Annotated in this window: 103 protein-coding genes and 1 pseudogene (2 of these 104 cut by a window edge); 64 read left to right on the top strand and 40 right to left on the bottom strand. The window is 72.2% G+C overall.

Annotated elements, in window-relative coordinates; genetic code table 11:
• The 9 genes from GA0070612_RS07530 to GA0070612_RS07570 form a co-directional block, all read right to left on the bottom strand.
• Positions 1 to 123 carry the 5' portion of an acyl-CoA dehydrogenase family protein gene (locus GA0070612_RS07530; protein ID WP_088987257.1) on the bottom strand. Its footprint begins 1,068 nt before the window's first position, so 123 of the gene's 1,191 nt are visible here — the first part of the coding sequence; the start codon lies at positions 121 to 123; its stop codon lies beyond the left edge, outside the window.
• Positions 120 to 2,108, bottom strand: a complete 1,989-nt coding sequence (locus tag GA0070612_RS07535) for an acetyl/propionyl/methylcrotonyl-CoA carboxylase subunit alpha (protein ID WP_088987258.1) — start codon at positions 2,106 to 2,108, stop codon at positions 120 to 122. The genes GA0070612_RS07530 and GA0070612_RS07535 overlap by 4 nt, the downstream gene beginning before the upstream one ends.
• Before the next feature lie 11 nt (positions 2,109 to 2,119).
• Entirely contained in the window at positions 2,120 to 3,721 is a 1,602-nt protein-coding gene (locus GA0070612_RS07540; protein WP_088987259.1) for an acyl-CoA carboxylase subunit beta, read from the bottom strand.
• Between the two features lie 55 nt (positions 3,722 to 3,776).
• Positions 3,777 to 4,973: an acyl-CoA dehydrogenase family protein gene (locus GA0070612_RS07545; protein WP_088987260.1), complete on the bottom strand. Its 1,197-nt coding sequence runs from the start codon at positions 4,971 to 4,973 to the stop codon at positions 3,777 to 3,779.
• The gene (locus tag GA0070612_RS07550; protein WP_088987261.1) at positions 4,970 to 6,706 is read right to left on the bottom strand and encodes an acyclic terpene utilization AtuA family protein; all 1,737 of its coding nucleotides are present in this window, start codon (positions 6,704 to 6,706) and stop codon (positions 4,970 to 4,972) included. Before GA0070612_RS07550 ends, GA0070612_RS07545 begins: the two co-directional genes overlap by 4 nt.
• Positions 6,703 to 7,500, bottom strand: a complete 798-nt coding sequence (locus GA0070612_RS07555) for a TIGR03084 family metal-binding protein (RefSeq protein ID WP_088987262.1) — start codon at positions 7,498 to 7,500, stop codon at positions 6,703 to 6,705. Before GA0070612_RS07555 ends, GA0070612_RS07550 begins: the two co-directional genes overlap by 4 nt.
• 37 nt (positions 7,501 to 7,537) lie before the next feature.
• Positions 7,538 to 8,143 carry a TetR/AcrR family transcriptional regulator gene (locus GA0070612_RS07560; protein WP_088987263.1) on the bottom strand — a complete coding sequence of 202 codons (606 nt, stop codon included), beginning with the start codon at positions 8,141 to 8,143 and terminating at the stop codon, positions 7,538 to 7,540.
• A 680-nt stretch (positions 8,144 to 8,823) separates the two neighbouring features.
• The gene (locus GA0070612_RS07565; protein WP_088987264.1) at positions 8,824 to 9,567 is read right to left on the bottom strand and encodes a metallophosphoesterase family protein; all 744 of its coding nucleotides are present in this window, start codon (positions 9,565 to 9,567) and stop codon (positions 8,824 to 8,826) included.
• 108 nt (positions 9,568 to 9,675) lie between these two features.
• Positions 9,676 to 10,353: a Crp/Fnr family transcriptional regulator gene (locus tag GA0070612_RS07570; RefSeq protein ID WP_007466162.1), complete on the bottom strand. Its 678-nt coding sequence runs from the start codon at positions 10,351 to 10,353 to the stop codon at positions 9,676 to 9,678.
• Between the two features lie 143 nt (positions 10,354 to 10,496).
• Here GA0070612_RS07570 and GA0070612_RS07575 point away from each other — a divergent pair, with 143 nt between their 5' ends.
• The 6 genes from GA0070612_RS07575 to GA0070612_RS07600 all read left to right on the top strand — a co-directional run bounded on the left by GA0070612_RS07575 (position 10,497) and on the right by GA0070612_RS07600 (position 15,804).
• Complete coding sequence (locus GA0070612_RS07575; protein WP_088987265.1) at positions 10,497 to 11,159, top strand: adenosylcobinamide amidohydrolase; 663 nt, start codon at positions 10,497 to 10,499, stop codon at positions 11,157 to 11,159.
• Positions 11,160 to 11,215: 56 nt separating this feature from the next.
• The gene (locus GA0070612_RS07580; protein ID WP_088987266.1) at positions 11,216 to 12,394 is read left to right on the top strand and encodes a CapA family protein; all 1,179 of its coding nucleotides are present in this window, start codon (positions 11,216 to 11,218) and stop codon (positions 12,392 to 12,394) included.
• 19 nt (positions 12,395 to 12,413) lie between these two features.
• Positions 12,414 to 13,223, top strand: a complete 810-nt coding sequence (nth, locus tag GA0070612_RS07585) for an endonuclease III (protein WP_408630537.1) — start codon at positions 12,414 to 12,416, stop codon at positions 13,221 to 13,223.
• A complete protein-coding gene (locus GA0070612_RS07590; RefSeq protein ID WP_088987268.1) occupies positions 13,220 to 13,873 on the top strand; it encodes a TlpA family protein disulfide reductase in 654 nt (217 codons plus the stop codon). Before nth ends, GA0070612_RS07590 begins: the two co-directional genes overlap by 4 nt.
• Positions 13,870 to 14,562 carry an NUDIX hydrolase gene (locus GA0070612_RS07595; RefSeq protein WP_088987269.1) on the top strand — a complete coding sequence of 231 codons (693 nt, stop codon included), beginning with the start codon at positions 13,870 to 13,872 and terminating at the stop codon, positions 14,560 to 14,562. The genes GA0070612_RS07590 and GA0070612_RS07595 overlap by 4 nt, the downstream gene beginning before the upstream one ends.
• Positions 14,563 to 14,625: 63 nt before the next feature.
• Entirely contained in the window at positions 14,626 to 15,804 is a 1,179-nt protein-coding gene (locus GA0070612_RS07600; protein ID WP_088987270.1) for a MarP family serine protease, read from the top strand.
• A 12-nt stretch (positions 15,805 to 15,816) separates the two neighbouring features.
• On the opposite strand, the gene GA0070612_RS07605 is transcribed toward GA0070612_RS07600, so the two are convergent.
• From GA0070612_RS07605 to eccCa, 4 genes are all read right to left on the bottom strand, one after another.
• A complete protein-coding gene (locus GA0070612_RS07605) occupies positions 15,817 to 16,113 on the bottom strand; it encodes a hypothetical protein (protein WP_231924497.1) in 297 nt (98 codons plus the stop codon).
• Positions 16,114 to 16,150: 37 nt separating this feature from the next.
• The gene (locus tag GA0070612_RS07610; protein ID WP_088987271.1) at positions 16,151 to 16,942 is read right to left on the bottom strand and encodes a phosphatase PAP2 family protein; all 792 of its coding nucleotides are present in this window, start codon (positions 16,940 to 16,942) and stop codon (positions 16,151 to 16,153) included.
• A gap of 52 nt (positions 16,943 to 16,994) precedes the next feature.
• Positions 16,995 to 18,335, bottom strand: coding sequence for a type VII secretion-associated serine protease mycosin (mycP, locus tag GA0070612_RS07615; RefSeq protein ID WP_088987272.1), 1,341 nt, complete (start codon positions 18,333 to 18,335; stop codon positions 16,995 to 16,997).
• Positions 18,336 to 18,409: 74 nt separating this feature from the next.
• Entirely contained in the window at positions 18,410 to 22,393 is a 3,984-nt protein-coding gene (eccCa, locus tag GA0070612_RS07620) for a type VII secretion protein EccCa (RefSeq protein WP_088987273.1), read from the bottom strand.
• Positions 22,394 to 22,494: 101 nt separating this feature from the next.
• On the opposite strand from eccCa, the gene eccD reads away from it, so the two are divergent.
• On the top strand, positions 22,495 to 23,898 hold the full coding sequence (gene eccD / locus GA0070612_RS07625; RefSeq protein WP_088987274.1) for a type VII secretion integral membrane protein EccD: 1,404 nt from the start codon (positions 22,495 to 22,497) through the stop codon (positions 23,896 to 23,898).
• A 31-nt stretch (positions 23,899 to 23,929) separates the two neighbouring features.
• On the opposite strand, the gene GA0070612_RS07630 is transcribed toward eccD, so the two are convergent.
• Complete coding sequence (locus GA0070612_RS07630) at positions 23,930 to 24,436, bottom strand: inorganic diphosphatase (RefSeq protein WP_088991338.1); 507 nt, start codon at positions 24,434 to 24,436, stop codon at positions 23,930 to 23,932.
• A gap of 571 nt (positions 24,437 to 25,007) precedes the next feature.
• Here GA0070612_RS07630 and dacB point away from each other — a divergent pair.
• The 3 genes from dacB to tilS all read left to right on the top strand — a co-directional run bounded on the left by dacB (position 25,008) and on the right by tilS (position 28,655).
• Entirely contained in the window at positions 25,008 to 26,477 is a 1,470-nt protein-coding gene (gene dacB / locus GA0070612_RS07635; RefSeq protein WP_197699414.1) for a D-alanyl-D-alanine carboxypeptidase/D-alanyl-D-alanine endopeptidase, read from the top strand.
• Positions 26,478 to 26,582: 105 nt separating this feature from the next.
• The gene (locus GA0070612_RS07640; RefSeq protein ID WP_088991339.1) at positions 26,583 to 27,653 is read left to right on the top strand and encodes a zinc-dependent metalloprotease; all 1,071 of its coding nucleotides are present in this window, start codon (positions 26,583 to 26,585) and stop codon (positions 27,651 to 27,653) included.
• 9 nt (positions 27,654 to 27,662) lie between these two features.
• The gene (gene tilS, locus GA0070612_RS07645; protein ID WP_088987276.1) at positions 27,663 to 28,655 is read left to right on the top strand and encodes a tRNA lysidine(34) synthetase TilS; all 993 of its coding nucleotides are present in this window, start codon (positions 27,663 to 27,665) and stop codon (positions 28,653 to 28,655) included.
• 59 nt (positions 28,656 to 28,714) lie between these two features.
• Here the strand turns inward: tilS and GA0070612_RS07650 are convergent, their stop codons facing one another.
• On the bottom strand, positions 28,715 to 29,677 hold the full coding sequence (locus GA0070612_RS07650; protein ID WP_088987277.1) for a GlxA family transcriptional regulator: 963 nt from the start codon (positions 29,675 to 29,677) through the stop codon (positions 28,715 to 28,717).
• Positions 29,678 to 29,815: 138 nt separating this feature from the next.
• On the opposite strand from GA0070612_RS07650, the gene GA0070612_RS31350 reads away from it, so the two are divergent.
• The 4 genes from GA0070612_RS31350 (at position 29,816) to folE (ending at position 33,781) form a co-directional block, all read left to right on the top strand.
• A complete protein-coding gene (locus GA0070612_RS31350; RefSeq protein ID WP_157742442.1) occupies positions 29,816 to 29,965 on the top strand; it encodes a hypothetical protein in 150 nt (49 codons plus the stop codon).
• 99 nt (positions 29,966 to 30,064) lie between these two features.
• Entirely contained in the window at positions 30,065 to 30,640 is a 576-nt protein-coding gene (gene hpt, locus GA0070612_RS07655) for a hypoxanthine phosphoribosyltransferase (RefSeq protein WP_030328005.1), read from the top strand.
• A 421-nt stretch (positions 30,641 to 31,061) separates the two neighbouring features.
• The gene (gene ftsH, locus GA0070612_RS07660) at positions 31,062 to 33,080 is read left to right on the top strand and encodes an ATP-dependent zinc metalloprotease FtsH (RefSeq protein ID WP_088987278.1); all 2,019 of its coding nucleotides are present in this window, start codon (positions 31,062 to 31,064) and stop codon (positions 33,078 to 33,080) included.
• Positions 33,081 to 33,115: 35 nt separating this feature from the next.
• Positions 33,116 to 33,781: a GTP cyclohydrolase I FolE gene (gene folE / locus GA0070612_RS07665; protein WP_088987279.1), complete on the top strand. Its 666-nt coding sequence runs from the start codon at positions 33,116 to 33,118 to the stop codon at positions 33,779 to 33,781.
• A gap of 90 nt (positions 33,782 to 33,871) precedes the next feature.
• Here the strand turns inward: folE and GA0070612_RS07670 are convergent, their stop codons facing one another.
• Together GA0070612_RS07670 and GA0070612_RS07675 are read right to left on the bottom strand one after the other, a co-directional pair.
• Positions 33,872 to 34,573 (bottom strand): hypothetical protein, encoded by a 702-nt coding sequence (locus GA0070612_RS07670; RefSeq protein ID WP_408630559.1) that lies wholly within the window; start codon positions 34,571 to 34,573, stop codon positions 33,872 to 33,874.
• A gap of 46 nt (positions 34,574 to 34,619) precedes the next feature.
• Entirely contained in the window at positions 34,620 to 37,181 is a 2,562-nt protein-coding gene (locus GA0070612_RS07675; RefSeq protein ID WP_088987281.1) for an FtsK/SpoIIIE domain-containing protein, read from the bottom strand.
• A gap of 193 nt (positions 37,182 to 37,374) precedes the next feature.
• Here GA0070612_RS07675 and GA0070612_RS07680 point away from each other — a divergent pair, with 193 nt between their 5' ends.
• The gene (locus tag GA0070612_RS07680; protein ID WP_088987282.1) at positions 37,375 to 37,932 is read left to right on the top strand and encodes a hypothetical protein; all 558 of its coding nucleotides are present in this window, start codon (positions 37,375 to 37,377) and stop codon (positions 37,930 to 37,932) included.
• A 2-nt stretch (positions 37,933 to 37,934) separates the two neighbouring features.
• Here GA0070612_RS07680 and GA0070612_RS07685 read toward each other — a convergent pair whose 3' ends face one another.
• The 7 genes from GA0070612_RS07685 to GA0070612_RS07715 all read right to left on the bottom strand — a co-directional run bounded on the left by GA0070612_RS07685 (position 37,935) and on the right by GA0070612_RS07715 (position 46,465).
• Positions 37,935 to 38,534 (bottom strand): hypothetical protein, encoded by a 600-nt coding sequence (locus GA0070612_RS07685; RefSeq protein WP_088987283.1) that lies wholly within the window; start codon positions 38,532 to 38,534, stop codon positions 37,935 to 37,937.
• A gap of 13 nt (positions 38,535 to 38,547) precedes the next feature.
• Complete coding sequence (locus GA0070612_RS07690) at positions 38,548 to 39,660, bottom strand: M23 family metallopeptidase (RefSeq protein WP_167393698.1); 1,113 nt, start codon at positions 39,658 to 39,660, stop codon at positions 38,548 to 38,550.
• A gap of 56 nt (positions 39,661 to 39,716) precedes the next feature.
• Positions 39,717 to 40,274: a hypothetical protein gene (locus GA0070612_RS07695; protein WP_088987285.1), complete on the bottom strand. Its 558-nt coding sequence runs from the start codon at positions 40,272 to 40,274 to the stop codon at positions 39,717 to 39,719.
• Entirely contained in the window at positions 40,271 to 42,280 is a 2,010-nt protein-coding gene (locus GA0070612_RS07700) for an MFS transporter (RefSeq protein ID WP_231924498.1), read from the bottom strand. The genes GA0070612_RS07695 and GA0070612_RS07700 overlap by 4 nt, the downstream gene beginning before the upstream one ends.
• Position 42,281: 1 nt before the next feature.
• Positions 42,282 to 45,704, bottom strand: a complete 3,423-nt coding sequence (locus GA0070612_RS07705) for an ATP-binding protein (protein WP_088987286.1) — start codon at positions 45,702 to 45,704, stop codon at positions 42,282 to 42,284.
• 70 nt (positions 45,705 to 45,774) lie between these two features.
• Positions 45,775 to 46,137: a hypothetical protein gene (locus tag GA0070612_RS07710; RefSeq protein ID WP_053654782.1), complete on the bottom strand. Its 363-nt coding sequence runs from the start codon at positions 46,135 to 46,137 to the stop codon at positions 45,775 to 45,777.
• Positions 46,138 to 46,150: 13 nt separating this feature from the next.
• The gene (locus GA0070612_RS07715) at positions 46,151 to 46,465 is read right to left on the bottom strand and encodes a hypothetical protein (protein WP_088987287.1); all 315 of its coding nucleotides are present in this window, start codon (positions 46,463 to 46,465) and stop codon (positions 46,151 to 46,153) included.
• 356 nt (positions 46,466 to 46,821) lie between these two features.
• Between GA0070612_RS07715 and folP the strand changes: the two genes are divergently transcribed.
• From folP to GA0070612_RS07750, 7 genes are all read left to right on the top strand, one after another.
• Entirely contained in the window at positions 46,822 to 47,757 is a 936-nt protein-coding gene (gene folP / locus GA0070612_RS07720; RefSeq protein WP_231924499.1) for a dihydropteroate synthase, read from the top strand.
• The gene (folB, locus tag GA0070612_RS07725) at positions 47,754 to 48,122 is read left to right on the top strand and encodes a dihydroneopterin aldolase (RefSeq protein WP_088987288.1); all 369 of its coding nucleotides are present in this window, start codon (positions 47,754 to 47,756) and stop codon (positions 48,120 to 48,122) included. Before folP ends, folB begins: the two co-directional genes overlap by 4 nt.
• Positions 48,119 to 48,646 carry a 2-amino-4-hydroxy-6-hydroxymethyldihydropteridine diphosphokinase gene (gene folK / locus GA0070612_RS07730; RefSeq protein WP_088987289.1) on the top strand — a complete coding sequence of 176 codons (528 nt, stop codon included), beginning with the start codon at positions 48,119 to 48,121 and terminating at the stop codon, positions 48,644 to 48,646. Before folB ends, folK begins: the two co-directional genes overlap by 4 nt.
• A 19-nt stretch (positions 48,647 to 48,665) precedes the next feature.
• Complete coding sequence (locus GA0070612_RS07735; RefSeq protein WP_088987290.1) at positions 48,666 to 49,205, top strand: DUF3180 domain-containing protein; 540 nt, start codon at positions 48,666 to 48,668, stop codon at positions 49,203 to 49,205.
• A gap of 120 nt (positions 49,206 to 49,325) precedes the next feature.
• A complete protein-coding gene (locus tag GA0070612_RS07740) occupies positions 49,326 to 50,540 on the top strand; it encodes an ABC transporter permease (RefSeq protein ID WP_088987291.1) in 1,215 nt (404 codons plus the stop codon).
• A 58-nt stretch (positions 50,541 to 50,598) separates the two neighbouring features.
• Positions 50,599 to 50,907: a hypothetical protein gene (locus tag GA0070612_RS07745; RefSeq protein WP_088987292.1), complete on the top strand. Its 309-nt coding sequence runs from the start codon at positions 50,599 to 50,601 to the stop codon at positions 50,905 to 50,907.
• A gap of 62 nt (positions 50,908 to 50,969) precedes the next feature.
• Entirely contained in the window at positions 50,970 to 51,464 is a 495-nt protein-coding gene (locus GA0070612_RS07750; protein WP_231924500.1) for a hypothetical protein, read from the top strand.
• A 131-nt stretch (positions 51,465 to 51,595) separates the two neighbouring features.
• Here GA0070612_RS07750 and GA0070612_RS07755 read toward each other — a convergent pair whose 3' ends face one another.
• Positions 51,596 to 52,600, bottom strand: a complete 1,005-nt coding sequence (locus GA0070612_RS07755) for an ABC transporter ATP-binding protein (RefSeq protein ID WP_088987294.1) — start codon at positions 52,598 to 52,600, stop codon at positions 51,596 to 51,598.
• Positions 52,601 to 52,602: 2 nt separating this feature from the next.
• Here GA0070612_RS07755 and GA0070612_RS07760 point away from each other — a divergent pair, with 2 nt between their 5' ends.
• The 4 genes from GA0070612_RS07760 (at position 52,603) to GA0070612_RS07775 (ending at position 56,963) form a co-directional block, all read left to right on the top strand.
• Positions 52,603 to 53,289: an ABC transporter permease gene (locus GA0070612_RS07760; protein ID WP_088987295.1), complete on the top strand. Its 687-nt coding sequence runs from the start codon at positions 52,603 to 52,605 to the stop codon at positions 53,287 to 53,289.
• A complete protein-coding gene (locus GA0070612_RS07765; RefSeq protein WP_088987296.1) occupies positions 53,286 to 54,026 on the top strand; it encodes an ABC transporter permease in 741 nt (246 codons plus the stop codon). The genes GA0070612_RS07760 and GA0070612_RS07765 overlap by 4 nt, the downstream gene beginning before the upstream one ends.
• 209 nt (positions 54,027 to 54,235) lie before the next feature.
• Entirely contained in the window at positions 54,236 to 55,240 is a 1,005-nt protein-coding gene (locus GA0070612_RS07770) for a glycine betaine ABC transporter substrate-binding protein (RefSeq protein ID WP_088987297.1), read from the top strand.
• A 106-nt stretch (positions 55,241 to 55,346) separates the two neighbouring features.
• Positions 55,347 to 56,963: a hypothetical protein gene (locus GA0070612_RS07775; protein WP_088987298.1), complete on the top strand. Its 1,617-nt coding sequence runs from the start codon at positions 55,347 to 55,349 to the stop codon at positions 56,961 to 56,963.
• Positions 56,964 to 56,981: 18 nt separating this feature from the next.
• On the opposite strand, the gene GA0070612_RS07780 is transcribed toward GA0070612_RS07775, so the two are convergent.
• Together GA0070612_RS07780 and GA0070612_RS07785 are read right to left on the bottom strand one after the other, a co-directional pair.
• On the bottom strand, positions 56,982 to 58,169 hold the full coding sequence (locus GA0070612_RS07780; protein WP_197699330.1) for an NADH-quinone oxidoreductase subunit D: 1,188 nt from the start codon (positions 58,167 to 58,169) through the stop codon (positions 56,982 to 56,984).
• A complete protein-coding gene (locus tag GA0070612_RS07785; RefSeq protein ID WP_088987300.1) occupies positions 58,166 to 59,314 on the bottom strand; it encodes an SAM-dependent methyltransferase in 1,149 nt (382 codons plus the stop codon). The genes GA0070612_RS07780 and GA0070612_RS07785 overlap by 4 nt, the downstream gene beginning before the upstream one ends.
• Before the next feature lie 222 nt (positions 59,315 to 59,536).
• Between GA0070612_RS07785 and GA0070612_RS07790 the strand changes: the two genes are divergently transcribed.
• From GA0070612_RS07790 to GA0070612_RS07820, 7 genes are all read left to right on the top strand, one after another.
• The gene (locus tag GA0070612_RS07790) at positions 59,537 to 60,502 is read left to right on the top strand and encodes a Rossmann-like and DUF2520 domain-containing protein (protein WP_088987301.1); all 966 of its coding nucleotides are present in this window, start codon (positions 59,537 to 59,539) and stop codon (positions 60,500 to 60,502) included.
• Positions 60,499 to 61,347, top strand: a complete 849-nt coding sequence (gene panC / locus GA0070612_RS07795) for a pantoate--beta-alanine ligase (protein WP_088987302.1) — start codon at positions 60,499 to 60,501, stop codon at positions 61,345 to 61,347. The genes GA0070612_RS07790 and panC overlap by 4 nt, the downstream gene beginning before the upstream one ends.
• A 44-nt stretch (positions 61,348 to 61,391) precedes the next feature.
• On the top strand, positions 61,392 to 61,820 hold the full coding sequence (gene panD / locus GA0070612_RS07800) for an aspartate 1-decarboxylase (RefSeq protein WP_088987303.1): 429 nt from the start codon (positions 61,392 to 61,394) through the stop codon (positions 61,818 to 61,820).
• A gap of 95 nt (positions 61,821 to 61,915) precedes the next feature.
• Positions 61,916 to 62,812, top strand: coding sequence for a septum formation family protein (locus GA0070612_RS07805; RefSeq protein WP_088987304.1), 897 nt, complete (start codon positions 61,916 to 61,918; stop codon positions 62,810 to 62,812).
• A 109-nt stretch (positions 62,813 to 62,921) separates the two neighbouring features.
• Entirely contained in the window at positions 62,922 to 64,616 is a 1,695-nt protein-coding gene (locus GA0070612_RS07810) for an L-aspartate oxidase (protein WP_088987305.1), read from the top strand.
• Positions 64,613 to 65,509, top strand: a complete 897-nt coding sequence (gene nadC, locus GA0070612_RS07815; protein ID WP_088987306.1) for a carboxylating nicotinate-nucleotide diphosphorylase — start codon at positions 64,613 to 64,615, stop codon at positions 65,507 to 65,509. The genes GA0070612_RS07810 and nadC overlap by 4 nt, the downstream gene beginning before the upstream one ends.
• Positions 65,510 to 65,526: 17 nt before the next feature.
• A complete protein-coding gene (locus GA0070612_RS07820) occupies positions 65,527 to 66,285 on the top strand; it encodes a type III pantothenate kinase (protein ID WP_088987307.1) in 759 nt (252 codons plus the stop codon).
• Between the two features lie 36 nt (positions 66,286 to 66,321).
• Here GA0070612_RS07820 and GA0070612_RS07825 read toward each other — a convergent pair whose 3' ends face one another.
• Positions 66,322 to 67,062 carry a class I SAM-dependent methyltransferase gene (locus GA0070612_RS07825; protein ID WP_088987308.1) on the bottom strand — a complete coding sequence of 247 codons (741 nt, stop codon included), beginning with the start codon at positions 67,060 to 67,062 and terminating at the stop codon, positions 66,322 to 66,324.
• Between the two features lie 90 nt (positions 67,063 to 67,152).
• Here GA0070612_RS07825 and lysS point away from each other — a divergent pair, with 90 nt between their 5' ends.
• From lysS to GA0070612_RS07840, 3 genes are all read left to right on the top strand, one after another.
• Entirely contained in the window at positions 67,153 to 68,661 is a 1,509-nt protein-coding gene (gene lysS, locus GA0070612_RS07830) for a lysine--tRNA ligase (protein ID WP_088987309.1), read from the top strand.
• A 112-nt stretch (positions 68,662 to 68,773) separates the two neighbouring features.
• Positions 68,774 to 69,118 (top strand): histone-like nucleoid-structuring protein Lsr2, encoded by a 345-nt coding sequence (locus GA0070612_RS07835; protein WP_088991341.1) that lies wholly within the window; start codon positions 68,774 to 68,776, stop codon positions 69,116 to 69,118.
• Positions 69,119 to 69,655: 537 nt separating this feature from the next.
• Entirely contained in the window at positions 69,656 to 72,199 is a 2,544-nt protein-coding gene (locus GA0070612_RS07840; protein WP_088987310.1) for an ATP-dependent Clp protease ATP-binding subunit, read from the top strand.
• Positions 72,200 to 72,615: 416 nt separating this feature from the next.
• Here the strand turns inward: GA0070612_RS07840 and GA0070612_RS07845 are convergent, their stop codons facing one another.
• Positions 72,616 to 73,527, bottom strand: a complete 912-nt coding sequence (locus tag GA0070612_RS07845) for an HhH-GPD family protein (protein WP_088991342.1) — start codon at positions 73,525 to 73,527, stop codon at positions 72,616 to 72,618.
• 96 nt (positions 73,528 to 73,623) lie between these two features.
• Between GA0070612_RS07845 and GA0070612_RS07850 the strand changes: the two genes are divergently transcribed.
• From GA0070612_RS07850 to GA0070612_RS07860, 3 genes are all read left to right on the top strand, one after another.
• On the top strand, positions 73,624 to 74,136 hold the full coding sequence (locus GA0070612_RS07850) for a glycine cleavage system protein R (RefSeq protein WP_088987311.1): 513 nt from the start codon (positions 73,624 to 73,626) through the stop codon (positions 74,134 to 74,136).
• Positions 74,137 to 74,150: 14 nt separating this feature from the next.
• Positions 74,151 to 74,705, top strand: coding sequence for a peptide deformylase (locus GA0070612_RS07855; RefSeq protein WP_088991343.1), 555 nt, complete (start codon positions 74,151 to 74,153; stop codon positions 74,703 to 74,705).
• Between the two features lie 118 nt (positions 74,706 to 74,823).
• Positions 74,824 to 75,543: a hypothetical protein gene (locus GA0070612_RS07860; protein ID WP_088987312.1), complete on the top strand. Its 720-nt coding sequence runs from the start codon at positions 74,824 to 74,826 to the stop codon at positions 75,541 to 75,543.
• Between the two features lie 46 nt (positions 75,544 to 75,589).
• Here GA0070612_RS07860 and disA read toward each other — a convergent pair whose 3' ends face one another.
• From disA to GA0070612_RS07880, 4 genes are all read right to left on the bottom strand, one after another.
• Positions 75,590 to 76,774 carry a DNA integrity scanning diadenylate cyclase DisA gene (gene disA, locus GA0070612_RS07865; RefSeq protein WP_088991344.1) on the bottom strand — a complete coding sequence of 395 codons (1,185 nt, stop codon included), beginning with the start codon at positions 76,772 to 76,774 and terminating at the stop codon, positions 75,590 to 75,592.
• 132 nt (positions 76,775 to 76,906) lie between these two features.
• Entirely contained in the window at positions 76,907 to 78,364 is a 1,458-nt protein-coding gene (radA, locus tag GA0070612_RS07870) for a DNA repair protein RadA (protein WP_088987313.1), read from the bottom strand.
• An 85-nt stretch (positions 78,365 to 78,449) separates the two neighbouring features.
• Positions 78,450 to 79,229 carry a hypothetical protein gene (locus GA0070612_RS07875; protein ID WP_088987314.1) on the bottom strand — a complete coding sequence of 260 codons (780 nt, stop codon included), beginning with the start codon at positions 79,227 to 79,229 and terminating at the stop codon, positions 78,450 to 78,452.
• A 139-nt stretch (positions 79,230 to 79,368) separates the two neighbouring features.
• Positions 79,369 to 80,208, bottom strand: a complete 840-nt coding sequence (locus GA0070612_RS07880; protein ID WP_088987315.1) for a UbiA family prenyltransferase — start codon at positions 80,206 to 80,208, stop codon at positions 79,369 to 79,371.
• Positions 80,209 to 80,254: 46 nt separating this feature from the next.
• Between GA0070612_RS07880 and GA0070612_RS07885 the strand changes: the two genes are divergently transcribed.
• The 4 genes from GA0070612_RS07885 to GA0070612_RS07900 all read left to right on the top strand — a co-directional run bounded on the left by GA0070612_RS07885 (position 80,255) and on the right by GA0070612_RS07900 (position 84,175).
• Complete coding sequence (locus GA0070612_RS07885) at positions 80,255 to 81,019, top strand: class I SAM-dependent methyltransferase (RefSeq protein WP_088987316.1); 765 nt, start codon at positions 80,255 to 80,257, stop codon at positions 81,017 to 81,019.
• Between the two features lie 41 nt (positions 81,020 to 81,060).
• Positions 81,061 to 82,227, top strand: coding sequence for an acyl-CoA dehydrogenase family protein (locus GA0070612_RS07890; protein ID WP_088987317.1), 1,167 nt, complete (start codon positions 81,061 to 81,063; stop codon positions 82,225 to 82,227).
• A gap of 97 nt (positions 82,228 to 82,324) precedes the next feature.
• Positions 82,325 to 83,371 (top strand): type III polyketide synthase, encoded by a 1,047-nt coding sequence (locus GA0070612_RS07895; RefSeq protein WP_088991345.1) that lies wholly within the window; start codon positions 82,325 to 82,327, stop codon positions 83,369 to 83,371.
• Between the two features lie 156 nt (positions 83,372 to 83,527).
• The gene (locus tag GA0070612_RS07900; RefSeq protein ID WP_088987318.1) at positions 83,528 to 84,175 is read left to right on the top strand and encodes a hypothetical protein; all 648 of its coding nucleotides are present in this window, start codon (positions 83,528 to 83,530) and stop codon (positions 84,173 to 84,175) included.
• Between the two features lie 16 nt (positions 84,176 to 84,191).
• Here GA0070612_RS07900 and GA0070612_RS07905 read toward each other — a convergent pair whose 3' ends face one another.
• Positions 84,192 to 84,881, bottom strand: coding sequence for a hypothetical protein (locus tag GA0070612_RS07905; protein WP_088987319.1), 690 nt, complete (start codon positions 84,879 to 84,881; stop codon positions 84,192 to 84,194).
• Positions 84,882 to 85,209: 328 nt separating this feature from the next.
• On the opposite strand from GA0070612_RS07905, the gene GA0070612_RS07910 reads away from it, so the two are divergent.
• From GA0070612_RS07910 to GA0070612_RS07925, 4 genes are read left to right on the top strand one after another with little or no spacing between them, the layout of a single operon-like run.
• On the top strand, positions 85,210 to 85,695 hold the full coding sequence (locus GA0070612_RS07910) for a CarD family transcriptional regulator (RefSeq protein WP_007073334.1): 486 nt from the start codon (positions 85,210 to 85,212) through the stop codon (positions 85,693 to 85,695).
• A gap of 55 nt (positions 85,696 to 85,750) precedes the next feature.
• Complete coding sequence (gene ispD / locus GA0070612_RS07915) at positions 85,751 to 86,446, top strand: 2-C-methyl-D-erythritol 4-phosphate cytidylyltransferase (RefSeq protein WP_088987320.1); 696 nt, start codon at positions 85,751 to 85,753, stop codon at positions 86,444 to 86,446.
• 13 nt (positions 86,447 to 86,459) lie between these two features.
• Entirely contained in the window at positions 86,460 to 86,945 is a 486-nt protein-coding gene (gene ispF / locus GA0070612_RS07920) for a 2-C-methyl-D-erythritol 2,4-cyclodiphosphate synthase (protein WP_088987321.1), read from the top strand.
• A 10-nt stretch (positions 86,946 to 86,955) separates the two neighbouring features.
• A complete protein-coding gene (locus tag GA0070612_RS07925; protein ID WP_088987322.1) occupies positions 86,956 to 87,984 on the top strand; it encodes a tetratricopeptide repeat protein in 1,029 nt (342 codons plus the stop codon).
• A 136-nt stretch (positions 87,985 to 88,120) separates the two neighbouring features.
• Here the strand turns inward: GA0070612_RS07925 and GA0070612_RS07930 are convergent, their stop codons facing one another.
• Positions 88,121 to 89,287 (bottom strand): homogentisate 1,2-dioxygenase, encoded by a 1,167-nt coding sequence (locus GA0070612_RS07930; protein ID WP_088987323.1) that lies wholly within the window; start codon positions 89,285 to 89,287, stop codon positions 88,121 to 88,123.
• 94 nt (positions 89,288 to 89,381) lie between these two features.
• Between GA0070612_RS07930 and GA0070612_RS07935 the strand changes: the two genes are divergently transcribed.
• The 9 genes from GA0070612_RS07935 (at position 89,382) to GA0070612_RS07975 (ending at position 98,595) form a co-directional block, all read left to right on the top strand.
• Entirely contained in the window at positions 89,382 to 90,251 is an 870-nt protein-coding gene (locus GA0070612_RS07935; protein WP_088987324.1) for a hypothetical protein, read from the top strand.
• Complete coding sequence (gene fahA, locus GA0070612_RS07940) at positions 90,248 to 91,444, top strand: fumarylacetoacetase (RefSeq protein WP_088987325.1); 1,197 nt, start codon at positions 90,248 to 90,250, stop codon at positions 91,442 to 91,444. Before GA0070612_RS07935 ends, fahA begins: the two co-directional genes overlap by 4 nt.
• A 174-nt stretch (positions 91,445 to 91,618) precedes the next feature.
• Positions 91,619 to 91,828 (top strand): DUF397 domain-containing protein, encoded by a 210-nt coding sequence (locus GA0070612_RS07945; protein ID WP_088987326.1) that lies wholly within the window; start codon positions 91,619 to 91,621, stop codon positions 91,826 to 91,828.
• Between the two features lie 144 nt (positions 91,829 to 91,972).
• Positions 91,973 to 92,455, top strand: a complete 483-nt coding sequence (locus tag GA0070612_RS07950; protein WP_088987327.1) for an SRPBCC family protein — start codon at positions 91,973 to 91,975, stop codon at positions 92,453 to 92,455.
• Between the two features lie 152 nt (positions 92,456 to 92,607).
• Positions 92,608 to 93,867 carry an outer membrane protein assembly factor BamB family protein gene (locus GA0070612_RS07955; protein ID WP_088987328.1) on the top strand — a complete coding sequence of 420 codons (1,260 nt, stop codon included), beginning with the start codon at positions 92,608 to 92,610 and terminating at the stop codon, positions 93,865 to 93,867.
• An 88-nt stretch (positions 93,868 to 93,955) separates the two neighbouring features.
• Positions 93,956 to 94,345 carry an LPXTG cell wall anchor domain-containing protein gene (locus GA0070612_RS07960; RefSeq protein WP_088987329.1) on the top strand — a complete coding sequence of 130 codons (390 nt, stop codon included), beginning with the start codon at positions 93,956 to 93,958 and terminating at the stop codon, positions 94,343 to 94,345.
• Positions 94,346 to 94,442: 97 nt separating this feature from the next.
• Positions 94,443 to 96,911, top strand: a complete 2,469-nt coding sequence (locus GA0070612_RS07965) for an Ig-like domain-containing protein (protein WP_167393607.1) — start codon at positions 94,443 to 94,445, stop codon at positions 96,909 to 96,911.
• A gap of 114 nt (positions 96,912 to 97,025) precedes the next feature.
• Positions 97,026 to 97,580, top strand: a complete 555-nt coding sequence (locus GA0070612_RS07970) for a hypothetical protein (RefSeq protein WP_231924502.1) — start codon at positions 97,026 to 97,028, stop codon at positions 97,578 to 97,580.
• A gap of 22 nt (positions 97,581 to 97,602) precedes the next feature.
• Positions 97,603 to 98,595, top strand: coding sequence for a COG1470 family protein (locus tag GA0070612_RS07975; RefSeq protein WP_088987331.1), 993 nt, complete (start codon positions 97,603 to 97,605; stop codon positions 98,593 to 98,595).
• Between the two features lie 73 nt (positions 98,596 to 98,668).
• Here GA0070612_RS07975 and hisC read toward each other — a convergent pair whose 3' ends face one another.
• The 4 genes from hisC to hppD all read right to left on the bottom strand — a co-directional run bounded on the left by hisC (position 98,669) and on the right by hppD (position 102,783).
• Positions 98,669 to 99,772: a histidinol-phosphate transaminase gene (gene hisC / locus GA0070612_RS07980; protein WP_088987332.1), complete on the bottom strand. Its 1,104-nt coding sequence runs from the start codon at positions 99,770 to 99,772 to the stop codon at positions 98,669 to 98,671.
• The gene (locus GA0070612_RS07985) at positions 99,769 to 100,779 is read right to left on the bottom strand and encodes an RDD family protein (protein ID WP_088987333.1); all 1,011 of its coding nucleotides are present in this window, start codon (positions 100,777 to 100,779) and stop codon (positions 99,769 to 99,771) included. The genes hisC and GA0070612_RS07985 overlap by 4 nt, the downstream gene beginning before the upstream one ends.
• A 76-nt stretch (positions 100,780 to 100,855) precedes the next feature.
• On the bottom strand, positions 100,856 to 101,566 hold the full coding sequence (locus GA0070612_RS07990) for an RDD family protein (RefSeq protein ID WP_088987334.1): 711 nt from the start codon (positions 101,564 to 101,566) through the stop codon (positions 100,856 to 100,858).
• Positions 101,567 to 101,577: 11 nt separating this feature from the next.
• Positions 101,578 to 102,783 carry a 4-hydroxyphenylpyruvate dioxygenase gene (gene hppD, locus GA0070612_RS07995; RefSeq protein WP_088987335.1) on the bottom strand — a complete coding sequence of 402 codons (1,206 nt, stop codon included), beginning with the start codon at positions 102,781 to 102,783 and terminating at the stop codon, positions 101,578 to 101,580.
• A gap of 139 nt (positions 102,784 to 102,922) precedes the next feature.
• Between hppD and GA0070612_RS08000 the strand changes: the two genes are divergently transcribed.
• The 8 genes and pseudogenes from GA0070612_RS08000 to GA0070612_RS08035 all read left to right on the top strand — a co-directional run bounded on the left by GA0070612_RS08000 (position 102,923) and on the right by GA0070612_RS08035 (position 113,659).
• Positions 102,923 to 103,426: an Lrp/AsnC family transcriptional regulator gene (locus GA0070612_RS08000; RefSeq protein ID WP_088987336.1), complete on the top strand. Its 504-nt coding sequence runs from the start codon at positions 102,923 to 102,925 to the stop codon at positions 103,424 to 103,426.
• 119 nt (positions 103,427 to 103,545) lie between these two features.
• Positions 103,546 to 104,949, top strand: coding sequence for an outer membrane protein assembly factor BamB family protein (locus GA0070612_RS08005; RefSeq protein ID WP_088991347.1), 1,404 nt, complete (start codon positions 103,546 to 103,548; stop codon positions 104,947 to 104,949).
• A gap of 124 nt (positions 104,950 to 105,073) precedes the next feature.
• Positions 105,074 to 106,741, top strand: coding sequence for a fumarate hydratase (locus tag GA0070612_RS08010; RefSeq protein ID WP_088987337.1), 1,668 nt, complete (start codon positions 105,074 to 105,076; stop codon positions 106,739 to 106,741).
• Between the two features lie 257 nt (positions 106,742 to 106,998).
• Positions 106,999 to 109,977: an AfsR/SARP family transcriptional regulator gene (locus GA0070612_RS08015; RefSeq protein WP_088987338.1), complete on the top strand. Its 2,979-nt coding sequence runs from the start codon at positions 106,999 to 107,001 to the stop codon at positions 109,975 to 109,977.
• Between the two features lie 35 nt (positions 109,978 to 110,012).
• Positions 110,013 to 111,422, top strand: a complete 1,410-nt coding sequence (locus tag GA0070612_RS08020; protein ID WP_197699333.1) for a class II fumarate hydratase — start codon at positions 110,013 to 110,015, stop codon at positions 111,420 to 111,422.
• A gap of 608 nt (positions 111,423 to 112,030) precedes the next feature.
• A pseudogene (locus tag GA0070612_RS08025) lies at positions 112,031 to 112,844 on the top strand (helix-turn-helix domain-containing protein).
• 44 nt (positions 112,845 to 112,888) lie between these two features.
• Positions 112,889 to 113,017, top strand: coding sequence for a DUF397 domain-containing protein (locus GA0070612_RS08030; RefSeq protein ID WP_231924604.1), 129 nt, complete (start codon positions 112,889 to 112,891; stop codon positions 113,015 to 113,017).
• Positions 113,018 to 113,146: 129 nt separating this feature from the next.
• Positions 113,147 to 113,659, top strand: coding sequence for a GNAT family N-acetyltransferase (locus tag GA0070612_RS08035; RefSeq protein ID WP_231924605.1), 513 nt, complete (start codon positions 113,147 to 113,149; stop codon positions 113,657 to 113,659).
• Here the strand turns inward: GA0070612_RS08035 and GA0070612_RS08040 are convergent.
• Positions 113,626 to 114,020 carry the 3' portion of a CGNR zinc finger domain-containing protein gene (locus tag GA0070612_RS08040; protein ID WP_088987342.1) on the bottom strand. It continues 151 nt past the right edge of the window, so 395 of the gene's 546 nt are visible here — the last part of the coding sequence; the start codon falls outside the window, past its right edge; it ends in the stop codon at positions 113,626 to 113,628. The genes GA0070612_RS08035 and GA0070612_RS08040 overlap by 34 nt on opposite strands.

Genomic DNA, 114,020 nt, shown 5'->3' on the forward strand with positions numbered 1-114,020 from the left:
GAGTTCGGTGGTGTGTTCGCCGGCCCTCGCCTTCTCGACGAAGTAACCGTGGCCGTAGCGACGGCCGAGCGCCCGCACGGCGTCGCGTAGCTGATCCTGCTCGGGGGTGAGGTCGAAGGTCATCGGGGATCCTCCTCGGTAGTGACCACAGCCAGCACGGCGCCCGTCCGGACCTGGCCGCCGGCCGGCACCGGCAGTTCGGCGACCACACCGTCGGTCGGGGCGAGCACGGGATGTTCCAGCTTCATCGCTTCGAGCGTGAGCAGCGGTTCGCCGGCCGCGACCCGCTGGCCGACCTGGACGTGCACCCGGGTCACCGCGCCCGGCAGCGGCGCGAGCAGCGACCCGGCGGCCACCTCCGCGGTGGGCAACGGGAGGCGCGGCAGCTCGGTCAGGCTCGCCGCCCCGCCCGGGCCGTCCACGAAGACCGTCGACAGCACCCGGTGTACGCGGAACGCGCGGCGGACCCCGTCGACGTCGAGCACCACCCGGTCCGGGGTCGCCTCGACCAGCGCCACCGTGGCGTCGTCGGCCGACGGGTCGGTGGACCATTCGGCGAGGCCGCCCGTGCGGTCCAGCCGGTAGCGGACCTCGATCTCGCCGTCGGGGCCGGTGAACCGGGTGACCTGCGGGACCGCCGGTACGTTGCGCCAGCCTGACGGCAGCCCGGCGAGCACCGGGGACGACACGCGACGGCCGGCAGCCGAGGCGAGCGCGGCGGCGAGGGCGGTGACCGGAACCTGTTCGGCGGGGAGCAGCGGGGCGAAGACCTCAGGGTGCCGGTCCAGGAAACCGGTGTCGATGTCGGCCGCCGCGAACTCCGGGCTGCGGAGCACCCGGACCAGCAGATCGCGGTTGGTTGCCACCCCGTGCAACTCGGCCCGCGCCAGCGCGCCCGCCAGCGCGCGGACTGCCTCGGACCGGGTCGGCGCCACGGCGATCACCTTGGCGAGCAGCGAGTCGTAGTGCACGCCCACCTCGGAGCCCGCCACCACGCCGGAGTCCAGCCGCAGGCCGGCCCGCTGGAGCCAGCCGAACTCGCGGTCCACTCCCGGCACGTCGAAGCGGTGCAGCGTGCCGGTGGCGGGCCGCCAGCCCTGCGCCGGATCTTCGGCGCACAGCCGCGCCTCGATCGCGTAGCCCCGCGCTGCGGGGTGCTGGCCGTGCTCCGGCAGCGGGTCGCCCTCGGCCACCAGCAGTTGCAGCCGGACGAGGTCCAGCCCGACCGGGGTGGTCAGCTCGGTGACCGGGTGCTCCACCTGGAGGCGGGTGTTCATCTCCAGGAAGAAGAACTCCCCGGTCGGTGCCAGCAGGAACTCCACAGTCCCGGCGCTCACGTAGTCCACTGCGCGCCCGGCCGCCACCGCTGCCTCGTGCAGGCGCTCCCGCAGCTCCGCCCCGACGACCCCGGGCGCCTCCTCGATGATCTTCTGGTGCCGGCGCTGGATCGAGCACTCCCGAACACCGAGAGCGGCGACCGTACCGTAGGTGTCGCCGAAGATCTGCACCTCGACGTGCCGGCCCCGTTCGACGTACCGCTCGATGAAGACGGTGCCGTCGCCGAACGCCGCAGCCGCCTCGCGGCGCGCGGAGGCGACGGCCTCGGCAAGCTCCGCGGCGTCCCGGACGATCCGCATCCCCCGGCCACCACCACCGGCGGACGCCTTCACCAGCACCGGGAAGTCGGTGACCTGGTCGGCGTCGGTCCAGCTCGGCAGCATCGGCACACCCGCCTCGGCGAGCAGCGTCTTCGCCGCCAGCTTGTCGCCCATCGCGGCGATCACCTTGGCCGGCGGCCCGACCCAGGTCAGCCCGGCGTCGGTCACCGCCGCCGCGAACTCGGCGTTCTCGGCCAGGAACCCGTAACCCGGGTGGACGGCGTCCGCGCCGGTGCGCCGGGCCGCGTCCAGGATCAGGTCGACCCGCAGGTACGTCTCGGCCGGAGTGTTCCCGGGCAGCCGGACCGCCTGGTCGGCGTCCCGGACGAACGGCGCGTCGGCGTCCGCGTCCGAGTGCACGGCCACCGTGTCCACGCCCAGCGCCCGGCAGGTCGCGAAGACCCGGCGCGCGATCTCCCCCCGGTTGGCAACGAGCAAGCGTTCGATCATCGATTGACCCCTCACATCCGGAAGATGCCGTAGCCGTCGGCACCCTTGACGGGTCCGCTGTGGATCGCCGAGAGGCAGAGCCCGAGGACGGTACGGGTGTCGCGCGGGTCGATCACCCCGTCGTCGTAGAGCCGGCCGGAGAGGAACAGCGCACCGGACTGCGACTCGATCTGCTGCTCGACCATCATCCGCATCGCCGCGTCGGACTCCTCGTCGTAGTCGCGCCCCCGTGCGGCGGCGGCCTGCCGGGCCACGATCGACAGCACACCGGCGAGCTGCGCCGGGCCCATCACCGCCGACTTCGCGTTCGGCCAGGTGAACAGGAACCTCGGCTCGTACGCGCGGCCACACATGCCGTAGTTGCCGGCCCCGTACGAGGCGCCCAGGTTCACCGTCAGGTGCGGCACCGTCGAGTTGGACACCGCATTGATCATGAGTGCGCCGTGCTTGATGATGCCGCGCTGCTCGTACTCGGTGCCGACCATGTAGCCGGTGGTGTTCTGCAGGAAGATCAACGGGGTGTCGGCGGCGTTAGCGAGCTGGATGAACTGGGCCGCCTTCTGCGCCTCCTCGCTGAACAGCACCCCGCGGGCATTCGCGAGTACGCCCACCGGGTAACCGTGCAGCTCACCCCAGCCGGTGACCAACGCGCCCCCGTACGCCGGCTTGAACTCGTCGAACTCGCTGCCGTCGAGGATCCGGGCCAGCACCTCACGCGGGTCGAACGGCACCTTCAGGTCGGCGCTGGTGATGCCGAGCAGCTCCTCCGGGTCGTACTTCGGTGGCTGCGGCACCGCCGAACGCGGCGGCGGGCCGTGCTTGCGCCAGTTCAACCGGCGTACGCACTGGCGGGCCAACCGGATCCCGTCCCGCTCGTCCTCGGCCAGATGGTCCGCCAGCCCGGACGTGCCGGCGTGCATCTCCGCGCCACCCAACGACTCGTCGTCGGTGACCTCGCCGGTCGCCATCTTCACCAGCGGCGGCCCGGCCAGGTAGACCTGCGACCGGTCCCGAATCATGATCACGTGGTCGGACATCCCCGGCACGTACGCGCCACCGGCCGTCGCGTTGCCGAAGACCACGCTGACCGTGGGGATGCCCGCCGCCGAGAGCCGGGTCAGGTCACGGAACACCCGACCACCCGGGATGAAGATCTCCGCCTGGGTGGGCAGGTCCGCCCCGGCCGACTCGACCAGGTTGACCATCGGCAGCCGGTTGGCCAACGCGATCTCACCCGCCCGCCGGGTCTTCGCGAGCGACCACGGGTTGACCGCGCCGCCGCGTACCGTCGGGTCGTTCGCGACGATCAGGCACTCCACGCCCTCGACCACCCCGATCCCGGTCACCACGCTGGCCCCGACCGGGAAGTCCGTGCCGAACGCGGCGACCGGCGACAACTCCAGGAACGGGCTGTCCGCGTCCACCAGCAACTCGATGCGTTCCCGGGGCAGCAACTTGCCGCGCCCGTGGTGCCGGGACACGTACTTCTCGCCGCCGCCCGCCCGCGCCTGGTCCAGAGCGGCATCCAACTCGGCCAGCCGCTCCAGCAGGGCTGCCCGGTTCGCCACGTACCCGGGTGCCGTCGGGTCGATCGCGCTGTCCAGAGTGCTCACGGTGCCTCCTTCGTTCGCGACTGCGGGGCTCGCAGAATCGGCTCACTCCTCGCGCTCACAGCCCTATGCCCTTCGCGATGATCTCGTTCATGATCTCGGTGGTGCCGCCGCCGATGCCGAGGATCCGCGCGTCGCGGTAGTGGCGCTCCACCTCCGCGTCGCGCAGGTAGCCGAAGCCGCCGTGCAGTTGCAGTGCCTGGTCGACGACGTGGTCGCAGGCGGCCACGGCCACGTTCTTCGCCATCGCCACCTCGGTCACCACCGGCTCGCCAGCGGCGACCCGGCCGGCCACCTCGTGCACGTACGACCGGGCCGCCTCGGCCCGCGTGTGCATCTCCGCCAGCCGGTGCCGGATCAACTGCCGGCTGGCCAGCGGACGCCCGAACGTCTCCCGGTCCCGGCACCAGCGCACGGCCAGCTCCACGCAACGCTGCGCCGTCGCGTACGCCTGGGTGGCCAGCGACAGCCGCTCCGCGGCGAAGTTCTGCATGATCGCCAGGAAGCCGGTGTCCTCCGCGCCGATCCGGTTCGTCACCGGCACCCGCACGTCGACGAAGGACAGCTCGGCGGTGTCCGAGCAGTGCCAGCCCAGCTTCTCCAACCGGCGTCCCACCGTGAACCCGGGGCTGTCCTTGTCGATCACCAGCAGGGTGAGCGCGCCGCTACCCGGGAAGTCGGTGCAGACGGCGGTGGTCACGAAGTCGGCCCGGTGCCCGCTGGTGATGTACGTCTTCGACCCGTTCACCACGTAGTGGTCGCCGTCCCGGCGGGCCGTGGTGCGGATGCCGGCCACGTCGGAACCGCCGTCCGGTTCGGTGATCGCCAACGCGCCGATCATCGTGCCGGCCAGGGTGGGTCGGACGTACCGCTCGATCAGGCCGTCCTCCCCCGGGGACGGGGTGCCGCCGAGCCGGCCGCCCAGCGAACCCCCGGTGTGGGCACCAGCCGCCGCGACCATGTGCGGCAGCGCGATGCCGTGCGTGAACAGGGCCGCCACCAGCCCGGACGAGCCACCCGCGCGGATCAGCTCCTCGGTCACGATGATCGAGTCGAGCAGGTCACCGCCGCTGCCGCCGACCGACTCGGGGAAGCCGATGCCGAGCAGACCGATCTTCGCGGCGGTGGCGTGCAGCGCCCGGGGCACCTCACCGGCCCGCTCCCAGTCGTCCAGGTGCGGCAACACCTCGCGCGTCACGAAGGCCCGGGTCAGCTCCCGAAGCTGCCGCCGCTCCGGCGTGTCCACGATGCTCATCGGGTCACCCCGGTCGCTGCGGGCCGGGTTGCTTCGGTCGGCCCGCCTGCTTCGGTCGGCCCGCCTGCTTCGGTCGGCACGTCGGCGGCTAGGTCGACGATCCGGGCCCGCAGCAGCTCACCGAGCGCCTTGGCCTGCGGATCGAACCGGGTGGACGCGGCCACCCCCTCCCCGAGCAGACCCTCGACGACGAAGTTGACCGCACGCAGGTTCGGCAGCTCGTAGCGCTTCACCGACAGTGGCGCGGTCTCCGGCAGCAGCTCCGCCAGGCGCGCCACTGTCAACCAGTCGCGCAGCCACCCGTACGCGGCGTCGTTGCGGGCCCAGACGCCCAGGTTGGCATCTCCACCCTTGTCCCCGGAGCGCGCGCCGACCAGCTCGCCGAGCGCGCCACGGCGGGTCGGGCCGTCAGCCGTCGCGTTCCCGCCCGGGGTCGTCTCGTCCTTCGACGTGGGTGCGGTACGGAGCGGCGGGGCGACCGACACCCGCTCACCGCCGGGCAGCACCGCGACGTGAGCCACCGCGTGCTGCGGCACCTCGTCGGCGGTGAAGACACCGTACGGTGTCGCGTCGCCGGGCAGCGTGGTCAGCGTGCAGCCCGGGTACGAAGCCAACGCCAGTTCCACCGCGGCGGCCGAGAACGCCCGCCCGGCCCGTGCCTTGTCGCCGTGCCGCAGGTGTACGTGCAGCAGCGCGCTGGCCGCCTCGGTGTCGGCGGCGTCCGGGTGGTCGGTGCGGGCCAGCGTGAACTCCAACCCGTCCGTGCCGACCGCCTCCTCGACCTGCCCGCGTACCAGCGCCGCCTTCGCCTCGACGTCCAGTCCGCAGAGGACGAACGTCATCGAGTTGCGGAAGCCACCGAGGTTGTTGACGCCCACTTTCAGCGTGGCCGGCGGCGGGGTGCCCCGGACGCCGGAGACTCGGACCCGGTCCGGTCCGTCCGGGCTCAGCGCCACCGTGTCCAGTCGGGTGACCACGTCCGGCCCCAGGTACGCCGGCCCGCCGATCTCGTAGAGCAGCTGTGCGGTGACCGTCTCCACGGTGACCGCGCCACCGGTGCCCTGATGCTTGGTGAGCACCGTCGAGCCGTCGGCGTACACCTCGGCGATCGGGAAACCGGGTCGGTGCCCTCCGTCGGGCAGCTCGGTGAAGAAGCTGAAGTTTCCCCCGGTGACCTGCGCGCCGCATTCGACGAGGTGGCCTGCGACCGTCGCCCCGGCCAGCTGGTCGAGGTCGTCGCGACCCCACCCGTACCGGGCGATGGCCGGGCCGACCACCAGCGACGCGTCGGTGACCCGGCCGGTGACCACCACGTCCGCGCCACCGTCGAGGCACGCGGCGATCCCGAACGCGCCCAGGTAGGCGTTGGCGCTCAACGCATCCGGTCGTTGGATCGTGTCGCCCTCGACGTACCCCACCTTCGCGGCCAGGCCCAGCCGGGTCGCGAGGGCGTCGACGGCGGCGGCCAGGCCGGCCGGGTTCAACCCGCCGGCGTTGGTCACGATCCGCACCCCACGGTCCAGGGCGGTGCCGAGGCAGGTCTCCAGTTGACGCAGGAACGTCTTCGCGTAGCCCAGGTCGGGGTCGCGCAGCCGGTCCCGGGCGAGGATCAGCATGGTCAACTCGGCCAGGTAGTCACCGGTCAACACGTCCAGCTCACCGCCGTCGAGCATCTCGCGCCAGGCGGTGAACCGGTCCCCGTAGAAGCCGGAGGCGTTACCGATGCGGATCACGCTCGTACCCCGTCTCCGCCCGCCGGCTCACGGCCGACGCCCGGCGGCCCGGCGAACGCCTGCGCCACGTCGAGCCATTCGTCGGCGACCGGGCCGGTGGCGACCAGCGCGAGGTCGGCGCGGTGCCGGCGCTGGGTGACCAGCAGGCAGAAGTCCCGAGCCGGGCCACTCACCCGGTCGGCGGCGTCCGCCGGCCCCCAACTCCACGTGTCGCCGCCGGGCCCGACCAGCTCGACCCGGACCGGCGTCGTCGGCGCCGCCCGGCCGTGGGCGGCGAAACCGTGCCCGAGGGTACGCACACCGAGGTGCGCGACGTGCCGTAGCCGCTCGCTGTCGGGGCGGACGACGCCGAGGGTCTCCGCCACGTCCTCTCCGTGTGCCCAGGTCTCCATGATCCGGGCGGTGGCCATCGAGGTGGCCGACATGCGGGTGCCGTACCAGGGCAACTTCTCGCCGGCCGGGACGGTGCTCAGCGCGTCGGCCAGCGCCGACCGCCCGGTCCGCCAGCGGTGAAGCAGTTCCTGCGGCGGGGCGAGGAATTCCTCGGCGCCCGCGTCGACCATCCGGGTCGGGTCCGGTGCGCTGACCACCGTCGCGTAGAACGCCTCGGCGTCGGTGGCGGCGAGCAGCGCCACGTGGTCGGTCCAGGCGAGGTGCGCGACCTGGTGTCCGATGCTCCAACCGGGCGCCGGGGTGGGACGGGCCCAGTCGGCTGCCGGCAGCGGGGCCACCAGGGCGTCCAGTCGGGCGGACTCGGCGGCCAGATCCGCGAGCAGGTCGGTGAGGTCGACCATGGTGCCTCCGGTCGGTGGTGGCCGGTGCGGCCGGTGGTCAGGGCGTGAGCAGGGTGGCGAGCTGGCGCTTCCAGGTGGCCAACAGGGCGGTACGGCGGGCGGAGTCGTCGCTGAGCAGGTTGGCCACTCCGAGCCCGCGGAGCAGGTCGAGGGTGGCCTGCACCGCTTCGCGGACGCCGGGTCGACGCTCGTCGACGCCGAGCAGGGCGACCGTGAGTCGGTGCATCTCCCGGCCGACTGTCGCCTCCAGCGGCACCAGGGCGTCCCGGAGTTCCCGGTCGGTGCGGGCGGCGACCCAGAGTTCGAGTGCGGCCACGAACAGCGGCCCGGTGAACGCGACGCCGAGCAGGTCGATCACCCGGTCGAGGCGCTGCGGCCCGGCCGGCAACGCCTCGGCCTCGGTGCGCAACTCGGCGGCCCGCCGCTCGGCGAGGTGGGCCACGGCGGCCGTCACCAGCGCGGCCTTCGTCGGGTAGTGGTGCAGCTGGGCCCCCCGCGAGACACCGGCCCGGGCGGCGACGACAGTGGTCGTGGTGCCGGACCAGCCGTGCTCGATCAGGCAGTCGACGGTCGCCTCCAGCAGCCGGGCCTGGGTGGCACGACTGCGTTCCTGCTGAGGGACTCGCGTCGGTGTGGAAGGCACGCGAACAGCCTGCTGCCAACGAAACAAACAGTCAAGACTGACTTTTTCTAGGTGTGCTGCCGGTCGGTCGAGCGAGCTGGCGGGAGCGGGCGCGGCTGTCGTGTGGCGTCTGCGGCTGTCGTGCGGCGTCCGCGTCCGGCGTCTGTCGGCTGGCATCCAGCGGCCGGGCTTCGGAAGGCCGAAGCCGGCGGGTCACGATGTGTTGGCTCGCTTTGGAGCTGATAACACAAACGAATCATCCGACGGTCGAACCGCTGGCGAGCCCGGGAGGCCGCCGCCCGTCCGGCCGGTGGGCGTGCGCGGTGGGTGTGCCCGTTGGGCGCATCTGGCGGTTGCGTCTGGGCGGCCACGTCCGGCGGTTGCTTGCGCCGATGTCGCATCCGCCGGTCGCTTTCGCGGGTTGCTCGCACCGATCACTCCTGCTGTTTGCCTCCTGTGCTCTTCTCCTCTGATCGCTCGCGCCGATGTCGCAAACGATTCAGCTCCAAAGGCACGCAACCCCGGGTTGCCGCCACCTGCTGGGTCGGCGTCGCGAAAACCGAGGACGGCCGGCGTGAGGACGGCCGGCGGGTCAGCGGCCCAGCCGAGGACGCCGGGGCGAGGGCAGCCCGGCGCACGGACAGCCCGGCGCAGGGGCAGCCCGGCGCGGGGACAGCCCGGCGCCGGGACGGCCCGGCGCGTCAGCGGCCGTCCCGGGGGCCGAAGACGGCCAGTGCGTCGGCGTCGCTGTGCTGGGAACGCAGGTACTCGTCGGCCCAGGCCGCAGCGTCGGGGAAGGTCGACTCCGCGGCCACGCGGGCGCACGCCGCGTCCACGTCGAAGGCGGTACGACGCAGCTGGACGCCCGGCCCGAGCAGTGCCCACCATGCGCCCGCGCCCCCGTACGGCATGCCGATGCTGCCCGGGTTGACCACCAGGCGTCGGTCCACCAGTCGGGTGAAGGGCATGTGGGTGTGGCCGCAGACCACGGTCGTGACCTCGGTCGGGAGGCCGGCGAACACCTCGGCCCAGCGCGGCATCCGGGAGTCGACGAGCACCACCTCCTCGTCGTCTCGAGGAGTGGCGTGACAGAACAGCGTCGGCCCGAGGCCGTCGATCGCGTACGTCGCCGTCGCCGGTAGGGCCGCGAGACGGGCCACCTGGTCGTCGCGGAGCTGCCCGGCGGCCCAGTTCGACACCTCGATCGACGCGGCCTTCCCGGCTCGCGCCTCGACCAGTTCGCGGTCGGCGTTGCCGCCCACCCAGCAGACACCGTCACCCAGGCCGGCGAGCACGTCCAGCACCTCGACCGGCTGCGGGCCGGTCGCGATGTCGCCGGTCAGCACGATCAGGTCGGCGGCGGCGACGTCCGGTTCGGCCAGCACGGCCTCCAACGCGGGAAGGACACCATGGATGTCGGAGAGCACGGCAACTCTGTTCACCATGGCCCCACCCTCACCGCTCCGTCCGCGCCGAACCAGTCTTTCTGCGACCAGCAGACGAAAGGTCCCCGCCCACCGTCGATGACGGGAGGCGGGGACCTGAGGTACGGCTCAGACGCGGGCGCGGCGGGCCAGGCGCTCCGGGTCCAGGATGATGATGCTCTTGCCGTCCAGCCGAAGCCATCCGCGCGAGGCGAAGTCGGCCAGCGCCTTGTTGACCGTCTCGCGCGAGGCGCCGACGAGCTGGGCGATCTCCTCCTGGGTGAGGTCGTGGGTCACCCGCAGGACGCCGCCGTCGCGGGTGCCGAACCGCCCGGCCATCTGGAGCAGGTTCTTGGCGACCCGACCCGGCACGTCCGTGAAGATCAGGTCGGCGAGCGAGTCGTTCGTCCGACGCAGCCTCCGGGCGAGCACCCGGAGCAACTGCTCGGCGATCTCCGGGCGGTTGTTCAACCACGGTCGCAGCGCCTGCTTGCGCAGTCGCACCAACCGGGTGTCGGTCACCGCGGTAGCGGTCGCCGTACGCGGACCAGGGTCGAAGAGCGACAGCTCACCCACCATGTCCGACGGCCCCATGACCGCGATCAGGTTCTGCCGGCCGTCCGCTGCGCGGCGACCAACCTTGATCTTCCCGGACAGCAGGATATAGAGACTGTCGCCGGGCTCGCCCTCATTGAAGACGATCTCGCCCTTGCGGACCTCGATCGTCTCCATCTCCTTGGCAAGCGCCTCGGCAGCTTCCGGGTCGACACCCTGGAAGATCCCGCTGCGGGCCAGTACCTCGTCCATCGCGCACCTCCGGTTACGCGGGCCGTCCGTCGGCCGGGGTCGCCGTCCGCTGATCCCCTCGCGCGCCGCCAAGTCTAGGCGCACATGAGCATGAATCAGAGGTCGCCCCTGGAATCTTGATCGGTGGGCGTAACCTGCCCGACGTGCTGAGCGAGCCGACTCTGACCAGCCGTGCCGAGGACGGGCGGGACATTCCACTGCTCTTCTGGCGCGCGACCGCGCCCCTGCGGACCGTCAGCAGCGGCCCGCTGGGCGGTGGCATCGGGATCCGGCGGTGGGTGCTGAACGCGACCGTACCCATGTCGTACGACAGTGGTGACCCCGCCGCGCACCTGGCGGCGCTCGCCGCCGACCTGGCCCTCGACGGGCCCGGGGTCGGCCTGCTGACCGGGGTGCACGTGGGCGAGGTGGTGGCCCGGACCGACACCGGGGTGCGGGTCTGGGCGACGGTCGGGCTCGGCACGCCGGTGCTCGCGGCCGCGCCGACGCCGGCCGCGCTCGTCCAGCGGGTCGGCACTGTCAACATCGTGGTGTACGTGCCGGCCCGGCTCGCCGACTCGGCACTCGTCAACGCGGTGGCCACGGCGACCGAGGCGAAGACCCAGGCGATCAGCGAGCTCGGGCTGCCCGGGACGGGCACCCCGACCGACGCGGTCACCGTGCTGTGCCCGGTCGACGGTCCGGAGGCCGCCTACGGGGGGCCGCGCTCCAGTTGGGGCGCCCCGCTGGCTCGTGCGGTGCACGCGGCGGTGCTCGCCGGAGGCTCCCAACCGGTCGTGCCCTGGTCAGAGCAGGTTGGCGCCTGAAGATTCGACCGATCGGCTGTCGTCGGCGCGTTTACGGCCCGGTAGGGTCGCGGGCGATGTATGCTCCCGCCCCCCTCGCGTCCCGACCGCGTCGCCGTGTCGCCCTGAGCCTCGCCGCACTGCTGGCCGCCCTGCTCGTCGCCGGCTGCTCCGATGCGGGTGGCGAGGCTCCCGTATGGCAACCCGGTGCCGGTGGCGGTGGCACCGGCGCGCCGGTTGGCACTGCCGAACCGGGCGCCACCGGGCCAGCGGCCTCCGGTGCCGGCGACGCGATCTCGCTCTCCGCCACCGGCGACATCATCATGGGCAACGCGCCGAGCCGGCTGCCCGCCGGCGGTGGGAAGGGCTTCTTCACCTCGGTCACCGAGGCGCTGAAGGCCGACGTGGTGATGGGCAACCTGGAAGAGCCGTTGACGGTGGACACCGGCACCGGCAAGTGCGGAGCCAACTCCACCCGGTGCTTCCAGTTCCGAGCCCCGCCGGAGTACGCGGCACACCTGCGCGACGCCGGATTCGACGTGCTCAACCAGGCCAACAACCACGGGTACGACTACGGGCCGAAGGGCTACGAGAACACCCAGAAGGCGCTGGAGAAGTACGACCTGAAGCACACCGGCGCTCCCGACCAGATCACAGTGGTCGACGTCAAGGGGGTCAAGGTCGCCGTCGCCGGCTTCTCGTCGTACGTCTGGTCGAACAGCCTCGTCGACATCGCCAAGGCGAAGACGGTGGTCGCCAAGGCCGCCACCATGGCCGACCTGGTCGTGGTGCAGGTGCACATGGGCGCTGAGGGAGCGGAGAAGACCCGGGTGAAGCCGGGCACCGAGATGTTCCTGGGCGAGAACCGGGGCGACCCGGTCAAGTTCTCCCACGCCATGATCGACGCCGGAGCCGACCTGATCGTCGGGCACGGGCCGCACGTGCTGCGCGGGATGGAGTTCTACAAGGGGCGCCTCATCGCGTACAGCCTGGGCAACTTCGCCGGCGGCGGCAACTCCCTGAACAACGACGGTCGCCTCGGCTGGGGCGGCGTGCTGAAGGTGTCGCTGAAGCCGGACGGCAGCTGGGCCGGCGGCTCGTTCACCTCGACGTACATGAACGACGCCGGCAAGCCGACGATGGACCCGAACAAGAGGGGCCTCGGTCTGATCACCGAGTTGAGCAGTGCCGACTTCCCGAAGGCCGGCGCCCGGCTCGACGGGCAGGGCAAGATCTCGCCGCCCACCGCCGGTTGACGGGTCGGGAACGTCCGGGGTGCGACGTAGGCTGACCGTCGTGACCAGTAGTCCTCCCGCCGTCAGCGAGACCGACCTCGGGCGCACACGCCGCGCCCGCAAGATCGGCCGGGTGTTGACCGAGACGCACCCCGACGCCCACTGTGAGCTGGACCACTCCAACGCCCTGGAGTTGGCCGTCGCCACCATCCTCTCCGCGCAGTGCACGGACAAGAAGGTCAACGAGGTCACCCCCAAGCTCTTCGCCCGCTACCCGAGCGCCGCCGCGTACGCCGGGGCCGACCGGGGCGAGATGGAGGAGCTGATTCGGCCCACCGGCTTCTACCGCAACAAGACCGACTCGCTGCTCAAGCTCGGGCAGGCCCTCGTCGAGCGGTACGACGGGCAGGTCCCCGGCCGTCTCGTCGACCTGGTGACGCTGCCCGGCATCGGCCGCAAGACCGCCAACGTGATCCTCGGCAACGCCTTCGACGTCCCGGGCATCACCGTCGACACGCACTTTCAGCGACTGGTCCATCGGTGGCGGCTGACCACCGAGACGGACCCGGTGAAGATCGAGCACGCGGTCGGCGCGCTCTACCCCAAGCGCGACTGGACCATGCTGTCGCACCGGATCATCTTCCACGGGCGGAGGGTCTGCCACGCCCGCAAGCCGGCCTGCGGGGCGTGCACGCTCGCGAAGCTCTGCCCCTCCTACGCCACCGGGCCGACCGAGCCGGCAGCCGCCGCGAAGCTGCTCAAGGGCCCTCGGGCCCGTGACCTCGCGGTGGCCGCCGGAGTCGACCCGGATCTGGTGCCCGCCCAGGCGGTCGCTGCGGAGGTGCCGTGAACCGCCGCCTCGCCCTGCTCGTCCTGCCGCTGCTCCTGGCCGTCGCCGGCTGCACCGCGGACAAGGCCGGCGACGAGCCCGCTCCCCGACCGGCCGCCGCCGAGCGACCGTCGCCGTTCCGGGACTGCGCCACGCTGACCACGTCGCCCACCGCCGCGGCATCCGGCTCCGGCACGGCGAGCCCGGGCACGCCCGGCTCCGGCACGGCGGCACCCGCCGCCGGGGTGCGGGCGCTGCCGGAGCTGACCCTGTCCTGCTTCACCGGTGGCGCCCCCGTCGCGCTACGGGACGTGGCCGGGCCAGCGGTGATCAACGTGTGGGCGTCCTGGTGCGGGCCGTGCCGCAAGGAGTTGCCCGCCTTCCAGCGCCTCAGTGAGCGTGCCAAAGGCCAGCTCCAGGTGGTCGGCGTCAACACTCGGGACAGCCGCAGCGGCGCGCAGTCCATCGGTGAGGACTTCGGCGTCCGGTTCCCGATCCTGGTCGACCAGGGTGACGCGCTGCAACGCAAGCTGGAGCGCAACGCCTTCCCCCTGACCCTCTTCGTCGACGCCGACGGTCGGATCCGGCACGTCGACGCCACCGGCGCGCTCGACGACGCCCAGCTCGCCAAGCTGGTCCGCCAGCACCTCGGCCTGACGGTGCCGGCGTGACCCGTCGACCACCCGCATGGTTCGACCCGCTGCTGACCCGGCTGGGCACCGCCCGCGCCGAGGACTTCACCAGGTTGACCACCCCGGCCGAAGGTGGCCGGGAGAGCGCGGTGCTGGTGCTGCTCGGCGAGCAGCCCGGCGCGGGCCCGGACGTGCTGGTCCTGCAACGCGCGGCCACCCTGCGCAACCACGCCGGCCAACCGGCCTTTCCGGGCGGCGCGGCCGACCCGGAGGACGCCGACGCCCGGGCCACCGCCCTGCGTGAGGCGAACGAGGAGGTCGGCCTCGACCCGACCAGCGTGACAGTGCTCGCCGAGCTGCCGAAACTGTGGATCCCGGTCAGCGACTTCGTGGTCACGCCGGTGCTGGCCTGGTGGCACGACCCGCACCGGGTTTACCCGTGCGAGCCGGCCGAGGTGGCCCACGTCGCCCGCCTGCCGGTCAGCGAGCTGGTCGACCCGGCCAACCGGCTGCGGGTCCGCCACCCCAGCGGTTGGATCGGGCCGGCGTTCTCGGCACGCGGGATGCTCGTCTGGGGCTTCACCGCCGGGGTGCTGGCCACCCTGTTGGAGATGGGCGGCTGGGCGCGTCCGTGGCCGCGGGACCGGGTTGTCGAGCTGCCGCCGAGCGGGGCCACCCCGGCGCCGTCGGCGGGCACCGACGAGGCTGACGAGACAGCCCTGCGCTGACCGCACGGTCACCTTCGGCAAGCGATGGTCATCTGGCGGGCGCACTGCCCGTACGCTTGACCCGTGTCCGTCGTGGATCTCGTCCTGTTGCTGCTCATGCTCGTGTTCGCGATCAGCGGATACCGCCAGGGTTTCGTCATCGGCATCACCTCGCTGTCCGGCTTCTTCCTCGGCCTGCTGCTGGGTCTCCAGCTCGGGCCGCTGTTCGCCCGACAGTTCGTGGACGCCGGCACCCGTGTGCTGATCTCGCTCGTGGCGATCTTCGGGCTGGCCGTGGTCGGGCAGGCGCTCGCCGGCTGGCTCGGCTCGCACCTGCGCAAGACGATCACCAGCGACGTGGGCAAACGGGTCGACGACGTGGGTGGCGCGCTGGTGTCGCTGCTCGCGGTGCTGCTGCTCGCCTGGCTGGTGGCGGTGCCGCTCGGCTCGTCCTCGGTGCCCTGGCTCGCCGCTTCGGTGCGCAACAGCGCGTTGATCAGCGTGGTCAACCAGATCGTGCCGGACCAGGCCCACCGGTTGTCCACCGCGCTGGAGGACACCGTCGACACCGACGGCTTCCCGGACGTCTTCGGTGATCTCGCGCCCACCCGGGCCCGGCAGGTCGACCCGCCCGACCCGGCGCTGGCCGGCTCGCAGGTGGTGGTCAACGGTCAGCGGTCGGTCGTCAAGGTGCTCGGTTCCGCGCCCGGCTGCTCGCGTCGCATCGAGGGCTCCGGCTTCGTGTACGCCGACGACCGGGTGATGACGAACGCGCACGTCGTGGCCGGCACCCGCTCGGTCGCGGTGGAGTTGGGCGGCGAGCGGTACGACGGCAAGGTGGTGGTCTACGACCCGGACCGGGACCTGGCGGTGCTGCTGGTGCCCGGGCTGCCCGGCCCGTCCCTGCGGTTCGCCGCCGGCAACGCGGGCAGCGGCTCGGACGCCATCGTGTTGGGCTTCCCCCTCGACGGCCCCTACAACGCGCAGTCGGCGCGGATCCGCGACGTCGACAAGATCAAAGGGCCGGACATCTACTCCTCCGGTGACGTCACGCGGGAGATCTACACGATCCGGGCGCTGGTGCGCAGTGGCAACTCCGGCGGTCCGCTGCTGTCCGCCAACGGCCTCGTGCTCGGCGTGATCTTCGCGGCTGCGGCCGACGACCCGAACACCGGATTCGCGGTGACCGCTGCCGAGGCTCGGCCGGTGGCGTTGGCCGGCGCGGAACGTAACCGGCAGGTGGCCACCGGCGAGTGCACCTGAGCGCCGCGTCGATCAACTCCCGGCCGACACCACCGGTCGGCCCCCGGTCGGCAGCGTCGCCCGGCCCCACCGCAGCCCTCGGTCCAGCACCGCACGAACCATGATCGCCATGCCGAACACCAGCGAGACGTCGTTCCAGCCGCCGGTACGGTCGGCGGCCAGCTCCCGGTTCACCGAGTCCTCGACGGTGAACGGCCAGGTCCGGGCGAACACCCGGGTGACCAGCACCCCGAGCAGCACCATCAGGCCGAACAGGAGGGACACCGGCAGCAGCACCCGCCGGACGATCAGGACCACGGTGTCGGACATGGGTCGGCCAGTACCCGCCCGCCGTCGTCGGCACGCCTCAGGCCACTTCGGGCTGCCGCTCGACCTCGGGGGCGACGCCGTCGCGGGTGGGCCGGACCGGCCGGAGACCGTTGTGCGCCCGCCAACTGGTGAACGCGGCGGCGGTCGCCGCGACCACCGCCACTCCGAGCAGCCAGCCGCCCAGCACGTCGCTGGTGAAGTGCACACCGAGCGCCACCCTGCTCAGCCCGGTGACCACGGTGAGCAGCACCGCCGCGACCCAGAGCGTGACCCGCGCCGCCCCGCGCCCGGCGTACGGCAGGAGCACCAGCAGCAGCACCCCGGCGGCCAGTGTCGCGTTCAGCGCGTGACCCGAGGGAAAGGAGTAGCCGGCGGCCCGTGCCACCGGGTCCAGCAACTCCGGCCGGTCGCGGCCGACGAGCAGTTTGAGCAGCGGACCGACCAGGCCACCGGCGACCATGGTGGTGGCCGCCCACAGAGCCAGCCGGCGGGCCCCCCGGCGCAGCAACCAGACCACCAGGAGCAGGGCGACGGCACGCAGCGGCATCGGCGCGAACACCTCGGTCCAGATCCGCATCAGCGCGACCCACCCAGGGTGGTCCTGCGCGTAGCCGTGCAGGGCGTCGGTGACCGCCGTGTCCAGCCGGTGCAGCGGCGCCCACGCACCGAGCACCAGCAGTGTGAGCAGCGCGAAGGGCACCAGCACCAGGAACGCCGCCGCCGAGGCGAGGGTCAGCCGCAGCCCCAGTGAATGGTCCGGGTCGAGTCGGCGGTGCCGCCAGGACGACTGCTCGGCGGAGGCGTGGGTGGGCGGCTGCTGCGTACTCATTCGTCGGTTCTACCCGACCGGGCGGCCGGTCAGACCTTCCGGTCGTCCGCGATCAGCGGGCCCGGTGCCGGAACCGGCGGATCATCAGCGCGGCGCTGCCGAGGAGGGCGACGACGAGCACGAGGCCGATCCACAGCTGCTCCGGAGCGGACGGGTCCTGGCCACCGGCAGCCCGGGCCGTCCACCGGGTCTGCTGGTGGGGTGCGGTGAGCCCGAGCGGGTCGCTGCCGGCGCCGGCCACCGGGTCGTCGTCGGCCGAGCCGGGCGCCGGACCGAAGCCAGTCACACCCGGCGACGTCTGGTCGTCGAGCGGGTTGACGGGCACCGGCGGCACGTCGGCGGTCAGCGCGGCCACCGGATCCACCACCCCGTACCCGAAGCGGTCGTCCCGCCCGGTCGGGCCGATGTCCCGGGCGCTGGCCAGCAACCGGTTGACCACCTCACCGGCGGGCATCTGCGGAAAGCGGGACCGGACCAGCGCGGCGGTGGCCGTCACCAGTGGCGCGGCGAAGCTCGTGCCCTGCACCCGCCAGTACCCGTCGGGGGACTTCGCGCCGACCAGCCCGCTGGCGGGAGCCGTGAGCACTGTCGCCCGCCCGGTGATCGACCCGGACCACAGGTTGTCGCTGCCGCGTTCGAGGCCGGCGACCGCGACCACACCCGGCTCACGCGCCGGGTACCACACCTTGGTGCTGGTGGACGTCGCCAGGTTGCCGGTACAGGCGATCACGACCACGTCGCGGACGAACGCGTAGTCCAGAGCCGCGGCCAGGGCCGGGCTGTCGCCGCTGCCCCCCAGGGACAGGTTGATCACACGGGCGCCGTTGTCGACCGCCCAGCGGACCCCCTGGGCGACGATCAACGCGTCGTCGTAGCGGTTCTGCTCGTCGAGCACCCGGACCGGCAGGATACGGGCATCCGGCGCCAGGCCGACGACGCCCCGTTTGTCGTCCTTGCGGCCGGCGATCAGGCCGGCCACCGTCGTGCCGTGCCCCACCGGATCCGGGCCCGCCCCGCCCCCGGGGCCGACGAGATCCTTGCCCGGCAGCACCTGGCCGACCAGGTCGGGATGGTTGCCGTCCACTCCGGAGTCCACCACGGCGACGGTCACGCCTCGACCGGTCGAGCTGTGCCAGGCCGTCTCGGCGCGCAACTCGTCGAGCTGCCACTGTTCGTCGCGTACCTGGTCGGTGCGGGTGACCGCGTCGCCAGGGGCGAGGGCCATCGACGCGCCGGCGAGCTGTCCGCCGTTGGTGGGCGTGGCGACGGGCACGGCCGCCGCGGTCGGGCCCACGACAGCGAGCGCCGCGGCGACACCGAGCAGCGCCCGGCCGGCCGCTCGACGGGCCGCTGACGGACCGCTGTGCCGAACCCCAGTCACATCCCCAGCCATTCATCCCGACGGAACCACGACGATCGGAGATTACCGGTTTCCTCACCTGTCACGGGAAGAACCGGCGAGTCAGGTCATGGTGGCGAAAGTTGTGCCAGCTGGACGAGGCGTACGCCATCCCGCCGGGTGACCAGTCGACCACGCCCCGGCGGCAGTGGGCCGGGACGCACCGGCCCGACGAGCGCCCCCTCGTCCGGGCTGCCCGCCATCACCAGACCGGCGGTGGACAACTCCCGCAGCCGCTGCACGATCGGCTCGTACTGGGCGCGGCCTGCGCCACCCGAGCGGCGGGCCAGCACCAGGTGCAACCCGACGTCGCGGGCGTGCGGCAGGTGCTCCTCCAACGCCCGCAGCGGGTTCGCGGGCCCGGCCGCCACCAGGTCGTAGTCGTCCACCAGCACGAACAGCTCCGGGCCGGACCACCAGGAGCGGTCCCGCAGTTGCTGCGGGGTGACCTCCGGCCCGGGGGCCCGCCGCTCCAGATAACCGGCAGCCGACTCGATCAGGTCGGCGGTGTGTGCCGCGGCGGTGCCGTACCCGATCAGGTGCGGCGTCTCGATCGTGCCGAGCAGGCTGCGCCGGTAGTCGACAAGGATCACCCGGGCCTGCTCGGGCGTGAACCGCGTGATGATCGACGTCGCCAGCGCCCGCAGAAACGACGACTTGCCGCACTCCGAGTCCCCGAAGACCACAAAGTGCGGCTCGGTGGCGAAGTCGAGCGACACCGGGCGCAGGTCCGCCTCCGCGATCCCGATCGGCAACCGCAGGCCGGTCGTCGCGGCGAGGTCCAGATCGGCGTACGGCAGCACGGGCGGGAGCAGCCGCACTCGGGGCGCCGGCGGACCCGCCCACCCGTCGGCGGCCCGCTTCACCAGGCCCGCGGTGTCCCCGTCGGCGGCACCGAGCTGCGGTAACGCGGTGAGGAAGTGCAGCCCTTCCGCCGTCACCCCCCGGCCGGCGCGCTCCGGCACGTTCGCGGCCGCACGCCTCGCCACCAGCGAGTCGGACGGGTCGCCGAGGCGCAACTCCAACCGTGAACCGAACAGGTCCCGGATCGCCGGCCGGAAGTCCAGCCAGCGCAGCGCGGTGGCGACCACGTGCACCCCGTACGACAGGCCCCGGGTGGCCAGGTCGGTGACCAGCGGCTCCAGGTCGTCGTACTCGCCTCGGACCGTGCTCCAACCGTCGACCAGCAGGAACACGTCACCGAACGGATCGATGCCCGGTTGGTTGGTCGCCCCCGCCGCGGCCCGGCGCTGCCGGTACGCGGCCATCGACTCCACGCCCAACTCCGCGAACCGGCGCTCCCGGTCGGCCAACAGGGTGGTCATCTCGCCGACGGTGCGCCGTACGGCCGTCGGATCGGCCCGACCGGCGACCCCGCCCACGTGCGGGAGGTCGCGCAGCGCGGCCAACCCGCCACCACCGAAGTCCAGGCAGTAGACCTGCACCTCTGCCGGCGTGTGGGTGAGCGCCAACGCGCAGACCAGCGTGCGCAGCGCCGTCGACTTGCCGCTCTGCGGCGCGCCGACCACCGCCACGTGCCCGGCCGCGCCGTCCAACGCCAGCCAGAGCAGGTCCCGACGCTGCTCCAACGGCTTGTCCACCACGGCCAGGGGCACGCCGAGCGCGCCGTGCAGCTCCGGGTTGCCCACGGTCAGGCCGCGTGCCGGGTCCACCTCCACCGGACCGAGCAGTTCGTCCACCGTCGGTGGTTGTCCGAGCGGGGGGAGCCACACCTGGTGCGCCGGCGGGCCCTGCCCGACGAGCCGATCCACCAGGAGGTCGAGCAGGGTCTCCCGGTCCTCCTCCTCGGCGGCGACGGGCGCGACCGGGGTCGCCGGCTCGGGCACGGGTACGGCGTGCGTGGTGAAGGTGAGCAGCCGGGCGCCACCCTCGGCGGTGGCACCGGCCGTCACCGTCCGCCGCCGGACGGCACCGGAGACGTACGCGGCCTTGAACCGGACCAACGGGTCGGTGCCGGCGCGCAGATAGCCGTGGCCCGGCGAGCGGGGCAACTCGTGCGCGTCCGGCACCCCCAGCACGGTGCGGGACTCCAGCGCGGAGAAGGTCCGCAGACCGATCCGGTACGAGAGATGGGTGTCCAGCCCGCGGAGCCGTCCCTCCTCGAGGCGCTGACTGGCGAGCAGCAGGTGCACACCGAGTGAGCGGCCCAGCCGGCCGATCTGCACGAACAGGTCGATGAAGTCGGGCTTGGCGGAGAGCAGTTCGGAGAACTCGTCGCAGATCAGCAGCAGCGACGGCAGCGGGGCCAGCGGGCTGCCGGCTGCCCGGGCCCGCTCGTAGTCGCGCACGCCGGCGAAGTTGCCGGCGCGTCGGAGCAGCTCCTGCCGGCGGACCAACTCCCCGTTGATCGCGTCGACCATCCGGTCGACCAGGGGCAGCGCGTCGGCCAGGTTGGTGATCACTGCTGCCGTGTGCGGCAACCTGTCGAACGAGGCGAAGGTGGCGCCGCCCTTGAAGTCGACCAGCACGAAGTTGAGCTGCTCGGAGCTGTGCGTGGCGGCCAGGCCCAGCACCAGCGTGCGGAGCAGCTCCGACTTGCCGGAGCCGGTGGCCCCGATGAGAAGGCCGTGCGGGCCCATCCCGTCCTGGGCGGACTCCTTGAGGTCCAGTTCGATGGCACCGCCGTCGGTGCCCACCCCGATCGGCACGCGCAGCCGCTCGCGGGCCGAGCGCGGCAACCAACCCTGCTCGGCCGTGAAGCTCTCCGGGTCGCCGAGGCCGAGCAGCTCGGGAAGGCCCAGGTCGGCCTGGAGCGGGGAGTCGGGCCCACGGGCCGCGCCCGCGAGCCGGAGCGGGGCCAACCGTCGGGCGACCGCCTCGGCGTCGGCGAGGTCGAGCTGGTCGGCGGTGCCGACATCGGCATGCCCGTCGGTCGACCGCGAGTGCAGTCGTCGGCCGTGCAACTCCAGCAGCAGCGCGTACCGGTCGAGCAGCCGAGGCGGGGGAGTGTCCAGGTCCAGCACGGTGACCGCGTCGATGCCACCGTCACCGGTCAGATCACTGGCGCCGGTCAACTCGCCGCCGTCGAGGACGACCACCACGTGCGGGCCGTCGGTGGCCGGGCCGGCCGGGCTGAACCGGGAGCGGCTGGCCAGCACGTCCGCCAGCAGCCCTTCGAGCTCGGCGGCGGAACTGGTCACCAGTCGCAGCGGGCCGAGCGCGTCGGTGCGGCTGGGGTGGTGCGCGTGCGGGAGCCACTTCACCCACTCCCAGCAGGCGCGGCGTTCCGGCCCGGCGCAGACCGCGACGAGCAGCTCGTCGGGGGCGTGGAAGACCGCCAGCTGGGTCAGCACGGCCCGGACCAACGCCTGCGCCACCGGGTCGCCGGTGGGTCGGCCGCCGGTCGTGGGGCCGTCACCAGCGGGTCGGCCGGCGGATCGGACGTGCACCCGGGCGAAGCTGCGCAGCGACAGGGCCACGGGCAGGTCCGGAACCACGGAGTACGCGTCCAGGAAGCGGCGCAGCGCGCCGGCGGTCATCGGTTCCAGCTCCTCCAGCGGTCGGGTCACCGGCGCGACGAGCGGGGTGGCGAGGGTCTGCGGCCCGACCGCGACGCGGACCACAGCGAAATCCGGGTCGCCCGGTCGCCGCTCCCAGACCCGGTGGCTGTCGACGGTCGACCAGAGCCGACCCGGGTCGGGGTGCCGGTAGAACAGCCCGGCCCGCTGCTGGCCGGCGGTCCGGCGAACCCGCCGCCGCAGTGTGGCCAGGTGCCGCAGGTACTCCCGCCGGGCGGCCATCATCTCGGACTTCTTCGGGGTGCCGGAGGCGCTGCCCCAGGAGGTCACCACCATCGCCAGCGAGGAGAGCCCGAACATCCCGCCGACCACGTACGAGTAGGCTCCGCCGCCCCGGCCGAACATCATCGCCATCGCGACAGTGCCGCCGAGCATCGGCAGCAGCATGAGCATCTGCTGCCATCGCCCGCCGGCCACCACCGGAATCTCCGGCGGCGCCTCCACCGGCAGCTCACCGGCGGGGATTTCCGGTGCTGGTCGGCGCGGCGGACGCTTGATGACGACGGTGGACACTCGGCCTCCTGACAGCGCTGGGTAACCCGAGCCGGACTCATGGTAGGTAAAGTCCTGTCGTCCGCGCAGCCTCCGATCCCCGTCGATATGGAGACCAGTCGATGACTACCGGGCTGGCCCGCGTCACCATCAGCGCGCCGCAACGACGGCTGGACGTCGCCCTGCCGGAGCAGGTGCCCCTTGCCGAACTGCTGCCCGACGTGCTCCGACACGCCGGCGTCGGGTTGGCCGACGACGGCGAGCAGCACGGTGGTTGGGTTCTGCGCCGCACCGACGGCGGAGTGCTCGCGACCGCCCAGGCGCTGTTGCCGCAGGGGGTGCGCGACGGCGAGGTGCTGCACCTGGTGCCGGCCCGTGCGCACTGGCCCGAGCTGGAGTACGACGACGTGGTCGAGGCGATTGCCGACGGCGCCCGCCGCCGAGGTGGTGCCTGGTCGCCCACCGCCACCCGCGTCGCCAGCCTGGCCGGTGCCGCCGTCCCGCTCGCCGTCGGGCTGCTGGCCCTGTTCGTCAGCGGCCCGACGCACCGGGCGGGCTGGATGACGGCCACCGTGGTGGCGCTGGTGCTCACCGTCGCCGGCGCGGTGGCCTCCCGCGCCAACGGCGACGGGACGACCGGGGCGACGGTGGGCGGCTACGCGCTGCCGTACGCGTTCACAGCCGGCGCCCTCGCGGTCGGCTCCGGCGACCCGGTCACGCCGTTCGGCCCGGCCCGCTGGGTGGGCGCCCCCGAACTGCTGGCCGGCTCGGTGGCACTGCTGCTGGTGGCGCTGATCGGCCTGCTCGGGGTGGCCAGTCGGCTACGGGTCTTCGTCGCCGGTGTCACCGTCGGCCTGACCGGTGCCGGTGCCGCGCTCGGTGGGCTGCTGCTGACCCCGGCCGGTACGGCGGCGGTGCTGCTCAGCGCGCTGGTCTTCGCCGTCGGCGTGATCCCGCTGCTGGCCATCCGGCTGGGCAAGCTGCCCCTGCCGCCCATCACCCTGCCGACCTCGGCCCCCGTGGACGAGCCCCAGCGGGCCCGCGATCTCCCGGACCGCAGCCGGGTGCACGCCGCGGTGATCCGTACCGAGGAGATGCTCACCGGCATGTTGATCGGGCACGCCGTGCTGGCGGTGGCCGCAGCGGTCGTCCTCGGGATCGTCGGTGGAACGGCCGGCCGGGTTCTCGTGGCGGTCACCTCGGCCGTGCTGCTGCTGCGCTCGCGCCTGTTCGTGGCGCTGCGACACCGGGTTCCGACGGTGCTCGCCGGGTTGGCCGGCTACGCGGCGCTCGGTGCCGTACTGGTCGGCCGGGTCGACGAGCCGGCGCGGCTCGCCCTGGTCCTGGGCGCCGCGGTGCTGGCCCTGGTGACCATCGCCGCCGGCACCGGGTACGCCCGCCGGCCGGTCTCCCCGTACGTCGGACGGGCCGCCGACCTCACCGACACGGCGCTGGTGGTCGCCGTGGTGCCGACCGCCTGCGCGGTGCTCGACCTGTACGACAGGGCCCGGGGGCTGCTCGGTTGAGCGGCCACCGGGCCCGGTGCGTCGGTGCCTGTCAGTGGAGGGTCTCGCCGCGCGCCTCGGCGTCCCTGGCCCGCTGGTAGGAGGCCTGGATCTCGGCCTCGGCCTCGGTGCGGCCGACCCAGGTCGCGCCCTCCACCGACTTGCCGGGCTCCAGGTCCTTGTAGACCTCGAAGAAGTGCTGGATCTCCAGCCGGTCGAACTCGCCGAGGTGGTGGATGTCGCGCAGGTGCTCCTGGCGGGGGTCCTCGTAGGGGACGCAGAGGACCTTGTCGTCCCCGCCCTTCTCGTCGGTCATCCGGAACATGCCGATGGTGCGGCAGCGGATCAGGCAACCCGGGAAGGTCGGCTCGGGGACCAGCACCAGGGCGTCCAGCGGATCGCCGTCCTCGCCCAGCGTGCCCTCGATGAACCCGTAGTCGGCCGGGTACTGGGTGGACGTGAAGAGGGTGCGGTCCAGCCGGATCCGGCCGGTCGCGTGGTCCACCTCGTACTTGTTCCGGTGACCCTTGGGGATCTCAACCGTAACGTCGAAATCCATCTGCACGCTCCCTCGTCTGCCCACGCTGGCTAACGGAACCACTGGCGCCCTCCGGACAGGTGAATGCCCACCCGCCGACTCCGGCCGCCGCATAGTCTTCGGACCGAAGTAGTGTCACCCAAGCCGATTTTCGCTGGGGGAGGAGGGGGTCGTGGGGAGGGAAGATTCACACTACCGCCCGGACGGGGGTTCCGGGCACGGTACCGGACGATCCGGTTCGGGCGGTGCGACGGGTCGCGTCCCGGTGCCCGAGGCTCACCTTCCACGGACTCCCGAGCCGGCGAACCAGGCGCCGGAGGCGTCGCCCGAGAGGCCCCCGCCGCTGCCCTGGCGCCCGCCGGGCGGGTCGCCCCCTCCCGGCTCGAACAACGGTCGCTTCCCGGCGCTCGGCGGTGACCGACCGGCGAGCGGTAGGCCGCCGGGAAACGCCTCGGTTCCGGTCAGCCCGGCGTCGGGTGGTTCGCCGCGTGGCAGTGCCTCGGTCCCGGTCAGCCCTGCGCCGGTCAGCCCGGTGTCCGGCCACGCCCCGAATGCTCCCGGCGGCCCGCCGCTGGGCCCGCCGATCTCCGCGCTGCCCGCGTCCGCCGATGCCGCGCCGCCGCCCGCACCCGTCACGCCGAAGCGCCGTCGGCGCCTGCCCGTGGTGCTGGCCGTCGTGCTGCTGCTCGTACTCGCCGGCGTCGGAGTCGTCGTCACCCGGCCCGGCCCGGTCGCCGGCTGGCTGGGCGACGACACCGGGTCCGGCCCGAAGGCTGCCGCTGCGACCCCGGACCCTGATCCCTCGGACGTGCTGGCCGGCCCGGATCCGAACGCGCCGTTGCCCACCGCCGACGGAGTTCGTGCCGTGCTCGACCCGCTGGTCGGCGTCGCCGCACTCGGCAGTCGGGTGAACGTCTCGGTGGCCGACGTGATCTCCGGGCAGACACTGTTCGCCAAGGGTGCGGACGACGGCACGGTCCCCGCCTCGGTGACCAAGCTCGCGACCGGGGTGACCGCGCTGGCCGCTCGTGGACCCGGTTACCGGATACCCACCCGGGCGGTGGCCGGTGCGAAGGCCGGCGAAGTGGTGATCATCGGGGGCGGCGATCCCACCCTGGCGATCGACAAGAAGGGCTACTACCCGGGGGCGGCACGCCTGGACGACCTGGCCACCCAGGTGCGCACCGCGCTCGGCGGGGCCACCCCGACCAGCGTGACCGTCGACGGCTCGGTCTACTCCGGCCCGGTCTACGGCCCGGGCTGGGACGACGACATCCCCACCGGCGGTTCCGGCGGCGCGGTGACCGCGTTGATGACCGACGGCGCGCGCAGGGACCCGAGCGTCGACCACGGGGCGGCCGCGCGGTTCGCCGAACCGGACCTGGCCGCCGGCAAGGCGTTCGCCCGGCTGCTCGGCGTGCCGACCGACACGGTGAAGCGTGGCACGGCGCCGGCTCCGGCGGCGGCCGGTGGCACCCCGGCACCCGGTGCCGAGCTGGGCGTGGTGCAGTCCCCGCCGATGATCCGGCTGGTCGACATCATGATCAGCGAGAGCGACAACCTGGTGGCCGAGGCGTTGGCCCGTCAGGTCGCGTTGGCCCGTAACCAGCCGGCCTCGTTCGACGGTGGCGCCGCCGCGATGGACGCGCAGGTGGCCGAGCTGGGCCTGCCGGCCGACGAGATCACCCTCTCCGACGGCAGCGGGTTGTCCCGCCGCAACCGGATCAGCCCGTCGCTGCTGACCGACCTGATCCGGCTGGCGGCGAGCCCGGACCATCCGGAGTTGGCCGGCGTGTTCGGCGGTCTGCCGGTGGGCGGCTGGTCGGGGACGCTGAACGAGCGCTACCGCAACACCCCCGGCACCGCCGCCGGTGCGGGCAGCGTCCGGGCCAAGACCGGCACGCTGACCGCCGTGCACTCCATCGCGGGCCTGGTCACCACCGCCGACGGTCGGCTGCTCACCTTCGCCGTGCTCACCGACCAGGTGCCGGGCGGCAAGGAGACCGCCCAGCCTGCGCTGGACCGGATCGCCGCCGCGTTGGCCGGCTGCGGCTGCGGCTGACCGTCGTCGGGCCGGGGTCGTCCGGCTCCCGGGCGGACCGGCCATCGGCGTCGATCGAGGACGCGAGGCCGGGCCGGGGTGTCGCGGCGCGGGTACGGTGGGTTCATGGCGCAGTTCGTGGACTGGGATCTGGCCGCCGCCACCGCGGGGGCGTTGAGCAAGTCGGGCCCCCGGGTGTCGTACGCCGAGGCCACCGACGTGGTCGGCGACCTGCGACGGCTGACCGACGAGGCGGCCGGGCACGTGGCCGACTACACGGGGTTGACGGCGCAGGTGTCGCATCCCCCGGTGCGGGTGGTCGACCGCCGCGACTGGGCGGCGACCAACATCGCCGGCCTCCGCGAGGTGATCACCCCGCTGGTGAGCCGGCTCTCGGGTGACAAGCAGCCCGGCGCGCTGACCGAGGCGATCGGGTCCAGGTTGACCGGGGTGCAGGCCGGCACGGTGCTGGCCTACCTGTCCGGCCGGGTGCTCGGCCAGTACGAGGTCTTCTCGGCCGACCCGGGTCAGCTGCTGCTCGTCGCGCCGAACATCGTCGAGGTGGAGCGCAAGCTCGGCGCCGACCCACGGGACTTCCGCCTCTGGGTCTGTCTGCACGAGGTGACCCACCGGACCCAGTTCACGGCCGTCCCGTGGATGCGGGCCTACTTCCTGAGCGAGGTGCAGGCGTTCGTCGACGCCTCGTCCAGCGGGAGCGAGCACCTGGTCGAGCGCTTGCGGCGCGGGGTGGCCACCCTCTCCGAGGCGGTCCGCGACCAGGACAGCCGCACCAGCGTGCTGGATATCGTGCAGACCCCGGCGCAGCGCGCCGTGCTGGACCGGCTCACCGCGTTGATGACCCTGCTGGAGGGGCACGCCGAGTTCGTCATGGACGGCGTCGGGCCGCAGGTGATCCCGAGCGTGGAGCGGATCCGGGCGTCGTTCAACCGCCGCCGTGAGGCCGGCAACCCGCTGGAGAAGGCGATCCGCCGGCTGCTCGGGGTGGACGTCAAGATGCGCCAGTACGCCGAGGGGCGCAAGTTCGTGCACGGTGTGGTGGAGCGGGTCGGCATGGAGGGGTTCAACTCCATCTTCAACTCACCGCTCACGTTGCCCCGGCTGTCGGAGCTGGGCGACCCGGACGCGTGGGTCGCCCGGGTGCACGGCCCGGCCGGCACCATCCCGGCCGCTGGCTGACCCCCGCCGGTGGCCGCGCTCGCCCCGCCGGTGGCCGCGATCCGGGTGGCGGTCCGCCGTGCGCTGACCGGTCTGCCCTCGCCTGGGCCGGTGCTGGTCGCCTGCTCGGGCGGCGCCGATTCGCTCGCCCTCGCGGCGGCCACCGTGTTCGTGGCACCCCGGTTGGGTCGCGACACGGTGCTCGTCAGCGTCGACCACGGCCTGCAGGGCGGCTCCGCGGAGCGCGCCGAGGCGGTGGCCGGGTGGGCCCGTGAAGCCGGTTTCACGGCCGCGTCGGTGGCCCGGGTGGAGGTGGCGGGGCGTCCGGGTGGGCCGGAGGCGGCTGCCCGGGAGGCGCGGTACGAGGCGCTGGTCGAGGCCGCCCGGCAGCACGGCGCGGTCGCGGTGCTCACCGGGCACACCCGTGACGACCAGGCGGAGACCGTGCTGCTCGCGCTCGCCAGGGGCGCCGGACCGCGCGGGCTCGCGGGGATGCCGGCCCGGCGTGAGCTGGGCGGTGTGCCGCTGCTGCGTCCGCTGTTGGAGATCGGCCGGGACGAGACGCGCGCGGCGTGCGCCGTGCTCGGGTTGAGCCCGTGGCAGGACCCGCACAACACCGACCCGTCGTACGCCCGGTCCCGGGTGCGGGCCGACCTGCTCCCGGCCTTGGTGCGGGCGCTCGGGCCGGGGGTGGTGGACAACCTCGCGCGTACCGCCCGGTTGGTGGCGGCCGACAACGCCGCGCTCGACGAGTTGGCGGGGACGGCGCTGGCGGCGGCCCGGCACCCCGACGGAGGACTCTCCGCGCCGGCGTTGCTCGCTCTGACCCCTGCGGTACGCGGCCGGGTGCTGCACGCCTGGGCGCGGGAGTTGGGCGCCCAGCCGGGTGCGTTGTCGCACCGGCACGTCGGCGCGCTGGACGCTCTGGTCACCGCCTGGCACGGCCAGGGCCCGGCGGACCTGCCCGGAGGCGTCCGGATTCTCCGCCGCGCCGATCGGCTGCAACCCGTAGCCGTCGGCTGAAACGCCGGCCGGCGGTACCCGTCGCCCGCCCGCCCGGGCCGTGGTCGGCGGAGTGGCGGTCAGCCGCTGTGTGCCCGGTCCCGGAAGGTGGTCCGGTAGCTGTGGGGGGTGGCACCGACCCGGCGGCTGAAGTGGTGGCGCAGCGCCGCCGCGTCGCCGAAGCCGGCCTGGTCGGCGACTGCCTCGACGCTCAACGGGGTCTCCTCCAGCAGCCGCCGGGCCAGTAGCACCCGTTGGTTGGTGAGCCAGTCGTGCGGGGTGGTGCCGGTCTCGGCGCGGAAGCGGCGGGCGAACGTGCGGGGTGCCATGCCGGCGCGCGCGGCCAACTCCTCCACGGTGATCGCCCGGTCCAGGTGGCCCATCAGCCACTCCAGGACCGGCTCCAGGGTGGGTGCCTCGGGTGCCTTCGGGATGGGCGCCTCGACGTACTGGGACTGGCCGCCGTCACGGTGCGGCGGGACCACCATCCGCCGGGCCAGCCGGGTCGCGGTGGCCGAGCCGTGCTCCTGGCGGATCAGGTGCAGGCAGGCGTCGATGCCGGCGGCCGTGCCGGCGCTGGTGAGCAGCCGACCGTCCTGGACGTAGAGCGAGTTGCACCGCACGCGGGCGCGGGGGTGCCGGTGTTGCAGCTCGTCGACGTGCCGCCAGTGGGTCGTGCACTCCCGGTCGTCGAGCAGCCCGGCCTCGCCGAGCAGGAAGGCCCCGGAGCAGACGCTGAACAGGTACGCCCCACGCGCGTCGGCACGGCGGAGCGCGTCGAGCACCGGGCCGGGGACGGTGGTGCCCTGGCTGTGTGCGGGTACGGCGACCAGGTCGGCCTCGTCGACCGGGCCGAGGTCGGCGTGTGGCGTGAGGTGGAAGCCGGACGACGTACGCACCGGAGCGCCGTCGGGGCTGCACACCTGGAAGCGGTAGCCGGGGAATCCGTCGGCGGTGCGGTCGGTGCCGAACACCTCGGCGAGCACGCCGAGCTCGAACGGAGCGACGTGGTCGAGGGCGAGGACGGCAACGGATCGGAGCATGTGACGAGGGTAACCCGACAGGTGGCAGTAAATCGATGGTCACTGGCATTCCTGCCACTGTCCGGACGGTTCGGGTGGGCGCAGACTGGTCTCAGTCCGGTGCGCACCGGCGGCGAAACCGACAGCAACCATGCGAAAGTGAGCGCCGCCATGGAGTTCCTGTTCCTTCTCCTGTTCCTCGTCCTGCTCGCCGCCGCGTCGGCGGCCGGGCTCACCGCGGACAGCCACGATTCGGCCGACTGGAAGCCCAGCGATGACGGTCGCCGATGGCGTTCCCGTACCAACTGATGTGATTAGCGCAATTTGCGTAGAAAATCCTTGGCGGGACCGCGCCAAAAGGTGCGGCCCCGCCGACGGAGGCCATCCGACGTACGGCAGGCTAGGAGCATGGCTGACGGCTCCTGGTACGACGCCGACATCGACCACGTGATCATTTCCGAGGCGCAGATCCGCGAGAAGACGGCGGAGCTCGCCAAGCAGGTCTCCGCCGACTACGCCCACGTGGGCGACGGACTGCTGCTGGTGTGCGTACTCAAGGGTGCGGTGATGTTCATGGCGGACTTCGCCCGGGCGTTGGGCCGCAACGGCCCGCCGGCCGAGCTGGACTTCATGGCCATCTCCTCCTACGGCCAGGGCACCACCTCGTCCGGTGTGGTCCGCATCCTCAAGGACCTGGACCGGGACATCGCCGGTCGGCACGTGGTGGTCGTCGAGGACATCGTCGACTCCGGGCTCACCCTCTCCTGGCTGCTGCGCTACCTGGAGTCGCGCTCGGCAGCGAGCGTCGAGGTGGTCGCGCTGTTCCGTAAGCCGGACGCGGTCAAGGTGCCGGTCCCGGTGAAGTACGTCGGCTTCGACATCCCCACCGAGTTCGTGGTCGGGTACGGCCTGGACTTCGGTGAGCGCTACCGGGAGCTGCCGTACGTCGGCGTGCTCAAGCCCGAGGTCTACGCCCGCTCCTGACGTCCCGGCCGTGAGCCGTCGCGGCGGCTCGGTGGCGGCGCGAGGCCCATTCGCATCGGCATCCATCAAGCCGACGTTCAGCGCGCTCTCAGGTGTTGCGGTTACCGTGGAGCACGGTGGCCCGGAGGTTACTCCGCGTCCGACCCCCTCGACCGCGTGACCGGGCGTTCGGGTGGCCGGGCCGGACTCCCTGCCACGCCGGTGACGACCCGGGGCGTTTGACGGCGCACGACTGCGGGGCTCGCAAGCTCACTCCTCGCGTACACGGTGTACCGTCGAATGACCGCGGCGCGGCAGTTTTCGCGCCTCGGGGTCGAGGCCGGCCCGCACGGCGGCTCCGGCCGCCGCACACGCGGCGACACCATCAGACGGTCAGGACGTCGATCAGGAGGATGCGGGCGCCTCGGCGCTCGACAACAGCATGGAACGTACGCGTTTCTTCCGCCGACCGGTGGTCTGGATCATCCTGGTCATCCTCGGCGCCGTTGTGCTCAGTCAACTGTTCACCGCTGGTCCCAGCTACCACCGCGTGGACACTTCCGTTGCGCTCGATCAGCTGCACACCGCCAAGATCAACAAGGTCGTCTTCCAGGACAAGGAGCAGACGGTCCAACTGGACCTCGCTCAGAAGACGAAGTTCGGCAAGACCGAGACCGACCGGATCGAGGCCCAGTTCCCGTACCAGGCCGGCGACCAGATCTGGAACGAGGTGCTGGACGCCAAGGCGGCCAACCGGGTCACCGGCCCGGCCGATGTCAAGGTCTCCTCGGACAGCATCTGGGTGAGCCTGCTGGTCAACCTGCTGCCGATCGCGCTACTCGTCCTTCTGCTGCTGTTCTTCATGTCGCAGATGCAGGGCGGCGGCTCCCGGGTGCTCAACTTCGGCAAGTCCAAGGCGAAGATGATCACCAAGGACACCCCGAAGACGACCTTCGCGGACGTCGCGGGTGCCGAGGAGGCCGTCGAGGAGCTGCACGAGATCAAGGACTTCCTGCAGAACCCGGCGAAGTACCAGGCTCTGGGCGCCAAGATCCCGAAGGGCGTGCTGCTGTTCGGCCCGCCCGGCACCGGGAAGACCCTGCTGGCCCGCGCGGTCGCCGGCGAGGCCGGGGTGCCCTTCTACTCCATCTCCGGCTCGGACTTCGTGGAGATGTTCGTCGGTGTCGGCGCGAGCCGGGTCCGCGACCTCTTCGAGCAGGCCAAGGCGAACGCCCCGGCGATCGTCTTCGTCGACGAGATCGACGCCGTCGGCCGGCACCGTGGCGCCGGCATGGGCGGCGGTCACGACGAGCGCGAGCAGACGCTCAACCAGCTGCTCGTCGAGATGGACGGCTTCGACACCAAGGGTGGGGTCATCCTGATCGCCGCCACCAACCGGCCGGACATCCTCGACCCGGCGCTGCTGCGCCCGGGCCGGTTCGACAGGCAGATCCCGGTGGACGCCCCCGACATGGAGGGCCGCAAGGCCATCCTGCGGGTGCACGCCAAGGGCAAGCCGTTCACCCCCGACGTCGACCTCGACTCGGTGGCACGGCGTACCCCGGGCTTCAGCGGCGCCGACCTGGCCAACGTGATCAACGAGTCGGCCCTGCTCACCGCCCGCAAGGACCAGCGCGCCATCACCAACGACTCGCTGGAAGAGTCGATCGACCGCGTGATCGCAGGTCCGCAGCGACGGACCCGCGTGATGAGCGACCAGGAAAAGAAGATCACCGCGTACCACGAGGGTGGGCACGCGCTGGTCGCCTGGGCGCTGCCGCACGCCGCGCCGGTGCACAAGGTGACGATCCTGTCGCGTGGCCGCTCGCTGGGCCACACCCTGGTGCTCCCCACCGAGGACAAGTACACCCAGACGCGCGCCGAAATGATCGACACCCTGGCGTACGCGCTGGGCGGTCGGGCCGCCGAGGAGCTGGTCTTCCACGAGCCCACCACCGGTGCCGGCAACGACATCGAGAAGGCCACCCAACTGGCCCGCGCGATGATCACCCAGTACGGCATGAGCTCCAAGCTCGGCGCGATCAAGTACGGCACCAGCGGAGACGAGCCGTTCCTCGGCCGCAACATGGGCCACGAGCGGGACTACTCGGACTCGGTGGCCGCCGAGATCGACGGCGAGATGCGGGCACTGGTCGAGCTGGCGCACGACGAGGCCTGGGAGATCCTGGTGGAATACCGGGACGTCCTGGACAACATCGTGCTCGAGCTGATGGAGAAGGAAACCCTCTCCACCGCCGACATGGCGCGGATCTGCTCCCGGGTGGTCAAGCGCCCGCCGCTGGCCCCGTACAACGGCTTCGGCAAGCGCCAGCCCTCCACCGAGCCGCCCGTGCTCACCCCCGCGGAGAAGGACAAGCTCAAGGCGCAGGCCCAGGCTGACGGCGCGCAGGCGTCGGTCGGCGGTGGGGCGCCGTCCAACAACTCGGACGGCACGCACTGAGCAACGACCCGACGGCCAGCTCCCCCCACCGGGAGCTGGCCGTCTCCGCGACCGAACCCGACGGCGACGACGAGCTGGACTACGTGGCCGCGCGGCTGATCAGCGGCAAGCTGACCGGCCGCCCGGTCGAGGACGCCGTCGACCTGGGCCGCATCGAGAAAGCCGTCCGCGAGATCCTGATCGCGGTCGGTGAGGACCCGGACCGCGACGGGCTCCAACAGACCCCGGCCCGGGTCGCCCGCGCGTACGCCGAACTCTTCGCCGGGCTGCGGGTCGACCCGGCGCAGGTCCTCAGCACCACCTTCGAGGCCAACCACGAAGAGCTGGTGATCGTCCGGGACATCGACGTGATGAGCCTCTGCGAGCATCACCTGCTGCCGTTCCGGGGCAGCGCCCACATCGGCTACATTCCCGGCCCGGACGGGCGGATCACCGGCCTGTCCAAACTGGCCCGGCTGGTCGAGGTCTTCGCCCGTCGACCCCAGGTGCAGGAACGGCTCACCTCACAGGTCGCCGACCTGCTGATGAGCAAACTCGAACCACGCGGGGTCGTCGTGGTGCTCGAATGCGAGCACATGTGCATGGCGATGCGCGGCATCCAGAAGTCCGGTGCCAAGACCATCACGTCGGCGGTACGCGGCATCCTGCAGTCGGACTCGAAGTCACGGGCCGAGGCGATGGCACTGATCATCCCCCGCTGACCCACCGACACACCACGGCCGGCCGACCCCTCCGGGACGGCCGGCCGGTGCCGTTCCCGCCCCGACCTCGCCCCGCGCAGCCCTCGCTGGTCAGCCGGCGAGCAGAGCCAGCAGCAGACCGGCCGTGACCAGCACCGCCGGCACCAGACACACCAGCGCACCGAAGCGCTTCGTACGGTCCAACCGCTCGGTCGGAGCGACGCGGAACAGCCGGCCGATGCCGACCCACCCGGCGACGAACGCGACCGCCGGCATCGGCAGCCCACAGATCAGCGCCGCCACGGTGGCCGGCCCGATGCCCGTGGCCGCATACACCGCGACCTGGATCAGCGGCACCACCAGCGCCAACGGCCCGTACACCAGAAGGTTGCGCAGCCGGGCCGGCCAATACACCGGCCGGAACCGGCTCCGCGTGCCCAGCGCCGCGTCTGCCGCCTCGGCCCGCCCCCGCGCGGCCCGCAGCGCCGCCAGCACCGCCGCCGGGCCGCCCGCCATCGACCGGGCCGCCTCGGTCAGCTCCGGCGGCGACGGCACCAGGGAGATCGCCGGTACGCCCAACTCCCGCAGTCGCTCCTGCTGACTCGCCAGCCCGGTCCGGACCGCCGTCAGCTCCTCCCGGGCGGCCTCGGCCGACCGGGCCTGCTCACCGGCGGCGGCAGCCGCGCTGCGGCGTACCCCATCCAGCTGACGCGCCGCGGCCAGGTACTCCGCCCAGACCGTGCTCGGCTCGATCGCCGTCGGCGTTACCTGACCGTTCGCCGACGCGGCCCGCTGCCGCCCCAGCCCGGTCACCGTCGCGTTCGGACCCACCTCGACACCTCCCGCTCGCGCCACCGGGTCAGCCGGTCTCGTCAGCGAACGGCACCAGGACCCGGCCCCGCTCGTCGGGACCGTCCCACAGCACCGCCCGGTCGGGGCGGACCTGCCACTCCACCGGCCTTCCGAAGACGGCGGTGAGCTGCGGAACCGGCACGTCCAGCACGACCACGGCTGTCAGCTTGTCGACCTCGCCCGCCGGCTCGAACAACGCCGCGAACGGCGGCACCGCCCGCCACCAGCCCAGCAGGTGCCTCCCGGTCGGGGGCCCGTCCCGCAGCAACGCGCGCAGCCGGTCCACCGACAGCTCCCGAGGGCCCGGCCGGTCCAGACCGAAGACCACCAGGTATGTCGGCAGGTCGTCGGCCGAATCCGCCAGCAGCGTCGGCAGGTCCACCACCTCGGCCGAATGCCGGGTCGCCAACTCGGCGGTCAACGCCTCCGCCAGCGCCCGCGAGCCCGGGTCCGGTGCCGCCACCAGAAAACGAGCGGTACCCGGCGGATGATGGTCGGCGGTGCTCCGGGCGGCCGTCGCCAACAACCCGCCCGCCGCGGCACCCGAACCCAGCACCGCGAGGTTGCGCCCAGCCGCCGGCCCCAACGGCACGGCGACCGTCGAGCGGGCCAGGTCCACCGCACGGCCCAGCAGCGCGGCCGGCCCGTGCGCCTGCCCGGCCAGCGCCGCCCGGTGCCGAGGATCGTTGCTCAGCAGAGGTCGGGCGTAACCGGCGAAGACCACCGGCGGCACCGACCCGGCCGGGCGGGCCGCCCACAACTCGTGCCGAAGCTCCTCCACCACCTCCGGGTGGTCCTGCGGGTCCGGATAGCGGATCAGACGCTCGTGACCGCGGATCGCACCCCGAGGGCCGCCGAGCCCTCCGGCGGTGTTGACCACCGCGCTGCCCACCGGCAGACCGGCCGCCGAGTCGTTCGTCGGCTCCAGCACCGGGCTGCCACCCGGCAACGCCACCCGCACCGGGAACTGCCCGAGCACCGAATCCCGGTGACCGGCGTCCGCGCGGACACTCAACCCCAGCTCACCCGCGCCGGCCAACACCAGGTGTACGCCGAACGCCCGGCCGGAGCGGGCCAACCCGTCCACCTGGGCCGCCACCTCGGCGGCCAGCCGATCCCGCTCCGCGAAGAGCAACGGCACGTTCTCCACCACGCAGACGATGCGGGGCAGCGACTGATGCTCACGCAGCTCCGCGAACCGTTGCCCGCCGGCCCGCGCCGCCGCCTCCGCCCGCCTCCGCACCTCGGCCGTCAGCTCGTCGAGCAGATCCCGCACGTACTCCCGATCGGCGGCCATCGCGGCAGCCCGCACCTGCGGAATCCATGACCGGTCCCGCTCGGTCTGCAGGAACTCCACGAAGGACTCACCCTCGCCGAGATCCGCCAGGTAGAGCGCCAGCTCGTCCGGGCCGTACCGGGCGGCCAGGCCCAGCAACGCCGTCGTCAGGAACGCCGCACGACCCCCCGCGGAACGGCCACTCACCAGCCAGTGCGGTGTCAGCTCGGTGAAGCCCAGCGGCACCGACCGGCCCCCGGCATCGCCGACCGTGGTCGTCATCCCGTCCACGGAGTCCGACTCCCACAGACGCTCACCCGTCGGCGGCAGCAGAGCCGCCAACGCCAACCGTGAACCCGCCTCCACCTGCTCGGCCAGCCGTCGACAAACCGCGTCCACCAAACCGGCCGGCGGATCCGACTCCACGAACACCGGCGAGTTCAACCCACCAGGGGGATCCGCGCCCGGCCCGGCGAAGGACGCCCCCGGCGGATCACCGACCAACGCGTACGCGTTGCGCAACGCCACAGCGGTGGTACGCGGCAGCGGCGCCCGGACCGCGTACGGACCGGCCGGGGGCCAACCGGCCACCACCAGATGCAACCCCGCCACCGGACCCTGCTCGGCCAGCGCCTCAAGCCGGGCCAGGTCGCTAGGGCCGGTCGACTCCGGCAACGCGGCGACCACGACCAGCAACGTACGGTCGTGCCGACGCCGCCCACTCGCACCCGGGGTGACCCACTGCTCCGCCTCGGTCAACACCGCACGCAGACCTGTCACGTCCACCGCAGGCGGGGGCAGCAGGCCAGCATCGGCGAGCGGACCGAACGACGCCAGCACCGAACCGGTGGCATCCACCGCACGAACCAACAACGCACCCGCCGGTGTCGCACCCAACAACCGCAGGAGTACGGCCCGGAGCAACCCCGCCACCCGCGGCTCCCGGGCATCCGCGTCCACGCTCAGATGACCGGTGCCCACCAACGGCACCAACGCGGGAAAACGGGCGTCATCCAACGGCGCCGCCGTGCCGACCCGCACGAACAGCGGCGGACCGTCACCCGCCGGAGTGTCAGCGGTCAGCGAATCCAGTGCCGCACCCGACCAACCCGGAGCCAGTCGTGCCGCGACCTCGCGCAGACGGTCGGCCACCTCGTACTGGCGGCGCTGATCGGCCGGGGCCGGTCGCGTCTCGTCCAGGATCCCGGCAGCGGCGGTCGCGACTGCCGCCGCCCGACGATGCAGAGCTGCGGCGCGGTTCGTACGTGCCTTCGGACCGGCCACCGCGTCCACCCCCTCTGCCCGAGGTTGGCAACCCCTCCCGGCAGAGACGGTATCCCAGCCGGGTCCCCTCCTCCGGGAGGTGCCTCGGCGGTGCGCCGGGGATGTCGTGGATCTCACCGGTGGGGAGGGGTCCGTCACGATCCGCTGGATCTGAGGCATTGGCTCCGAGGCGTCCAGCCGATAACGTCAGGAGGTGGAATCAGTGCAGCCCCCCGCCGGTTCCCAGGTCTCCCGCGTACCGGCCCAACGGGCACCGTCCGAGCAGCTACCGCCGGCTGCGGCACCACCGGCGCCCCAGCCGCCGCGCCGTCGAATGCGGACCGTTCTCACTGTCGTCGCCGGGGTCCTCGCTGTGCTCTGCATGGCCGGAGCCGTCACGGGCTACGTGCTGTACAACCGCGCGGCAGCCCCCGACCGCAGCGCACCCGACGTGGCTGTGGACAACTACCTACGCGCATTCCTCGTCGACCGTAACGACGCGAGAGCGGACCTCTACACCTGTGAGGGTGGCGCGGAGTTGGAGGCCATCCGGACCCTGCGGAGCGACCTCCTTGAGCGTGAGAAGCGTTTCGATGTAGCGATATCCGTCAGTTGGGCGAGCCTCAGCGTCGGGAAACATGGTGGTTCCGCCGCTGTCGAGGTCACGTTGATCATCTCGGCTCGTGTTGACGGGATTAATCAGAGCGACCGCCAACCCTGGCAGTTCGAAACGCGGGATGACGATGGTTGGCGAGTTTGCAGCGGAACAAAGATCGGCTGACGTCACTCGATCCATAACAGGTGGACCGGTACCTCCAGGGTGGTGGGTGACTGGCCGCGCCAGGCCCAGCGGTACCACTCCACCTCCGGGGTGATCCGGACGCAGATGTCTCCCTCTGCACCCGAGTAGGTCTCGGTGACCGCCCGCAGGTCGCGATGTTCGAGGCCGCCCTCGACGTGCACCACCCGTCGACCGGTCACCGCGTCCGCCTCGAAGACGGGTGTGGGTGGCCGGTGTGCCGGTCCGTCCAGCGAGACCAGCCGGATGCCGGTCTCCCGTTCACCCTCTGTCGCTGGGCGGCTGCCGACCGTCTCCACCCAGACCCGCTCGACCGGCACCAGCGGAGCGAACACCTCCACCTGGTCGGCTTCGGCCCGGTACCACTCGTGCTCGGGGATGACCGGCACGTAGGTCCGGGCGTTCTGCACCACCCGGTCGTCCGCGCGCAGGTCGCCACGCCAACCCATTCCCGGCAGCCCGACCAGAACCCGTCTCCCCCGTAGCTCCACCCGCTCGGTGGCGGGGACGACAGCCAACGGGCGGGGTGGCCGGGGCGCCCAGTCCGGCTGGTCGGCGAACGGGTCCGGCAAGGGTCCGGTCATGCTTGCGCCGGCCTCACTCGGCGGCACGAAGCGGGGCGCCCCGCCCGCGCATGAACGGAACCGGATCGATGGCGCCGGAGCTCTTCCGGTTGTTGCGCTCGTGCACCTCGAAGTGCAGATGCGGGCCGGATGAGTTGCCGCTGCTGCCGACCTGTCCGATCACGTCGCCGGCCGAAACGATCTGATGCACCTTGACGCGTGGCTGGACCACCATGTGGCAGTAGCGGGTGATGTAACCGCCAGCGTGCAGCAGGTCGACGAACCAACCGCAGCCGCCCTTGTCCGGATACCCGTCGACGTCACAGTCCCGCCGATTCCTGTTGTCCGGGTCGCACTGGGCAACCAGCACCCGACCGGATGCCGCAGCGCGGATCTCGGTGCCCTTCGCCGCACCGATGTCCACTCCGTGGTGGCTGGGTCGGCTGGCGGTGCGGAAGCCGGAGCCGACGTCGCCGGGGATCGGTGCGGTCCAACCGGAGGCGGCGATCTCGCCGCGCTCGGCCGCGTCGCACACCGCCTTGCCGTTGATTTCGACAGTGCGGGCCGCCCCGCCGGCCAGCGCGTTCACAAGTTTGCTGGCCAACTCCTCGTGCTTGGCGTAAGCGTCCGGATAGGCGCTGACCTGGACCTGCTGTGCCACCACCGTCAGCGGTCGGCGTTGCCAACTGCGGACCTTGACGAGCTTCTCGTAGAACTTCCGAGCTGCGTACGAGGGAGTCAGCCGCTCGGCGACCGATCCCCAGCCGGGCCGTTGCTGGAACAGCCCCAGCGAGTCGTGGTCGGCCCCGATGCCCTCGTTCGGCAGGTTGAGGGACTCGGGCTCGGCTCTGTTCGCCAGGTTGCGCAGGGCTGACTCCTGCATGGCGGTCGCGAGGGCGATCACCCAACCTCGCGACGGCACACCCATGTCCTGACCGACCTTGATGATGATCGCAGCATTGCGGACCTGCGCGTCGCCGTACTCGGCGAACCGCGGCAACTCGCCCACGATGTCCACCGGACGGACCGGTCCGCAACCCCAGCCGGCCAGATTGTCTCCGTCCTCCGCGTCGCCGCCGAGCCCACTCAGGAAGAACGCCGCGGTCCCGCCGGTGCAGCAAAGCAGAAGCAGCACGCCGGTGAGCATCGTGGCGATCACGCCGACGCGCACCGGTCGGCGGATGGCGGAACCCCTGCCGGCGCTCACGGCCGCTCCCAATCCACCACGTCGACCATCCACCCTTTGTCGGAGGTGACGAGTTCCAGCCTCAGCCGGCCGTTGTCCAGCGGAAGCAGCAACTCGACGAACGTCTCGGTGCGCTCCCGCATGGTCGGTGGACCGGTGACCTGCTCGGCGGGCACAGTCTCGGGTTCGGCGCCGGCCATCTTCTCCGTCAGGGCGGGGGTGGAGAGCGGTCGGAGGCCGGCCTGCCACTCCTCCGTGGTCATCCCGGGGCGGCCCAGCCACGCCTTGGTGAATCGGTCGGCGGTCTGTTCGGGCGTCCGCCCACCGGGCGACGTCACCGGTGCTGGCGGAGTCTCGTCGGAGAGCACCCCGTCGTCACCGGTCGTCGGGTCCACTGTGGTGATCGGCTGGTTCGGGCGGTTGCTCAGACCGTCGGTGGGATCGAGAGGGCCAGACATCAACCGAGCCGCGCCGAGCACACCGAAGACGAGTACCGCGATGACCAGTGCCACGCCCAGCCGGGACCGCAACGCCCGGGTGACGAGAAACTCCAGCGCCCGTCGCATCACCGTCACCGCGCCTCTGAGCGCACCCGGGGTCCGGAACGGTCCGGCGTGCGTTCCGTCGATCCCGGCCGGTAGACGACGAACGACGGGTTCTCGGCCGGCACGTCCGGCTCGGTCCACGTCGCCGGCTGGCGGCGACGTGGCTGGGGGGCGACGGGACGGCCCCGACGTCCGGTCTCGGTTGCCGGTGCCTCGTCGGGACGTTCCCGACCGTCGGGGCGTCCGCGGTCACGCTGGCTCTCGCTGGTAGTCGACGGCGTCGAGACCGGATCCTCCCGGCGGGCCTCCGGGCGCAGTCGAGTCTGCTCCGCGACCGGTGACCGTCGACGCCCGCCCACCGGCTCGGCCGTGCCGCCCGGCTCCGCCACATCCAGTCGTGCCGCGGTCCGCATGTCCCGGAAAAACCGTCGATGCCAGGAGCCGGCCGAACTCACCGCCTCGCTGCTGTCCTTGCCGCCGAGCTGGGTGATCCGGCGGTACGGCCGCAGCAGCAGCCAGCCGACCACCCCGCAGAGCCAGACGAGCACCACCTGAAGCCAACCCGCCAGGGTGGGTGTGCTCATGATCAGATCGACGGCGAACAGGTAGATCGCGGCCCCGGTGCCGAAGATGGCGATGTTGAACACCGCGGCGACCACGGCGTTCGCCAACCGTCGTAGGCCGGCGCTGGCGGGCCGGAGCAGACCCACCGTGCCCAGGATCGGTGCCGCGATCACCGCCCACCGGAAGATGAGGAAGCCCAGCAGGACCAGCAACGACGCCGTCAGGTCGAACATCGCGAAGAGCAACGCGGCCAGCACCGCGATGAACCCCGCGCCGACCCGGTCCATGTCCCGCACACCCTGGAGATATTCGTACGCCTCCGGGTCCTCGGTCTGGATCTGCTGCGCGACCCGTGCCCACTGCTGCTGCTTGGCCTTGATCGTCGCCTCCCGGGTGGCCGGGTTGGCGCGCAGCTTCTCGGCCTCGTCCCAGGAGAGTGCCTTGGCGTCGTACAGGGCGGGGCCATACTTCCGGGCGGTCTCGCTGTCCGCCGAACCCAGCACTCCTCGCAGCCAGTTCCGATACAGCATCGCCTCGGTCGCGGTGTCACTGGCGCGTACAGCGGGCGGTCGCTTGTCTACACAAGCGTCTGGGTTAGGGACGGCGCAACGATCTGGTGGTGTGTCCCGGGCTGCGGGACCCACGGCGTCGTGTACGACACCCAATGTGGTGACCAGGGTGCCGTCCGCGACGTTCGCCGACTTGACCGGCCAGGCGGCGAGGGCCGTGACCGCGACCATCACCAGCAGTGCCCAGCCCGCGGTGGTCATCGCGTTGCTCATGTCCGACTGACGGGACCGCCAGAGCAGATAGAGCCCCACCACACACAGGGTGATGATGCCGAAGACGCTGAACACTTTCTCGTACACGGCCTTGGTGGCCTGCTTGACCAGCGGATCCGCCCACCCCCACATCGAACGCGGGTCCCAGGCCCGCTCGCGCAGCGCGTTCGAGGCCCCCACGATCGCTGTGGCGATCATGAACTCCCCGTTCGCGACGGTGGTGGTGAACTTGTAATCCGGGTGCAGGACGGACGACGCGCAGCCGCCGGGGATGTCGTAGGTCGGGTAGCTGTAACCGGCGTAGCCGTAGTCGCTGTAGAGCCCTTTCGGCCCGAGTTCCTTGGCCGAATCCGGTCGACCGGCGAACCAGCCGGCGAGGCCGGAGTCCGGTGTGCCCGGGGTCGGCGCGTTACGGCATTTGACCTCGTCCTCGCTGACTGTCTGGAGCTTCTGTACGCAGGCCCGGAAGTCGGCCTGCCATTCGGCGGTCGTGCAGAGGTCGGCGCGGGCCTGGGCGACGGGTGGTGCGGCGGCTGCGGCCTCCGCACCGATCAGCGGCCAGGTGAGGGTGGCCCCGGCGAGGACGCCGAGGGCGAGCAGGAACGACGCGATCCTTGCCCGGGCCCCAGGGGCTGGGGCCCGGCCCTTCGCCTCGGTTCGACCGAGGACCTTGACCCAGGCCCTAGCCATGTCACGCCTCCAGATCCGGCAGGGGGATGCTCGGCAGGACTCCGGCCGCCGCGGCGATCGCGGCAGGCGTCGTATCGAGGTGGTCCAGCAGCCCTTCGACGTACGAGACGTCGACGCGGACCTTCTGCACCCGGCCGTCGACGTCGCGCATCACGAACTCGCGGAAGCCGAGGCGGGAGGCCGAGTTGGTGTCGGCGGCGGAGAGCGAGGCGAGAGTGGCCTCGTATCCGTCGTTGACCGGCACCCGCAGCAGCCGCAGCGCTTCGGAGGCGATCTCGGTGTCCTCGGCGATGCGGCCGACGAAGACGGTGGAGACGAGGTTCTGCACGTCGAGGCCGAGGATGTCGCGGGGGTTCTGCGAGGCGACCAGTGCGGCGAGGTTCCACTTGCGGGAGTCGCGGGCGAGTCGGACCAGGAACGAACGCCCGGACCGCCAGCCCTCCATGAAGTGCGCCTCGTCCAGGCCGACCAGTTTGCGGGACGACATCGAGCCGCCGTAGCAGCGCCGGACGGCGAGCCGGTGCGCGGTGTGCAGCATCGGGAGGGCCAGCGCCTCTTCGGCCGACCAGTACTCGCGTTCAATCTTGAGGTCGGGCAACCGTAGCCCGGCCATGGTGATCACGGTGAGTGCGGCGTCGGCGCCGAGCAGCCCTTCCGGGGGGCGGCCGAAGAAGAGCATGGCCAGGGGCATCTCGGCGGTGTCCAGCAGGAGGTTGGCCAGCTCCTTGCCGGCGTCGTCGTCGAGGCGCCCGAGGCAGCTCACCACGTCGTCGAGGGTGGATGTCTCCTCGGCGGGGACCTGGCGCACGGCGTGCCGGAACAGGGTGGCGGTGGACGCCTCCCTGGCCACCTGCGGCGGTACGAGCATCATGCAGATGTCCTGGACCAGCATGCGCCGCTCGGCCCGCGCGTTGGAGACCGCGATCTCGAACTCACGGTCACCGGCGGCCCCGGTGCCGAACTCGGTGCGCAGGGGCGTCGGAATGAGCGAGTAGGGCGCCAGGGTGCCGTGCTCCGAGCCGGTCAGGTTCAACACCCGGGAGTACGGCCGGAGCTCGGGCATCGAGCAGAGGCGGGCCAGTGGCCCGGACGGGTCGAGCAGGGTCACCTGGACACCCCGGCGGGCGGCCAGGTAACCCAGGGCGCCGAGCAGGGTCGACTTGCCACCACCCGGTTCGGCGACGAAGACCGCGAGCCCGGAGCGTTCCCGGACCTCCATGGGGAAGTGCAGGTCGAGGAAGACCGGGCGGCGGCAGGTGCCGGCGGTCCGACCGATCAGGTCGCCGCGCCGGTCGCCCACGTTCGATGCGGCCTGGGGGAGTGCGGCGGCGAGCAACGGCACCGGCATACGCCGGACGTACCCGGTGTTGGCGATTGGCTCGCCGGGGATGAACTCGCGGGCCAGCCAGTCCTGGTTCTTCGGGTGTTGCAGCGAGATGCGCAGTTCCCGGGAGTAGAGCTGGATGAGCCGGCGGGCCCGCTCCAGGCATTCCTCCCTGGTGCGGCCGCCGACGGCGATCCGGTGCCAGCCGTGCGCACGGGCCGAGTCGACCGGTAGGCCGGTGGTCATCTCGTCGCCGATCACCAGCGCCCGCTTGGCGAGCCGTTCCAGCTCCGGGGGTGCGTCGATGCCGTGCTCGGCGTAGTCGAGCTGTTGCGAGCGGATCATCCGCAGCCGGTGCTCGAGGTTACGGAAGGAGTCGCCGGAACCGAGGATGTCGACGCGGGTGGAGATCTCCATCGGCCAGGGCAGCCGCTCGTGGAAGTGCAGCCAGGGCTCGTGCCGTTCCGGGATCTCCAGCGGCTCCATCCGGCCGACCGCGAGCACGGCAACGTGCCGTTCCTCGCCGGTCATCCGGTTGACCAGCTTGACCGTCGAGCCGTACGGGGTGCGGTAGCGCTCCACCTGCTCGGTCAGGGCGAGCAGGTCACCGCGTTCCCAGCGCCCGTCGGTCACCGGCGAGAGCGTGCCGGGGGGTGCCATGCACAGCGCCACCGAGCGGTAGAGCAACCACTCCAACTCCTGTGCGGTGACCCGTCGGCCCCGCATGCCGAAGGCACCGAGCACCTCGTCGAACTGCTCGACGGTGCGGCCCAGCTTGCGGCGTTCGCCCTCGGCGGTGCCCCGACCGAAGGTGCGCAGCATGCGTTCGGTGAGGGAGTCGCCGAGGGAGCGGCGGGCGAAGGTGACGCCGAGGTAGGTCTGGCCCTCGGCGTGGTTGACCGCCATCAGGTGCCGTTGGGCGGCGACCAGGTGATCGGCCCAGCCGTTGGTGCCGGGAACGTCGGCGAGCGGCGCGGCGGTGTGGGCGTCGATGGTGCGGGCCCACTCGTCGGCGGGGAACGGCCTGGTGGTGCGGCGCAGGTGCAGCCGGAAGCCGGCCAGGCCCGCGTACTGCTCGGAGATCGCCGACAGGAGCGCCTCGCGTTCGGCGTCCGGCCGGAATGCCCAGCGGACCTCGGGCAGCCAATACCAGGCGGTGACTGTGTTGGGGGTGAAGGTGAGGTGACCGGCGATCTCGGTGATGGCCAGTTCGACCGACGGGTCCCGGTCGCCGAACTTGATCTTCGGCGCGCGGATCCGGGTCGGCTTCGTCGGACGGTCCTGACGGCTGGCGGCGCGTCCTCGGGGCGGGGCGACCTCCTTACCCGCCCCCTTGGGTCGGTCCGCGGCCGTGGTGCGGCGTTGGGGCCGCTCCAGAGCTGGCCGGTCCGTCGGGACGGCGCCGGCCGGATGCTCGACGGGCGCGGTCGGTCGATCCGCCGGAGGGGTGGGAGCCGGGGGGCGTTCCACAGGTGCCGTCGGCCGAGCCGACGTCGCCGTCGGCCGGGAGGACGGTGTGCTGTCGGGTGGGCGGGTCGCCGGACTGAGGGCCCTCGGCGCCGGGGCTGCCTCGGCTGCCTCGTCGGCCGGCCGGGGCATCGGCAGTCGATCGCCGGCCTGGTGCGGCACCCGCGACTCGTTGCCCGGGTAACCGCCGTGCCGGGGCTCGACGCGCCGGCCGCCGTTGCCGGGCTGGTCGTCCGGGGTCCACGGTGGTTCCAGGTCGGGGACCGGTCGAGCCGGTGTCGGACCGGCCGCAGGCGGTTGCTGCTGCGGGATCGCCACCTGCTCGCGCGCGCTCGGGCCGGCCGAGACGGCTCGTGGGCCGGGCCGAGCGCCACCGAAGAGGTCCAGGAAGGGTGAGTCGATGTCGGCGTTCTCGCCGGCGGAGACCGCGCTCGGCTCGGCGGGGGGCGTCCGGCGAGGGACTGGGCGGGGTGCCTGGAACACACCGACCGCGCCGTGGCCGGGCGAGGTCACCAGCGCGGGATCGAGAGCGACCTCGTCCTCGTCCTCGGTGTAGTCGAACGACTGCGCACGGTGACCTGCCGGCGCGGCCGGGCGGCCGGCCGGGGAACCCGGCGTGGACGAGCGGCTCATGCGACCGCCCTACCGACTGTCGACAGACTGTTGCCCGCGTCCTGCGACGCTCCGATCGGCGTACGCCCGGTCATGCCAGCTCCTCCCGGATCCTGATCCGGCTGCCGACCAGGCGCGGATCGCGCTGTTCGACCGCCGGCTCCCGGGTGCGTCGCCAGTCGGTCAGCGCGGTGCGGATGACCACCCGCGCCGGCCGATCGGGGTCGACGTGCCGGAAGATGAACGACGTGGTCACGATGGCGAGCGCGATCTCCCAGGCCGGGAAGAGCTCGACCGTCAACGTGAACAGCCAGTGGATGAACATGTAGAGGGGGACCAGCAGCATGAAGAGCCCGTACTGGGCGTAGGGCAGGTGGACCGGAAGGGTGTAGCCGGGCGGCCCGAGGTAGACCAGGCGGGCCCGGTAGATGTCGTCGTCGGTGCGCAGCCGCATCTGGTGAACGCGCCTATTCGAAGATCAGGTCGATCAGGTAATCGCCGACGAAGAAGAGCGTCGCCGCGCCAGCGATGAAGGCGAGGCCGACGATGGCGATCGCCGAGCTGGTCAGCACCTTGGAGATCTCGCCGCGGCTGGCACGACCGATGAAGATGACGCCGAGGACGGCGAGCAGGATCGGCGCGATCTTGCTGGCGAAGAAGGTGACGACACTGTTGGTGTCGATCCCCTTCGGTGCCGGCTCGGCGAGCGGAGCCGACGCCAGGGTGGAGAGCGCGTGGGCGACGCCGGACGACGCCGTCTCCATGAGCTCGTAGGCGATCACTGGAACCTCCCCATAGCGCGGCCGGCGGTGCCGCGGCGGTGCAATAGGCGAACCTGGCGGGAAAAGTGCTCCACAGGGCGCAGCGTCTTTGACCCTGTGTTCGTTACTCACCACAGAGCGTGGCGAGGTTTGGGCGGTTTTCCCCCGCTTCGGCCCTCCCTCCACGCTTCGCCATCTCGATGCTGGCCAATTCCAAAGCGTACGGCCCGCCCCGGATTGCGACAAGCTGCGAAGGGACCGCCCGACGCTGCCCGAATGACCGATCGTACACCTGTTCTAATGAGCACGTCAGGGGTGGTGGTTCGGGGCCGACCCGGGTCGGTGGGTGCCGCTGCCACGACCGGTACCGTCTAGTCGTGACCGATCTGGTGCGGGCTCCGGGCCCGGTGGTGATGGGCGTCCTCAACGTCACGCCGGACTCCTTCTCCGACGGCGGACGGTACGCCGACCTCGACGCCGCCGTCGGACACGGCGTCCGTCTGCGCGACGCCGGCGCGCACCTGGTGGACATCGGCGGCGAGTCGACCCGCCCGGGCGCCGAGCGGATCGACGCCGCCACCGAGGTCGAACGGGTGTTGCCGGTCATCCGCGAGCTGACCGCCGCCGGTGTCGTGGTCAGCATCGACACCAGCCGGGCGCGGGTGGCGGAGGCCGCCCTGACCGCCGGCGCGGCGGTGGTCAACGACGTCTCCGGCGGGCTCGCCGACCCGGACATGGCCCGCGTGGTCCGGGACGCGGACTGCCCCTGGGTGCTGATGCACTGGCGGGGTCACTCCCGTGAGATGCGTGAGCTGGCCACCTACACCGACGTGGTGGCCGATGTGCGGGCCGAGCTGACCCAGCGCGTCGACGCGGCGCTGGCCGCCGGGGTGGCCGCCGAACGCCTCGTCGTCGACCCCGGCCTCGGCTTCGCCAAGACGGCCGCGCACAACTGGGAGCTCAGCGCCCGACTGCCGGAGCTGCTGGACCTCGGCTACCCGCTGCTCTTCGGCGCCAGCCGCAAGTCGTACCTCGGCGGACTGCTCGCCGCCCCGGACGGGACACCACGGCCGACCGCCCAGCGGGAGGCCGCGACTGTGGCGACCAGCGTGCTGGCGGTCGCGGCCGGTGCCTGGGGCGTCCGCGTGCACGACGTGCGGGCCACCGCCGATGCGCTCGCCGTCTGGGCCGCGACCGGCAGCCCGCGCCTGACCACGGCGCGCCACAGCCAAGCGCACGAGGGCCACACGCACCAGGGCCAGGCGCAGGAAGGCCGCACGCACCAGGACCGAGCGCAGGGAGCGCCGCGATGAGCAGGGACCGGATCGAGCTGACCGGCCTGCGGGCCCGTGGCCGGCACGGGGTGTACGACTTCGAGCGGGCGCAGGGGCAGGACTTCGTCGTCGACGCCGTCCTGGAGATGGACCTCGCACCGGCCGCCGCCAGCGACGACGTCACTGACACCGTCCACTACGGGGAGTTGGCCGAACGCCTGGTCGCCGTGGTGACCGGTGAGCCGGTCAACCTGATCGAGACTCTCGCGGACCGGCTCCTCGCCGTCTGCCTGGCCGACGAGCGGGTCGACACCGCCATGATCACCGTCCACAAACCGGAGGCGCCGGTGCCGCACACCTTCACCGACGTGGCCGTCACCATGACCCGGACGCGGACCCGATGACCAGGGCCGTGTTGTCGCTCGGCAGCAACCTGGGCGACCGTCTGGAGCACCTGCGCACGGCCGTCGCCACGCTCGGCGACGCCGTACTCGTGCTCTCCGGGGTGTACGAGACTCCGCCGTGGGGGGACGCCGACCAGCCCGCGTACCTCAATGCGGCGGTGCTGGTCCAGGACGGGAGCGCGACCCCGCGCGACTGGCTGGAGCGGGCCCGCGACGCGGAGCGCGCGGCCGGGCGGGTGCGTGACCCGCGGCGGCGGTTCGGCCCGCGCACCCTCGACGTGGACGTGATCGCCGTGTGGGGTGACGACGACGAGCCGGTGCTCAGCGACGACCCGGAGCTGACCCTGCCGCATCCACGGGCGCACCTGCGCGCGTTCGTGCTGCGACCGTGGATCGACATCCAGCCGTACGGTCGGCTGCCCGGCCACGGGTGGCTGACCGACCTGCTGACCACGGGTCCCGTGGCGGACGAGGCGCTGGAACTGCGTCCCCGACCGGAGTTGGCGTTAGAGTCGACGGCATGACCGAGCGGAGCCGGCCGGCATGACGCAGGCGAAGTCCTCACCACCGGGCGGATCGGGCCCGGATCGGTCCCGGATGGGCCCTACCCGGATCTCGACTCTCGTCGTGGCCGCCCTGGCCTCGGCGGCGGTTGCCTGGCTGCTGATCAGCAGCCTCTACTACAGCGGCATTCCGCGGCTGCCCTGGCTGCCGGTGGTGACGCTGGCCGGGCTGGCGGTGCTCGAGGCGTACGCCGCTGTCAACACCCGGGGCCGGATCGAACGCAAGCCCGGCCGGGACCCGGTCAACCCGCTGCTGGTCGCCCGTTTCGTGGTGCTGGCCAAGGCGTCGGCACTGGCCGCGGCCATCTTCGCCGGTTTCTACGCGGGGCTCACCGGGTGGCTCTTCGTGGAGACCACCCGCGCCGCCATGGACGACCGTCCGGCGGCGGGCGGGGGACTGCTCGCCTCGCTGGCCCTGGTCGGTGCCGCGCTGTGGCTGGAGCGCTCCTGCCGGGTGCCGGAGCGTCCGGACGACGACCGCGAGCAGGACCCACGGGACAGCCGCCCCGGCCAGCGCTGAGCAGGGGGTTACGCCCGGCTGCGGTCGCGGGTACGGTGCCTGCGATCGGGGAGCAAGGGCCACCCACGGTTCGTCCGCGCGCCGGACCGGGGAGGGCCGGCCACTGGGGAGGACGGCGTCATGGGGTACGACGAAGTGGGCCGGGAACGGTCGACGGAACCCTCGTCCGGGGTACCCGCCGCCGTTCTGGAGAACGTCTTCGACGACCCCACCCATGGTGAACCCGGCCGGGACCGGATCGGCGTGCACCTGGGATGGGAGTTCCTCCTGCTGGCCGGGCTGGCGACCCTGGGCTGGCTGCTTTGGCAGGAAGACTCCGCCGCCCTGCGCGGCGACAACCTGCGGACCTTACTGGTGGCCGCGGTCGGGCTGGGGCTGCTCGCCCTGGCCGCCGGGCTGAGTCTGCGGACGGCGGCACCGAACCTGGCCGTCGGGCCGATCGCGCTCGCCGCCGCCCTGCACTACGCCGAGCAGGGCGATCGGGGCCTGCCCGCGTCAGTGGGGCCGGCCGTGGCGGTCGCCGCGCTGGGCGGGCTCGCGCTGGCGTTGGTAGTGGTGGTGCTGCACGTGCCGGGCTGGGCGGCCAGCCTGGCCGGCGCGGCCGGCGTGGTGGTGTTCATCGAACGGCGTACGGCGCCGGTGCTGGTGCAGGGCGACTACGACCCGGGCCGCAGCGCCGGATACCTCTTCGCCGGCTTCGCCGCGGTGGCTGTCCTCGGCGGGTTGTTCGGTGCCATCCGGGCCGTGCGGCGGCTGGCCGGCAGGTACCGACCGATATCCGACCCGGCCCGGCGGCGGGGCACGCTGGCGGCCACCGTCACCGCTGTCGCGTTGGTCGGGTCCAGCGTGCTCGCCGCCCTCGCCGGTGTGCTGCTCGCCGCGAACGGCCCCGAACTCGTCGCGCCCACCTCGGGCCTCGACTGGACGGTGCTGGCGGTGGGGGTGACCCTGCTCGCGGGCACCAGCGCGTACGGCCGTCGGGGCGGCGTGTTCGGCACGTTGCTGGCGGTGGGTGTGGTCACCCTCTTCCAGACGTACGCGCCGGAGCGCGGTTGGACGCTGAGCAACTGGGCGGTCGGTGGGGTGGTGCTCGGCGTCGGACTGCTGGTGACCCGGCTGGTCGAGACGTTCGGGCGACCCCGACCGGGCAGCGTCGACAAGCCCGAGCCGGTCAACGACGGCACGATCAGCGCGGGCTGGACCATGCCGCAGTCCCAGCCGGTCGACAACTGGCCCCCGACGCTGCCGACTCCCGCCGCGCCCCAACCGGTCGACCCGTGGCGGGATCCGCGGTGGGAGGACGGCCCGCGCCGCTGGGACACCGACGAGCGGTGACCGGCGTCGCGTCGCGTCCGCCGAGCCGGGGCTGATCTCGACGGTTAGGCTCGGCGGCATGACCGACACACCTGCCGCCACCCCCGGCGGAACCTCCTTCGAGGAGCTTGACGCGTTGCCCACCGAGGAGCTGCGGGAGCGGGCGTTCGCCCTGGCCCGGGAGCGTCGCGACGTCGGGTTCTACTGGTCGGTGATCCGACACCTGCCGAACGCGGACGAGGCCACGGTCCTGGACGGCGCACCGAACTCGATCGGCCCGACGATCGACGAGGCCAACGCGCTGTGGCGTGAACTGACCGGTCACGGGTACGAGGAGTCGGCGCCGCTGCTGCGGGCCGCCTTCATCGACTACCTGATGAAGCACTGAGCCGCTCGGGGCAGCCCAGGTCCGCCCGCGCTACCGGTTCGGGGTCTGGGCGTATCGCGTCGTTGCTGCACCGCTCCGGCCCAGTCGGTCGGTACGGCACGGCGGCCGGCACCGGTGCGCTCGCCGTGCTGCTGCTGGTCGGCATCGCCGGCAGCCCGGCTTTCACCCGCTGGGCAGCCACGCAGACCGACCCGGAGTCCGCCGCCGCGTTCTACGTGCGCCTGCTCGCGTGGCCGGCGTGGCGGCTCGACGCGGACGGGCAGCCCGGCGGGTTGTTCGCCGCCGACCTGCGTGCCGTGCTGGTGGTGGTCCTCGCGGTGGGTCTGCTCTACCTGCTGCCCGCCGCCCAGGTGGCCCGGGTGCCCGGCTCGGTCAGCCAGTTCTTCTCCGGCTGGGCCGCGTACGTGCTGGCCGCCGGGCTCGCGGCCGTGCTCGCGGCGCTGCTCGGCCCCGACCCGTCCCTGCTGGCCGCCCTACAGGACGCCAGCACGGGCGCCGGCTACGGCTTCCTCACCGGTTGGATCATCGGCACCGCCAGCCTCGGCGGCCGCGCCTGACCCGAAGCCAACCGGCCCGGGCCGAAGTCAACCAGCCCGGCCGGGTCGGCCGACCCGGACCGGCGCGGCCCGGGCCCGACGTCGGCAGCCCACGGGCCGACCAGCCCGGGACAGGCCCGGTCGGCGTCGGGTCAGTTCGTCGTGCGGCCGAGGTCGAGCAGGCGCTGTCGGGTGAGCGTGCCGACCGGTCGCCCGGCGTCGGTCACCACGAGCTGGTCCCGCCCCGAGGTGAGCAGCACCGCCAACGCGTCGTACGCGGAGCCGTCCAGTGCGACGGTGGGCAGGTCGGCGGCGTTGTCGCCGGACACCGGCTCCAGTGACTCCCGGTCGAGTGGGGTGACCGCCAGCCGGCGGATGCCCCGGTCGGCGCCGACGAACTCGCGGACGAACGGGGTGGCGGGCGCACCGAGCAACGCGGCCGGCGTGTCGTACTGCTCCAGGTGCCCGCCTGCGGAGAGGACAGCGATCCGGTCGCCGAGCCGGACGGCTTCGTCGAGGTCGTGGGTGACCAGCACGATCGTCTTGCGGACCTCGGCCTGGAGGCGGAGGAACTCCTCCTGGAGGTGGGAACGCACGATCGGATCGACGGCGGAGAACGGCTCGTCCATCAGCAGGACCACCGGGTCGGCGGCGAGCGCACGCGCCACCCCGACCCGCTGCCGCTGGCCGCCGGACAGCTCGTTCGGGTAGCGACCGCCGAACTGGCTCGGGTCCAGCCCGACCAGGTCGAGCAGTTCGTCGACCCGCGCCTTCGTCCGGCCCTTGGGCCATCGCAGCAGTCCCGGCACCGTGGCCACGTTGGCCCGGACCGTCTGGTGTGGAAAGAGGCCGACGTTCTGGATCACGTACCCGATCCGGCGGCGGAGTCGCACCGGGTCGACGTCGGTGACGTCCTCGTCGCCCAGCATGATCCGGCCGGCGGTCGGCTCGATCAGACGATTGATCATGCGCAGCACCGTCGACTTGCCGCAGCCGGACGGGCCGATCAGCACCACCAGCTCGCCGGCCCGGACGTCCAGGCTGAGCTCCCGGACGGCCTCGGTGCCGTTCGGATAGCGCTTCTGGATGCCCTGTAGGGAGATCGACGCCGCACGAGGGGATTCGGCCACGTCGGCAGCCTCCGGGGTAACGTCCACGTATGTCCTTCCGCCTGAGCTACCGGGCCGACCCGGGTAACCCCTGGTTCTCCTGGCAGTACGTGCGGGACAACTCTGACACGATCCTCGCCGCCGTGCGCGAACACGCCTCCCTCACCGGGCGCGCGGTGTTGATCGCGGTGCTGATCGCCCTGCCGTTGTCCGTTCTCGCGTACTGGTTCCGTCCGCTCGCCGGGCCGATCCTCGCGGTCAGCGGGGTCGTCTACACCATCCCGTCGTTGGCGCTCTTCGCGTTCATCGCCCCCTACCTGGGCACCGGCACGACGACGGTGCTGGTCGGGCTCGTCCTCTACGCGCTGCTGCTGATGGTGCGCAACATGGTGGCCGGGCTCAACCAGGTGCCTCCGGAGGTCGGCGAGGCCGCCGAGGGCATGGGCTACGGCCGGTGGGGTCGGCTGTTCCGGATCGACCTGCCCCTGGCGCTGCCGGGGATCGTGACCGGCGTCCGGCTGGCGACCGTCTCGACGGTGGCCCTGGTCACGGTCGGGGTGCTGGTCGGGCACGGCGGTCTCGGGCAGTTGATCTTCGCGGGTTTCCAGAACAACCTCTACAAGGCCGAGATCATGACCGCCGCGCTGCTCTGTGTGGCGCTCGCGGTCGTGCTCGACCTGCTGCTCGTCCTGGTCGCCCGGCTGGTGACCCCCTGGTCCACCCGGAGGGCACGGTGACCGTCGCGGCGAACCCGATCAGCCAGGCCGTCGTCTGGATCAACGACCCGCTGAACTGGACCAACCCCGGGGGCATGCTGGACCGCCTCGGCGAGCACCTGACCATCTCCGCCCTGGCGGTGGCGCTCGGCTGCCTGGTGGCCTGGCCGCTCGGCCTCTGGCTCGGGCACGTCGGTCGGGGCGGCGGTCTGGTGGTGCTGGTGTCGAACGCCACTCTGGCGATCCCCACCCTGGCGCTGCTGACCATCCTGCCGGTGGTCTTCGCCAGCGGCTTCGGGCGTACGCCGGTCGTGGTGGCGCTGGCCGTCTTCGCCGTGCCGCCGCTGCTCGCCAACGCGTACACCGGGGTGCGGCAGGTGGACCCGGAGACCCGCGACGCGGCCCGGGGGATGGGCCTGTCCGGCGGGCAGCTGCTGCGTCGCGTCGAGCTGCCGCTCGCGGTGCCCTACCTGGCGGCCGGTTTCCGGACGGCAGCGGTCCAGGTGATCGCGACGGCGGCGCTGGCGTCCTTCGTCAACGGCGGTGGCCTCGGCCAGATCATCCGGACCGGCTTCGGCATCGGTATCGCGGCCGGCGGCGGGCAGATCGTCGCCGGCGGTGTGCTGGTGGCCGGCCTGGCGCTGCTGGCCGAGGTCGTGCTCGGTGGCGTCGAGCGGCTGGTCACCCCGCGTCCACTGCGGCGCGGGCGGCGGGGCGGGGCCCGACCCCGGCCGGCCGACGCCACCGGGAGCGCCTGACCCGCTGACTCGTCCGGGTGAGCCCCGCGTCGAGCTGGCGGCCGGCGGTGGGCCGATCGGTGACGATGCGGTGACGAAGTCCACCTCAAGTTGTCGGTCGCTGCCGGACCATGTTGGGTGGATATTCGCGGGCGGCCGACAGTCAGGATCGCCCGTCGGACACGCGGCCGGCCCGGAACGGGTCGCGCCGGGACACGGAAGGCGGGCACATGCGCGCACGCACACGTCTGGCCATCGGCGCGGTCAGCGCCGTCGCCGGGGCGGCACTCCTCACCGGCTGCGGTGACGCCGGCTCGTCCGGCACCGACGCACCTGCGACCAGCGCCTCCGGCGCCGGCTGCGCGCCGGTCGCCGGTCAGCAGCTCATCGCCCTGCAGGACGACAAGAAGCTCCAGAACTCCGACAACGTCATCCCGGCGGTCAACAGCAAGGCCGCCAACCCGCAGCTGATCGCTGCACTGGACAAGGTCTCCGCGGCGCTGGACACCCCGAAGCTGATCCAGCTCAACAAGGCCGTGAACGACGAGCGCAAGACCCCGAAGGTGGCGGCCGAGGAGTTCGCGACGGCCAACAACCTCACCGCGGGTATCGCCAAGGGCCCGGGCGGCCAGATCACCGTGGGCGCCGGCAACTTCGCCGAGAGTCAAATCCTGGGCGAGCTGTACCGGATCGCGCTCACCGCCGCCGGCTACCAGGTCAAGGTGCAGCAGATCGGCAACCGGGAGCTGTACGCGCCGGCGCTGGAGAAGGGCGAGATCCAGGTCGTCCCGGAGTACGCGGCGACGATGGCCGAGTTCCTCAACACCAAGGCCAACGGTCCGAACGCCCAGCCGGTCTCCTCGCCCGACATCAACACGACGGTGACCGCGCTCAAGGCCGAGGGCGACAAGGCCGGCCTGACCTTCGGCACCCCGGCCGCCGCACAGGACCAGAACGCCTTCGCGGTGACCCAGGCCTTCGCCGACAAGTACGGCGTGCGGACCCTCTCCGAGCTGGCGGCGAAGTGCTCCGGTAGCGCGACGGTGCTGGGGGGCCCGCCGGAGTGCGAGCAGCGCCCGTTCTGCAAGCCGGGCCTGGAGAAGACGTACGGGCTGTCGGTCGGCAAGTTCTCCTCGCTGGACCAGGGTGGGCCGCTGACCAAGAGCGGTCTGCGCGACGGCTCGATCAGCGTGGGTCTGATCTTCTCGTCGGACAGCGCGTTCGCGACGAGCTGAGCATTCTCTGTGGCGCTGAGGACGCCCCCGCCCGGACCGGGCGGGGGCGTCCGCGCGTCCGGGACCCCGTTCCCTCCGCCGGATCTCCTCGGTAGGCTGCACATCCATGCCAGCCCCGGCCACCTCTGACGCCCGGCGTCAACCACCGCTGCTGACCGTCCTCTTCTGGGTGGGCGTCGCCCTGGCGCCGGTGGCGGCACTGATCCTGCTGGTCGCCGACGGCAACGGCCCGCTGCGCTTCGCCGCGGTGCTGGCCATCGTCGCTGTGGTGCTGATCGGTCTCTCCATCGCGCTGCGCCCCGACGCGGAGGAGGGCGCCTCGGCGCGGGTCGACGAGGTGCTGGACGAGATCGAGGAACTCCGCCGGGAGTTGCGCGCCGAGATCGTGGCCGCCGCCCAGCGCGGTAACCAGGCCCTCGACCAGGCGCAACGGGCGCAGGAGGGGATCGGCGCGATCCGCCGCCGTCTCGACGCCAGCGGTGCCGCCCTCGCCGGTGCCGTTCCCGCCGCCGATCCGGCGGGTGCCGGGCGGGCGCGGGTGCCGGCCGGTGAGCCGCCCGTGGACGAGGTGCCGGTGGCCCGAAGCCGGGTCCAGGCGCCAGGTGACGCGTCAGCCGGCCGCGCACGGGTCTCCGCCCCGGACGACACACCCCGACGGGCTCGCCCCGAGCGGATGGCCCACGACGAGTCGGCGTACCCGAGGGAGGCCGCCGAACCGCCGGCCGCCGCCGGAATGTACGGCGCGGAACGACCGGGCGGCACCGCGTACGGGTCGGCCCGCCCCCGGGAGCACGACCGCCCCGACCCCGGACACCGGTCGGCAGGCGTCGTCCGGCACACCGAGACCGTGCACGTCACCACCCGGCACACGGTGGTGGACGGCGGGCACCCTGAGCGCGCAGGACGCTACGCCGGGCAGTGGACCCCTCCGGCGCAGGAGTGGAGCCGGGGCGCCGAGCGCCGCACGCCGGAGTTCGAGGAGGACGAGTCGGGCTGGGCGGGCCGCCCTGACGAGCCGGAGTGGACCGATCCGCGCGACGCGTACGCCCACGCCGACGAGCCTGCTGCGGCCCGGTCGCATCGCACGCCGGAGGGGCCGGCTTCGCGCTCCTGGGACAGCCCGGACGATCGCGGCTGGTCGGAGCAGCGTGACCGGGCGGGCGCCGCACCGCAGTCCGGGCCGCCGCTGCGGGCGGACGACACCGGTGAGTACTGGTCGCAGTTGCGGGCCGGTGACCGGTGGGCTGCCGTCCGCGACGACGAGAACGGCCGTGAGCTGCGGGTCGGCGAGCGCAGGGCCGAGGTGCACGCCGATGCCAGCGGTACCGAGTACCGGATGGCCGACCGCTGGGCGGCCGTCCGACACGAGGACCCGCGCCGCCACGAGGAGCCGCGCCGCCACGAGGAGCCGCGCCGCCACGAGGAGCCGCGCGGTTACGACGAGCCGCGCCGCCGTGGGGAGCCCGAGGCGTACCACCAGGACATGCCGGCGCGTCGGCACGATCGCGACGGTGGCTGGCGGGGTGAGCCGGCGGGCCGGCCGGCGCTGCCGGAGGGCGGCGTCCCGGTGCCGGACGAGTGGCGCCCACCGCGCCAGCGCGGCCACCAGGCGGAACCCGTCCCGGAGCGGCCCGGTCGCCGCCGGGTCGACGAGCGCTACGGCTACCCGCCGCAGGACGACGTGCCGCGTGCCGGCGGTGCCCCGCCCGACCGCTGGCGCTGACCGGTCAGGCGGTCCCTGTCACTTGTCGATGTCCCCGACGACGAAGAACATCGAGCCGAGAATCGCGATCAGGTCCGGGACCAGGCAGCCGGGGAGCAGGGTGGCCAACGCCTGCACGTTCGCGTACGAGGCGGTGCGCAGCTTCAACCGCCACGGCGTCTTCTCGCCCCGGGACACCAGGTAGTAGCCGTTGATGCCGAGCGGGTTCTCCGTCCAGGCGTAGGTGTGCCCCTCCGGAGCCTTGAGCACCTTCGGCAGTCGGGTGTTGATCGGCCCGGTCAACTGGTCCACCCGGTCGAGGCACTGCTCGGCGAGGTCCAGTGACGCGTACACCTGGTCGAGCAGCACCTCGAAGCGGGCGTGACAGTCGCCGGCGGTGCGGGTGACCACGGGCACGTCCAGCTCGTCGTACGCCAGGTAGGGGTCGTCGCGGCGCAGGTCCAGATCGAGCCCGGAGGCGCGGGCCACCGGCCCGGAAGCCCCGAACGCGGCGGCGTCCGCGGCGGACAGCACGCCCACGCCAACGGTCCGGGCCAGGAAGATCTCGTTGCGGCGGATGAGGTGGTCCAGGTCGGGCAGCCGCCGTCGTACCTCACCGATCGCCGCGCGGGCCCGACCGGTCCAGCCGTAGGGCACCTCCTCCTTGAGGCCGCCCACCCGGTTGAACATGTAGTGGATCCGGCCTCCGGAGACCTCCTCCATCACCGCCTGGATCGTCTCCCGCTCCCGGAAGGCGTAGAAGATCGGCGTGATCGCCCCGATCTCCAACGGGTACGAACCGAGGAACATCAGGTGGTTGAGCACCCGGTTCAGCTCCGCGAGGGCCATCCGCAGCCAGGTGGCCCGCTCGGGCACCTCCATGCCCATCAGGCGTTCCACGGCGAGCACCACACCCAGCTCGTTGGAGAACGCCGAGAGCCAGTCGTGCCGGTTGGCCAGGACGATGATCTGCCGGTAGTCGCGTACCTCGAACAGCTTCTCCGCACCCCGGTGCATGTAACCGACGATCGGTTCGCAGGCGACGACCCGCTCGCCGTCGAGCACCAGCTTCAGCCGCAGCACACCGTGTGTCGAGGGGTGCTGCGGGCCGATGTTCAGCACCATGTCGGTGCCGAGCTGCTGGTCGCCGGTGCCGGCGACCAGGCCGGCCCCGGTGCCGACGGTCAGTTCGCGGAGGGCCCCGGCGTCGGTGGTCATGCCCGTCATCGTGCCACGGCCGGGCCGAGCGGGATGCCGACCGGTTGGCGCAGCCACCAGTGCCCGCCGAGCCCGGCCGGATCGGTCAGCTCGGCCACCGCCGACGCCGCGGCCAGCGCCCGCACGTACCCCGCCGGGTCACTAGCGGCCAGGCTGAGCGGCGGTCGGCCGCCGTCGGCCCCGAGCGCCCGCAGCGCCTCGGACTGCGAGACCAGGGAGTACGCGCACCGGGCGACCTCCGCGCCGGCGGAGGCGACCGAGTCCATGGCCACGTGCGCCGTCACATCAGTCGACCCGTCCGGAACCGGAGACACCTGCCGCCCACCCCGGTACCCGGTCAACGTCCCGTCAACCGGCCGGTCGACGCGCAGGTGTCCGTAGTCCACAGCCACCGCGAGCCCTCGGTCGATCCGCCCTACTGCGGTGGCCCAGGCCTCGTCCCGGGTCCACCCGATTTCTGCCCGGAAACCCGACTCGCTTTCGCTTGTCGTACCGATCGAGGTCGGATCAGGGTCCGCGTGGGGCTGGCTCGTGGGGCGGGGCCACCAGGTGGTCAGCCACTCAAGATCGTCGGGGGTGGCCGGCTCGCCGATCGTCTCCACGCCGCTCTCGGGGTCGACCAGCACATATCGCCAGCCATCGGCGGTGTGCACCGCCACGTCGAGTGGGACGTTGTCCAGCCACTCGGTGGCGATCAACAGTCCGGTGATGCCCTCGGGAATCTCAGCGGTCCAGTTGATCTCTGCGGGCAGGTTGTCGGGGCGGGGCGCGTACTCGACGGCGGTGAAGTGCACACGTTCCCTGAGCGACGGACGTGCGGCGGTCGTGGGAGTCAGGGTTTCCGGGGAGCCCGACCACGGAGGGATCAAGCCTGACCGCCCGGAGTGGGCGGGCTCCCCGGAAACCCCCACCGCGAGTCCGACGAGAGCCCGCAGCAGCTCTCCACGCCCAGCGCCCACGTCGACCACGTCGAGTCGGTAGGGGTGTCCGAGGGCGGTGTCCACCTCGACAATCAGGCGTAGCAGCGCGCCGGCGAAGGCTGGGGAGGCGTGCACGCTGGTTCGGAAGTGATCGGCCGGCCCGGTGCCGGCGACGAAGAAACCGTCCGGCCCGTAGAGGGCCTGGCTCATCGCGTCCCGCCAGGCGATCGGCATCTGTCAGCTCCGAGTCCAGGGGGCAGAGGAGTGCGCGGTGATCAGGTGATGAGAAGTAGGTCGAGACCGATCCCGGCCCCTATCTTTCATCACCTGATCACGATGCCGCAGGGGACCCTTATTTCGGTGGTGAAGGTTTTCACACATGCTTGTCCTGGTTCGGCGGGCCGGGCGCATACTTGCGATCGACCGGTACCCCTTCTCGAGGACTGGATCGTCGTCATGAGCGCACCGTTGCGCCCGCGTCCGGCCGCCCCGCACGGGCCTGCCGTCTCGCGGGATCGTGTCGTTCTCGGCACCCCCCGCCTCCTGACCGTCGGTGTCATCGGCGCCGGTCGGGTCGGAGCCGTCCTGGGTGCCGCACTCGCCGCCGCCGGGCACCGGGTGGTCGCCGTCGCCGGCGGCTCCGGAGCGAGCCGTGCCCGGCTGGCGCTGCTGCTGCCCGAGGTGCCCCGCCGTCCGGTCGCCGACGTGGCGCACACCGCCGCCGACCTGCTGCTCATCGCGGTGCCGGACGACGCGCTGGCCGCCGTGGTGACCGACCTCGCCGAGCGGGGCGCTCTGCACCCCGGTCAGGTGGTCGCGCACACCTCCGGCGCGCACGGTCTCGCCGTGCTGGCGCCGGCCGCCGAGGTGGGCGCCCAACCGCTCGCCCTGCACCCCGCGATGACCTTCACCGGTACGCCGGACGACCTGGCCCGGCTGGCCGGCATCTCGTACGGGGTGACCGCCCCGACCCCGCTGCGCCCACTGGCCGCCCGACTGGTGACCGACCTGGGCGGCGTGCCCGAGTGGGTGGCCGAGTCGGACCGCCCGCTGTACCACGCCGCGCTGGCCCACGGCGCTAACCACCTGGTGACCCTGGTGAACGAGGCGACCGACCGGCTGCGCGACGCCGGGGTGGACCGGCCGGAGAAGGTGCTCGCCCCGCTGCTGCGGGCCGCCCTGGAGAACGCGCTGCGACTGGGCGACGACGCCCTGACCGGGCCGGTCTCCCGGGGCGACGCGGGCACCGTCGAGCGGCACCTGACCCGGTTGGCCGCCACCGCCCCGGAGTCCGTTCCCGCGTACCTGGCGTTGGCCCGGCGTACCGCCGACCGGGCGATCGCTGCCGGACGGCTGCGGCCGGTGGACGCGCAGTCGCTGCTCGGCGTCCTGGCCGACAGCAGTCGGGAGGTGTCGCTATGACGCAGGTGGTGCACACGCGTGCCGAGTTGGCCGAGGCCCGGGCCGCCCTGAAGGGCACGGTCGGGGTGGTGATGACCATGGGCGCGCTGCACTCCGGGCACGAGACGTTGCTGCGCGCGGCCCGGGAACAGGCCGACCACGTACTGGTGACGATCTTCGTGAACCCGTTGCAGTTCGGGCCGAACGAGGACTTCGACAGGTACCCGCGCACCCTCGACGCTGACCTGGAGGTGTGCCGCCGGGCGGGGGCCGACCTGGTCTTCGCCCCGTCGGTGGCCGACATGTATCCGGACGGCCAGCCCCGCGTACGCCTCGATCCGGGCCCGCTCGGCGCGGAGCTGGAGGGCGCGAGTCGCCCCGGCTTCTTCCACGGCGTCCTCACCGTGGTGTTGAAGCTGCTCCAGCTCACCCGGCCGGACCTGGCGTTCTTCGGCGAAAAGGACTACCAGCAGCTGACCCTGGTCCGGCGGATGACCCGGGACCTGGACGTGCCGGTGGAGGTGGTCGGCGTGCCGACCGTCCGAGAGCCGGACGGGCTGGCGTTGTCGAGCCGCAACCGCTACCTGAGCGAGCCGGAGCGGGCCGCCGCGCTGAGCCTGTCCGCCGCGTTGCGGGCCGGTGCGCGGGCCGCCGACGACGGTCGGGACGCGGGCGCGGTGCTGAGCGCCGCACACGCCGCGTTCGGTGCCGGTACGCCCGGTGCCCGCCTCGACTACCTGGTGCTCACCGACCCCGAGCTGGAGCCGGGGCCGGTGTCCGGGCCCGCCCGGCTGGTGATCGCCGCCTGGGTGGGCGCCACCCGGTTGATCGACAACGCGGCCGTCCACCTCGCCCCGCGTCCCTGACGCGACCGCACCGACCTCCACCAACCTTGCGAAAGGCCACCCCGATGTTGCGGACCATGCTCAAGTCGAAGATCCACCGCGCCACGGTGACCCAGGCCGACCTGCACTACGTCGGTTCCGTGACGGTGGACGAGGATCTGCTCGACGCCGCCGACCTGATCCCCGGTGAGCAGGTGGCGATCGTGGACATCACCAACGGCGCCCGGCTGGAGACGTACGTGATCCCGGGCGAGCGGGGCAGCGGCGTGATCGGCATCAACGGTGCCGCCGCGCACCTCGTGCACCCCGGTGACCTGGTCATCCTCATCTCGTACGGGCAGATGGACGACGCCGAGGCCCGGTCGTACCGTCCGCGGGTGGTGCACGTGGACGCCGACAACCGGGTGATCGAGTTGGGCGCCGACGCGGCAGCGGTGGCACCCGGCATGGTCGGTGACCCGGTGCCGAGCCCCCTGGGCGTGTCCGCTGTCTGATCCCCTGCGAGGCGATTCCGGTCTGTCACCGGAAGGTCATTAGCGGTTACCCTGGGGTACTGGCGTAAGCCGGTCGGTGGCTGGGGGAGGCCGCGATGCGCCGTGCCATGACGACAGTGCTCGTCGCTGCCGGGGCAGCGTTGTTACTGGTCGGCTGCGCCGGCTCGGGTGGCCTGGACGGTGACCTGACCGACGACTGGGCGGCGCTGCCGCCACCGTCGGCGTTCACCCCGTCCGCCGGTGTGTGCCAGGCCGCCGACTTCACCGAGGTGGTCACCCTGGCCAGTTACGAGCCGGTGGACTGCGCCGGTCCGCACCGGCTGGAGACCGTGCACGTGGGGGTGTTTCCCGTCGAGCGGGCGAGCGCCCCGGCAAGCGGGTCGGTCGAGTTGCGGGGCGCGTTCGCCGAGTGCGACACCCGGGCGACCGGCTACGTGGGCGACGACTGGCGGGCGGGTCGGCTGCGTCTCTCCGTGGCTCTGCCGTCCGGCCCGGGCTGGGGTGCGGGTTCCCGCTGGTTCCGGTGCGACCTGACCGAGTTGACGACCACCGAGGCGGGGGCCACGGTGGTGGTCCGGTCCGGCAGCCTGCGCGACGCGTTGAAGGGGCAGTCCGGGCTTCGGCTCGGTTGCCAGCAGACCCGCGTGGCGGCCGGCCGGGGTGTGCAGACGCTGGTGCCGGTGGAGTGCGCCCGGCAGCACGACGCCGAGTTCGTCGGGGTGTGGCGTGCGCCGGACATGCCGTACCCGACCCGGGACGCCGACTGGGCTCCCCTCTACACCGGGTGCCGCAGCGCCCTCAGCCGGTACGTGGGCGTGCCGGACGACGCCGACCTGCGCTTTCGCAGTGGTGTGGTGGTCCGTCCACCGGGGGCGGGGCGGTGGAAGGTCGGGGACCGGGGTGTCCGCTGTTACCTGTGGCTCAGCAACCGTACGGTGACCGCCTCGCTGAAGGGCGCGGGCCCGGCCGGTCTTCCGGTTCGGACGAAGTGACACTGAGCCCCCCGGCCGGCGCGCCGCGGACGGCGGCGGACGGCGTAGCCGAAAACACTCGTCCCGCCCCCGCCGCCCCGGGCGAGGATCGTTCGGGTTGACTGGGAGGATGGACGTTCCGACCGTCGACCTGCCGGCCCTGCCCACGTTGCTGGCCGCGCCCGCTCCCGGCTGGGTGGAGACCACCGACGTGATCGTGGTGGGTTCCGGGGTCGCCGGGCTGACCGCGGCGCTGCACCTGCGCGAGGCGGGCCTGCACGTCACGGTGGTCACCAAGGTCAACATCGACGACGGTTCGACCAGGTGGGCACAGGGCGGCATCGCCGCCGTGCTGGACCCGACGGACACTCCGGCGGCGCATGCCCGGGACACCGAGATCGCCGGTGTCGGGCTCTGCGACCCGGCGGCGGTCCGGGTGCTGGTCGAGGAGGGCCCCACCCGGCTGCGCGAGTTGATCCGCATCGGGGCTGAGTTCGATCGTCATCCGGACGGCTCCCTGATGCTGACCCGTGAGGGTGGACACCGGGCCGACCGGATCGTGCACGCGGGTGGCGACGCGACCGGTGCGGAGGTGCAGCGGGCTCTGCACGCCGCGGTGCAGCGCGACCCGTGGATCCGGTTGTTCGAGCACGCCCTGGTGCTGGACCTGCTCCGTGCTCCCGGGGGCGGCCCGGACGGGCTCGGCCCGGCCTGCGGGATCACAGTGCACGTGCTCGGCGAGGGGAGCGAGGACGGCGTCGGGGCGTTGCTGGCCCGAGCGGTGGTGCTCGCCACCGGGGGGATGGGGCAGATCTTCTCGGCCACCACCAACCCGGCGGTCTCCACCGGGGACGGGGTGGCGCTGGCGCTGCGGGCCGGCGCGGCGGTGACCGACGTGGAGTTCGTCCAGTTCCACCCGACTGCTCTGATCACCCCGTCCGGCGAGGGGGTGCCCGGCGCGGGCCACGCGCAGCAGCCGTTGGTCTCGGAGGCGCTGCGGGGCGAGGGCGCGTACCTGGTGGACTCCGACGGCAAGCGGTTCATGGTCGGCCAGCACGAGTTGGCCGAACTGGCGCCCCGGGACGTGGTGGCCAAGGGCATCCACCGGGTGCTGCTGGCGTCCGGCGCGGACCACGTCTTCCTCGACGCGCGGCACCTGGGCGGGGACTTCCTGGCCGGGCGGTTCCCCACGATCGTGGCGTCGTGTCTGTCGATCGGCGTGGACCCGGCGACCGACTTGATCCCGGTGGCGCCCGCCGCCCACTACGCCTCCGGCGGTGTCCGCACCGACCTGCGCGGTCGCACCTCCATCCCCGGCCTGTACGCGTGCGGTGAGGTGGCCTGCACGGGCGTGCACGGCGCGAACCGGCTGGCGAGCAACTCCCTGCTGGAGGGCCTGGTCTTCTCCCGGCGGATCGCCGAGGACATCGCCGCCGGCCTGCCCGAGCAGGTGCAGCCGGCCGACACGGGTGCCTGGCGTGGCGGTGCGGGTTGGGTGCTGCCCGCCGAGGTGACGCCGACCCTGCAACGGTCGATGACCCGGGGTGCCGGGGTGCTCCGGTCCGCGACGACGCTGGCCGAGACCGCCGGAACGCTCACCGAGCTGGGCGCTGCCCGGGGCCGGCCGCGGACCGCCGACTGGGAGGCGACGAATCTGCTCACCGTGGCGTCGACGCTGGTGGCTGCCGCGTACGCACGCGGTGAGACGCGGGGTTGCCACTGGCGGGAGGACTTCCCGACGGCCGACGAGAGGTGGCTGGGCCATTTGGTCGGGTCGGTCGGGGTGCAGGGCCGGGTGACGCAACAGTGGGAGGGAAATTTGTGATCGAGTCGACGGAGACGGCGTTGCGGGCGGCCGGTCTGGATCCGGCCGGGGTGCGGCAGGTGATCGAGACCGCGCTGGTCGAGGATCTGGGTCCGGATTTCCTGGACGTCACCAGCGTGGCCACCATCGGGGCGGAACAGACGGACACCGCCGACCTGGTGGCCCGCGCGGACGGGGTGCTGGCCGGGATGGCCGTGGCCGCAGCCGTGTTCGAGCTGGTGGGCGAGGTGACGGGCTTCGGTCGTACCGTCGAGGTGTCGGTGCTGGCCCGGGACGGCGAGCGGGTGGCGCGCGGCGCGGTGCTGGCGACGGTGACCGGCCCGACCCGGTTGCTGCTGACCGCCGAGCGGACGGCGCTCAACCTGCTCTGCCGGATGTCCGGGGTGGCGACGCACACCCGCGCCTGGGCGGACGCCCTGGCCGGCACGAAGGCGATGGTGCTGGACACCCGGAAGACGACGCCGGGGCTGCGGGCGTTGGAGAAGTACGCGGTACGGGCCGGTGGGGGCACCAACAAGCGGATGGGCCTCTACGACGTCGCCATGATCAAGGACAACCACAAGCTGGCGGCGGGCAGCATCACGGCTGCCTACCGGCGCGTCCGGGAGGCGTTCCCGGAGGTGCCGGTGCAGGTGGAGGTGACCTCTGTCGACGAGGCGGTGGAGGCCGTGGAGGCCGGGGCGGACTTCCTGTTGTGCGACAACATGACGCCCGAGGTGTTGGCCGAGACGGTGACCGCGGTGGGTGACCGGGCGGAGTTGGAGGCGACCGGCGGGCTGACCCTGGAGGTGGCGGGTCGGTACGCGGCCACCGGCGTCGACTTCCTCTCGGTGGGCGCGCTGACCCACTCGTCGCCGATCCTGGACATCGCGCTGGACCTGCGCATCGAGTAGTTGTCTAGGCTGCGTGGGTGCTGCTCTGCATCGACATCGGAAACACCAACACCGTGCTGGCGACCTTCGACGGCGACAAGCTGGTGCACTCCTGGCGGATCAAGACCGATGCCCGCTCGACGGCGGACGAGCTGGGCCTGATGTTCCGGGGCCTGCTCGCCGGGGACAACGTCGAGATCACCGGGGTGGCCGCCTGCTCCACGGTGCCGGCGGCGCTGCGGTCGCTGCGGACCATGCTGAGCCGCTACTACGCCGACCTGCCGAGCGTCGTCGTCGAGCCCGGGGTGCGCACCGGTGTGCAGTTGGCGATCGACAACCCGAAGGAGGTGGGTTCCGACCGGGTGGTGAACACCCTGGCCGCGTACACCCTCTACGGTGGGCCGTCGATCGTCGTGGACTTCGGCACCACCACCAACTTCGACGTGATCAGCGAGCGCGGTGAGTTCCTCGGCGGCGCGTTCGCCCCGGGCATCGAGATCTCGTTCGACGCGTTGGCCGCCCGGGCGGCGCAGCTGCGCAAGGTCGAGGCCACCAAGCCCCGGTCGGTGATCGGCAAGAACACCGTGGAATGCCTCCAGGCCGGCCTGTACTTCGGCTTCGCCGGCCAGGTGGACCGCATCGTCGAGCGGATGACCGAGGAGTTGGGCGAGGTGCGGGCAGTGATCGCCACCGGCGGCCTCGCCTCCCTGGTGATCAACGAGTGCCGGAGCATCACCCACCACGAGCCGATGATCACCTTGATCGGCCTGCGGATGGTCTACGAGCGCAACAGGTGACCCCGGCCGTGGCCGGTGGCGGGTCCGCGCGGGGTGTCAGCGCCGCCGGGCGCGCAGGACGATCGTGCGGTACGGCAGCTCGACGGTCTCCCGGCCGGTCAGGTCGGGGTGGGTGGCCAGAAGCTCCCGCAGCTCCCGGTCGATCGTCGCCCGCCGGTCGTCCGGGGCGGTGAGCCAGTACGAGCGGGTGTGCAGCATCGCGATGAGGTCGTCCGGTGTGAGGCTGGTGTGGTGGCTGAACTCGCCCTGCTCGATCGGCTCGAACGCCGGGCCGAAACTGGTGTACCTCTCGACCACGTTGCCGGCGTTGTCCCCCAGGTGCGCGATCCGACCCAGCTCGGCGACCCAGTCCACCCGATCGTCGCGCATGTTCCAGATGGGGGCGAACGTCCCACCGGGCCGCAGCACCCGCGCGATCTCGGCGTGCGCCACCTCCCGGTCGAACCAGTGGTACGCCTGCCCCACCACCACCGCGTCGGCGACTCCGTCGGGCAGCGGCAGAGACTCCGCCCCGCCGGCCAGCGCCGTGAGGCCCGGGGTGGCGGCCGCCAGCTGGGCGCGCATGTCCGGGTCCGGTTCCACGGGGGTCACCTCGTGGCCCAGGGCGAGCACCCCGCGGGTGAGGATGCCGGTGCCCGCGCCCAGGTCGACGACCCGCGCGGCACTCCCCAGCCCGTCCAGCGCCCACCGCACGGCCCGATCCGGGTAACGGGGTCGGAAGCGGTCGTACTCGGCTGCCGCCGCACCGAACGAGAGGGCCTGAGTGTGATCCGCCATGCCGCGCAGGTTATCCGTTAACGGCCCGATGAGGGCTTGAGTACGCTCGGGCCTGACCCCGCCGACAATCCTTCGTTGAGGAAGCGTGCCGTGAGCGAGCAGAACGCCGTGCCAGTGGACCCCGCCGACGACCTTCCCGAGCAGATGAAGGTCCGCCGGGAGAAGCGGGACCGGATGCTCGCCGACGGCGTCGAGCCCTACCCGGTCGGTTTCTCCCGTACGACCACGCTGGCGCAGGTCCGGGAGCGCTACGCCGACCTGCCCACCGACACCGCGACCGGTGACCAGGTCGCTGTCACCGGTCGGGTGATCTTCGTACGCAACACCGGCAAGCTCTGCTTCGCGACCCTACGGGACGGCGACGGCACCGAGTTGCAGGCGATGCTCTCCCTGGACCGGGTCGGGCCGGAGCGGCTGGAGGCCTGGAAGCGCCTGGTCGACCTCGGTGACCACGTCGGCGTCACCGGTGAGGTGATCACCAGTCGCCGCGGTGAGCTGTCGGTGCTGGCCCAGCAGTGGGAGATGACCGCCAAGGCGCTGCGCCCGCTGCCGGTGGCGCACAAGCCGCTCTCCGAGGAGGCCCGCGTCCGGCAGCGTTACGTCGACCTGATCGTCCGGCCGCAGGCACGGGAGATGGTCCGTACCCGGGCGGCCACCGTCCGCAGTCTGCGCGATTCGCTGCACGGGCAGGGCTTCATCGAGGTGGAAACGCCGATGTTGCAACTGCTTCATGGTGGTGCGACGGCCCGACCGTTCGTGACCCACAGCAATGCGTTGAACACCGATCTGTATCTGCGAATCGCGCCGGAACTGTTTCTCAAGCGCGCGGTGGTTGGTGGCGTCGACCGTGTCTTCGAGATCAACCGCAACTTCCGTAATGAGGGTGTCGACTCTTCGCACTCGCCGGAGTTCGCGATGCTGGAGACGTACCAGGCGTACGGGGACTACGACACCATCGGCGAGCTGACCCGCAATCTCGTGCAACAGGCGGCGATCGCGGTGAGCGGTTCGACGGTGGTGACCCACGCCGACGGGCGGGAGTTCGACCTGGGCGGCGAGTGGCGATCCGTGACGCTGTTCGGTGTGCTTTCCGAAGCGCTCGGCGAGGAGGTCACGGTCCGCACCGAGCGTTCCCGCCTGGTGGAGTACGCGGACAAGGTGGGATTGGCGGTCGACCCGAAGTGGGGGCCGGGCAAGCTGGCCGAGGAACTGTTCGAGGAACTTGTCGTTCCCGGCCTGGAGGCGCCCACCTTCGTGCGGGACTACCCGGAGGAGACCAGCCCGCTCACCCGGGCCCACCGCAGCGAGCCGGGCCTGGCCGAGAAGTGGGACCTCTACGTGCTCGGTTTCGAGCTGGGCACCGGGTACTCCGAGCTGGTCGACCCGGTCGTGCAGCGCGAGCGGCTGGTGACCCAGGCGCAGCTGGCGGCCCGCGGCGACGACGAGGCGATGCGTCTCGACGAGGACTTTCTCCGGGCGATGGAGTATGGAATGCCGCCGGCCGGCGGTATGGGAATGGGAATCGACCGCCTGTTGATGGCCCTCACCGGGCTGGGAATTCGGGAAACGATCCTCTTCCCGTTGGTCCGCCCCGAGTAGTCGTGCCCGGCTCACGCCGAGCCGTAACGGCATCCTATTGACGCGGCAAGCAGCTTACGGGTTATTGTGCTCTCGTTAAGCAGGAGCGCCCTGCTCGAAAGGAATGTGGGACGTGGCCAAGCAGATCATTCACAAGCTGGTCGATGACCTGGACGGCGGGGACGCTGACGAGACCGTCAAGTTCGCCCTCGACGGCGTTCAGTACGAGATCGACCTGTCGAAGGCCAACGCCGCTAAATTGCGCGACGCTTTTGCCTCGTACGTGGGTGCCGGCACCAAGGTCGGCCGTGGTGGCGTCGTGATCGGCGGGCGTGCCGCCCGCGGTCGGGGTGGCGCGACCGCCGACCGGGAGCAGAACAAGGCGATCCGGGAGTGGGCCAAGAAGGCCGGCAAGGACATCTCGGACCGGGGTCGTATCCCCCAGGAGATCGTCGACGAGTACCACGCCAAGCGCTGACCAGTCAGCAACCAGGTGGCGAGCAGCCACCGCAGGCGACACCGACGCCGGGCCGGAGCACCTCTCCGGGCCGGCGTCGCCGTCTCCGACGGGCGACCGGTCGTTCCTCCCCGACACCGGCCGGGTGGGCAGCGGGCGGGCGGGAAGCTTTCGTGACCCGGCGGCGTTGTCCACAACCAGTGGAGCAGCTATCCACAACCTGTGGACAACGTCCAAGAGGCCGGACGCGGCGTTCGTCGCGGTCCCGGACCGCCCTCTCCGAGCCCCCGGAAGCGCCTTCGGGGCCCGAATCGGGCACCTGTCGCGTCCGTCGGATTTCGCTCTGCGCGTAGCGACAGGACTACCGGAACACCTCCTGAGCGCGGACGGTTGTCCAAAACGACGTGGAACCGACCCAGAGCAGAGACACACGACCTCAGCTGAGTCGGTCGGCGACGATAGAGTAAGGAGGCACGGACGCCCGTCCCGGACGTTCGTGCACCGGCCCCGCCAAGATCTTGACCATCAAGGCGCACGGCACGTGAGGAGCACGAGGGCATGTTCGAGCGGTTCACCGACCGAGCGCGACGGGTTGTCGTCCTGGCCCAAGAAGAGGCCCGGATGCTCAACCACAACTACATCGGTACGGAACACATCCTGCTGGGCCTGATCCACGAGGGTGAAGGCGTCGCGGCTAAGGCCCTGGAGAGCCTCGGCATCTCCCTGGAGGGCGTCCGCCAGCAGGTCGAGGAGATCATCGGCCAGGGCCAGCAGGCGCCGAGCGGGCACATCCCGTTCACGCCGCGGGCCAAGAAGGTGCTGGAGCTGTCGCTGCGCGAGGCGCTGCAGCTCGGCCACAACTACATCGGCACCGAGCACATCCTGCTCGGGCTGATCCGTGAGGGCGAGGGCGTCGCCGCCCAGGTGCTGGTCAAGCTCGGCGCCGACCTCAACCGGGTCCGCCAGCAGGTGATCCAGCTGCTCTCCGGCTACCAGGGCAAGGAGCCCGCCGCCGCGGGCGCCGCGCCGGGTGAGGCCGCGCCGTCGACCAGCCTGGTGCTGGACCAGTTCGGCCGCAACCTGACCCAGGCCGCCCGCGAGGGCAAGCTCGACCCGGTCATCGGGCGCGAGAAGGAAATCGAGCGGGTCATGCAGGTGCTCTCCCGCCGTACCAAGAACAACCCGGTCCTGATCGGTGAGCCCGGCGTCGGTAAGACCGCCGTGGTGGAGGGGCTGTCTCAGAAGATCATCAAGGGCGAGGTGCCCGAGACTCTGAAGGACAAGCAGCTCTACACGCTCGACCTGGGTGCGCTGGTCGCCGGCTCCCGCTACCGCGGTGACTTCGAGGAGCGCCTCAAGAAGGTGCTCAAGGAGATCCGCACCCGCGGCGACATCATCCTGTTCATCGACGAGATCCACACCCTGGTGGGTGCGGGTGCCGCCGAGGGCGCGATCGACGCCGCCAGCATCCTCAAGCCGATGCTGGCCCGTGGTGAGCTGCAGACCATCGGTGCCACCACCCTCGACGAATACCGCAAGCACCTGGAGAAGGACGCCGCTCTCGAGCGCCGCTTCCAGCCGATCCAGGTGGGTGAGCCCTCGCTGGCGCACACCATCGAGATCCTCAAGGGCCTGCGCGACCGCTACGAGGCGCACCACCGCGTGAGCATCACCGACGCCGCTCTCGTCGCCGCCGCGACTCTGGCCGACCGGTATATCTCCGACCGCTTCCTTCCGGACAAGGCGATCGACCTGATCGACGAGGCCGGCGCCCGGATGCGCATCCGTCGGATGACCGCGCCGCCGGACCTGCGTGACTTCGACGAGCGCATCGCCCAGGTGCGTCGCGACAAGGAGTCCGCGATCGACGCTCAGGACTTCGAGCGCGCCGCTCAGCTGCGTGACAAGGAGAAGCAGCTCCTCGGTCAGAAGGCTCAGCGGGAGAAGGAGTGGAAGGCCGGTGACCTGGACGTCGTCAGCGAGGTCGACGACGAGCAGATCGCCGAGGTGCTCGGCAACTGGACCGGCATCCCGGTCTACAAGCTGACCGAGGAGGAGACCTCGCGCCTGCTGCGCATGGAGGACGAGCTGCACAAGCGCGTCATCGGCCAGGAGGACGCGGTCAAGGCGGTCTCGAAGGCGATCCGGCGTACCCGGGCCGGCCTGAAGGACCCGAAGCGCCCCTCGGGCTCGTTCATCTTCGCCGGTCCGTCCGGTGTCGGTAAGACCGAGCTGTCCAAGGCGCTCGCCGAGTTCCTCTTCGGCAGCGAGGATGCCCTCATCCAGCTGGACATGTCCGAGTTCCACGACCGCTACACGGTCTCCCGGCTCGTGGGTGCCCCTCCCGGCTACGTCGGCTACGACGAGGGCGGGCAGCTGACCGAGAAGGTGCGGCGTCGGCCGTTCTCGGTGGTCCTCTTCGACGAGATCGAGAAGGCCCACCCGGACGTGTTCAACACGCTCCTGCAGATCCTCGAAGACGGTCGGCTCACCGACGGTCAGGGTCGGATCGTGGACTTCAAGAACACGGTCATCATCCTGACCACCAACCTGGGCACCCGTGACGTCGCCAAGGCGGTGTCGCTGGGCTTCCAGGCCTCGGAGGACTCCGAGTCGAACTACGACCGGATGAAGCAGAAGGTCAACGACGAGCTCAAGCAGCACTTCCGGCCTGAGTTCCTCAACCGGATCGACGACACCATCGTCTTCCACCAGCTGCGTCAGGCCGAGATCCTCTCGATCGTGGACATCATGATCCAGCGGATCGAGGGCCAGCTGCGTAACAAGGACATGGGTCTGGAGCTGACCGACAACGCCAAGAAGTACCTGGCGGCGAAGGGCTTCGACCCGGTGCTCGGTGCCCGTCCGCTTCGTCGCACGATCCAGCGCGACATCGAGGACAACCTCTCCGAGCGGATCCTGTTCAACGAGCTGACCCCGGGTCAGATCGTCGTGGTGGACTGCGAGGGCGACCCGAACGACATCGACAAGTCCAAGCTCGTCTTCCGGGGCGCGGAGAAGCCGGTCGAGGTTCCGGACGCTGTTCCGGCCGACCTCGGTGGCACCGCCGCCGGCACCGCGGCAGCGGGCGCCGACGAGTAGCACGACCAGCAGCAAGGGGCGGGGCCCCGGTGGCATGAGCCACCGGGGCCCCGCCTTTCGCTGTTCGCACGGGTCACACCCGAGCGCCGGCCCGCCTCGCGTGCCCGGCCCGGCCCACCGTGCCCGGCCCGGCCCACCGTGCCCGGCCCGGCCCACCGTGCCCGGCCCGGCCCACCGCGCCCGGCCCGCCTGTCTCGCGCCCGCCTGGGAGTGCCCGCGCCGCGCCGTCTCCCCACACCCCGCAAGATCACGCAACATCCTGGATGTAGTGGCCTCCAGCGCGAGTGAGGCCACTACATCCAGGATCGGGCACGATCTTGGCCAGGCCGGGCGGGGTCAGGCTGGGCGGGGCGGCACGGGGATGAATGCCGGACCGGGCCGGTCGAGGGCGCAGCAGGGTTGTGCGGCTGCGGCGGTCAGGTGGTGAGGTCGGCGGCGGGGTGGGACGGACCGTCGCCGACGAGGCGGAAGCTGTCGCTGCCGGCTGCTTCGACGAGACCGTCCTGAACCAGGCCGGCGAGGGCGCGGGCACGCTGGACATCGTCGGTCCAGACCTGGTCCAACCGTTGGTGCGGGACGGGTCCGGTGGATTCCCGCAGCACCCCCAGCAGCAGACCGCGGACCTGTCGGTCGGTGCCCGCGTACCGCTGGGGTCGGCGGGTCGGCCCGGCTGGTGCCTCCTGGCCGGAGGCCCGCCACGCGCAGATCGATTCGACCGGGCAGGCCGTGCAGCGCGGTGACCGGGCCGTGCAGATGACCGCGCCTAGCTCCATGAACGCGGCGCTGGCGAGTGCCGCCGCGGCCGGTTTCTCGGGTAGGAGTTCTTCGGTGGCGACCAGGTCGGCGGGTCTGGTGACCGGGCCGGCATCGGGCTCGCCGGCCACCGCTCGGCTGACCACACGGCGTACGTTGGTGTCGACCACCGGGTGCCGCTGCCCGTACGCGAAGGCGGCCACCGCCCGTGCCGTGTAGGTGCCGACGCCGGGCAGTGCCAGCAGTTGCTCCAACCGGTCCGGCACCTGGCCGCCGTGCCGTTCCACGATGGCGACGGCACAGTCGCGCAGGCGGACCGCCCGACGGGGGTAGCCGAGGCGTCCCCACATCCGGATCGCCTCGGCCTGGGTGTCGGCCGCCAGCGCCGCCGGGTCCGGCCAGCGGGCCAGCCACGCCTGCCAGGCTGGTACGACTCGGACGACGGGCGTCTGCTGGAGCATGACCTCGCTGACCAGGATGGCCCACGGGGTGACGTCGGGTTCGCGCCACGGCAGCCTGCGGGCGTGCTGCTGGAACCATCGGCTGACCAGTGTGGCGAAATCGGGTTGAGTCATGGCGTCGTCGATGATGTCACGCTCCGCGATCCCGGTGGATGGGCGGCTCGGGCGGGGTGCCACGACGGCGCTCGTCGGATCGGAGAGAATGCGCGGATGAACGAGCTCGCGATCACCGTCATCGGTCGGGACCGGCCCGGCATCGTGGCCGACGTCGCCGAGGTGCTGGCCGGACTGGGCGCCAACCTGACCGACAGCACGATGACGCGGCTGCGGGGGCATTTCGCGATGACGCTCATCTGCACCGGGCCGGGCGCGGACGAGGTCGAGGTCGCGTTGGCGCCGCTGGCCGCCGAGGGTCAACTGCTGGCGACGGTACGCGCGGTCACGCCGGACGGGGACGTGCCTCCGGTGGGTGAGCCGTACGTGATGGCGGTGCACGGTTCGGACCGGATGGGCATCGTCGCGGCGATGACGCGGGTGCTCGTCGACGCCGGTGGGAATGTGACGGACCTGAGTACGCGGTTGGCTGGTTCGCTCTACGTGGTGCTGGCCGAGGTGGAGTTGCCGGCCGGTGTGGCCGACACGCTTGTCGACCGGCTGCACCGGACGGCTGGTGAGTTGGGCGTGGAGGTCACGCTCCGGCCGGCGGACCCGGACCTGTTGTGACCGGCGGCGAGAGCGTGCCGGACGTCGGTCTGGGCGGGTGGACGCCTGAGTCGTTGGTCGTGCCGGGTGAGGTGCGGCCGGTGGTGTCGGCCCCGCACCCGGTGTTGAGCCGGGCCGCCGAGGCGGTCGATCCGACGGCGAAGGAGACGGTCCAGCTCGCGGCCGACCTGGTGGCGACGATGCGGGTGTCGCCGGGCTGCGTCGGGCTGGCCGCCCCGCAGGTCGGTGTGGGCGCTCGCGTGTTCGCTGTCGATGTGACGGGGCACCCGAAGGCGGTCACTGTCCATGGCACGTTCGTGCTCTGCAATGCCCGCGTGGTCGAGGCGACTCGGTGGAAGCCGGGCCGGGAGGGGTGCATGTCGGTGCCGGACCTGACCGGGGACGTGAAGCGGGCCAGTCGGCTGGTGGTGGAGGGCGATCTCCCGGGCACGGGCGAGCAGGTCCGGTTGGTGACCGACGGGTTCGAGGCTCGGGCGTTGCAGCATGAGATCGACCACTGTGCGGGTCTGCTCTTCCTTGATCGGGTGGCGGGTGCGCACGCCGTCTACCAGCGGAAGGTCTACCTCTGATCGGCTGCCGGACGGCTCGCCCCTCCGTCCTCAGTGGAGGTTCGTACGTGCGCCCGGGGGCGGCTCCGGCGCGTCGTACAGTGCTGGCGGGCAGAGCGAGACTACGGTGGGGGGCATCATGCGTCTGACGGTCGGCCCCCTGCCACCCGCCGTGTACTGGCGGCGTCGTGTCGTCGTACTCGGAGCGGGGCTTCTCTTCCTGATTGTCCTGCTCTATTCCTGCAGCCAGTCGGGTCGTTCCAGCGGTCAGGATCCGAAGGCGGGAGGATCGCCGTCGACGACGTCCTCCGCGACGTCTGATCCCAATGGGCCGGTGCTGACACCGCAGACCGGGGCTGCGTCGCCGTCCACGTCCGCCGATTCGGGTCCGACGAGCCCGAGCCCGGCGATCACCAGCAACGACCCTCCGCTGGGCGCGGCAGCCGGCTCGGAGGACGACGGCACCTGCACCAACGACGAGATCAGCGTCGTCTCGGTGGCGAGCCCGACCTCCGTCCAGCGGGGGGCGTTGGTCGACCTGCAGCTCAAGATCAAGAACACGTCGGACCGGACGTGCAGCCGGAACGTCGGTGCGGAGGCGCAGGAGATCTTCGTCAAGTCCGGTGCGGAGAAGATCTGGTCGTCGGACACCTGCGGCAAGGCGCAGGGTGCGGACGTGCAGTCCTTCACGCCGAACTTCGAGCGCTCCTACCAGGTGTCCTGGAACGGCCGGGACACCAGCCGGTGCGACGGCAGCGGGTTGGCGGCCGGGCCGTTCCCGCCCGCCGGGTCGTACCAGGTGTTCGCCCGGGTGGGCACGAAGCTCAGCTCACCGACGAAGCTCACCGTCACCGGCTGAGCCGGGTCAGACGTAGCGTCGCCGGGCCACAGTCGGCGTTACCGGGTCAGACGTAGCGTTCCAGGATGGATGCCTCGGCGAGCCGCGACAGCCCCTCACGCACGCCCCGGGCCCGGGCGTCGCCGACCCCCTCGACGGCCTGCAGGTCCTCCACCGTCGCGCCCAGCAGCCGCTGGAGGCTGCCGAAGTGCACCACCAGGCGGTCGACCACCGTCACCGGCAGCCGGGGCACCTTGGCCAGCAGTCGGAAGCCGCGCGGGCTGACCGCTGCGTCCAGCGCGTCGGACGCGGCCGGGTAGCCGATCGCCTTCGCCACCGACACCAGGTCGATCAACTCGGTGGCGCCGAGCAGATCCAGCTCGACCAGTGCCTCGTCCAGCGTGCGCGACTTGCGGCCGACCGGGAGGTAGTCCCGGATGACGAGCGTGCGATCGGCGTCCACGCCGGCCATCAGCTCGTCGAGTTGAAGGGCGAGCAGACGGCCGTCGGTGCCCAGCTCCACCACGTAACCGGCGATCTCGTCGGCGATCCGGCGGACCATCTCCAGGCGCTGCACCACGGCCACCGCGTCCCGGACGGTGACCAGATCCTCGATCTCCAGCGCGGAGAGCGTGCCGGAGACCTCGTCCAGGCGGAGCTTGTAGCGCTCCAGGGTGGCGAGCGCCTGGTTGGCGCGGGAGAGGATGGCCGCCGAGTCGTCCAGCACGTGCCGCTGGCCACTGACGTAGAGGCTGATGATCCGCATGGACTGGCTGACCGAGATGACCGGGTAACCGGTCTGCCGGGCCACCCGCTCGGCGGTGCGGTGCCGGGTGCCGGACTCTTCCGTCGGGATGGACGGATCGGGCATCAGGTGGACGGCCGCCCGGACGATCCGGGTGCCGTCGCTGGAGAGCACCACGGCGCCGTCCATCTTGCACAGCTCGCGGACCCGGGTCGCGGAGAACTCCACGTCCAACGGGAAGCCGCCGGTGCACAGACCCTCGACGACCTTGTCGTAGCCGAGCACGATCAGCGCACCGGTGCGACCCCGCAGGATGCGCTCCAAACCGTCGCGCAACGCCGTGCCCGGGGCCATCAGGGCGAGGTTGGCCCGCAACGGGTCCCCAGCACTCCCGGCGGCGCCTGCGGTCACGCTCACGCTGATCGGGCGGGCAGGCGAGCCCACGGCGCCGGTGCGGGCCTGGGGCGGCGCGCCGGCTGGCTTGGTGGTATCGCGGTCGATCGGCACGGGCACAGTCTACGGACTGCCGTGCGGTGGGTGCTGTCGTGGTTACTGTGATGTGTCACGATGCGGCCCCTCCAACCGGTTTCCCTCTTGCGACGTGCTGTCCGGTATGGGCATCCGCGTCGGCACGGTGGGTCACTCGGCGGACGCGCGGGCCGCATGTTGCAGCGCCGAACGGACATCCGTGACCTCGGTCACCCGCATCTGCTCGGGGCCGGCGCCGGTGCTGGCCGGGCCGCAACCGGGCGGAACGAGGGCCACCTTGAACCCCAGCCGGGCCGCCTCGGCCAGCCGGCGCGGCACCGCCCCGACCCGGCGCACCTCACCGGTCAGCCCCACCTCACCGATCGCCACCAGGTGTGGAGCGATCGCCAGGTTGAGGCCACCGGACGCGACCGCCAACGCGACCGCCAGGTCGGCGGCCGGCTCCACCACCCGGATGCCGCCCACCGTGGCGGCGAAGACCTCCCGGTCGTGCAGCGTCAGCCGCTCGGTGCGCCGTTGCAGCACCGCGAGCACCATCGCCAGTCGTGCCGAGTCGAGGCCGGAGACGGTGCGTCGGGGTGACCCGGCCACCGTTGCGCCGATCAGGGCCTGCACCTCGGTGACCAGCGCTCGTCGCCCCTCCATGGCCACTGTCACGCAGGTGCCCGGCACCGGCTCCGCGTAGCGGGTCAGGAACAACCCGGACGGGTCGGCGAGACTGCTGATGCCGCCCTCGTGCATCTCGAAGCAGCCGACCTCGTCGGCAGCGCCGAACCGGTTCTTCACGCCGCGCACCAGGCGCAGCGAGGAGTGCTTGTCGCCCTCGAAGTGCAGCACCACGTCGACCAGGTGCTCCAACACCCGGGGCCCGGCCACCTGGCCGTCCTTGGTGACGTGCCCGACCAGCACGGTGGCGATGCCCCGCTCCTTGGCGACCGAGACCAGAGCGGCGGTGACCGCGCGGACCTGGGTCACCCCGCCGGGCACCCCCTCGGTGCCGGTGGTCGAGATGGTCTGCACCGAGTCGAGCACCAGCAGGCCCGGCTTGACCGCGTCGAGGTGGCCGAGCACCGAGGCCAGGTCGCTCTCGGCGGCGAGGTAGAGCTGGTCGTGCAGCGTGCCCATCCGCTCGGCGCGCAGGCGCACCTGGCTGACCGACTCTTCCCCGCTGACCACCAGCGAGGGGCTGCCGGAGCCGGCCGCCCACTGCTGCGCCACGTCCAGCAGCAGTGTCGACTTGCCCACACCGGGCTCGCCGGCGAGCAGCACCACGGCACCGGGGACCAGGCCGCCGCCGAGCACCCGGTCCAGCTCGCTGACCCCGGTGGGGCGGGCGCGGGCCGGAGCGGCGCTGATGGTCGCGATCGGTCGGGCCGGCTCGGACGGCATCCGGGAACTGACCACCCGGCCGGAGACGGTCGGGCCGGTGATCGTGCTCTCGACCACCGAACCCCACTCGCTGCACTCCGGACAACGCCCCACCCACTTGGGCGGCTGGTGCCCGCAGGCGTCGCACTCGTAGGCCGGGCGCGGCTCGCGGGCGCTGGACCGGCCACGGGTGGCACCGGCCGCGCCGCCACGCGGAGGGGTTGATCGGGAGGTGGTCACATCAGGACGCTAGCCCCCGCGTACGACGAAAACACCCCGGCGTGGTGGTCACCACGCCGGGGCGTTCGTCGATCTGACGGTCGGGTCACTCGTGGGTCGTGCCGCCCTCGTTGCCCTCGTAGCCGCCCTCGCGCTCGATGATCGGCGAGGGGGGCGCGGCCGGGGTGAGCGGCACCGCGATCGGTGCCTGCCCGGTGACCGTGTTGCCGTTACCGAAGTCGAAGGTCACGACGACGTTCTGGCCGGAGCGCAGCGCCTCGGTCAGGCCGATCAGCCGGAGCTGCGTGGTCGCCTCGGAGTTGAACTGGACGTAGCTCAGCGGCGCCAGCTCGATCCGCGCCGGCTGGCCGGGGGCGGACGGGCTGGCCGAACCCGACGCCCGCGCGGACTCCGGGGCGGACGGGGTGGCCGAGGACGACCCGGTCTCCGAGGGCGTCGCCGACGGGCTGCCCGAGCGCGACGTCGGAGTCGACGGGCTGGCCGCACCGGACGGGGACGGACTCATCGAGGCGGACGCCGAGGTCGACGGCGACGGGCTCGCGGAGCCGCCGCTGATCACGACCTCACGGGCGCTCTCGGTGGTGACGGTGACAGTCACCGGCTCCTTCGAGTCGTTGTAGATCACGGCGTCGAGCGTCGCGTCCTGGCCGGCCCGGTAACCCTCGACACCCGGGAAGGCGACCAGCAGCCCGCGTACCGAGAAGGAGCCGTTGTCGGTGGTGAGGTTGACGCCCTGGACCGACGGCTCCTTCAACGCGGTCTCGGCGATCTGACCGGTGCCGCATCCGGACGCCAGCAGGCTGGCCGCCGCAATCCCGGACAGCAACAGGGCCGCCCGCCGGGATCCCCTGATCGAGCGCGTCACGTCGGTCCTCCTCGTCACAATCCCCACCCGGCCGCACGCCGGGCACGGTGGCCATACCCGCGCAGACCGCGCTCCAGGGTAGTTGGAGCTGATCGAGGCCCGCACGCGGACCCGGCATTGCCACCTGCCCGGGTGCTGCTCACACCAGGCGACCGCTCGCCACCAGCAGCACCACGTCGATCAGGGCCACCAACAGCATCGCTCGGAAGGCCGACACCGGCCGCCGGCCGGCCCGGACCGCCGAGCGGCCGGCGTACCAGCTCAGTGGTGGCACCACCGCGGCCGTGCCCACCGCCGCCAGGCCGATCGCCGACGGCGGCCCGGGTGGCCCGAGGACCAGCGCGGCGGTCGCGGCGAGGAGCAACCCGGCCGCCGCGGCCCGGCTGCCGGCGGCGCCCAGCCGGTGGGGCAGGCCGCGCACCCCGGTCCGCGCGTCGTCGGCCAGGTCGGGGAGCACGTTGGCGAAGTGCGCGCCGGCGCCCAGGCACGCCCCGGCGACCACCAGCCAGGCGGGCGGGGCCGGTTGACCGGGCAGCGCCAGCACCACGAAGGCGGGCAGCGCGCCGAAGGAGACGGCATACGGCAGCACCGAGAACACCGTCCCCTTCAGGGGCCAGTCGTAGAGCAGCGCGGAGACCAGGGCGACGGTGAGCCAGAACGCCGCCGTCGGGTTCGTGGTCAGCGCGAGCAACGGGCAGGCCACCGCGGCCACCGCCGCGGCCCAGGCCGTGGTGCGCCGACCGACCGCGCCGGCGGCGACCGGTTTGTCGGTACGCCCCACAGTGGCGTCCCGCTCGGCGTCCAGCGCGTCGTTGGTCCAGCCGACGGCGAGCTGGCTGGCCAGCACGGCGAGCACGACGGAGACGACTCCGCTCGGCCGGTGACCCACCCCCCACGCCAGCAGACCGGAGACCGCGGTCACGGCTGCGGCCGGTTCCGGATGGCTCGCCCTGACCAGCCCTAACACCCTCGACGACATAAGGGAAGTCTGGTCGTTGCCGAGCAGTCGTGCCACGCTCGGTTGCATGCGAGACGTGGCTGCGGCTGCGGCGTCCACCGATCCCAGGGTGTTGCCGCGCAACGATCCGCGCCAGTACGACGACCTGGCCGGTGAGTGGTGGCGGCCCGACGGTGCGTTCGCGATGCTGCACTGGCTGGCCGAGGCCCGCGCGGCGCTGGTGCCGCCGGCCACCCGCCCAGGCGCTGTGCTGGTGGATCTGGGTTGCGGCGCGGGTCTTCTCGCACCGCACCTGGCGGGCAAGGGCTACCACCACATCGGAGTCGATGTGACCCGTTCGGCGTTGGTCCAGGCAGCCGAGCACGGGGTCCGGGTGGTGCAGGGCGACGCCACAGCGGTCCCGCTGCCGAGCGGCTGCGCCGACGTGGTCTCCGCCGGTGAGTTGCTGGAGCATGTGCCGGCGTGGCCGCGCGCGGTGGCCGAGGCGTGCCGGTTGCTACGCCCGGGTGGCCTGCTGGTGCTGGACACATTGAACGACACGGCGGTGGCCCGGCTCGTCGCGGTGCGGATCGCCGAGCGACTGCCGACGGTGCCGCTCGGCATCCACGACCCTCGGTTGTTCGTGGACGCCCAGGCTCTGGTGGCCGAGTGTGCCCGGCACGGTGTCGACCTGCGGCTGCGGGGCATCCGACCGCAGGTCGGGGGCCTGCTCGCCTGGCTGTTGCGCCGGGCCCGCGCGACCGGTGGGGTGCCCGCCGGCCGACCGCCGCGCATCGTGCCGACCCGGTCCACCGCCGTTCTCTACCAGGGCCGGGGGGTCCGCAAAGGATAGTCGGGCCGTGGCGGGGTATGGGACGCCGAGGAGGAGACGATATGACGGTTCAGGCGCTTGAGGCAGCCCGCCGGTTGGCGCCGCGGTTCGCCGCGCGGGCGGCGGAGCACGACCGCGACGGTTCCTTCCCCGCCGACGACTTCCAGGATCTGCGGGAGGCCGGCCTGTTCGGCTTGATGGTGCCCCGGGCGCTGGGCGGTCTGGGGGCGAGCTTCGCCGAGTACGCGGCGGTGGCCACCGAGCTTGCCCGGGGCAACGGCGCTACCGCGTTGGTGTTCAACATGCACGCCTCGGTGACCGGTGCCCTGGGCGCGGTGACCGAGGAGCTGGCCGAGGCGCTCGGGGTGCCGGACGAGGCGCTGGCCGCCCGGGACCGCCTGTTGACCGCCGCCGCCGAGGGTGCCTGGTACGCGGTGGCGATGAGCGAGCGTGGCGCGGGCGCACGGTTGTCCCAGCTCACCACCGCCTACGAGGCGACCGACAGCGGCTGGCACCTCAAGGGCAGCAAGACCTTCTGTTCCGGGGCCGGGCATGCCGACGGCTACCTGGTCGCGGCGCGCAGCGCGGCCGACCAGTCGGTGGTGTCGCAGTTCCTGGTTCCCGCCGGTGACGGGCTGACCGTGGAGCCGACCTGGGACTCGCTGGGCATGCGCGCGACCTCGTCGCACGACCTGCACCTGGACGTCACGGTGCCGACCGACCGGCTGCTCGGCGGTGTCGAGGGGCTGGCGTTGGTGGTCGCCCAGTTGATGCCGCACTGGTTGGTGGCCAGTTACGCGGCCGTCTACGTGGGGGTGGCCCGGGCGGCCGTCGACGCGGCGGCCGAGCATCTCAACGCCCGCAACCTGGGCGGCCTGCCGGCGGTGCGGGCGCGACTGGGCCGGGCGGACGCGGCGACGGCAGCCGCTCAGCTGGTGGTCGCCGAGGCGGCCCGCCGGGTGGACGAGGCGCCGGGCGACGAGGAGACCAACCGCTGGGTGTGGCGCGCGAAGCTGCTCGCCGGCACCACGGCCGCCGAGGTGGCGGCGTCGGTGCTGGAGGCGGCGGGCACCGCGGCGACCCGCCGTGGCCATCCGTTGGAGCGGCTCTACCGGGACGCACGTTGCGGCTCACTGCACCCGGCCACGTCGGATGTCTGCGCCGACTGGTTGGGCATCGCCGCGTTGGGCGGCGACCCGGATCGCGACGGATCGGCACCACGTTGGTGAGCCGACCGGGTGCGACCCGTGCGGAGGAGGAAAGGCCAGTCGAGGTGGCTGGTGGGACGACCAGGGGGAGGACAGCATCTGACGAGAGGTGGGGATCGTGTCCGTACCAGTGATCGCGGGGCTCGGGACTGCACAGCCGCCGTCCGCTCTCCAAGACGAGTTGTGGGAGGGCTTCTTCTCCCGGCACTTCTCCGGCACCACCCGGTCGTTGGCCCAGCGCATCTTCGCGAACTCCGGGGTGACCCGGCGGCAGGCCTCGGTCAATCCGCTGCTGGAGGACGTGTCGGACTGGCCGACCGAACGCCGGATGCGTCGCTACCAGGTCGAGGCCCTTCCGCTCGGCAAGGAGGCGGTGGGTCGTGCGTTGACCGCGGCCGGGCTGGGTGCCGGCGACATCGGCCTCTTCATAGTGTGTTCCTGCACGGGGTACGCCACCCCCGGGCTGGACATCCTGCTCGCCCGGGACCTCGGCATGGCCGCCGACACCCAGCGGATGTTCGTGGGCCACATGGGCTGTTACGCGGCGCTGCCGGGGCTCGGCGCGGCGAGTGACTTCGTCACCGCGCGGGGGCGGCCGGCGCTGCTGCTCTGCGCGGAGTTGACCAGCCTGCACATCCAACCGTCCAGCGCCAGGGTGGACACCCAGCAGATCGTCTCGCACGCGCTCTTCTCCGACGCCGCGGTCGCCGCCGTGGTCGTGCCGGGCGGTCCGGGGTACGCGTTGCGCGAGGTCACGTCCGTCACCGACACCTCGACGGCCGACCACATGACCTGGGACGTCACCGACGCGGGCTTCCGGATGGGGTTGTCGCCGAAGGTGCCGCAGGTGCTGTCCAGGCACGTCCGCAAACTGGTGGACGACCTGCTGGCGCGGCAGGACGTCACCAGCTCGGACGTGGACGGTTGGGCGGTGCACCCGGGAGGGCCGCGGATCCTCAACGTGGTCGAGCGCGAGTTGGCGTTGCCGCCGGAGGGGCTGGCGGCGTCCCGGGCGACGCTGGACGAGCACGGCAACTGCTCGTCGCCGACGGTGCTGCTGATCCTGGACCGACTGAGCCGTACACCTGCCGCTCGACGTGTCGTCATGCTGGCGTTCGGCCCCGGCCTCACCCTGTACGCCGCCCTGCTCGATCGACAGGACTGACCGTCTCCGGTGCGCGCGGGCCGCTCGTCGCAGCGCACCACGTTGATCCACTCGGTTTCGCCGATATTGCGGTAACCCCGGCACTCGGATACCGCAATATCGCCGAACCGGAGTGGATCATCTCGTCGTTCCGTCGATGGCCGGTAGGCTCGGTGGATGCGGGCGACGACTGACGATCGGCTGCGCTCGGCGGTGCTGTGGGGCGCGGCGGTGGCCGTGCTGGCCGCCGGTGGTGGGTGGTGGCATGCCGCCGCGCCCGCCCCGACGGCCGGGTCGACCGGCCCGCCGTCGGTCGCGCCGACGGTCGGCCCGCGTGAGCCCACGCCCCTGGAGCGCGCCCTGGCCACCCCGATCGAGCCCGGGGAGCGGTTGACGGTGCGGCTGGACGACTCGGGTGACATCGTCAGCGTGCCGCGTGGGTTCTGGGCGGAGATCGATGCGGCGACGGGGGTGGTCACGGGCGTGGAGGGAGATCCCGGTCGGATCTTCTTCCGGGACGGCCTGCCCGCGTTCCGGGAGACGGTCTGGCGGGAGCGGGCGGTGCTCGGCCCGGGGGAGCGCATCGTCCGGCAGTCGGCTGAGGGCGTCGCCCGTCTCCTGTTGCAGTACCGGTGCACCAGACCGGGCAGCCTGACGGTGACGGTCGTCGGGGCCGGCCTGGCCGGGCCGTCGGAGATCGACTGTGACGGCACCGTCGCCAGCGCTCGGGTGCTGTCGCGCGGCCGGCCGTTCCGGGTGGCGCTGTCGGCGACAGGAGACCGGGAGGTCGACGTCGAGGCCCAACTCGTCGAGCTGCCCCGCTGAATCGGCCGTCGGCCGTTCAGCGGGCGAGGGCGTTCAGGTCGTCCTGGTAGGCGTGGACCGGACCGAGGTCGGGCAGCACCAGGGTCACCCTGCCGGTGCGGTCGACCAGCAGAGCTGTCGCGGCACCGGGACGGGCCGGCTGACCGAGGAACGCGCGGAGCCCTCCGGCGGGGTCGGCCAGCGCCCGGACCTGCCGTTGGTGCGTCGGCGGGGGAGAGGCCGTCCGGCCGCCGGTGACGGTCACCACGGAGACTCCGGCGGGCGCGGCGGCCAGGGCGTCGCCGACGCGGTCGGGGCACTGGCAGCCGTCCAGCAGAATGATCATGGCGGGGAGCAGGCCCCGCAGCGGTACGGGTGCCTGGCCCGGGTCGACCAGGTCGAGTGCGGGCAGTGCCCGTCCGGTGAGGGTCGCAGGCGGCGAGTAGGGCGCCGGGGTCGGACGGTCGGTGCGACCCGCCCGCGGCCAGGTGACCACGAGCAGGCCGGCAAGCGTGGTGAGGACCGCGACCAGGAGGACCAGCAGCGGCAGTCCCAGACCCCGGTGGCCGCCGGGCAGATCGGTGGTCCTGTGCAGTTCGCGGCGGATCTGGGCGGCCTCGGCGGCGAGTGCGGACGCGTCGTCGGGGACCACGACCCGGCCCCACTCGGGTGGCAGGCCGGGCAGGCCGTCGGCCGGCCCGTGGCCCTCAGCATCCGGCTTGCCCATCGGACCTCCTGGAAGGGTCTCGAGAGCGGAGTGCGGCTCGGTCTCCAGGGTCGCGCACCAGGGGCTCCTCCCGCTACACCTGGGCGCAGTCCTGCCGGCCGGGCTACCATGGGAGGAGCGCATAGCCCTTGATCTCGACGTTCTGTTCACTCGTGCCGGGCAGTCATCCGCACGTTACGGAGCGTGTTCGAACCATTGGTTTGACCGCCTGTCAAGCCGAAGCAAGACCTCTCACAGGGCCCCTGAGCTGCGCCAACGGTCAGGACATCGGTGAGACATCGGTGCCTGACCGTGTTACCCTAGACACAGCGAAAGGGGTTTCGAACCTATGGTTTTCAGTGTCGGCGAGACCGTTGTCTACCCCCACCACGGGGCCGCACTCATCGAGGCAATCGAGACTCGGGTCATCAAGGGCGAGCCTAAGCAATACCTCGTCCTGAGGGTCGCGCAGGGTGACCTGACGGTCCGGGTGCCGGCTGAGAACGCCGAGATCGTGGGCGTTCGAGAGGTGGTCGGCGAAGAAGGCCTCGGTAAGGTCTTCGACGTTCTGCGAGCTCCGCACACCGAGGAGCCGACCAACTGGTCGCGGCGTTACAAGGCAAACCTGGAAAAGCTGGCCTCCGGCAACCCGCTGAAGGTCGCCGAGGTCGTGCGTGACCTGTGGCGCCGGGAGCGGGAGCGGGGCCTGTCCGCGGGCGAGAAGCGGATGCTCGCCAAGGCCCGCGACATTCTCGTCGGCGAGGTCGCGCTGGCGGAGAAGAGCACCAAGGACGAGGCGGAGACGCTGCTCGACAAGGTCCTCACCGAGGCCTAGTCCGCACAGCATCGTCGTCCCACTTCGTAGTGAAGAAACCACCGAGGACCGCGACGTGACCGCGCAGCTCAATCCGCGCGGTGACGTCGCGGTCCTCGTGCCTGCGGCGGGTGCCGGCGTACGTCTGGGTCCGGGTCGACCCAAGGCGCTGCGGCTGCTCGCCGGTGAGCCGCTCCTGGTGCACGCCGTGCGCCGGCTGGCCGCCGCGCCATCGGTGCACACGATCGTGGTGGCCGCGCCGGTGGCCGAGGTGACGGCCGTCCGTGAACTGCTGACCCCGGTCGCGCCCGTGATCGTCGTTCCGGGCGGTGCGGAACGGCAGGCGTCGGTCGCCGCCGCGCTGGCCGCGGTGCCCGCCGGCCCGTCGATCATCCTGGTGCACGACGCCGCTCGGGCACTGACCCCGTCCGAGCTGGTCGAGTCGGTCGCGGCGGCGGTCCGTGCCGGGCAGGACGCGGTGATCCCGGTCCTGCCGGTCGTTGACACGATCAAGGAGGTCGGTGCCGGCGAGGTCGTGCTCGGCACCGTCGACCGTTCCGCCCTGCGCGCGGTGCAGACGCCCCAGGGTTTCCGCCGTGCCGTGCTCAGCGCCGCGCACGCCGCAGCCGGTGATCCCCTGACCGACGACGCCGGGCTGGTCGAGAAGCAGGGCGTCTCGGTGAGCTGCGTACCGGGCTCGGAGTACGCACTGAAAATCACCCGACCGTTCGACCTGGCTCTGGCGGAGCATCTGCTCGCCACCGGCGGCTGACGCGTACGCTCTGATCATGATCGTCCCCAGGGTGGCCATCGGCACCGACGTGCACGCGTTCGAGCCCGGTCGACCCTGTTGGGTGGCCGGGCTGTTCTGGCCCGACCAGGACGGCCTCGCCGGGCACTCGGACGCCGACGTCGTCGCGCACGCGGCCTGCAACGCGCTGCTCTCCGCCGCCGACCTCGGTGATCTCGGTGCCGTCTTCGGGGTGGGTGAGCCGGAGTGGGCGGGCGCGTCCGGCGTGGCGCTGCTGACCGAGACTGCTCGTCGGGTGCGGGCCGCCGGCCTGGAGATCGGCAATGTGTCCGTGCAGGTCGTCGGCAACCGCCCCAAGATCGGCCGACGTCGGGCGGAGGCGCAGCAGGTGCTCTCCTCCGCCGTCGGCGCCCCGGTCACGCTGTCCGGCGCGACCACCGACGGGCTCGGCTTCCCCGGCCGCGAGGAAGGGCTGGCCGGCATCGCGGTGGCCCTGGTGTACGACGCGCCGGCCGCCTAAGCTCGCCGCGATGTCCACCGACCCCGCCCCCGACCGGTCCGCCGCCGACGGCTACGTCCAGCGCGCCCAACTCCTCGCCGAACTCGGTCGCCACGACGAGGCGGCCGGCGAGTTGACCTACGGGCTGGCGCTCCAGCCGGACGACACAGAAGCCCTCACCATGCTGGCCCGGGTGCACCTGGCCGCCCACCGCCCGGCCGAGGCGCTCACCGCTGCCGACACGGCCGTGGCGGCCGCACCGGAGGCCCTGCCGCCACTCGTCGTCCGGGCCATGGCGTTGGCCGACCTGGAGCGCTACTCCGAGTCGGCCGCCACCGCCGACCGGATTCTCGCCCTCGGCCCCGCCGACGCGTACGCCCAGCGCAGCGCCGCGGCGATCCTGGCCGACTCCCGCAACGGTCAGCCGGCGCTCAATGCGGCCTGGCGCGGGGTCGAGCTGGCCCCCGAGGAGCCGCAGGCGCATCTGGTGCTCAGCCTGGTCGCCGCCCGGCTGGACCTGTTCGACCTGGCCGAGCGGGCCTACCGGGAGGCGCTGCGGCTCGATCCGCGCATCGCCGAGGCCGGGCACGACGTCGGTGTCATGCGACTGGAGCAGCGTCGCTGGTCGGAGGCTCTGGAACACGTGGCCGAGGCGGTGACGATCAGTCCGAGCCGGATCGACTCGCCGCGGACGCTGGCGTACGGCCTGCACCGTCTGGTGCTCTACGGCGCGGGATGGTCGCTGGTGGCAGCGGTGCTGGTCGCGGTCGCGGCTGCGGCGAACGACGGCTTCTCCCGGGTCCTGGCGGTGCTCGCCGCGCTCACCGGCGGGGTCGTCGTCTGGAAGCTCGCGGCCCGGCTCCCGGGGCTGACCCGGACCGTCCTGCCCGCGATGCTGCACTCGGACCGGGCGATGGCCCTGGCGGTCTACGCAGTGGCCGCCGCGCCGCTGTTGCTGCTGGTGTACGCGGTGGTCGGCTCCCCGTGGCCCCTGGTGCTCGCCATCGCCGCCACGGCGGTAGCCGAGTTCGCAGTGTTCACCAGAACAGCGACCCGCTAACCCCCGGCAGCACCACCAAAGATCAACAAGCGTCGGATAGCTCGACCAGGTCAGGGGTTTCGCCGGAGCCCGCCCGCGTCGGGATCAAGCCTGACCGCCCAGAGCGGGTGGGCTCCGGCGAAACCCCAAAGGCCGACTACACAGAACGCGCCCACGTCCAGGCGTACCCCTCGTCCTCGCAGGCGCCGGCGGCGTCGCAGAGGTCCAGGGGGCGGAACGTGTCGACCATGACAGCCAGCTCGTCGAAGTAGTCAGCACCGATGGAACGCTCCGCCGCGCCCGGCTGGGGGCCGTGGGTGAATCCGGACGGGTGCAGGGAGATCGAGCCCTGTTCGATGCCGGAGCCGCGCCGGGCCTCGTAGTTGCCGCCGGTGTAGAAGAGCATCTCGTCGGAGTCGACGTTGTGGTGGTTGTACGGCACCGGGATCGCGTCCGGGTGGTAGTCGACCTTGCGGGGCACGAACGAGCAGATGACGAAGTTGGGGCCCTGGAAGGTCTGGTGCACCGGCGGGGGCTGGTGGATGCGGCCGGTGATCGGTTCGAAGTCGTGGATGGAGAACGCCCACGGGTAGAGGTGACCGTCCCAGCCCACGACGTCGAACGGGTGCTGGGCGTAGACGTAGCGGGTCCAGCCGCGGCGGTGGCGGACCAGCACCTCCACCTCCTCGCCGTCGACGAGCAGCGGGGCGTCCGGGCCGCGGACGTCGCGCTCGCAGTAGGGCGAGTGCTCCAGGAACTGGCCGCGTACGGAGAGGTAGCGCTTGGGCGGGCCGATGTGCCCGGACGCCTCGACGGTGAGCAGGCGGACGGGCTGGTCGCCGGTGGGCACCAGCCGGTGGATGGTAGAGGTGGGGATGATGACGTAGTCGCCGGCCACCGCGTCCAGCGCCCCGAAGGGGGACTCGACCCGCAGGGTGCCCGACTCGACGTACAGGCAGTGGTCTCCGGTGGCGTCGCGGAACAGCGGTGAGGGCCGGTCGGCGAGGACGTACCCGATGCGGACGTCGTCGTTGGCGAGCAGGTACTGCCGGCCGAGGACGGGGTCGGCACCACCGGTGTCCAGCTTGTGGGTGCGCAGGTGGCGGGGCTTGAGCGGCAGGTTCGGCGCTCGGGTGAACGGGGGAGGGGCGAACTCGTCGGCGGCGAGGATCGCGGTGGGCGCGTGCCGGTGGTAGAGCAGCGACGAGTCGGAGGAGAAGCCCTCCTGGCCCATCAGCTCCTCGGCGTAGAGCGTCCCGTCGGGCTGACGGAACTGGGTGTGGCGCTTGCGCGGCACATCGCCGACGCTGCGGTAGTACGGCATCTCGCCTCCCGATTTGTTCCGTTCACCGATCAACAGCGTCCGATAATCGGACGCTGTTGTCCGTTCCTCGTAGCGTCCCGTACATTCTTGTTCCGTGTCAACGCAGGTGCCCGCACTCCTCGACGGCCTGGTGGACGACGCCGCCGTCTTCCCGCCGGGCAGCGCCACGCTCCCCGACGCGCTCGCCGCTCACCGTCGACACCGCGCCGCCTGGTACGCGGACCTGGTCGGCCCGCTGCTCCTTCCCGCCTCGACCGTCGCGACGGGCGAGTTGACCGGCCTCGTCGACCCGGGCGAGGGCCTGGTGATCGGGTTGATCGGCGATACGGGTATCGCCCGCCTGCCGTTCGCGCTGTCGTTCCTGGCGCCCTACGGCATCACGGCCCGACAGGTCGAGGTGCCGGTCGCCAAGCGCGGCGAGGATCCGCTGCCCGGCATCGCCGAACTGCTGCGGCTCACCGATGCGATGCCGGGTGTCGGTGTCGTCTACGCCGAGCTGCCGTTGACCTTCGGGCTGATGGGCGCGCTGGACGCGCTCGCCGCCGCCCGCGCCGACGGGGTGCCGATCGCCGCCAAGTTCCGCACCGGCGGCCTGGCCGCCGAACTGTTCCCCACACCGGCCGAGCTGGCCGCCGTGATCTGCGCCTGCCGCGACCGGGGCCTACCGTTCAAGCTCACCGCCGGGCTGCACCAGGCCATCCGGCACCTGGACCCGGAGACCGGCTTCACCCACCACGGATACGCCAACGTGCTGGCCGCCGCCCTGGCCGCCGCCGACGGCGAGCGGATGGAGACGGTCGCCGAGCTGCTGACAGTCCTCGATCCGCGGCCCCTGCTGGAGCGCGCGAGCGCGCGGCTGGACGCGCCGCGCCCGCTGTGGGTCGGCTTCGGCTCGTGCAGCATCCTGGAACCACTGACCGATCTGATCCGGCTTGGGCTGGTGAACGGGGGCTACGACGCATGACGTGGGTGACCGGTGCCGACGGTTCGCCGTACGGGGTGACGAACCTGCCGTACGGGGTGTTCCGGACCGACGGGGGACAGCCACGGATCGGCGTACGGATCGGGTCGTGGGTGCTCGACCTGGCCGCGGCGGAGGCCGCCGACCTGGTGCTGGCCGCCGGTACGCTGTGCCGGCCCAGCCTCAACGACTTCATGGCGCTGGGCCGTCCGCAGTGGACGGCGACACGGCAGCGGATCACCGAGCTGCTGACCGACCCGGCGCACCGGGCCGCGGTGGAGCCGCTGCTGGTGCCCGTGGCGGACGTGGAGCTGCTGCTGCCGATCGAGGTGGCGGACTACGTCGACTTCTACTCGTCCGAGCACCATGCCTCGAACGTCGGCCAGATCTTCCGCCCCGGTCAGCCGCCGCTGCTGCCGAACTGGAAGCACCTGCCGATCGGCTACCACGGGCGGGCCGGCACCGTGGTCGTGTCCGGCACACCGGTGGTCCGACCGACCGGGCAGCGCCCCTCCGCCGACGGCCCGGTCACGGGCCCCTCGGTACGCCTCGACATCGAGGCCGAGGTGGGCTTCGTGGTGGGCGTACCCAGCCCGATGGGTCAGCGGGTCGCTGTCGACGACTTCGCCGACCACGTGTTCGGCGTGGTGCTGGTCAACGACTGGTCGGCTCGGGACATCCAGGCCTGGGAGTACCAGCCGCTCGGCCCGTTCCTCGGCAAGTCGTTCGCCACCTCGGTGTCGGCCTGGGTGACGCCGCTGGACGCGCTCGGCGACGCCTTCGTCCCCGCCCCCGACCAGGACCCGCCGGTCGTCGACTACCTGCGTGACGTGCCGCACCTGGGCCTGGACCTCCGACTGGTGGTCGAGTGGAACGGCGAACAGGTCAGCGAGCCGCCGTTCGCCACCATGTACTGGACTCCGGCGCAGCAGTTGGCGCACCTCACCGTCAACGGCGCGTCACTGCGCACCGGCGACCTGTACGCCTCCGGCACCGTCTCCGGCCCGGACCGTTCGCAGGTCGGCTCGTTCCTGGAGTTGACCTGGGGCGGGGCGGAACCGGTCAAGGTGGGCGACGAGACCCGCACCTTCCTGGCCGACGGCGACACGGTGACCATCACCGCCACCGCGCCCGGTCCGGACGGCACCACCATCGCCCTCGGCGAGGTCACCGGCACGGTTCGCCCGGCCGTCTGAGCGGGCACCGTCCATCCGTCTCGTGCACGGGACCGGTTATCGCACAGCCCGTGCGATAACCCGCCCTGGTTGATCCGTTGATCGTCCGGATCCTGTTGCCTTGCCGCGCAATCTGGGCCGGGCGCTGCCCGGCCGTCAGCGGTCGGGCGTCCATCGCACACGGAGGTAACGACGATGCACGATCTTGCGGGCGCGATCTGGCGTACCAGTAGCCGTTCCAACGACCAGGGGCTCTGCGTGGAAGTGGCGGACAACCTGGTCGATGTCCACGGTCTGGTCGCGGTCCGCGACTCCAAGGACCAGGCCGGCCCCACACTCGCGGTCAGCCCGCCGGGGTGGACAGCCTTCATCGGCGCGATTCGAGCCGGTCGCTTCGAACGCTGACCGAAAGCCTCGGCACCGGTCGACGACGCCCGGTGCCGAGCAACGGTCCCATCGGGACAGAGTGGCCTCCGGATGGTGGAAATTCCGTCCGGGGGCCCCGCCCGGCCCTCACTCCGCGTACCGTCGGGGACACGGGAGGGTGGCATGTCGACGGTGGCGGTTACCAGAATCATCGAGGCACACGCTGCCGATGTCTGGCGTCTGCTGACCGACCTGCCCGGCCGTGCGGCCCTGCTGACCGCGGCGGGCCCGATCGAGGTGCTCACTCCGGGGCCGTTCGGCCCCGGCACGGCCTGGCGTGAGGAGCGCGCCCAGCCGGGCGGCGGCACGTCGAGCGAGGAATTCCTGGTGGTGGAGGCACTGGCTCCGCAGCGGCTGGTGCTGTGTTCCTCCGGGGCCGGCGTCGACTACCGGATCACCTGGAGCCTGCGTCCGGTCCGGCGTCGCCGCCGGGGTCGCACGGCGATCACCGTCACCCAGGAAGCGGTGCCCACCCACCCGTACGGCCGGGTGGTGGCGCTGTTGCTCGGTGGCCTCGCCGCGCGTGCGGTCGAGGTGGCGCTCCGGCGTGATCTCGCCGACCTGGCGGCAGCGGCCGGCGTCATCGGCTCGCTCGAAGCTGCCTGAGAGCCGACCGGGCCGAGGCGGTGCGGGGCTCACTCCAGGGCCTGTCGTGACCGCTGCCGCCGTTCGGGCCGCACCGGGCGTGACCACCGTCGCTGCGACCTGAACGGGGTGCGGCCAGTTCCGCTGGGTAGGGTGCCGGGCGGAGGTGCGGCATGGGGTTCCCGAGAGGCCGGCGACGGCTCGTGATGGTGGTCGCGGCGCTGCTCGCGACCGCGGCCGTCGCGGTCGTCGTCCACCGGGTGCTCGCGCCGGCGGAGGTGAGCACGGTGGCGAGGGGTGACTACCCGGCCCCGGCCCGGCCGCCCGCCGGAGTGATCGGCCGCCTTCCGGTCGCCCCGTTGATCGTGGACGAGAGGCTGCGGGTGTACGCCGCACACCGTCAGGTCTATGCCGACCGGCCGGTCGACGGGCGGTACCGAACCAGCCCGTACTGGTCGTACCGGCGCTGGCCGGCGGAACTGACCGGGATCGCGGCCAGCGGCAGCACCGTGGTCAGCCGCTGGTCCGACGGCCGACTGGTCGCGCTCGACGCCCGGACCGGTGGGGTGCTCTGGAGAGCCGACGGTCCGAAGCCCACCCCGACGTCCGCTGTGGTGCGGCGTACCGGTGCGGTCACGGTCTGGGAGCCGCGCGGGCTCCGGCTCGCCGACCTTCCCGGCGGCCGGACCGTGCTGGTGGTCAGCGGAAACGCTCAGGCGCGCGGGGTCGAGCTGCGCGACGGCCGGGAGCTGTGGCGGGTGGACCTGCCCGGCAGTTGTCGCAGCGATGTCGGGACGACCGCCGCCGGTCAGCTGATCGGTCTGGACAGGTGTGCCGGGCCGACCACGATCGAGTTCCGGGACGCGCTGACCGGTGTGGTGCGCGAGCGGTGGCGACCGCCGGGTGGTTCCTCCGACGAGTTGGTGGTGACGCCGCTCGGCTGCCGTACCGGACAGTCGGACTGCCTGGCCCTGCGGACCGCCGGTCCGGGCGACGCGGGCGGCCGAGGTTGGTTGCTGGGTGCCGACGTGCCGGTGGCTGCCCCCGCGCTGGACCCGGCCGGTGCCGTGCTGGTGGGTGAGCAGGCCGTCGTCGTCCTCGACGGGGTCGCGGTGGGGCGCTCCGCGCGGACGGGCGTCGAGCTGTGGCGGTCCGCGGGCCTGGGCGCGGCCCGGGTGCTGGCCGCACAGCCCGGCCGGGTACACCTCCTGACGGAGGCGAACGACCTGGTGACGCTGGACCCGGTGACGGGTGCCCAGCTGTCCCGCTTTGCGCTCAACGTGGGTTCGGACGGCACCGGCTGGGTGCCGGGGGCGGTGACGGCCACGGGTGGGTACGTGGCGATGGAGCGTCTCCGGCGGCCGGTCGACCCGGACGCGGATGACCAGCGGTACTTCCTGTCGTCCGAACCGGTGATCCTGGCGGCGAGCTGAGGCGGTGGAGCCGGCAATCACGGTTCCGGTTCATGTTCGGCGGTATGGTCCCCTCAACATCACTCTGTGTGATCCGGGGGTAACTGACATGCCGCATCGACGACTCTCCGCGATCCCGGTCACCGGCCGGTTGGCTCTGGTCGTCTTCGTCGTCCTTGCGGCTGCGCTCCTCGCGCCGGTCGCCCCGAACGCCGTCGGTCAGCCGTCGGGCAGGGCGGTGGTGGCGCCGAGCGCCGGCACCGGAGTCATCTTCGAGGTGCGCCCCGCGCCGACCACGGCCCCTCCCACGCAGCCGCCGCCCACTCCGACGGCGCAGCCGACGGAGACCGCTCAACCGCAGCCGCCGACCCGCTCGCCGCAGCACGGTGGCGAACTCCCGGTCACCGGCGTGGGGCCATCGCTGCTCATGCTGGTCCTGGTGGGTGCGACGCTCGTGGTCGGCGGGGTCCTGCTGCGCCGGCGGCGGTCGGCCGGTTAACTGAAAACGGACAAAAAGCACCACACATCCTTCAGACTGCTAGGCGGCGGACAGCAGACTGAAGGGCTCGGCCTCAATGCGGTTTCTACGACGAACGGTGGCCACGGTCGCCTCAGTGCTCGTGCTGCTCGGTGGTCTGGTAGCCCTGCCGGCGCAGCCGGCCTCGGCGGCGCTGGTCCGCACGTTCACCCCGCGCTTCCAGGAGAGCGAGCGCGGAGATGTCATCTTCGCCGGCAACACCCTGGTGACCTGCTCGACACCGAGTGGCCCGTGCGCGACCGCGCAGACCGGCGCCACCGCCAACAACAACGACTTCACCGCCCGCTACGTCGATGTGGACAGCGTCGCCGCGACGACCAACTCCAGCAGCGCCACACTGACCGTGCCGACCGGAGCCAGCGTGCTCTGGGCCGGTCTCTGGTGGATGGGCAGCGGCGCGAGCGGTGACGCCGGACGCGCCAGCATCCGGTTCGCCGCTCCCGGGCAGCTCTACACCACCCTCCAGGGTCAGGTCAGCACAGGCCGGGTGGCCACCAACGGTGGCGTCGCGTACTCCGCGTTCGCCGAAGTGACAGCGCTCGTCACCGGCAGTGGGAGCTACACGGTGGGCGGCCTGACCACCACGTTGGGCGCGAACGCGCGCGGTGGGTGGGCCCTGGTCGTGGCGATCCGCGACCCCGCCCAGCCGCTCCGCAACCTGGCGGTTTTCGACGGGTACGCCGAGATCAGCTCCGCCGCGGCCGACTCCCGGGTGACCACCACCATCTCCGGTTTCCGCACCCCCAGTGCGGGTGCTGTGACGGCGCGCATCGGGGCGATCGCCTCGGAGGGGGACGCCGGGCTGACCGGCGACGGCATCTCGTTCAACGGGGTCGCGTTGAACGACGCGCTGAACCCGGCGACGAACTTCTTCAACAGTTCGATCACCCGGCTCGGCTCCCGGGTGACAGCGAAGAACCCGAACTATGTCAACCAACTCGGCTTCGACATCGACTACCTGGCCGCGCCGGCCGGCTCGATCGGCAACGCGCAGACCTCCGCGACAGTGGCGTTCAGCACCGGCGGTGAGTCGTACGAGCCGATGGCGCTCTTCACCGCCATCGACATCCTGGAACCGGACGTCATCGCCACGAAGACGGTCGGCCGGGTGGGTGGCGGGAGCCGCGTCGAGCCCGGCGACCAGCTCGAGTACACGGTGTCGGTCACCTCCAGCGGCAACGAGAACGCCACCACAGTGCAACTCACCGACGCCATCCCGGCGGCCACCACGTACGTGCCCGGGTCGTTGAGCGTCAACGGTGCCGCTCGTACCGACGCTGCCGGTGACGACCAGGCCGGTTACGTCGCGGCCAGCAACCGGGTGGTGGTCAACCTGGGCACCGGCGCGACGGCGGCGGCCGGCGGCACGCTGGTCACGGGGGCGGTGAACACGGTGCGCTTCCGTGCGCGGGTAGTGGACTCGCCGGCACCCGGTGTGACGGTGGCCAATCAGGCGAGCATCAGCTACGGGTCACCGACGTCGAGCACCATCTACACGGATCTCACCGACGACCCGTCGGCGGCCGGGGTGGGGGATCCCACCCGGACCGACATCAACGACAGCCCGCAGGCGCAGGCGGTCCAGGTCGGTACGGCCGAGGACACCGCACTCACCTTCACCCTGCGCGACTACGTGGTGGAGCCGGACGGGGACGAGGTCACCTTCACCGTCACGTCGACGCCGTCGGCGCAGGGAACGCTGACCTGTGCGCCCTCCGGTGCCTGCACCTACGTCCCGGCACCGAACGTCAACGGATCGGTGAGCTTCAGCTACACCGTCTCCGACCCGTCCGGACGGTCCGCCTCGGCGGCCGGCACCATCACCGTCGCCGCCGTCAACGACCCGCCGGTGGCGGTGGCCGATCGCGCGACCACGGCGGGCGCGGCACCGGTGACCGTGGCGGTGCTGGCCAACGACACCGATGTGGACGGCGACCCGCTCTCCGTCGTGCCGGCGACCGGCGGCACGGGCAACGGCAGCTTCGTGTGCGACACCGCGGGGTGCACGTACACCGCGGGGGCGGGCTTCGCCGGCGAGGACAGCTTCGAGTACACGGTCCGCGACCCGGGCGACGGTCGGGCGACGGGCCGGGTCACGGTGGTGGTCAGTCCGGCGGCGGGTTCCGGCCTCTCGATCAGCGCGCCGGAGGCCGCGGTTCTGCCCACGGTCCGGGTGGGTGCCCCGACTGCCAACGGGGTGCTCGGCCCGGTCGTGGTCACCGACGACCGCGGCGCGCAGTCCGGTAGTTGGACGGCGACTGTCTCGATCACCAGCTTCACGGGCGGCGGTGGGGTGGTGCCGGGCGCCTCGGTGACCTACTCCTCGGGCCCGGCCACGCAGACCATCGGCACCGGGACGTTCCTGCCGCAGCCTGGCGCGGCTTTGGGCACCTCGCAGATCGCCGCGCGCTGGACCGGGGGCACCGGCCCGAACGAGGTGATGTGGAGTCCGAGCCTCACCGTGACGCTCGATCCGTCCCTGGTCACGGGGGAGTACCAGGCGACGATCGTGCACTCGGTCGCGTAAGAGGTACAGAAGGCGCGAAAGCGCACAATGCGGACAAAAACCCATAAAAATGGGTGTGTGGCTGACGTGCCGCCGCCAACACCCGGCGTTACCGAACTGGAAGTGAGGAAGTCTATGCGCTCTCTTCGTGTGGTGGCCTGCGCCGCCGTAGCCGTCGGGGCGGGCCTCGCGCTGACCACCCCCGCGGTCGCCGCGCCCACCGACAGCACCGTCGTCACGTTCAACGTGGTCGGTGCCGGCCTCGACATCACCGCCCCCGAGACGGCCAGCCTCGGCAGTGGACTGCCCGGCACGGTGCTCAGCGGCTCGATCGGCACCGTACGGGTGACCGACCAGCGCGGCGCCCCGGACGCGTCGTGGACAGCCACCGTCACCTCGACCCACTTCGAGACCGGCGGCGGCAGCCCCAGCGAGCGGATCCTGGCCAGCCAGGTCGACTACTGGTCCGGCCCGGGCGCGGAGGAGGAGGGCAACGGCACCTTCACGCCCGGCCAGCTGACCTCGGCCAACGCCGAGCCGTTGGACACCGTCAACCCGATCGTCGCCTTCACCCACACCGGCGGCACCGGCATCAACAGCGTCGCCTGGTCGCCGACGCTGAACGTCAACATCCCCGCGTCGGCCGTCGTCGGCCTCTACACCGGGACGGTGACACATTCGGTGGCCTGACCGGTTCGGGCTTCGTCTGGCGGTGGCGGCGCTGGCCGCGCTGCTCGCCGCCACCCCGGCTGCCCCGGCACCCGCCGGGGCAGCCGCGCCCGGTCCGGAGCGGGACAGGCTCGGCATCCAGCTGCTCGAAGCACCGGTCGACCGGCGGGCGGACCCGCGTGCCCACACCTACATCATCGACCACCTCGCACCCGGCAGCACGATCAGCCGCCAGCTCAAGGTGGTCAACCGCTCCGACAGCCGGTACCGCCTGGAGCTGTACCCGGCATCCGCCACAGTCGACGGCGGGCAGTTCCGGTTCGGTGAGGGCCGCCACGCCAACGAGCTGGTCTCCTGGACGTCGCTGGACCGCTCCACAGTCGCCCTCGGGCCCGGCGAGGAGTCGGAGCTGACGGCGACGATCCGGGTCCCGGAGAAGGCGTCGGCCGGCGAACGGTACGCGGTGATCTGGGCCGCGGTCACGTCCGGCCCGAAGGACGGCGGCAACGTCACCCAGGTGCACCGGGTGGGCATCCGTGTCTACCTCGCCATCGGCGCCGGCGGTGAGCCGCCGTCCAGTTTCGCCATCGGCGACTTCACCGCGGGGCGGACCGTCGAGGGGCAGGCCACCCTGGCCGTCGCGGTGCGCAACACCGGCGGCCGGGCGTTGGACCTGACCGGCGCGCTCTCGTTGGCCGAGGGGCCGGCGGGCGTCCGGGCGGGCCCGTTCGAGGTGGTCGACGGGACCACTCTCGGCCCGGCGCAGTCCGGGTCGGTCACCGTCGCCCTACCCCCGAAACTGCCCAACGGGCCGTGGCGTGCGGACCTCACCCTGACCAGTGGGTTGGTCAAGGAGACCGCGAGCGCCACGATCACCTTCCCGGACCCGGGCGAGCCGGCCAGCACCTTCGGACTCGACGACCTGTCGATGATCGTCGGTGGTTCGCTCGCCGTCGGCCTGCTGCTCCTGGCCGGTCTGCTGGTCGTGGCACGCCGCCGCCGGCAGACGCCACTGCGGGCCGCGCGGCTGGGCTGAGCAGCGGCGAGCACGACGGTCCACGGGTCCGGTCGCCCGGCCCGCCCACTGTGGCGGGCCGGGCCGAACACGCTCAGCCGAGCGCCGCCTCCGCAGCCGCCAGGAAAGCGTCGTTCTCCGCCGGGGTGCCGATGGTGACCCGGACGCCGTCGCCGACGAACGGCCGCACGATCACGCCCCGCGCCTCGCACGCCTTACCGAACGCCACCGAACGGTCGGTCAGCGGCAGCCAGACGAAGTTGGCCTGGCTCGTCGGCACGTCGGGCAGGAACTTGCGCAGCGCCTCGGTGACCCGGTCCCGCTCGGCGATGACCAGGGCACACCGGCGCTCCATCTCGGCTGCCTGGGTCAACGCGGCGAGCGCCCCGGCCTGGGCGGCCGTGCTGGTGGAGAACGGGGTGGTCACCTTGCGGATCGCGGCAGCCACCACCGGCTGGGCAACCAACCAGCCGATCCGCAGCCCCGCCAGCCCCCACGCCTTCGACAGGGTGCGCAGCACCGCCACGTTCGGCCGGTCCACGTAGTCGAGCCCGTCCGGCACCTCCGCGTCGGTGACGAACTCCCGGTACGCCTCGTCGATCACCACCAGCACGTCGTCCGGCACCGCGTCGAGGAACGCGTCCAGTTCCGCCCGGCGTACCGCGGTGCCCGTGGGGTTGTTCGGGTTGCAGACCAGGATCATCCGGGTGCGGTCGGTCACGGCCGCGGCCATTGCCGTCAGGTCGTGCCCGTGCCCGGCGTCGTTGGGCACCCGCACGCTCGTCGCGCCGCTGGTCGCCGCGATGATCGGGTACGCCTCGAAGGAGCGCCACGAGTAGAGCACCTCGTCCCCGGGCAGGCAGGTCGCCCGGACCAGGTGCTCGGCGAGCGCCACCGACCCGCAGCCGGTGGCGATCCGGTCGGCGTCCATGCCGTACCGCTCGGCCAGCGCCTCCCGCAGCGCGACCACGCCCATGTCCGGGTAGCGGTGCGAGGCCGTGATCGCCTCGGTGACCGCCTCCACCACACCCGGCAGCGGCCCGTACGGAACCTCGTTGCTGGCCAGCTTGACGGCCTCCGGAAGGCCCAACTCGCGAGCCAGGTCGGCGGGGCTGCGCCCAGGCACGTAGTTGGGCAACGCTTCCAGGTCGGCGCGGGTCAGCCGCAGGGCCGGCTGGTGACGTCCGGAGTCGGTCATGGAGTGTCTCCCGAGGGCTGGTTGCGGTCGTCCGAGGGGGTGGGACCGGGGCGGTAGGGAACCTCGACGACCACCGTCTGCGCGCGCTTGTCGTGCAGCGCCTGACGCAGGGGGTGGTCGAAGAGTGGAGAGAGGGAGTCGACCAGTTGCAGCACCAGGCCGATCCCGGCGCAGTACCAGAGCAGCGTCGGCAGGCCCAGCGTGCTCCACCGGCTCAGTGCCCGGCCGACGCCCAGCGGCTCGTCGGCGGCCATCGGCACCGCTCGGATCCGCATCACCCGCTTGCCGAAGGTCTGCCCACCGGAGGCCATGGAGGGCACCTCGTACGCCAGCCACAGCGCGGTGGCGATCAGCAGGATCACCACAAGCAGCGATCCCGCCTGCTCACCGGGGATCGGCATGCCCTCGGCGGACCTGTCGCGGTTCGCGACGCGCCGGGCGAACTCCTGCCAGTACGGTGCCCACTCCTGCGCCCAGCGCCAGATGAACCAGCCGTTGACCAGCACGTTCAGCGCGAGAATGAGGCCGAAGTCGATCAGCCGGGCGGTGAGTCGGCGACCGTAGCCGGCGAGCCGGTGGCCATGCGGCCTCGGCTCGGGCGGTCGCCCGGGCCAGCCGGGCTGACCAGCCGGCGGCACCCAACCAGGTGGGCCGCCCTGCGGCACCCAACCAGGTGGGCCGCCCTGCGGACCCCATCCCGGCGGTCCGCCCTGCGGACCCCATCCCGGGCCTGGCCCCGGTGGTGGGCCGTAGCCCGACTGTGGGCCGTACCCGGGTGGTGGGCCCTGGTGCGGCCCGCCCGGCGCGACGGCTTCGGAGCCGGGGGCCGCCGGGCCGGAGGTCGGAGTCGCTGCCGGGGTGACCGGCTCGACCGGCTCGACCTGCGGAGGACCGTCCGGCGGTGTGGCGTCGACGGGAATGGGCGCGCCGAGCCAACCCTCGCCGTCCCAGTAGCGTCGGGTCTCGGTGTCGGCGGGGTCGACGTACCAGCCGGGTTGCACGCTCACGCCGTCGCTCCGCTTCGCTGCGCGACGGCGCGAGGCGCCACGCTACTGAGCCTGCTGGTTCGCTCGCTGCGCTCGCTCACGTGGACACCTTAACGACGACGGTTCCGGCGAACTTGTCGTGGAGGCACTGCTGCCACGGCTTGTCCCAGAGCTGCCACAGACCGTCGGCGTAGCTGAACCCCGGAACCAGTGACGCGGCCAGGTACTGCACCAGCCACCGCCGGCCGGCCATCCCCCGGTCCAGCGTCCGGGACGGGTCGAGCGGCACCACGCGCAGCTTCATGAGCTTCTTGCCGAGCGTCTGGCCGCCGCGCTTGAGGTACTCCACGTGGTAGAGCCAGTAGAGCCCGAGCATCAGCACGAAGAGCACGAGCTGGAGCAGCAGGAGCGGCAGGAAGAACTCGACGAAGAAGGTGCCCGGGTCGGGCTCCATGAGGGTGTCGTCCGGGTTGGTCCGGCTCAGCTCGCTGAACATCCGCCACCAGAGGACGACGAAGACCGGCATGTACAGCACCAACAGGACGGCAGTCGCCAACGCCGTGTCGATCAGCCAGGCCAGGAACCGGTCACCGAAGCCGGCCAGCGGCTGACCGCTCGGGCTCAGCGGCGGAGGTGGAGGCGGGCCGGGTGGCCCGGCGTACCACTGCGGTGGGGCGTACCCGGGTGGGGCGTACTGCGGCGGCGCGGCGTACCCCTGGGGGTGTGGTCCGGGCGGCGGCGCGACGCCGCCGGCGGCGGGCTGGGGCCCACCGGCCGGCGGCGTCGGGTACGACGGAGGCTGCGTCACGCTCGCAAGTGTTACAGGTTGCCGCGGGCTTCCTGCTCGCGCTCGATCGCCTGGAACAGCGCCTTGAAGTTGCCCTTGCCGAAGCCCAGCGAGCCGTGCCGCTCGATCAGCTCGAAGAAGACCGTCGGGCGGTCCTGCACCGGCTTGGTGAAGATCTGGAGCAGGTAGCCGTCCTCGTCCCGGTCGACCAGGATCTTGCGGGTCTTCAGCTCCTCGATCGGCACCCGGACCTTGCCGATGCGCTCGCGCAGCTCCGGGTCGTCGTAGTACGAGTCCGGGGTGTCCAGGAACTCCACGCCGGCCGCTCGCATCGCGTCGACGCTGGCCAGGATGTCGTTGGTGGCGACGGCGATGTGCTGCGCGCCCGGGCCCCGATAAAACTCCAGGTACTCGTCGATCTGCGACTTCTTGCGGGCGATCGCCGGCTCGTTGAGCGGGAACTTCACCTTGCGGGTGCCGTTCGCGACGACCTTGCTCATCAGCGCCGAGTAGTCGGTGGCGATGTCGTCGCCGACGAACTCCGCCATGTTGGAGAAGCCCATCACCCGCTTGTAGAACTCGACCCACTCGTCCATCCGGCCCAGCTCCACGTTGCCGACCACGTGGTCGACGGCCTGGAAGAAGCGCTTCGGCTGGATGCCGGCGTCGATCATCGGCTGCCGGTCCACGATCGGGCCCCGGGCCACGAAGCCGGGCAGGAACGGCCCGGTGTAGCGGGACCGGTCGACCAGGGTGTGCCGGGTGTCGCCGTACGCGGCGATGGCGGCCATCCGGACCGTGCCGTGCTCGTCGGTCACCTCGTGGGGCTCGACGACGCTGGCAGCGCCCTGGGCGATGGCGTGCGCGTACGCGGCGTCCACGTCCGGGACCTCCAGCGCGATGTCGCTGACCCCGTCGCTGTGCTTCGCCACGTGCTCGGTGCCGTCGGCGTCCGGGCGCACCGCGCCGGTCAGCACGAAGCGGGCCGACCCGCTGGTCAGCACGTACTGGGCGTGGTCGCGGTAGCCCTGCTCGGGGCCGCGGTACGCCACGCAGGTCATGCCGAACGCGGTGGAGTAGTAATGGGCGGCCTGCTTGGCGTTGCCGACCAGGAAGTGCACGTGGTCGAGACCCCGGACCGGGAACGGGTCGTGGCTGATGTCGTGGTCGACAGCGCCGACGAGCCGGTCGACGTCGACGTCCTCGGTCGACTGGGGTCGGTCGATCGCCTGGGTCATGGTGGGCTCCCTCGCGTACCGGCCGGCCTCGTGGGCCGCCCTTGTCGGTTCTTGTGGCGAGGATCGCTGGCCCGGCATCAGGTGGGCAACTGTCGACGGAAATGCTGGTCAGGTTGCGCATTCGGTATGGTCTGCACCCATGAATGGTGAGCAGAATGTACAGCTCGACGCGCTCGACGTGCGCTTGATCGAACTGCTCGCCGAGGAGCCGCGGATCGGGGTGTTGGAGTGTTCCCGGCGGCTCGGGGTGGCCCGCGGCACCGTGCAGGCCCGGCTGGACAAACTGGTGGAGCGGCGGGTCATCGAGGGGTTCGGCCCCGAGATCGCACCGGCCGCGATCGGGTTCGGCGTGACCAGCTTCGTCACCCTCGAAATCAGCCAGCGGCACGGCCACGACCCCGTCACCGCCCACCTCGCCGCGATCCCCGAGGTGCTGGAGGCGCACACCATCACCGGCTCCAGCGACCTGCTCTGCCGGATCGTGGCCCGCTCCAACACCGACCTGCAACGGGTCATCGACCAGATCGTCTCGTCCGCCGGCATCACCCGCGCGTCGACGATCATCGCGCTGGCCGAGCAGATCCCCTACCGCACGCTGCCGCTGGTGCGCAGCGCCGTTCGGGCCGAGGGAAGGCCGCTTTAGGACACAGGCCCTAACACCTGTGTGCCCAGAAAGCGTGGCGACACGGCGGCGCGGGCGTACGGAAGATCCGCGATCGTGGCTACGGTGTGCGGGTGGCGAAGGGGAGCGTGCGCGTCGGGCTGCTGCTCGGCGTCGCCGTGGTCGTCGCCCTCGCCGCGACCGGCGTGTGGAACCCCTTCCCCGGCCTGTGGGAGTGGGTGGACCGCAGCGAGCCCATCTCCGAGCCCGACGTGGTGTGGCAGCAACGGGTCGGCGGCACTCCGCGCAGCGTGACGATCGCCGGCGACGCCGTCGTGGTCGAGCAGCGCACCCGGGTCGAGGCCCGCAGCCTGGCCACCGGCACCCAACTCTGGGAACGCAAGGCGGACTGGTCGGCGGTGGCCGGCGGTGACCGGGACGCCGTCGTCGCCGTGGGCAAACTGCTTGTCAAGGGGTACGAGCTGCTCGATCCGGCCACCGGCGCGACCCGGCGACGCGACGACGACGCGGTGGCCGTGTGGACGTACCGCAACCTGCTTCTCGACGCCCGCTGCACCGCCGCGACCGACTGCACCCTGAGCGCCTGGGACCCGCGCGGCACCGCGCCACTCTGGACGGCGTTCCTGCCCGGGGTGCACAGCGGCCTGCTCGCCGACAACCCCGGCCTGCGCGGCACCCGCCGGCTCACCTCCACCCGAATCGACGACGGGGTGGCCGGGGCGGAGGCCGCGCCGCCGCTGCTCGGCTTCCCGGTGGACGGACGGGTGCACGTGGTCGACACCGCCACCGGCCGGGTGTTGCAGAACGTCGAGCCCGCCCGCGACGAGCGGCTGTCGGTGGTCGGCGGCCGGATGCTGCGGATCGCGGCCCGCTCGCAGGACGGCGCCTGCTACTTCGCCATCTCCGCCCGGGATCCGGCGACCGGTCAGGAGGCCTGGCAGCGGGCCGGGGTCAACCTGCGGACCGCCGACTCCGCCGGCTGCGTCCAGCGGGAGGACCCGCAGGGCGCGCGGAACGTGCTGATCGGGGTGGGCCCGGACGGCCGCGAAGCGGTCATCGACGGGTACGACGGGCGGCTGCTCTGGGTCGGTGAGTCGGGCACCAGGTTGATCGCCGTGGACGACCGCGTGGCGGTGTTCCGGGCTGCCGACAAACGCTCGGTGATCGCCCGTGAGCTGGGCACCGACAAGGTGCTCTGGACGCGCCCCGCCGGTGGCAAGGCCGGTGCCGCGCTCACCCCGTACGCGGCGGTGGTCGCCGACGAGAAGCCGTCCCGGCTGGTCGCCGTGGACCCGCGCAGCGGCCGGGAACTGGCCGCCCTGCGCACCTCGGCGAACGCCCTCGCGGTCGGCTCGCAGGGCATGATCGTCGGGGAGGGCCGGGAGATCGGCTACGTCCGGTTCGGCGCGACCGGGGGTTCGCCCGCCCGCCCGCCCGGCGACGGTGGGAACCCCCGCCCGGGTGGCCCCGGGCCCGGCGGGTCGAACAACGGCGACTGCGGGCCGAAGGGTGAGCTGTGCCCGGAGCCGGGCAAGGACGGCTGAGCGGGGATTCACCTGCTCCTCGGCGCGACGGCTGGGCGCCCGACACGCGGCGGATGAGAGCGGCGTCCCAGGACGCGCCCGGCGGGTGGGAGTGATCGACCGGTCTGCCCTAGGCTTGCCGCTCATGAGCAGTGCCGCCGCATTCTCGTACGCCCCTCTGCTGCCGACCGGCCCGGACCAGACGGACTATCGCCTGGTCACCGACGAGGGTGTGGACGTCGTACACGGCCCGGGAGGCCGCCGGTTCCTGACCGTGGAGCCGGCTGCGCTCACCGCGCTGACCGCCGAGGCGATGCACGACATCGCGCACTTCCTGCGCCCCGCGCACCTGGCCCAGCTCCGGGCGATCATCGACGACCCGGCGGCCTCGCCGAACGACCGGTTCGTCGCGTTGGACCTGCTCCGCAACGCCAACATCGCCGCCGGTGGGGTGTTGCCGATGTGCCAGGACACCGGCACCGCGATCGTGATGGGCAAACGTGGCCGGCACGTGCTGACCGACGGGGCCGACGCCGAAGCCATCTCCCGGGGCGTCTACCAGGCGTACACCAGGCTCAACCTGCGCTACTCCCAACTCGCCCCGCTCACGATGTGGGACGAGCGGAACACCGGCAGCAACCTTCCGGCCCAGGTGGAGCTGTACGCGGAGGACCCGGACGGGCACCCGGACGCGTACAAGTTCCTGTTCATGGCCAAGGGCGGCGGCTCGGCCAACAAGTCGTACCTCTACCAGGAGACCAAGGCACTGCTCAACCCGACGCGGATGATGCAGTTCCTGGAGGAGAAGCTGCGGCTGATCGGCACCGCCGCCTGCCCGCCGTACCACCTGGCCATCGTCATCGGCGGCACCTCCGCCGAGTACGCCCTGAAGACCGCGAAGTACGCCAGCGCCAAGTACCTCGACGCGCTGCCCACCTCCGGCTCGATGAGCGCGCACGGCTTCCGTGACCTGGAGCTGGAGGCGGAGGTGCTGGAGCTGACCCGCAACTTCGGCATCGGCGCGCAGTTCGGCGGCCGGTACTTCTGCCACGACGTGCGGGTGGTCCGGCTGCCCCGGCACGGCGCGTCCTGCCCGGTGGCGATCGCCGTCTCCTGTTCGGCGGACCGGCAGGCGGTCGCCAAGATCACCCCGTCGGGTGTGTGGCTGGAGCGCCTCGAAACCGACCCGGCGCGGTTCCTGCCCGACGTCACCGACGACTCGCTGGACGCCGAGATGGTCGTCCGGGTCGATCTCAACCGGCCGATGGACGAGATCCGCGCCGAGCTGTCCAAGTACCCGGTGAAGACCCGGCTGTCACTGTCCGGCCCGCTCGTGGTGGCCCGCGACATCGCCCACGCCAAGATCGCGGAGCGGTTGGACGCCGGCGAGCCGATGCCGCAGTACCTGCGCGACCACGCGGTCTACTACGCCGGTCCGGCGAAGACCCCCGAGGGGTACGCTTCCGGCTCCTTCGGCCCGACCACCGCCGGCCGGATGGACGCCTACGTGGAGAAGTTCCAGGCCGCCGGTGGCTCCCAGGTGATGCTGGCCAAGGGCAACCGCTCCGGTCAGGTGACCCGCTCCTGCCAGCAGCACGGCGGGTTCTACCTCGGCTCGATCGGTGGCCCCGCCGCCCGCCTCGCCCAGGACTGCATCAAGCACGTCGAGGTCCTCGAATACGCGGAGCTGGGCATGGAGGCGGTCTGGAAGATCGAGGTGGAGGACTTCCCGGCCTTCATCGTGGTCGACGACAAGGGCAACGACTTCTTCGCCGAGGTCACCAAGCCGGTGCTCACCATCGGCCGCCGCTGACCGACACGGACGCGAAGGGGCGCCGGGCGAACTCGCCCGGCGCCCCTCTGTCGTCCGTGCACTACCGACATCGGTACGCCCACCCCGCTGGGGTGGGACGGGCGCACCGCCCCCGTCGGATGTCGTCACCGACAACTCACGGTGAGTCTTCTGCGCACCGCTGTCGATCCGCTCTCAGATCACTATCGCCTGACTCCGGCGATCTGTGACCGCCGGACTACTCTGCTGGAGGTTGCGGCGGTGATGCGGGGGAGCAGATGCGGTTCGGGATCCTGGGGCCCCTGCGGGTCGGCGGTGGCGAGTCCACTGTCACCGCGGGTCGCGACCGGATCGTGCTCGCCATGCTGCTGCTGCGCTCCGGCCGGCTGGTGCCCGTCGATGATCTGGTGGACGCGGTCTGGGAGGACAATCCCCCGGCCACCGCCCGGGCCCAGTTGCAGACCTGCGTCTCACGGTTGCGCCGCCGGTTCGTCGAGCTGGGGCTGGCGTCGGACCTCATCATCACCGACCCGGCGGGGTACGGCGTGCGTAGCGCGCCGGACGACCTGGACGCCGAGGTCTTCGCCCGGGGCGTCGAGGCGGCCCGCACCTCCGTCGCGGCCGGTCGCCTGGTCGAGGCGCGTACGGAGTTCCGCGCCGCACTGGCGCAGTGGCGAGGGCCGGCGCTCGGCGGCATCCCGAGCAGCAGCGTCCGTCGTCGCGCACAGGCGTTGGACGAGCAGCGCCTCACCGCGTTGGAGGAGTGCGTCGACGTCGAGCTGCGCCTCGGTCAGGCCACCGAGCTGATCGAGGAGTTGACCGAGTGCGTCGACCGGCATCCGTTGCGGGAGCGCCTGCGAGGCCAGCTCATGCTGGCACTGTCGGCGGTCGGACGGCAGGCCGACGCGCTCGCCGTCTACCGGGAGGGCCGGCGGTTCTACGCCGACGAGCTGGGCATCGAACCGGGCGCCGAGTTGCAGGAGCTGCACCAGCGGGTGCTCGCCGGTGACCTGGCACTGACCGGTCGGGAGACTCGGCCGGTCCCGTCGGTCCGCGCACTGCCCAGGGCGATCGGCGACTTCACCGGCCGGCAACAGACCCTGACCCGCCTGATCAAGGACGTGGAGGCCGGCGCGCGCATCCAGCTGATCGACGGAATGGCCGGCAGCGGGAAGACGACTCTGGCGGTACACGTCGCCACGGCCCTCGCCGCCGACTATCCGGACGCGCAGCTCTACATCGACCTGCACGGGCACAGCGAGCGAACCCCGTTGACACCGAGCGCCGCGGTAGCGACGCTGCTGCGGCAGCTCGGGGTGCCCGCCGAGCGGATGCCGACAGCCCAGGACGACCGGTTGGCGCTCTGGCGCAGCGAGCTGGCGGGCCGCCGTGTGTTGCTGTTGCTGGACAACGCGGCGACCGCCGACCAGGTGATCCCGCTGCTACCCAACGGCTCGCAGTGCCTGATCCTGATCACCAGCCGGCGCCGACTGGTCGGTGTGGACGAGGGACGGCCGTCGTCGCTGCCCGTGCTCGACACCGACGAGGCCGTCGAGCTGCTGGGGCACGTGGTCGGTGTGGGCCGGGTGGCGGCCGAGCCGGACGCGGCCGCCGAGGTCGTCCGCCGCTGCGGGCACCTACCACTCGCCATTCGGCTGGCGGGTGCCCGGCTGGCGCACCGGCCCCGTTGGCGCATCGCCGACCTGGCCGAGCGGCTGAGCACCCGACGTGATCCGTTGGCCGAGTTCGAAGCGGGCGAACGGTCTGTGGGGCGCGCGTTCGCCCTGTCGTACGCCCAGGTGTCGCCGGCGGCGCAGCGTGCGTTCCGCCTGCTGGGTCTGCACCCGGGGGTACGGTTCGACAACTCGGTCGCCGCCGTCCTCGCCGAGTTGCCGTTGACCGATGCGCAGGACCTGCTGGACGAGTTGGTCGACGCGCACCTGGTCGAGGAGGCGGAGCTCGGCCGGTACCGGCTGCACGACCTGGTCCGCGAGTACGCGCGGACCCTGGTGGCCGAGCCGGAGCGGACGGTCGAGCGGCGGGACGGCATCGAACGCCTGCTCAACCACCACCTGCACGTGGCCGCGACGATCGCGCGTACGAGGGAGCCCTCCTCGGCCCATTCGCTGATCGTGGCGGCGGCACCGATCCGCCCCGACCTGGTCGCGGTCGTCGCCGAGCAGGGGCACGCCTGGCTCGACGAGAACCTTGCCCTGTGGACCGCCCTGGTCCGGCTGGCGGAGACGGAGGGGTTTCTCCGCTACTGCTGGCAGTTGGCGAGGGCCTGCTGGCACGCCCAGTTCGAGGGCGGTCGCCTGGACGAGTTGATCGAGACGCACTCCGCTGGCCTGCGCGCCGCCGAGAAGCTGGGGGACGACAGCGCCGTGGCGACGATGCTCAACTATCTCGCCTCGGCCTACTACCGGCTGGGGGATTTTCCGGAGTCGGTCCGGTTGATGGAGCGGGCGCTCGACATCTTCGGCAGGCTCGGCCTGCGCCGCGAGTACCGCAACACGCTGGGCAACCTGGGCACCTCGTACGCCGTCAACTTCCAGTTCCGCAAGGCCCGGGAGTGTTACGACGCCGCCCGGGCGCTGGCGACGCGGATGCGCGACATGTCCGCGCTGGCGAACGAACTCAACAACCTGACGATGACCCTGCTGCTGTGGGGCCGAGCCGACGAGGCGCTGCGCACCGCCCGGCGACACCTGGGGATCGCCCGCGAGGTCGGCGACCTGCGCCGGCTCGGCAACGCGCTCGGGCACCTCGGGATGATCCGGCACCGGATGGGCGACGTGGGCCCGGCGAGCCGGCTGCTGAGGGTGGCGTTACGCGTCAAGCGTCAGGTGGGCGCCCGGTTCGGTGAGGGCGAGGTGTTGAACGAGATCGGGATGATGGAACGGGAGGCCGGCCGCCCGGAATGCGCTGCCGATCTGCACCGGGCGGCGCTCGTGGCAATGACCGAGGTGGGGGACCGCGCTGCCCAGTGCGGCTCGCGCAATCTGCTGGCCCGAGCGATCCTGGACCAGGGGGACACAACCAGCGCGCTGGACCTCTACCGCCGCGTCCTGGCCGACACCACCAGGCTGAGTACGCGTTACGAGAGGGCCCGAGCCTTGGAGGGCGTCGCGCGCTGCCTGGCGTCGACCGATCCGGCCGGCGCGCGTGAGCACCTGGGCCGGGCCCTGGCCCTGTTCCGGCAGATCGAGTCGCCGGACCAGCACGAGGCCGAACGGCTGCTGGCCGAGTTGGGCTGACGGATCATCTGCGGTTCGGCGACGGGCGCGGCAGGATGGTACGCGTGACGACTCCAGAGGCGACCGGTTACCGCATCGAACGTGACTCGATGGGCGAGGTGGAGGTGCCCGCCGAGGCGCTGTGGCGGGCGCAGACCCAGCGCGCGGTGCAGAACTTCCCGATCTCTGGCCGGGGCATCGAGCCGGCCCAGATCAAGGCCCTCGCGCAGATCAAGGGCGCGGCGGCCGCTGTCAACGGTGAGCTCGGCGTGATCGACGCGAACGTGGCCGCCGCGATCACCGCCGCCGCCGCGCACGTCGCGGACGGTGGCTACGACGACCAGTTCCCGGTCGACGTGTTCCAGACCGGCTCGGGGACGTCGTCGAACATGAACACCAACGAGGTGATCGCCACCCTGGCCAGCCGTGAGCTGGGCTCGCCGGTGCACCCGAACGACCACGTCAACGCCTCCCAGTCCAGCAACGACGTCTTCCCGTCCTCGATCCACCTGGCCGCCACGCAGTTCATCGTGGAGGACCTGCTGCCGTCGCTGAACCACCTCGCCGCCGCCTTGGAGGCCAAGGCTGCGGAGTTCGAGACGGTGGTCAAGGCCGGTCGCACGCACCTGATGGACGCCACGCCGGTCACGCTGGGCCAGGAGTTCGGGGGGTACGCCGCCCAGGTCCGCTACGGCGTCGAACGGCTGGAGGGCTCGCTTCCCCGACTGGCCGAGCTGCCCCTGGGTGGCACCGCCGTGGGCACCGGGATCAACACCCCGCTGGGCTTCGCCGCCGCGGTGATCGGCAAACTGCGTGAGTCGACCGGGTTGCCGTTGTCCGAGGCGCGTAACCACTTCGAGGCGCAGGGCGCCCGCGACGCCCTAGTGGAGACCTCGGGGCAGCTGCGAACCCTGGCCGTCGGCCTCTACAAGATCGCCAACGACATCCGGTGGATGGGTTCCGGCCCTCGCGCCGGCCTCCGTGAGCTGCGCATCCCCGACCTCCAGCCGGGTTCGTCGATCATGCCCGGCAAGGTCAACCCGGTCGTCGCGGAGGCGATGCGGCAGGTCTGTGCCCAGGTGATCGGCAACGACGCGACGGTGAGCTTCGCCGGCTCGCAGGGCGACTTCGAGCTGAACGTGATGCTCCCCGTGATGGGCCGCAACCTGTTGGAGTCGATCCGGTTGCTGTCCGCGGTGAGCCGGCTCTTCGCCGACCGGCTGGTGGTCGGCCTGGTCGCGGACGCTGAGGTCTGCCTGGCGTACGCCGAGGGCTCGCCGTCGATCGTCACCCCGCTCAACCGCTACCTGGGGTACGACGAGGCCGCGTCGATCGCCAAGGAGGCGCTGGCCAAGCAGACCTCGATCCGCGAGGTGGTGATCTCCCGGGGGCACGTCGACTCGGGCAAGCTCACCGAGACCCAGTTGGACGAGACGCTGGACCTGCTCCGGATGACCCACCCCTGACCTGCGCGGCGCGCACACCGCGTGGTGCCGCCCAACCGAGAAAGCGGGTGAAGAGCGCCGCCGGGTCCGGGCCGTCGTCCGGGTTGAGCCGGTACAGGTCTTCCGCCGCGTCGTGCAGAACCGGCAGAGCCAGAGCGGGCGCAGCGGCAGGTGCGGTCGACGGGGCGTCGGCGCTCGGTCGTCCAGGGTGGGCCGGGACATGGTGTTGCCGTCCTTTCGAGCTGAATCGTTTGTGGCATCACCCCCGCCGTCCGCCCCGTCGCCCCGAGCGCCCCAACTCCGTCACCCTTCTCCCCTTCTTGACCACCCGCTGCCCCAACTGCCGAAATCTTGGACAGTTTCCGTCAGCAGTTAACGGAAACTGTCCAAGATCTCGAAGAACGCGGCGTGATCGGTGGGGTGGGACCGCCCGGCGCGGGGGAGCGGGCGGTCCCGTGCGACGCCGCCGGGCCCGGGGGACGGGGAGCGGCGTCGCGCTTCACAGTCTGGTGATCGGACGACTACGGTCGGAAGGGTTTGGTCGCCTCGTCACCGCCGCCCTGCATTCGGTGGTGACGCCGTTGGCGACCGGCTGGAATCGATCGTCGGCGGGGTGGAGGGCGGCTGGCATGGCCGATGGGCAGATGACGGCGGCGGCGTTCCTGATCGCTGAGTTGCGCCGGGCTCGGGCCCGGCAGGGCTGGAGTCAGGACGAGTTGGCGAAGGCGGTCAACTACTCGGCGTCGATGGTCAGCGCCGTCGAGTTGGGTCAACAACCGCCCACAGCGAAGTACCTGGAACTCGTCGACCGGGCCCTGGACACCGGCGGCCTCTTTGGCCGCATGTCGACCGAGTTGGTCAGCCTCGATCGGGCACAGCCCTGGCTGCGGGGCTGGCAGGCGATCCTTGAGCAGTCGCGCACGATCCGGTGGTATGAGCACCGCTACGTGCCCGGGCTCTTCCAGACCGAGGCCTACGCGCGGGCGGTCTTCGAGGCGGGTGGCCTGCTGGAGTCGGAGGAGGTCGACCGGCGACTGGCCGACCGGATGGACCGCCAGCAGGTGCCCTACAGCGAACGGTCGCCGCACATCGTTGCGGTGCTGGACGAGGCGGTGCTGCGCCGACGGGTGGGCGGGCGGAAGGTGATGCGCGATCAGGCACTGCACCTGGCGAAGATCGGCACTGGGCATCCCCGGGTTCGGCTGCACGTGGTGCCGCGCTCCGCCGAGGAATATCCCGGGCTCGGTGGGCAGTTCTCGCTGGCCACCCCTGCCCGACGGCACGGAGCTGGCCTATCTGGAGTGCCAGGTTCGTGGCCAGGAGTTGGACCAGCCACGGGATCTACTGCGGTTGCAACGGGTCTGGGAGGCCACCTTGGGCGAAGCCCTGCCCCCGCAGGCGTCCATCGAGTTGCTGAACGAGGTGGCCGAGTCGTGGAGTTGACCGGCGCTGACTGGCGCAAGAGTAGCCGCAGCAATCAGGACAACATGTGCGTCGAGGTGGCCACGAACGTTGGGGGCGTGGTCGGGGTGCGAGACAGCAAGGACCCGGACGGGCCCGTGCTCGTTGTCGACGCGTACTCCTGGCGGCTCTTTGTGGTCGCGCCCCCGCGCTGACGCGACTGCCTGGCGCGCGGCGGTAAACGGCTCGACGGTGGGGTGACGCGGCGGGATGATCCGGTCGTGGATGACGGTGACCTGGTGGTCCCAGCGGGGACCGAGCGGCTGCGGTTTCGACGGCTGACCATGGACGACGTGGACGCGTTGGTCGAGTTGGACAGCGACCCCGAGGTGATGCGGTTCCTCAGCGGTGGGGTGCCCACGTCGCTGGCGACGGTCCGGGACGAGCAGTTGCCGAGGTTGCTGGGCCAGTACGGGCGGCATCCCGGGTTGGGCCGCTGGGCGGCGCTCGATCGGGAGTCGGGCGAATTCCTGGGTTGGTTCGCGCTCGACCCGTCGGCGGACGGCGGCGAGGCCGAGTTGGGTTACCGGCTGCGCCGCTCGGCGTGGGGGCGAGGGCTGGCCACCGAGGGGTCGCGGGCGCTGGTCCGGCACGCGTTCGACACCGTCGGGGTGCGTCGGGTCTGGGCCGAGACGATGGCGGTCAACGAACGCTCCCGGCGGGTGATGACGAAGGCGGGGCTGCGTCACGTGCGCACGTTCCACCAGCAGTGGGACGACCCGATTCCGGGCACGGAGCACGGCGAGGTGGAGTACGAGGTGGTTCAGGAGCGGCCGGCGGCTCGGCGGGCGCGGTAGGCCGTCACGGCGGCGCGGTTGCCGCAGCCGGCCTCGCAGAACCGCCGCGACCGGTTGCGGGACAGGTCGACGACGACGTTGTCGCAGTCCGGGTATTCGCAGATGCGCAGCCGGCTCAGCTCGCGGGCACGGACCAGATCCGCCATGGCCATCGCCGCCTCCACCGCGATCCGGGTCGCGAGCGGCGCGTCGCGGGGCACGGCGTGCAGGTGGTACGGCTCGTCGTCGTGCTCGATGAGCTGGGGCAACGCCTTGTGTTCCAGCAGCAGACCGTTGACCAGCGCGACGATCTCGGGCGGTTCGGCGTGCCAGATGCGACGGAGTTGGGGTCGCAGGTCCTTCACGGCGCGCAACTCGGCGT

The sequence above is a fragment of the Micromonospora chokoriensis genome, assembly GCF_900091505.1.
In the GTDB taxonomy this organism is placed as follows: Bacteria; Actinomycetota; Actinomycetes; order Mycobacteriales; family Micromonosporaceae; genus Micromonospora; species Micromonospora chokoriensis.

What these genes read in the sequence shown, in the direction of transcription:
- GA0070612_RS07580 (WP_088987266.1), top strand. Translation starts at nt 11,216, where the DNA reads ATGTATGCTCCCGCCCCCCTCGCGTCCCGACCGCGTCGCCGTGTCGCC.
- GA0070612_RS07735 (WP_088987290.1), top strand. Translation starts at nt 48,666, where the DNA reads ATGACGCAGGCGAAGTCCTCACCACCGGGCGGATCGGGCCCGGATCGG.
- GA0070612_RS07535 (WP_088987258.1), bottom strand. Translation starts at nt 2,108, where the DNA reads ATGATCGAACGCTTGCTCGTTGCCAACCGGGGGGAGATCGCGCGCCGG.
- GA0070612_RS07810 (WP_088987305.1), top strand. Translation starts at nt 62,922, where the DNA reads ATGGACGTTCCGACCGTCGACCTGCCGGCCCTGCCCACGTTGCTGGCC.
- GA0070612_RS07605 (WP_231924497.1), bottom strand. Translation starts at nt 16,113, where the DNA reads ATGTCCGACACCGTGGTCCTGATCGTCCGGCGGGTGCTGCTGCCGGTG.
- GA0070612_RS07630 (WP_088991338.1), bottom strand. Translation starts at nt 24,436, where the DNA reads ATGGATTTCGACGTTACGGTTGAGATCCCCAAGGGTCACCGGAACAAG.
- GA0070612_RS08020 (WP_197699333.1), top strand. Translation starts at nt 110,013, where the DNA reads ATGGTACGCGTGACGACTCCAGAGGCGACCGGTTACCGCATCGAACGT.
- GA0070612_RS07610 (WP_088987271.1), bottom strand. Translation starts at nt 16,942, where the DNA reads ATGAGTACGCAGCAGCCGCCCACCCACGCCTCCGCCGAGCAGTCGTCC.
- GA0070612_RS08000 (WP_088987336.1), top strand. Translation starts at nt 102,923, where the DNA reads ATGAATGGTGAGCAGAATGTACAGCTCGACGCGCTCGACGTGCGCTTG.
- folK (WP_088987289.1), top strand. Translation starts at nt 48,119, where the DNA reads ATGACCAGGGCCGTGTTGTCGCTCGGCAGCAACCTGGGCGACCGTCTG.
- GA0070612_RS07705 (WP_088987286.1), bottom strand. Translation starts at nt 45,704, where the DNA reads ATGAGCCGCTCGTCCACGCCGGGTTCCCCGGCCGGCCGCCCGGCCGCG.
- GA0070612_RS07850 (WP_088987311.1), top strand. Translation starts at nt 73,624, where the DNA reads ATGAACGAGCTCGCGATCACCGTCATCGGTCGGGACCGGCCCGGCATC.
- panD (WP_088987303.1), top strand. Translation starts at nt 61,392, where the DNA reads ATGTTGCGGACCATGCTCAAGTCGAAGATCCACCGCGCCACGGTGACC.
- GA0070612_RS07770 (WP_088987297.1), top strand. Translation starts at nt 54,236, where the DNA reads ATGCGCGCACGCACACGTCTGGCCATCGGCGCGGTCAGCGCCGTCGCC.
- GA0070612_RS07710 (WP_053654782.1), bottom strand. Translation starts at nt 46,137, where the DNA reads ATGCGGCTGCGCACCGACGACGACATCTACCGGGCCCGCCTGGTCTAC.
- GA0070612_RS07640 (WP_088991339.1), top strand. Translation starts at nt 26,583, where the DNA reads ATGGCGCAGTTCGTGGACTGGGATCTGGCCGCCGCCACCGCGGGGGCG.
- GA0070612_RS07700 (WP_231924498.1), bottom strand. Translation starts at nt 42,280, where the DNA reads ATGGCTAGGGCCTGGGTCAAGGTCCTCGGTCGAACCGAGGCGAAGGGC.
- GA0070612_RS07960 (WP_088987329.1), top strand. Translation starts at nt 93,956, where the DNA reads ATGCCGCATCGACGACTCTCCGCGATCCCGGTCACCGGCCGGTTGGCT.
- GA0070612_RS07905 (WP_088987319.1), bottom strand. Translation starts at nt 84,881, where the DNA reads ATGGGCAAGCCGGATGCTGAGGGCCACGGGCCGGCCGACGGCCTGCCC.
- GA0070612_RS07970 (WP_231924502.1), top strand. Translation starts at nt 97,026, where the DNA reads ATGCGCTCTCTTCGTGTGGTGGCCTGCGCCGCCGTAGCCGTCGGGGCG.
- GA0070612_RS07790 (WP_088987301.1), top strand. Translation starts at nt 59,537, where the DNA reads ATGAGCGCACCGTTGCGCCCGCGTCCGGCCGCCCCGCACGGGCCTGCC.
- GA0070612_RS07910 (WP_007073334.1), top strand. Translation starts at nt 85,210, where the DNA reads ATGGTTTTCAGTGTCGGCGAGACCGTTGTCTACCCCCACCACGGGGCC.
- mycP (WP_088987272.1), bottom strand. Translation starts at nt 18,335, where the DNA reads ATGGCTGGGGATGTGACTGGGGTTCGGCACAGCGGTCCGTCAGCGGCC.
- fahA (WP_088987325.1), top strand. Translation starts at nt 90,248, where the DNA reads ATGACGTGGGTGACCGGTGCCGACGGTTCGCCGTACGGGGTGACGAAC.
- ftsH (WP_088987278.1), top strand. Translation starts at nt 31,062, where the DNA reads ATGGAACGTACGCGTTTCTTCCGCCGACCGGTGGTCTGGATCATCCTG.
- hpt (WP_030328005.1), top strand. Translation starts at nt 30,065, where the DNA reads ATGGCTGACGGCTCCTGGTACGACGCCGACATCGACCACGTGATCATT.
- GA0070612_RS07955 (WP_088987328.1), top strand. Translation starts at nt 92,608, where the DNA reads ATGGGGTTCCCGAGAGGCCGGCGACGGCTCGTGATGGTGGTCGCGGCG.
- GA0070612_RS07805 (WP_088987304.1), top strand. Translation starts at nt 61,916, where the DNA reads ATGCGCCGTGCCATGACGACAGTGCTCGTCGCTGCCGGGGCAGCGTTG.
- GA0070612_RS08015 (WP_088987338.1), top strand. Translation starts at nt 106,999, where the DNA reads ATGCGGTTCGGGATCCTGGGGCCCCTGCGGGTCGGCGGTGGCGAGTCC.
- hppD (WP_088987335.1), bottom strand. Translation starts at nt 102,783, where the DNA reads ATGACCCAGGCGATCGACCGACCCCAGTCGACCGAGGACGTCGACGTC.
- GA0070612_RS07780 (WP_197699330.1), bottom strand. Translation starts at nt 58,169, where the DNA reads ATGACGGGCATGACCACCGACGCCGGGGCCCTCCGCGAACTGACCGTC.
- GA0070612_RS07650 (WP_088987277.1), bottom strand. Translation starts at nt 29,677, where the DNA reads ATGCTCCGATCCGTTGCCGTCCTCGCCCTCGACCACGTCGCTCCGTTC.
- GA0070612_RS07890 (WP_088987317.1), top strand. Translation starts at nt 81,061, where the DNA reads ATGACGGTTCAGGCGCTTGAGGCAGCCCGCCGGTTGGCGCCGCGGTTC.
- eccD (WP_088987274.1), top strand. Translation starts at nt 22,495, where the DNA reads ATGACTACCGGGCTGGCCCGCGTCACCATCAGCGCGCCGCAACGACGG.
- GA0070612_RS07760 (WP_088987295.1), top strand. Translation starts at nt 52,603, where the DNA reads ATGTCCTTCCGCCTGAGCTACCGGGCCGACCCGGGTAACCCCTGGTTC.
- GA0070612_RS07950 (WP_088987327.1), top strand. Translation starts at nt 91,973, where the DNA reads ATGTCGACGGTGGCGGTTACCAGAATCATCGAGGCACACGCTGCCGAT.
- GA0070612_RS07900 (WP_088987318.1), top strand. Translation starts at nt 83,528, where the DNA reads ATGCGGGCGACGACTGACGATCGGCTGCGCTCGGCGGTGCTGTGGGGC.
- GA0070612_RS07565 (WP_088987264.1), bottom strand. Translation starts at nt 9,567, where the DNA reads ATGGTGAACAGAGTTGCCGTGCTCTCCGACATCCATGGTGTCCTTCCC.
- GA0070612_RS07930 (WP_088987323.1), bottom strand. Translation starts at nt 89,287, where the DNA reads ATGCCGTACTACCGCAGCGTCGGCGATGTGCCGCGCAAGCGCCACACC.
- GA0070612_RS08035 (WP_231924605.1), top strand. Translation starts at nt 113,147, where the DNA reads ATGGACGACGTGGACGCGTTGGTCGAGTTGGACAGCGACCCCGAGGTG.
- GA0070612_RS07840 (WP_088987310.1), top strand. Translation starts at nt 69,656, where the DNA reads ATGTTCGAGCGGTTCACCGACCGAGCGCGACGGGTTGTCGTCCTGGCC.
- GA0070612_RS07555 (WP_088987262.1), bottom strand. Translation starts at nt 7,500, where the DNA reads ATGGTCGACCTCACCGACCTGCTCGCGGATCTGGCCGCCGAGTCCGCC.
- folB (WP_088987288.1), top strand. Translation starts at nt 47,754, where the DNA reads ATGAGCAGGGACCGGATCGAGCTGACCGGCCTGCGGGCCCGTGGCCGG.
- GA0070612_RS07690 (WP_167393698.1), bottom strand. Translation starts at nt 39,660, where the DNA reads ATGCTCACCGGCGTGCTGCTTCTGCTTTGCTGCACCGGCGGGACCGCG.
- GA0070612_RS07740 (WP_088987291.1), top strand. Translation starts at nt 49,326, where the DNA reads ATGGGGTACGACGAAGTGGGCCGGGAACGGTCGACGGAACCCTCGTCC.
- panC (WP_088987302.1), top strand. Translation starts at nt 60,499, where the DNA reads ATGACGCAGGTGGTGCACACGCGTGCCGAGTTGGCCGAGGCCCGGGCC.
- GA0070612_RS08010 (WP_088987337.1), top strand. Translation starts at nt 105,074, where the DNA reads ATGAGCAGTGCCGCCGCATTCTCGTACGCCCCTCTGCTGCCGACCGGC.
- GA0070612_RS07945 (WP_088987326.1), top strand. Translation starts at nt 91,619, where the DNA reads ATGCACGATCTTGCGGGCGCGATCTGGCGTACCAGTAGCCGTTCCAAC.
- GA0070612_RS07925 (WP_088987322.1), top strand. Translation starts at nt 86,956, where the DNA reads ATGTCCACCGACCCCGCCCCCGACCGGTCCGCCGCCGACGGCTACGTC.
- GA0070612_RS07775 (WP_088987298.1), top strand. Translation starts at nt 55,347, where the DNA reads ATGCCAGCCCCGGCCACCTCTGACGCCCGGCGTCAACCACCGCTGCTG.
- GA0070612_RS07785 (WP_088987300.1), bottom strand. Translation starts at nt 59,314, where the DNA reads ATGCCGATCGCCTGGCGGGACGCGATGAGCCAGGCCCTCTACGGGCCG.
- GA0070612_RS07845 (WP_088991342.1), bottom strand. Translation starts at nt 73,527, where the DNA reads ATGACTCAACCCGATTTCGCCACACTGGTCAGCCGATGGTTCCAGCAG.
- GA0070612_RS07825 (WP_088987308.1), bottom strand. Translation starts at nt 67,062, where the DNA reads ATGGCGGATCACACTCAGGCCCTCTCGTTCGGTGCGGCGGCAGCCGAG.
- GA0070612_RS07570 (WP_007466162.1), bottom strand. Translation starts at nt 10,353, where the DNA reads ATGGACGAGGTACTGGCCCGCAGCGGGATCTTCCAGGGTGTCGACCCG.
- hisC (WP_088987332.1), bottom strand. Translation starts at nt 99,772, where the DNA reads ATGACCGACTCCGGACGTCACCAGCCGGCCCTGCGGCTGACCCGCGCC.
- GA0070612_RS07745 (WP_088987292.1), top strand. Translation starts at nt 50,599, where the DNA reads ATGACCGACACACCTGCCGCCACCCCCGGCGGAACCTCCTTCGAGGAG.
- GA0070612_RS07545 (WP_088987260.1), bottom strand. Translation starts at nt 4,973, where the DNA reads ATGAGCATCGTGGACACGCCGGAGCGGCGGCAGCTTCGGGAGCTGACC.
- GA0070612_RS07685 (WP_088987283.1), bottom strand. Translation starts at nt 38,534, where the DNA reads ATGACCGGACCCTTGCCGGACCCGTTCGCCGACCAGCCGGACTGGGCG.
- GA0070612_RS07860 (WP_088987312.1), top strand. Translation starts at nt 74,824, where the DNA reads ATGCGTCTGACGGTCGGCCCCCTGCCACCCGCCGTGTACTGGCGGCGT.
- GA0070612_RS08030 (WP_231924604.1), top strand. Translation starts at nt 112,889, where the DNA reads ATGTGCGTCGAGGTGGCCACGAACGTTGGGGGCGTGGTCGGGGTGCGA.
- GA0070612_RS07880 (WP_088987315.1), bottom strand. Translation starts at nt 80,208, where the DNA reads ATGTCGTCGAGGGTGTTAGGGCTGGTCAGGGCGAGCCATCCGGAACCG.
- GA0070612_RS07885 (WP_088987316.1), top strand. Translation starts at nt 80,255, where the DNA reads ATGCGAGACGTGGCTGCGGCTGCGGCGTCCACCGATCCCAGGGTGTTG.